This is a genomic window from Paenarthrobacter sp. CCNWLY172 (genome assembly GCF_037402035.1).
Taxonomy (GTDB): domain Bacteria; phylum Actinomycetota; class Actinomycetes; order Actinomycetales; family Micrococcaceae; genus Arthrobacter.
Genome location: NZ_JBBEGB010000004.1, coordinates 57,378 through 170,314, shown reverse-complemented (window position 1 = coordinate 170,314; position 112,937 = coordinate 57,378). Strand labels below are relative to the sequence as shown.

Here is a 112,937-nt window from a genome sequence, read left to right as displayed (position 1 = left end):
GACTTCCGCCTCCGGGGCAAGTTTCATGGCACGGGCCAGCACAAGCCGTGCTGCCCGCTCCCAGACTTCAGGGTCGATCTCGTCGCCCTCGGCCGGGTTGACCCAGAGCGCCAGGCCGTGTGCGGTCATGCCGTTCCGGCGCGCGGCAGTTCCCCGCGACGGCGGCGGCCCGTAGGCATTGACTGCCATGGCGGTAGACCTAAACGTTGCCGCGGCGGAGCAGCTTGCCGCCGGGGTTCTGGCCGTCGATCGGGGTGCCGCGCAGGTAGGTCTTGCGGACGACGCCGGCGAGCGGACGGCCGTCGTACGGCGTGATCGGGTTCTTGTGCTTGAGCTTGGTGACGTCCACAACGAAGGCTTCGTCCGGGGCGAAGATGGAGAAGTCGGCGTCGTAGCCCAGGGCGAGTTGGCCCTTGTTGTGCAGGCGGGCCAGGGCGGCGGGCTTCTCCGCCATCCAGGAGACGACCTGTTCCAGCGGGATGCCGCGGTGGCGGGCTTCGGTCCAGATCAGGGAAAGGCCCAGCTGGAGCGAGGAAACGCCGCCCCATGCCACTGCGAAGTCACCGTTTTCCAGGTCCTTCAGGTCCAGTGTGGACGGGGAGTGGTCCGAGACGATGCAGTCGATGGTGCCGTCCTGCAGGCCCTTCCAGAGGAGCTCGCGGTTGGAGGCCTCGCGGATGGGCGGGCAGCACTTGTAGGCCGTGGCGCCGTCGGGGATTTCTTCGGCCATGAGCGTCAGGTAGTGCGGGCAGGTCTCAACGGTGAGGTTGACGCCGTCGCGCTTTGCCGAAGCGATCATGGGAAGCGCGTCGGAGGAGGAGAGGTGCAGGATGTGGGCGCGGGCGCCGGTCCAGCGGGCACGTTCGATGACCTCGGCGATTGCCTTGTTCTCGGCGCCGCGGGGGCGGGAAGCCAGGAAGGTCTCGTAGTGGTCGCCGCCGGGGTGCGGGGCGCGGTCGATCGCGTGGGAGTCCTCGGCGTGCACGATCATGAGGGAGTCGAAGGACTTGAGCTCCTTCATGTCCTCTTCCATCTCGTCTGCATCGAGGTGCGGGAACTCGTCCACGCCGGAGTGCAGGAGGAAGCACTTGAAGCCGAACACGCCCTCGTCGTGCAGCGGGCGGAGGTCGCTCTTGTTGCCCGGGATGGCACCGCCCCAGAATCCGACGTCCACGAAAGCCTGGTCCTTGGCGACCACGCGCTTCTGCTCCAGGCCGTCCACGGTGGTGGTGGGCGGGATGCTGTTCAGCGGCATGTCGATGATGGTGGTCACACCACCGGCAGCTGCGGCACGGGTGGCGGAGGCGAAGCCTTCCCACTCGGTGCGGCCGGGCTCGTTAACGTGGACGTGGGTGTCCACCAGGCCGGGGATCAGGGTTTCGTCGTCTGCGAGTTCGATGACCTCGTTGCCCGTCAGGCCGTTGCCCAGGGGTTCGATGGCGACGATGACGCCGTCGCGGATGCCAACTTCGCGGGCTGCGAGGCCGGCGGTGGTCAGGATGCGCTGGCCCCGGATAACGAGGTCATAGGCGCCGATTGCTTCAGACATTGAGGTACTCCTTGTTTTCGGTCCGTTCCGCCAGGTACACGCCTATGTGCTTACCTAATTGTTCAAGCAACGGACCTGCTTCAGCGATACATTTTTGGACATCTTTTTCCAGGTCGGTCAGTGCATGGACCGTATGGAAGCCGGCATCCGTGAGTTGTTCCCGGCTCAGGGTACTCCGACCGCAGACTGCGATCACGGGAACCCCGTTCCTTTGTGCCGCCCGCGAGACTCCCATGGGGGTCTTGCCGAGCAGGCTTTGCTCGTCCAGGCTGCCTTCTCCAGTGATCACCAGGTCGGCGCCTTTGAGCCTGCGCTCGAGTTCAGTGAATTCAAGCACGACGTCGATACCCGGTCGCCGCTCAGCCTTCAGTGCCGCGATGGCAATGTAGCCAACGCCGCCTGCTGCTCCAGCGCCTTCTGCCTTGGCTGCGTACTTGGCATGTTGCCCTGTTGTGGCTGCGAGGACGTCGACGAAGTGGCTTGCTGCAGCATCCAGTTCCGTGACGTCGTCCGGCGTCGCGCCCTTTTGCGGACCGAAGATGGCTGGGGCTCCGCTGGCCCCCAAAAGGGGATTGTCGACGTCGGACGCCAACACGAACTCCGTTGCCTCGACGCGGACGTCGAAGTTGGAGAAGTCGATGCTGTCGATGTCCGCGAGTGCGGCACCGCCGCCGGGGAGCTCGTTGCCGTTCTTGTCCAGGTAGACGGCGCCGAGGCCCTGCAGGACTCCTGCGCCGGCATCGGTGTTGGCGCTGCCGCCGACACCCAGGATGATCTTGCGGCAGCCGAGGTCCAGCGCGGCGCGGATGAGTTCGCCCGTTCCGATGCTGGTCGCGATTTTCGCCGTCTGGGACGTGGGGCCGTCCGGCAGGAGGGCGAGACCGGAAGCTGCCGCCATTTCGATGACAGCTTCCTGGTCCCGCACCGCGAAGTCGGCCTTCACTGGCTCGCCGAGCGGGCCGGTGACGGTGGTGGTCCGGCGGGTGAAGCCGGAGCCGATGGCGGCGTCGATGGTTCCTTCGCCGCCGTCAGCCACCGGAATGCGTGTTGCTTCAATGCCTTGGCCGAACCCCGCCTGCAGGCCTGTTGCCAGGTGCTTGGCGACGTCGGGCGCGGACAGCGAGCCCTTGAATTTGTCCGGGGCGATGACAACACGCATTCCGGTGCCTCCTTACTGTTTCTCTTTAGGCCTTGGCCAGGATCGCCGTGGGTGCGTCCGCCGCGGTCTCTGCCAGCTCTTCGAACTCGTTCACGCCGTTGATCTCAACGCCCATGGAGATGTTGGTGATCTTTTCCAGGATCACTTCAACAACCACGGGAACCTTGAACTCGCCCATCAGTGCCTTGGCCTTGTCGAAGGCGGCGGGCAGGTCGTTCGGGTCCTCAACGCGGATGGCCTTGACGCCCAAGCCCTCGGCAACCTTGATGTGGTCAACGCCGTAGCCGTTGGTTTCCGGGCTGTTGATGTTCTCGAAGGCCAGGGAAACGTTCTGCTCCATGTTGAAGCCGCGCTGGCTCTGACGGATCAGGCCCAGGTAGCTGTTGTTCACCACAACGTGGATGTACGGCAGGTTGAACTGTGCGCCCACGGCCAGTTCCTCGATCATGAACTGGAAGTCGTAGTCACCGGACAGGGCCACAACGGTGGCATCCGGGGTTCCACGAACAACGCCCAAGGCGGCGGGAGCGGTCCAGCCCAGCGGGCCGGCCTGGCCTGCGTTGATCCACTTGCGGGCACCGAACACGTGCAGCATCTGTGCGCCGGCGATCTGCGACAGGCCAATGGTGGACACGTAGGTGGTGTCGCGGCCGAAGGCCTTGTTCATCTCCTGGTATACGCGCTGCGGCTTGATGGGCACGTTGTCGAAGTTGGTCTTGCGGTGCAGGGAGCCCTTGCGCTCCTGGCACTCGGCAACCCAACCCGAGTAGTCCGGCAGGGTCTTGGCTGCCTGGCGTTCGCGAGCCAGCTCCAACAGACCGTCCAGCGCCGCACCGGCGTCGGACGCAATGCCCAAGTCCGGCGAGAAAACGCGACCGATCTGCGTCGGCTCGATGTCGATGTGAACGAACTTACGGCCAGCCGTGTAGGTGTCCAAGCCGCCGGTGTGACGGTTGGCCCAACGATTGCCGATACCGATCACGAAGTCGCTCTGCAGGAACGTCTCGTTGCCGTAGCGGTGCGAGGTCTGCAGGCCAACCATGCCGGCCATCAGCTGGTGGTCGTCCGGGATGGCGCCCCAGCCCATCAAGGTGGGGATGACCGGAACGTTCAGGATCTCGGCCAGCTCAACCAGCTGGGCCGAAGCGCCGGCGTTGATGATGCCGCCACCGGCAACGATCAGAGGGTGCTTGGCTGCGGTCAGCAGGTCCAGTGCCTTTTCCAGCTGCTTGCGGGAAGCCTTGGGCTTCTCGATGGGCAGGGGCTCGTAGGCATCGATGTCGAACTCGATCTCGGCCATCTGAACGTCGATGGGCAGATCCAGCAGGACCGGGCCCGGACGACCCGAACGCATCAGCTGGAAGGCCTTCTGGAACGCGCCGGGAACCTGGCCCGGCTCCAGGATGGTCATGGCGAACTTGGTCAACGGCTTGGCGATGGACTCGATGTCCACGGCCTGGAAGTCTTCCTTGTGCAGCTTGGCAACCGGAGCCTGGCCGGTGATGCAGAGCATGGGGATGGAATCAGCCTGGGCCGCGTACAGGCCGGTGATCATGTCCGTGCCAGCGGGGCCCGACGTGCCGATGCAGATGCCGATGTTGCCATCAGCTGCGCGGCTGTAGCCGTCAGCCATGTGGCTGGCGCCTTCAACGTGGCGGGCCAGCGTGTGGCGGATGCCGCCGTGGGCACGCATTGCTGAGTAGAAGGGGTTGATCGCTGCGCCGGGCAGACCGAAAGCTTCGGTTGCGCCTTCCTTTTCCAGGATGGCTACGGCCGCATCAACGGTGCGCATCTTTGCCATGGTGTACTCCTTGTTTTTTGCCCTTTCGGGCGAAGTCTGTGGTGTTTTTGGGTGTGCTGAGGGAGCTGCCGTCGTTTAAGTACGACGGCGGGTTCCCTGCTTGTGTTGCTTTGCCGGCTTTTGCCGGGGTGCTTACTTCCGGCCGCTGAGCTGGAGGACCTGCTTGAAGAGGCCCGAGTGGTCGAGGCCGCCGTCGCCCTGGTTGACGGTTGCGGCGACGAGCTGGGCGACAACTGCGCCGAGCGGGACAGCGACGTTGGCTTCGCGGGCTGCGGAGGTGACGATGCCGAGGTCCTTGTGGTGGAGGGCCAGACGGAAGCCGGGGTCGAAGTTGCGGTCCAGCATCTTCTGACCCTTCTGGTCGAGGACCTTGGAGCCGGCCAAGCCGCCGCCGAGGACCTTCAGTGCTGCGTCGGTGTCTACGCCGTAGGCCTCAAGGAAGGCGATTGCCTCGCCGAGGACCTGGATGTTGACGGCCACGATCAGCTGGTTGGCTGCCTTGACGGTCTGGCCGGAACCGGACGGGCCGACGTGGACGATGGTCTTGCCCACTGCGTTGAGGACATCCTGTGCTGCCTCGGAATCCTCCGCGGAGCCGCCGACCATGATGGACAGAACGGCGTCGATTGCGCCCTGTTCGCCACCGGATACGGGAGCGTCGAGCGGGCGGATGCCTGCTGCGACTGCGTCTTCGGAGAGGCGCTTGGCGACGTCCGGGCGGATACTGGATGCGTCAATCCAGATGGTGCCCTTCTTCGCGTTGGCGAAGACGCCGTCCTTGCCGCTGACAACACCCTCAACATCGGGGGAGTCCGGGACCATGGTGATGACGACGTCGGCGTCCTTGACTGCGTCCGCGATGCTGGTGGCACCCTGGCCGCCTTCGGAGACGAGCTTGTCGATCTTGTCCTGGCTGCGGTTGAAACCGGTGACCGTGTGGCCGGCCTTGACGAGGTTGATGGCCATGGGGAGGCCCATGATTCCGAGTCCGATGACTGCAACGTTGCTCATTGTGGTTCTCTTTCTGGGGAAGTCTGTGTGTTTTTAACCCGGGTGTGCTTACCCAACTAGGTGACAGTAAGTGTCGTATTGAGTGCTCAGTGGAGCGTTTGCTGTTACCTAGTTGGGCGCTCCGTGCTTAGTTGGCGTTGGCGCGCTGGCGGATGGCCCAGCTGAAGGCCGATTCCTGCGGTTCCTTGTACTCGAGGCCGATGTAGCCGTCGTAGCCGAGTTCGCGGCTGCGGGCGATCCATTCGCCGAGGGGGAGCGTGCCGGTTCCGGGAGCGCCGCGGCCGGGGTTGTCGGCAATTTGGATGTGGCCGAAGTCCTTGGCGTGGTTCTCGATGACGGATTCGACGTCGTCGCCGTTGACTGCCAGGTGGTAGAAGTCGGCGAGGAGCTTGATGTTCTGTGCGCCGGATTCTGCCTTGACGCGGGCGATGACCTTGAGTGCGTCTTCGGCGGTGAGGAGCGGGTACTTGGGTGCGCCGCTGACCGGTTCGAGGAGGACGGTGCCGCCGATGCGGGCGACGCCTTCCGCTGCTGCGGCGAGGTTCTTTGCCGCGAGTTCGTCCTGCTCTTCAGGGGTGAACTCGTCCTGACGGTTGCCGTAGAGGGCGTTGAAAGCCTTGCAGCCCAGGCGCTCACCGATGCCGGCTACGACGTCGATGTTGTCCTTGAACTCGGAGCAACGTCCCTTCCAGGAAACCAGTCCGCGGTCGCCGCCGGGCATGTTGCCGGCGTTGAAGTTCAAGCCCGTGAGCTGAACGCCGGCGTCCTTGATGGCGGTTTCAAACTCTGTTGTCTCTTTGTCGGTGGGAACCGAAGTGGCGAAGGGCCACCAGAACTCGACGGCGTCAAAACCGGCTGCCTTCGCGGCGGCGGGGCGCTCGAGCAAGGGCAGCTCCGTCAGGAGGATGGAGCAGTTCACTGTGTACGTCATCGTAGGTCCTTCCGAGGAGGGGCTTTGATCTATCTTCCGGGTTGCTTGGCTGTTGCCGTGATGCTTGGCCTCAGTTTCCGCTTTGTGGAATTTAGATTCTGCTTTATGAAAAGTTTAGGGAAGGTGGGGGTGGGAGTCAAGGGGGTGGGTGAGGAGGTGGGGGTTTGGGATACCAGAAGTGGTGCACTTGAGGTTTGTGCCGCATGGCGTGGCGGGGTCTTCATTTCAGTCGTGCAAAGTACCTTCGCTGGATTTCGAGCTGACGATCAGGAGGGAAGCACTGACTAGCCTTACTTCCTGTGTGCCTGGGGGTGCGTAGGATTGCCATCGTGCCAGATGCATCTGCAGCCCTCCTGCCGCATCGGGTCAGCGTTGGAGACGACGCACCTGACCAAGAAACTCCACCCACAGCCCTGGTTAGAGCTGCGGCCTTTGTTTGTCTGATGAAGTACACCGGGCCCTACACGACATATGCGTTGTTATCGGCGCGACTTAGGTAGAGGGATGTACTAGCTAACGACGCAACTTGCGGCTGTGTCGGCTGGCAGCCCAAGTTTCAGCCGGATTTTTGTGGGCCGTTCCAGGGCCGGCGGCCCTGCTCGAGGTCCAGCTGTTCCACGCCGAAGTGAAGTCCGATTCCGTTGTCTTTTTTGCAACGTTTTTCGGCGCCGCTTAAGTCGTCCTACATGACCTCGGGACTACCCCCTGCCGTTCCTTGATCAGCGAGGAGGAAGGAGACGGCGAAATCCCGAAGGAAGTATGACCCTAACCAAAGAATCAGGTCTTCGACACCCTGCAAAAGATAAATCCTCGTGGCACGAATGAAGGTCACTTTGGAGGAACAGCTGAAGCGACCGACCCCCGTCACGGCGAAGCGATTGGCCGGCATGACTCTGCCACCAGCAGTCCGGGCCAAACCGGTCGATGAAAATCCCTGATCACTCGCTAGGACATACCGCGGCTTCGATGGCCCTTGGAGTCTCAGCCATCGATCAACGAAAGCCAGGCGCGTTGTGCGTGCCGGCAAATTCCTTTCCTGGATTAACCCACACCTCATCGTGTGCGAGCATTTGCGCTCCACGTCATTCTCGATCACCAAGAGTTCGGCCATCTCCACACCGTTTGGGCCGCCGAGCCGGCCTTGCCTTCAGCTGGCAAGTAGCCGCTGATGAGATTTGCAATCCTGTGGTCAACCATTCGTATCTCCCGACTCGAGAGGTGGCCAGCCTCCCGAAGCAAGTGAGTAGTCCTCACCTACCGAGGAGCCTCGTACAAGATCGTTGGTATTGTTAGCCGGTTGTTGTTGACCCTTTAGTCATTCACAGCTGCCCATCTCATCCGTCACTCGCTGTATCCAGGAAAAAAATGAAGATCACGATTGCTACCGCATTTGCAGCAGTCTTGCTGGCAACAATTACGGCATGTGGGTCGAATACCCCGCCCGCGAATTTGTCGCCAAGCAGTACGCCAGCTGTCTCTCAATCGCCAACTACTATTCCGGATGTGCAGGGCAAGAGGGCTGTAGACGCACGGAGCGAGCTTCGCAGCCTCGGCTTCGATGCATCCTTCTTCGACGCTAACGGGAACGAGTGGTTGAAGGATTACCCGGATACAGATGTTTTGGTCGTTGGGACCGAACCAGCCGCACATGAAGCAAAGCCAGACGGTGTGGTCCGCATTATCACAAACGTTAGCGAAGCGGAACAGAAAGCTGCTGCTTCAGCAAAAGCCGAGAAGGCTGCACAAGCGGCTCTTGCCCTCAGGTACACGTACACCTGCGGAGGCGCTGGAACATCGGAACCTCAAAAGATTTTCAAATCCTACAAAGAGGTCTGGGCCAGCCTGTACTACCACCGGCGGAACGGCTGCTCCCTATACCTTGACGGAACCAGCGTCTACGACACTACGAAGCTCTTGCCTCAAGAGCAGAAGATCGTTGACATTGTTGCGATTAACGGCGGCGATGCAAGCATCCCTGGCTTCGCCTACGCGTCCGTTTTCGACTTGTGTGCAATCGACAACCCTGACTATGCCGATGAGTTGCCAGCCAAGCCTCAGTGGAAGAAGGCTAAGGCTTTGGCTGCCCTTGCTATGTGCCCGGATGCCCCTCACGCTGCGGCCTTAGAGGAAGCCGCGCACGCCGTGCAGATCAGCGATGGCAACAAGATTGTCGGAAAAGACATGGAGGCTGGAACCTACCGAACCAAGCCGGGTGTGAAAAATTGCTACTGGTCCAGGAACACCGGTTCAGGGAGCATCATCTCAAACGATTTCGTGGGCTTCGCCCCGGACGGCGCCATAGCGACGGTGTACGCAGGTGAAGGCTTCGAGTCTTCAGGGTGCGGTATTTGGACCAAGATAAGCTAGATGGCCGTTTCCGCCCAAAATTAGGCCTCCTGCCGTCCTCGAAGCCGTGTACGGTGACCGCGTAGGTGCCGTACAGCGAAGCCGCAAATATCGTTTTTCCCGTCAACTGAATTATCTATTGAATGATCAAGCCTGCACAGCTTGGCTACACAAGGAGTCCCAGACAGATGGCCAGCCTTCCGGAAAATATCCACGCCTACTCCTCAGAGCTAACTGTCTCTTCAGCGACCCTCGACCGATATGGTCGCCGAGATGATGAGGGACTCACCTCCGCAATTACTGAATACATGCGCCGCTCTGGTTTTGTCATCAGGGCGACAGAACCTACCGGTCTCGGGGGCGGACCCATCGAGATAAAGGTTTCTGTGGGGATGATCATTAGCGCGCTCAAGGCCGTCGGAGCTGCTGTCCGGTGGGTTGTGGACAAAGTACGGAAGCGCCAACTTGCTCAGCTGAATACCCGCCTACCCATGGTCTGGATCCAGTTTTCTGCGAAGCATGTAGGCGGCTCGCTACCACTCCCAGATGCTGGCTTGCTTGCGGGTATCGCAGCAGTTCTGCCTGGTCTTCTCGAGCACCTCGAAGATAAGTTCCCCAATCGTCAGTATATGATAGGGGCAGTCTCAAATTGGCACGAGAATCCCAATGACTACCGCCATTCCAGACGAATCAGTTTTGAAATGGCAGCCGCGCATGTCACTGTGGGGCGACTTCTGCGGATCACTCAGATACTGGAAGATGACCTTTATTGCTCGCTGATTGCAGTGAGGATTATGAAGACCAGAAGATGGCTTCCTCTGCGGATCAAAGTTGAAAAGGTAAAGTCCCGATAGGAACTATATGTAGTGCGCGGTTTAGAGCACGCGCAAATAGGTAAGTCTCGGATGAGCTACTGGAAGCTATTCATGTTTGAAATTCCAGGCTGCCCATTTTCTTAGGGGTTCGAATACACGGGGGTATCCCACCGTTCGTATGATTCATCATCCGAACCATGAGAATATAAGGAGCTGCGCTTCGGAACTCTCCTTAGGAACCTGCTCCGGATCCCGTGCTCCTTATACACGATGGATATCATTTCAACGCTTGAGGAAGGACTCACCGACACAAGTTCAGTGTCGCCCCTGCAGTAAACCCTCAGCGGGATCCCTGCTGGAGTCATGATTCCAAACTCTAGCCCGGAACATTTCTGCCCATACTCAAACCTGCGAATCTCTGCCGGCTTCCGGTGGACGCGTTCAAGCAGCCAGAGCCCACCACCGACCGCGGTGAATTTCCAGGGCATCGAGAGCGGGGGCCGCGAGATCGTAAACCGCGTCACCGGCAACGACAGCAGCCGGCCAGAAGGCCAAGGCCTGAAAACCGAAACCGCTTCACAGGCCCGCTACGGCGCGGACAAATACCACAAGAAGTTCGCCGAGTCCCTTGCTGATACCGGCACCAACGAAACCCGGATCCGGGGCCGCCTCGCAGCCGCACGCAGCGAAGGAACACACCCCCGGCGCAGCCGTCAAAGTCGGGAAGACAACTAAGGCCGGAAAGAGCCGGGCTGTGGGCACAATGGGTGCCGAGAGTAGCAACGGCAGGCCGAGCGGCTAGAAAAATCCAGTTTCGTGGACTTGCGCTGAGGGCGAACACTATCCCGTCGAACCCCTTTTCTGCTTTTCCCACGCCAACCGAAGATAAGATAAATGACAACGGTGGGATTCCCCTGCGGGGGTACGAAGGGGGCTTTCTTGACGGCAGTCGTCGATGTCACGAGCGGAACCGACGAAACGGGCCCTGGCGCCATCGGCTTCTTATCGGCTGTCCAGCGGGTTCTCCACTCTTCCAGGCCATCGACCGAAGCAGATCTTCTGTGCGCCGCGGCCTGCCAGTTTCTGCGTCGTAACCAGCACGCGTCCTCAGATGTAATTCGTCGGGCGGTGGCAGAGATGTGGCCTGGAAGTCAGCCGACTCTGGAGCAGATCGATTCTGCTCTTGCGTTGGCCAAAGAACTACGTTTGGTTGGCGTTACCGATAGCGGGGAATGGTTCCTGACCGCAGACGGACTTTCCGATGTTCAGCGCCATGGGCAATGGGTCACAGCTCTCAGAGAGCGCGTTATGGCGGATCTTAGAGTCCGAAGCCGTGAAGGTTTGGGGTATGAACCCGACAGTACTGAAGCTGAGCTTTGGCTGAATCAGCTAGTGAGAGCACTAATCGCCGGTATTGAGCAGTCGCAGTCTGCTTACTTGGGGCAAGTTGAGCAATTGATCCAAGGCCAGATTGCACCCCGGGAGGTCAAATCTGCGGACATCCTCAACTACCTTGATGCAGTCAGTGGCAACGTCGAAGTGGTCGAGCTACTTAAGTCACTGGCCCTTGCCGCGCTGGACCCTTTGGATCCATTCGGAAAAGAGCTTGTAAGCCTGATTACAACAGGCTGCATCCTTCATTCATATGTTTCGGGGCGCTCTGGCGCAGACATTACGAGTGAGATCGGTAGCCCTGAAGGTCAGCGAGCGATACTGGACACCCCGGTTCTTTTGTCGCTGGTCGGGCGAAAGGCCGACAGAAGCGATACTGAGCTGACTATTCGCAGTGCTTCTGCGGCTGGCTGGGACGTGGTTGTTTGCCAGCACTCGCTTGATGAGCTTCACCAGCTTCTGCGGAGAGAAATTCCTGAAGTCGAGAAACGTGTCAGGGAAGCGCACAAAAGCAACACTCGTGTTGAGTTTTACGCCACCTTGGTCGAGGACCAAATCCATGGCATCTGTATCGCTGCACTTAGAGACGGCACATACAAGAACCTAAATGAAATGATGACTGCCTGCGAACGTCTAGAAGAAGACTTGGTGTCGTGGGGAGCGACAATTAGAGACCACAACAATGAGCTATCGGGCGACAGGGTTTCCAGGTGTCTGAGCGCTTTGCAGGAGCAGATCGACAAGAGCATGCGATCTTGGCGGTCCGGCCCGGCCCTGGAGAGGGACGCCGACACGATGGCCATGGCCTGGCGGCGGAGGAGTCGTGAGCAGTCAAAGAACTGGCCTGGCGCGTGGGTTATAACTAGCGACCGCCAGATGTCGCCAGCATACGCCGCAATCTCATCAGACCGGGTTTCGCTTACATTGAGCCTTCCGCAGTGGACGACCGTCGTATCGATTAGTGCGCCAGAGGAAAACCTACGGGACCTTGCAACTGCTGCAGCAGGTCAGTTTGCTGAAGAAGCCATGTGGCAGCTTCCGGCTCGTTTCCCCGGAGACTTTGCTATGCGTCTCGCCGCACAGCTATCGCCTAATCAAGGCGGGTCAGATATGGATCTTCGGCACGCTCAAATGATGCTCTCCTTGCCGGAGATGTTGGATGAATTTGAGGCGAAGTCGTCAACTACAGCCATCGCTGCCGCTGTTCTTGCTGCAAGAACCAAGCGCATTGACGCGATGATGCATCAGGAGAAGGAACGCCAGGTCGATGCATTGGCTCGGGTGACCGTTGAGGCTAGTGAAGCGCATGAAGAGGCTCGCGAGGCTAGAATCCGTGAGCTTGAGGTGGGTAAGGAGAACGCCGACCTGGCAAACCAGCTACAGGAAGCTCTGAGCAAGGCTGCTGCCTCGGATAGTGCCCTGGCGGAAAACAGGACCCGCCACCGTAGAATCCTCATCAGCATTGCCTTGTGCCTCATCACCGCAGTATTTCCGTCGGTTGGCGTGACAACGAACAACAGCGTTGGAGCCATAGTCGGCCTAGTGGCTCTCGGCGGGATGATTACCATTGCTACGCGTTGGTGTAAAGACCTTAAGCTCGCGCTTCCCGTCCTTGCCTGGACATTCATTGTTGACGGTGTCGGCTTCGTTTCAGCTTTACTCCCCATGCTCGGGGGTGGGCAGCCTGGGCAGTGACTTCAACCAGCTGTCCCTATACGACGACACGGACGAGGAAGCCAAGTGAGTCAACGAAGCCACAGGCAGAAACGCGCCGCCTTGAGGGACCAGTCGCCGGCCCGTATCAGCCTCACGATCTACCGAGAACTTGTCCGCCTAGTGAGGGACTCCCCTAAACCACCAACGCGGCCGATTGGCGAGTGGAAGCGTGAGGACCAGCGGCATGTCATCGCACCCGCAATAGCGTGGGGATGGCTCATGCGGGTGATGCGTTCCGGCCAGGCGGCCATAGAACTTGAAGGCAGAGGTTTTGGACCAGAAGCCGCACCGCTTGTGCGATCTGCTTTGGAACACGCCATACGTCTCCTCTGGGCAGCCGAGTACGGCGACGAGTTCGTCGAGATAACACTCCTTAGCCAGAAGAAGGGGCTCGCGAACATGGAGGCCGCTCAGACGGATGGTTGGCGGTTTGATCCTGATTTCGCAGAAGCTCTCCAGAAGCGCGCGGCAGAAGCTAGCGACGACTTTACTCCTCTCTCAACACTGACCGCACTCAAGCACATTGTTGACTCCAATCCAGACCGCCTTGGTGGCCTCTACATGGCGTGGCTGTTTGATACACACGAAAGTCATCCGTCCGACTTCACTGCACAGCACTACTACGTCGCCGATGATTCGGGCCATAGATATGAGCTCTTCGAAAAGCCTAGGACGGCGTCCCGAGCGGCGTTTAGGTCCTGCTTCGCGTTACTCGGTGCCATCGACGGCTATGCGAAGATTTCGGGGCTTTCTGCCTACTTTGAGCCAGGACTCAGTAGAAGCGCGCAGATGCTTCTCGTGCTAAGTGAGAGCCCAGCTGCCGATGACTCTTCCCGCTAATGGCCTACCTGAGGGGCCGACTCTCTCCGACCGCCGCTTCTTCTGTGTTGTGCTTGACGAAGTGTTCACCGCTAAGCTCGATCTTGTAATCAGATACTGAGATCCCGATGGGTGCCTTTGTGGCACCAGGCACGGGCTGCGATTGCAGCTCTAGGGGAGGTCACAGGACACACCCCCAAGATCACAGCCCGTATCCGCTAATAGTGTTGCGGGGAAGATGCATCCAATTTTTATTTGAGGCGTCGGCATTCGTGATGGATCGACCGCACGGTGTTGCCTTTTGCGATCGTTGACCAACACCTGGGGCTGTACCTTTTAGGGCGGCGTGAGTCTGCACGCTGCAGATTGCCACCAAAGCGGTTCAGTTGGTGCTGGAAATCGAATCCACGGTCTATCGTGCGGCCGAGGATATGAGTCGCTCAGCTTCATCCACAACGGCCTCAGACTCGGAGGACGGAACAGCATCTACTCCCAGCCGGCGCCACCCTTCAAGGGCGATCAGTAACTGGGCTTCGCCTTGTTCGTTTGTTGGAGGCGTGTAGACCGCATTAATATCCACATCCGCGGGTATCCCCAAGCCGAGACGGCCGCCTTTCGATCTAAGGAAACCCCCGTCTTCACGCAGCAAAGCGACCAAATAGTTCCAAGCTCGAATTTGGGTCTGCAGGTTACGAGTGTCACGGACATCAAACGCCCATACCTGAGACATTTGTCTCACGGCGCGATCTTGGACGGCGAAATCCATCGCAGCTTGCTGAGCCCCTACGGAAGCGATCTGGTGGAGCGCTACGTGCTTAACGAGTTCTGGTCGAAGGTTGAAGGCATCTCGTAGTTTGTGGACCGTACGAGTACGGGACCGATGCTTCACCTCATGGTCGATATCTACGACCATGAGTTCGAACGCCAAGTCGGCTGCTTCCTCCGAAGAAGTTGCCAGTACGGGCCGGGCCTCAGAAATCTGAACGATGTTATTCATTCTGTGCCGAAGATCCTCAAGTCGCCCTTTGCCAAATTTAGCGAGGTTCGCAGAAGGCATCAGCGACTCGACCTCGTTGAGCTGGCGTTGAATTGAGGTCTCAATCCGATTCAGGAATGGATCTGTCACAACCGCCGAACCACCAATTCTTGAGGCTCGTCGCAGATTGCTGACTCGGCGCATGCTCCAATCCGCATCCCGGCCGGCAATGACACCAATATTGACAAACTCTCCTCGGACGGGATCGGGCACGTAGCGCACTACCCAGTAGTCGTATCGCATCAAGTTCCCTCCCTAAGAGTAGTGTGCCGATATTTCGCGCAGCTGCCTAGCGATCAAGTCGCGCCTTTGGTAGACAAATTTGGCCAACGCCCGAAGGTCTGTGTCGGCTATTCCCCACTCAGTTGGTACTTCACCTAAGACTAACGCGAGTGAGTCGCTAGTTAGCGCAGTGAGGGCGTCTGCCGCTTCGTGAAGGGCCGCAGGGTTAAGACCTTGTGGACGTTGCCCCTCAGGCCATGGCCACGCATCATTGGCCCATCGACTGAGGAGCTCAGGAGTCCAGTCTCCTTCATGACTGTCGAACCAAAGCCCATGATCTATTGACCATACCTGATGGTCACTGCTCACGTGGTACAGGAGCTGAAGGTCCGTCCCTAAGCACAGGCTCCATAACGCGAGGAATTTCGGGAACCGTTGCGCGTTCCCATCTCTGCTCACTCGCAAGATTTCGGTAGTCTCCTCGACATCTGTCAAAAGCTCCGACCCAAAGTATGTACCTGCTGGAATGGCATGACCCGAAGCGAAGTACCCTTCGGCTAGGTCTGATGCGACGTGCACGAGGGAGACCGGGCGAACGGGTGCCTCTAAAAGCCCACCAATTCTTGCGACAACGAGCTCATTGACAAGGGACAGGGTGCCGTGGGGATTGCCTGGCCATTTCAACCAATAGCGCCTGCCGTCTTCAGTGACGGCCAGGATCGGTGCGGCACCAGTGGGTGCAGCCCTAATGAGGGCTGAGGCCGACGTCTCCGGTATGCCTCGGCTAACCCTGGAAAAAGCCAGATCAAAGGCCGCATCTGACCAATCGCCAGACATGGTCACCGCCCCCAGTTCCATAGGACGTCAACTTCCGTCCGGCTCGCGAAATTTTATTCAAGGTACAACCAGCATGGGCCATTTTCCAAATAGCCGCGGGATTAATGTCGGTACAGCGACCCGTCGGGGACCGTGCGAAGGTGTCTACTCCGCGGCTTCTGGATTGCGTCGAGCGAGGCATCTGACGACCATCAGCGGCTGCACCACAAGTCTTCATCTCACAGGCGGGCGTTTGGCGTCATACCGACGTAACTTCTGCGGACCTACAGAAGCTGTCCATCCGGGCACGCCGCCTAAACCAATCTCCACCGCCCGGTTCAGGCGAGCTTGATGCTGAGTCAGCACTGGCACAAGTGGAGCAGCTGCTATTAGATGCTCGTGATGGCACGCGGAAGCTATGGCTGAAGGGCGAGTACGGCAAACCCGCTCTGGAGCAATGGAGGGGAGATTGGCTTTTCGGGAGCTCTCGGATGGGCAACGGCAGGGGAGAAGGGCGACCGAGTATCAAGGCCCCCGACCTGGTCATCATTTGCGCGGAGACACGTGATTGCTATGCCGTGGTGGAAGTAACCTCGGATCCAGAAAAGCTACCTGCCGACTACTGTGAGCTCAGAGGTGATGAAGCATTACGTTGGCCTTGAGTGAGCCGCATCAAACCACGCTTCATGCCGGACCGGGTACTGAAACTTAAGGCCCGGAGCTTGTTGCCAGCACGGGAGGTCTGCAAAGCGGTCACATGAAGCTGGAATTCGATGAATTCACAGCAGGTGTAAGGGCCCTTGCGAGGCTATTAATTTAGATGACTGACCTAACCTAAGGCGTTCAGAAAGCCCACCACGGCGCAGGTTAGGTTGTGGTGGGCTTTCGGTGAGCAAGAGCGAGTGCCAGAGAGTCAGTGACGAAATTGGTCGTCTAAGGCGACGTTGCCTTCGCGGCGACCTCGAGCACTAACCGGAGGACGGCACGTACAGTTTCCGGTGCCCTACCTCCGGGCACGCTTCCCGTCGGGGTGAAGCCGACCGGTCAGCGACGATGCTGGATGAAGTTTGACCAGGTTCTTTCGAAGATCCTCGGGCAACTCACCACTATGGCCGTCATAGTACACATCAGCCAAAGCACGAGTGCCCTCGTCGTATATGAATGCGGCGGCACGAGGAAACTTTAGCTGGTACTTTTTCGACCTTAGATAATCTCGCCAGAGCTTTTCATCCGCCACCGGTTCTTGATCAACCGGGCGAGTCCCCCAGACCATCAACCAAGCTTCTGGCAGTACTGTCGTCCCAGCAAACGGGATGGTCATACTTCGGCCGAGACCGTTAGCTGCAGGTGCGTCGAGGAGGTCCTTCGGATTCCGCGCTAATTGATGCTGAGTCTTGGTCGCAGCGCCCAGGAGCGTTGCACCGATGCTCAACCATCCTTCTACTCTCCGCGATTGGAGCTCATCGATAACCTCCCCCAGGGGTGATGTAACCATTTTCGGTCTGGGGGCCGGTGGATTGTCACCTCTGATTTTTGAGTAGTACCACGCATCTAGGGCATCTGTTCTGCTCGTGATGATGCTGGGCGTCTGCTCACGGAACCGTCGGCGATCAATGGTTGTGGGCGCAGGCAGCCAGCTAAAAACTGACCCTACCAATTCAGGGTCCGGTTCGACCCACAAGCCGTCTTCAAAAAAGAACAGGAACAGGTCCAGCTCATCCGATGCTGAGAACATCACTGTTGCATTTGGGTTCAATCTTCTGCGCAAGTACAGTAAAAATTCTGCTGGTCGCTCTATGAGTTCCGAAATAAGCTCAAGGTCATGCAAGGATACAGTCCACGGGATGTTGTCCGGCTCTAGAATTCCTGCACGGACGAGCTCAATTGTCGCGGTAGTGACACTTCCGAGATCATCGAGGCTCACGGCGACAGTGTGTATTTCCCGAACTTGGGAAAGATCTACCCAGCCCTCGGCCTCCACGCGAACACCACCATCGCGTTCTATCAGTTCCCTTAGGCGTCCAGCTTGGGCTGCGGCCTTCGTAATTAGACCGGTCAAGTCAGTACGGATCCGGTTGGTTTTCCCACCTTTGGACAGGGCGCTGAGGGCAACTGCCTTGTCCTCGATTATAACGGCTACGTCATCGAGGATAATTAAGTGGTCACCCTCAACCCTTTTCGTATAAAATTTCGGATCGGCCAAAGCTACTTCGGCTTCACTGGCAGGAACATAGTATTCAAATCCATCACGAAATACTGCACCAGGCATGACTTTTTGCAGAACACCTGATGTGCGCTGCTCAAGAAGCTCACCGCGGTGCTTAACATACTTATCCCAAGCAATGGATGATTTTAGGTGTTCTTCCAAGTTCTCTTTAATAGCATCCATGGTCAACGATCCATGAGGCATCATTAGGCGGCCTTCAGAAGTGACTATCATGGGACGTGTTCGCAGAGGGTTATTTCCTGACATGAATTCTTGTACTACCTCACTTGGGGTCAAGGAGGACAGGTCAACACGGAAGCTTTTGCAGACCGCACGAGTCCGGGCTAGAGGGACTCCCGACTGACGCACAAGGTCATTTACGTCAACTGTCGCCTGACCAACGTCGGGTTCAAACAGTTGTGTAAAAGCCGCTTCGATCGCAGCCTGACCTTCCTCAATAGGCGCATCTTCATCGACTAACCCAGATGTATTAAGTACCTCAGCGAAGTACGCACCGCGACAGTTGAACTGATTCTGCTGAAGGTCGTGGCAACCCTTCAAAACAGCCAGCGCGTCCTTTACGTCAAATCCAAGTTCAGATGTCAGGGTCGCACGTACGTCAGGGTTGCCGTCGAACAGTTGAATCAAGGTCTGTTCAACCATCTCAGCGTAGGAGGTGTGTCGGACCAGCACCTGGGAGCCGCGCAGCAGCTGGTTAATCATTGCCAGACGGTTGGTTGGGTCTTCAGCTGCTAAGGCACGGAGATGGGACATCTCCAACAGATTGTTCAGACGTTCGGTAGCTTCTGAGACGAAGCGGCTCATCTCATTTGGCGCAGGCGTAGGGAAGCCGTTGTCTTGACTACGCTGATTCATTGCCGACAGGGCGATTAGGGCAAGTAGTTCTATGTGCGCGGCCTTGGCCTCGGGATTGGGAGTCATCTGGCCTACCCGCGCCCATGGCAAGTATGCCATCCGAGCGACTTCGAGCAGACGGTGGGGCTCAAATCTTTCTAGTTCGCAGACAAATTCTGCCACCGCCTCGTCGAATGCCTTCTGGATTGATTCCTCCGGCTTATCCATACCAGCGAATTGACGAGCCAACGCTTCAATTGAAACTACGGAGTCCATCAGGTGACGTGCGTGGATATCGAACGACGGAACTGCCCGATGACTCTTTCTTTGGCGCTTCCTGGCATTCCTGCGTTTGGATCTGGCTGTCATGGGTCAATTTGATCACAGGTAACCGACCCTTTGACCGGAGCAACATCCAGGCATGCGATGCATCGAAACCTCCGGGAACAGTATCCGTCCCGCCGGGGGCAAGATGGAATCCGTAGCTGAAGTGACCGGAAGTCCCGGTAACTGGTCAGCGCTTGATTTCGTAACCTCGGTGATCTCCGATCGCAGTGAGACTCGCCATCCTCGCAGCAGTACGAAGGCCTAGTGGTTCAAACTGAGGGCCGGGTAGAGGGCTGATCGAGGCGTCTCGGCCCGGTATGTGCGGACCGTCCGAACGGTGAGATAGGGAGGGGTGCCTAGGACACCGTCCTGACGGCACTTTTGGGGATCGCTTATGCTCGCAGTTTTGCGCAGTGGATCTGATCGTCCATCAACAGGTCTGTTCGGCCGTTGAACTGGGCGGCGTGCTTACTCCCACGTGGTGACGGGACCGGCGTCAAGGAGGCGTTAGACACTTTGTTGGTCTCCCGGGCCTCGTCACTGTCCGATGTCGTTGGTGGAGTAACGCAAGAGGGTGCCGCCTGCGGAGCTCAGAGTCTAGGGAAAGGTCTGCTAATCTGCGGTATGGCCAAGGGAAATTCTGCTCTCGACGTTCGTGAACTTCGTGCCGCTCAAGCAGTGCGCGCCGTGTACGGCGCCGCGCGATGGGAAATCACTCCCAGAGACGTCGACGGTGCACCTTCAGGAACCCATGACTTCGATCTGTCCGATGGAACGACAACAGTTGCAGTCGAGGTTACGACAATTGCTGAGACCGACACGCTCCGAGACAGTGCGCAATTCAATTACCACTTTCCGAATCTGGCCGCCGACTTTGACGGTCTAAAGCAGGGTTGGTTGGTCGCGGTCTCTAGTGGAGGAAACGCGCGAGAAATCCGTCAGCAGCTGGAGACTTGGCTCGCGGAGCTTGAGCGCCTGACGGTGCCTTCGGTCGATTCGGTGAGCTTGCAACAGCATTTATTTAGCTCCGAAGCGGATCGTCCGGTTTGGTACAGCACGCTAGTGGCAATGCGCGCAGCTGGGGTGATTTCTGCAGAGGTGGTGCCAACCCTCCCGGCAGGCCACTGCACTCTGGCTAAGATTGACGACGGGTTCTCGTGGGATCCGACGGATCCCGAGTACGTCTCGACATTCGTGTCAGAACAGTTAGCCGGTAAACACTTGTCGGATGTTCAGAAAATAGGGCGGGCCCTGGCGAATCGCCGTGTGCTATTCCTCTGGTTAGATGTCGAGAGCCACTTCGACATCACACGTAGGTTGGATAATGGGCTCCTTGGCGGAACTGTCCGGAACGTAGGACTTGTCGACGAGGTTTGGATCGGTCGACACTTCATTAGCAATGACGTCACGGTCTACCGGTGGCGCGAAGCTGATGGCTGGGACGTCCGTCATTTGCAAGAAACGGATCTCGTGAACCCCTGATCGAGGTTGCCGGCAGCAACTCCGGACGAGACCGCCAGGATGCCAGAATTCCGCTCAGCGAAGGGGCGATTCCAGATCCCGACAGGATCAGGGAAAGGGCGAATTGATTAATCGGATGAGATACCCACAGTACACCACGACATAACATCCGCTATCGGCGCGCTGAGCTGGTTCTTCAGTATGAGGCGATAGTTGCCGCCGTGCATGTCTCACTGCGGAAGTCATTGCTTGGTACTCGGGCGTCGCGTAAAAGAATCCTTATAATTCGACCCCTCTCGTAAAGGCTTCGGTCAATCCGTAAGGCTCTGTGCCGGGGTCGCGCCGTCCAAGCAGACTGTCTCATTTCGATTTTCTCAATGTTGATGAGTTCGCGCCTTTAGCGAGATTGTGGGAGGTTTGTTCATTCTTTATGTCGCTGTTCTGACGGGGCGCGAGCCCGTCAACGGGTCGGTTCACCTGCGACCGATCGCCCCGATCGCGTCAGCGGTCGAATTGCGACTGATCGTCGGGCATTGCCGGTTTCCATACTCCGGCTAAGCTGAGGAGCGCCGCTGGGCATGCCACGGCAATTGTGCAGAAGCCGCAGAATCGCTCGCGGAAGGGACAATCTAAATGGCTCGGCCGACAGTGCAGGACGTCGCCAGGACTGCTGGTGTGTCCGTGGGGACGGTTTCGCGTGTCTTGAACGGGAGCCCTGCTGTCAGTGAGGCGGCTAAGGAGAAGGTCAACGCCGCCATAAATGAGCTCAGCTATCGGCCGCTTGCATCAGCGCGGGATCTCCGAAGAGACCGGACCATGCGAGTCCTGGCCTTGGCCAAGAACTTGGACTCCCTTGTAATCAGTGAAGTGTTCCGCGGTGTCGGCGACGCCGCCGCGGACTCCGGCTACGTCAGCCTCATCGCAGCCACCGACGGAGACCTCGACCGCGAACAGCAACTAGTCGATATGCTGCGCAACGGCTCCGTAGACGGATTGGTGATCTTTTCGCCGACGATGCCGGACGAGGACGTCAACACCGTCGCCGAACAAATGAGCGTCGTCCAGGTCTGTGAAATTGTCGATGCCGAGGCAGCATTCGGAGTGTCTATCGACGACCGCCAAGCCGCCTACGACATCACCAAGCACCTGATCGACACGGGCGCCAAGAAGCTGGCCATGCTCGCACACAGGGGTGCCCGCTCCGGCCGGCTGCGCGAAGAAGGCTTCCGCCAAGCCCTCAAAGAGTCGGGCTTAGAGCCAGACCAGATGCTGCTCGGCGAAGGCAACTTCGGATTCCACGCTGGCCGTAGTCTCACGAAGAAGCTCCTGAAAGCAAAACACCTTCCGGACGCAGTCTTCTGCGGAACCGACGTGGTGGCCGCCGGCTGCGTCCGGGAACTCACCGACGCCGGGCTGAGAGTTCCCCAAGACATCGCCGTGGCCGGGTTCGACGACTCGGCCCAAGCAGAAATGTGCGTCCCCGAGCTGACCACGGTCCGCCAGCCGGCCTACGAAATGGGTCGGGTCGCCTTCGCTGAACTTCTGGACAGGATGACCGTCGAGGGCTCCCATCGCAAGGGAAGAACCTTTCTCCCGCACGAACTCGTCATACGAGACTCCACGAAATAAAGGGGGTTGACAGCCCTCAGTGGTCCCTGTCACACTATTTTGGAATCGATTCCACGGCCGAAAGGTCGATTCTTTTTAGCGCATTTGGAATCGATTCCACGGATCACAAGCACCACCGGCAAAGAAGCCACCCTCAGCACGCGGGACAGCCCAAACGCGCACTGAACGCCACCCACCCACAGCCACCAAAGGAGCCACTTGTGGACTTGAACCGACATGCTCTCCCGCTCCAGAACAAAGCCAGAAACCGCAAAGCCGTCGCGGCGACCGCAATCGCAGCAGCCCTCCTCCTCAGTGCGTGCGGCGGGGGAGCCGAACCCCAAGGTGCCGAGCAAGCGGCAGCTGCCGATCCGGCGTCGGGCGCTAATGCCAGCGGCGCCGTGAACATCTGCGGCGTCAAGGACGCGAGCGGTATCTACAAGGGCACAGCGGAGGCGTTCACGAAGGCGAACGGTAAGGTCACGGCCAAGTACACCGAGATCGGCGCCACCACGGACGAAGCCCGCACGCAGATCGTGCAGCGGCTCGAGGGCAAGTCCACTGAGTGCGACCTCTTCGTCACAGACGTCATCTGGACCTCCGAGTTCGCGTCCCAGGGCTGGCTGCTGGACCAAACCAAGCTGGTGGAAGCCAACAAGGACCGGCTCATTCCCTCCACAGTGGAAACCACCAAGTACCAGGACAAGTACTGGGGCTCACCGTTCTTCACCAACGCCGGGTTGATCTACTACCAGAAGGACAAGGTGGCCAAGCCCGAGTCCTGGCAGCAGCTCTACGCGGAAGCCGCCAAGGCCCCCGGCAACGGCTACGTCTACCAAGGCAAGCAGTACGAGGGCCTCACGGTGAACTTCCTCGAAATGCTCTACAGCGCAGGCGGCGAAGTCCTCAACGACCAAGGCGACGTCAAAATCGACTCCAAGGAGACCCGCGACGTCCTGAACTTCATGAGCGACGGACTAAAGAACGGCTCAGCCGACCGCGCCGTCCTCACCTACAACGAAGACCCGGCCCGCCTCGCCTACGAGTCCGGCGACTTCGGATACCAGCGCAACTGGCCGCACGTCTACCGCCTGCTCAACGCGACACCTCTGGCGTCCAGCTTTGCGGTGGCGCCGCTGCCGGCATGGGAAGGCGGCAAGGCCTCCGGCGTGCTGGGCGGCTGGAACCTCTCGATCTCGGCCCACTCCACCAACCAGGCCGGAGCTGTCGCGTTCATCGACTTCGCCACCACCCCGGACTGGCAGAAGCACGTAGCCATGGACTACTCCCAGGCCCCGGTCAACGAAGCTGCCTACTCTGACCCGGCGGTTCTCCAGAAGATGCCGTTCGCCGCGGAACTCCTCGCCTCCGTGAAGGGTGCCAAGCCACGCCCGATCTCCCCGGTCTACCCGCAGATCAGCCAGGCGATCTACAAGAACGTCTACGCCGTCCTCTCGGGCACCGCCTCCACCGAGGAAGCCGTGCAGAAGATGGCCGAGGAAATCACCACCGCCAAGGCGAGCTTCTAGCCATGGCCATCAGAACAATCTCACCAAGCCGCGGCCCAGCAAAAACAAGCGGCCGCGACCGCGCCGAACGCAAGCTCGCGTTCCGCATGACCGCCCCATCGCTGGTCATCATGGCGCTGGTTGCGGCGGTCCCCATCGGCTACGCGATCTGGCTCTCGCTGAACCAGTACAGCGTCCGCACCGCCGGCCTGTCCCGCTTTGTCGGTCTGGAAAACTACATCAACGCCCTGGCTAGCCAAGAGTGGTGGGCGGCGTTCGGCCAGACGTTCCTCTTCGCAGGCCTCTCCGTCAGCCTGGAACTCATTCTCGGTACGGCCATGGCGCTCCTGCTCAACCTCGCGTTCAAGGGCCGCGCTGTTCTGCGCACCGTGGTGCTGCTGCCGTACGCGATCATCACCGTGGTCAGCGCCATCACCTGGCAAACGATGTTCCAGCCCAACATGGGACTGGTCACCAACGTCCTCTCCACGCTGGGCCTGCCGGGCGGCGACGTCGTGTGGCTCGGTGAGCACGGCTATGCGATGGCCGTGATCGTCATGGCCGACGTCTGGAAAACGACCCCGTTCGCGGCGCTCATCATCCTGGCTGGCCTGCAGGTCATCTCCGCCGAAACGTACGAGGCTGCGGAACTCGACGGCGCCAGCAAATGGCAGACCTTCGTCAACATCACCCTGCCGCTCCTGCGTCCGGCGATCGTCCTCGCCGCGATCTTCCGCACCATGGATGCCCTCCGCGTCTTCGACCTGCCGTTCGTCCTCACCCGCGGCGCCAACGGCACCGAATCCATGTCCATGCTCGCCTACACCCAACTGCGCGAAAACCGGCTGGTGGGCGAAGGATCGGCGCTGTCCATCCTGACCTTCCTCACCGTCATGGTGGTCTCGGTCATCTACGTCCGCTTCGCCGGCGGCAACATCCGCGACGTCGCGAAGGAGGAACAATGAGCACGCTAACTGCAGAACGCCCGACGGCGGAACTCGCCACGCGCCCCAAGGCGCCGAAGCGTCGGTTGCGTGGGGAATCGAAACTGCATCCCCTGGTCTGGGTGTTCGTGGTGGCCGTCATGGCTTTCTCGCTCATCCCGTTCTACTGGCTGGTCAACACCTCCCTTAAGAAGGGCGCGAGCCTGTCCCAAGGCGAGCTCTTCCCGAGCCAGCCGACCCTCGAGAACTATATGGTGGTCTTCCAGAACCCCGAGTTCCTCCTGGCCTTGCGCAACTCGGTGATCATCGCCGTCGTGACTACAACAGTGGCGCTGGTGTTCGCGTCCTTCGCCGCCTATGCGTTGGCCAGGCTGAAGATGCGCCGCAAGGCGATGATCCTGACGCTCATCCTCTCGGTCACCACGTTTCCGGCTATCGCCATCGCGGCTCCGATGTTCTCCATCTGGCGCGAAATCGGCCTGTACGACACCTTGCTGGGCCTCATCATTCCGAAGCTGACCTTCGCGTTGCCGCTGGCGATTTACACACTGACGTCGTTCTTCAAGGAGATCCCGCGTGAGCTGGAGGAATCCGCGTACATGGACGGCGCCACACCGTTTGTGGCCTTCCGCAAGGTGATCCTGCCGCTGGCCGTCCCCGGTCTGGCGACGACGGCGATCCTGGTGTTCATCTCGGTGTGGAACGAATTCCTCCTGGCCGTCACGCTGACCACCTCACCGGAAGCCCGACCCGTGCCAGTCGCAATTGCATTCTTCAGCGGCACCAGCGAGTTCGACCAACCCCTCGGCACCATCAGCGCCGCGTCGGTGATCATCACCGTCCCGCTCGTGATCCTCGTGCTCGTGTGCCAGAAGCGCATCGTTTCCGGCATGACGGCCGGTGCCGTCAAGGGCTAACGCCCGTCACGAAGTCCCCAAACCCCTCACAGACTCTAAGAAACCCCCCGAAAGAACAGGAACAACGTGAGCATTCAGCAGCAGGCCCCGTCCACAACCCTCAAAGTGGGAGTTGTGGGCATCGGTTGGGCCGGCCAGCAGCACCTCAAGGCGTACAGCAATATCGACGGCGTCGAAATTGTCGCCGTCGCGGGCATGGAAGCTGACCTCCTTGCCCAGCTGAAGGAGGAGTACAGCATTCCCCATGCCTTCGCCCGCTGGGAAGACATGATCGAGCTCGAAGGTCTCGACGCCGTCAGCGTCGCCGTGCCGACGTTCCTGCACGCACCGATCGCCATTGCCTCGCTAGAGCGGGGACTGCATGTGCTGAGCGAAAAGCCCTTGGCGCGCAACGCCGTCGAAGGTCAACAGATGGTGGACGCCGCCCGCAAAGCAGGCCGTGTCCTGGACGTGGCGTTCAACCACCGCCGCCGCGGCGACATCCAGGCGCTCAAGGAAGTGATCGACGCCGGGACGCTGGGTCGCCCGTACTACGCCAAGGCATCCTGGCTCCGCAGGCAGGGCATTCCGATGCTGGGCAGTTGGTTCACCAACCCGGAACTCGCCGGCGGTGGTCCGCTGGCTGACATCGGCGTGCACGTCCTGGACTACTCGCTGCACCTCCTCGGCGAGCCCAAGGTGCTGGCCGTTTCCGCGTCGACCCACTCCGAACTCGGCCCGCGCGGCCTCGGCGGAAACGCCCGCTACACAGCTTCGAACTCGAGTCATAAGTTTGAAGTGGAAGACTTCGCTTCGGCGTTCATCCGGCTGGAAGGCGGCGGTACTTTGATCCTGGAAGCGGGCTGGGCCACCTACCGCGACGAGCGGGACCTGATGGACTTCACCGTTTACGGGACCGACGGCGGAGCGGACTTGCGCTCGGTCGGCGCCTCCGAGAACCCGGTGGCGGACGTTCATGTCTTCACCGAGAAGGACGGCGAAAACGCCGACTTCGAGGTGGTGGCCGAGCCCGGGCGAGCCCACCAGGCCGTCGTCGACGATTTCATTGCCGCCGTCCGCGGTGGCGAGACTGTGTGGGGAAGCCACGACGGTTCGCTTGCCCTCAGCCGGGCCCTGGTGCTTGATGCCTGCTACAAATCCGCCCTCGAACAACGTGAAGTGGTGCTCTGAAATGTCTGATTCAAAACTGAAGATTGTCGTCTGGAACGAAGGCGTGCACGAGGCCCGCAACGAGCCCGCCACGATCGGCGAGATGTACCCCGAAGGGATCCACGGCGCCATCGCCGCCGGGCTGCGCGGTTTCTACCCGGACTCCGAAATCACGACGGCGACACTCGCCGATCCCGAACACGGACTTTCTGAAGAGGTGCTGGAGCAGACCGACGTGCTGCTGTGGTGGGGGCACATTGCGCATGGGGAGGTTGCTGACGAAGTGGTGGAGCGCGTGCAGCGCCACGTCTTGGGTGGCATGGGACTGGTGGTGCTCCATTCCGGGCACTTCGCCAAGATCTTCACTCGATTGTTGGGGACCACGTGCTCGCTGAAGTGGCGCAACGAGGGCGAACGCGAACTCGTGTGGACGGTCAAGCCGTCGCACCCGATCGCGGCCGGGATTGAAAGCCCCATTGTGATTCCGCAGCAGGAAATGTACGGCGAACTGTTCGATATTCCGGAGCCCGATGACCTGATCTTCATCAGCTCGTTTACCGGGGGAGAGGTTTTCCGCTCAGGTGTGACGTTCTCCCGCGGCAAGGGCCGGATCTTCTACTTCAGCCCCGGCGATCAGGAATACCCGGTGTACCACCAGCCGCAGATCCAGAAGGTCATAGCCAACGGTGTCGGGTGGGTTGCCCAGCCTGGTGTCTTCCGCGAGGCGCCCGAGGTATCCAACCCTGCGCGGGGGTGGTTCGAGGGGTCGTAGGCCGCGAGGGCTTCCTTTTATCTCGCTGGCTGCCGTCGAAGAGTCCGCGAGGAACAGGAGCATGGCGACGGCGGTTCCGTCTTTCGATGGATGTGCCCAGCTCCCGGGAGATAGAGCATTGGCATAACTATTCCGCCCCGGGGCTGGACCTTGTTTCTGGTCTTTGCGGGTCTTCCCGCTCCAATGGGAGCCCCGCGGCGCTACGTCGGCGGTCCTCCTTCACCGATGCGTTGAGGAGTTTCAGGCCTCGCACGCCTCGTACTATGACGATGAGTAGTGCGGTAACGAAGAGGAACGCCATGAGTGCCATGGCCCAGTAGGTACTCGGGTCGTAGGCACTGGGTCGGAATATGAGGAGGACAAGGAACGCCAACAGCATAAGAGCATAGGCGACGAATGAGCCGGCAAGTTGGGCGACAGCGATATCCTCCGTGGCTCGGCTGGAACGGCTTTCTTTCATGCGAACACTTTCCCTATCCCTCGACTCCGAGCCAGTTCGGGCGGTATGAAATTCAATAATCCGACATCAATCAATGGACGTACAGGATTTTGCCCTGGGTTCCTAAGATCGAAATCGCTGCCCGCTTCCGTCGAGGAGCGCCCTGCTCCACACTGGTTGTAATCGGCTCCACTGGCAGCCGGAAATGCATGGGGCGGGCCGAAACGAGGAAGGCTATGCGGAAAGCGCGTATGGCGGCCGTGCTGACATGGATCTATGCCGCAGCTTTCGGGATTCCCGCTATTCCAGTCGGCATCTACCTCCTACAGAACGGGTACCTGCCGATGTTCATGGACCTGTTCCCGATGTACGCGGGTCCGTGGGACGGCATGCAAAGCTGGACCTTCGTGGCGCTGCTCATTGCGTTCCTGGGTGTTGTGCTGGTTGCGTCGTGGGCGGCTTGGCTGGCGTGGAGGGGGCGCAAGTCCGGGCTGGTTCTTGGGCTAGTCCTCCTGCCTGTGGAAGCAGTGTTCTGGATAGGCTTCGACCTGCCATTCCCTTGGTTGTTCGGCGTGGCCCGCGGCCTGTTGTACGCGCTCGCATTGATGTCCTGGCGGCAGCATCAGGAGGGGCGGCTGGCGGGCGGCTAGGTGGATACCCACACCTGATCCCAAGGGGCGCTGCCTTGGGACCTTCGCCCTGACGAACCGGTTGGAGAAGGCGGGCAGCCTCAACCCTAAAGATTGGGGTCGGTGGCGCAGCGCTTCGGAAGTACCCGAATAGGGCGCTGATAGACTCCTGCAGTGCAAAAGCCATCACGGTCGACCAGAGAGCTCCGCGGTGCAGCAGGGTTGCTTATCGCACAGGGTGTCCTGATGGAGGGCCTGGTGTTCATCGGACTCTTAGTGCTCCTGGCCCTAGGGGTCACCCAGGATGTCATTACCCGGAACGCACATATATTCGCCCTGCCATACCTGCAGGACAACCTCTATCTCATGATGACGATGAGTGGAGTCTTCGCTGCGCTCCGGGTGACTGGGGGCATTGCCCTCTGGAGAGGCCGCCTTTGGGGCCTGGCACTGTCACTCGTCAACTGCGTAGTCACGCTCGTGCTCATGATTTTCCTCTTGCCCGCCGGAATCGCTGACGGGTTGCTGTCAGGTGCCGCGCTTGTGCTCATACTTCACGGATGGCTAGGAACTCGATCCGTCAGCGGGGCGAACTTGGCATCGGATTTCGAGTCCAGCGTGCGCTGAGGGATCGTCTAACGGACATGTTTTTTGCGCGGCCGGAAATCCATTACGCCGTTCAGGAACCGTGCCATTAGGGGATCCCTTTCTCGTAAGTTCCAGAAGGGGGGCATACCATGTTCACCTACCCGGCACTGGGAGAGATCCGGATGACCTGAAACGACGTGGAGGGAGATAGCCGTGAATGAGAGCGACGATAATTTCCCACGCAGCAAGCGGACAATTGAGGCGTACCTCAATGTCTTCAAGCCCCTGGTCTGGAACGTTCCCCTTGTTATTGCCTTCGTCGTTTTCGCGCTGACAACGCGGCCTTCATTTGGCGACGCGGTTCCCGTGCTCATTTTGGCTGCCCTGTTTGTTGCCATGTGCATCCCGGTGGCTATCGCAGCGTCCCGACTTCCCGCCCTAAAGCGTTCCGAACAACAGGACAAGGAAAACCTCAACCGAGGACTTCGGCCAGATGGCACCCCCCTTGCATAACCCGGGGGTGATTTTGGGAAGTAATCGCCGAGCAGAGGTGCCAGTACTCGTCTGTAGCGGGATGGCTGTTAAGGCCTCTCCCGTGTCCCAAACGCAGCATTATTGGTACGGAATTGTCATGGACGTTCCCCGATGAATGCCTCGACCCGCGTGAACACTTCGGCTTGAACTTTCTGAGAGGTGCGCCAATCTTTGGGGATCTGCAAGGAGTGATCGGCGCCCGGCACCTCAAAGAACATGCCGGCAGTTTCTGACCTACGTCCACCGTCCCACAGCTTGTCCTGGGAACCACCGATAAACAGGTCGTCCTTTGACGATGCACTGATGGTGCTTCTGACCTTCTCATCCGTGAGCAGAGGTGTCAGCCAGATCCCTGGGATGCGGGCTTCCTCGGCCCACGGGATACACAAAGTGCTGAATGACTTGGCGACAATCAATCGTTGATCGGCGTCGGGTGCGACAGCAAAGGCCCGCCTGGCGGCGTTGGCCGCAAATTCGTGTGGGTCAGTACTGGGTGAATCGTCAGAGGTCCACCGGACAGCCTGCACATGCCAGCCCATGGCTCCCAGCATTTCACCGATCCAGAAGAGAACGGGTCCTTCTACTGGATATCCGGAACCGGGCAGCAGGACAGCTACCTTGGTTTGCTCCGGGTGGTCAGTACTGGCTTTTGCCCAGGTGAAGGATTCCATAGGGGGATGCTACTTGGCGGCTGTACCGTCCTCGCGGAGGGCCGGAAAATTGATAGTTACGTGTCATTAACTGTCGGCCTCGCCTTTTACACTGAGGAGAAATGCCCAGAGTAACCATCTGAGGCCCGTGCATTGGGGGGAACAAATGACAGAACCAGTGACGTGGAAAGCCATGTCCCCAGCCGAGGTCTGCGACCTTATGGACTTCTGGGCTGCCGCTGACTGGCCGCTGTCGGAAGACGAAGTGCAGAGCCTCGCCGTCGAGCGTTTCGGCTGGACTATAGAGGTGGAGGACGGCGTTTCCTATCTGATGAATACGGTTTCAGGATTCACCATTCCGGACGTATCGACGATAGGCAGCAAGGGCCCCCTGAGTTACATCAACCTACGGGTTTCAGACGTGATCCGCCGGATCACGCCCGAATCCACCGAATTCCTTGCCGACAATTTTGCGTTCATGGTGCGTGAAGGCCAGCAGCGTTGGGGAAAGCCAACGATGCGGAAGCCCGACGGCGCGGACTCAGCAAGCTGGAATCTCCCCACGGGTGCCCGCATCATCTTGAACTGCAACCCGAAGAGTCTCAGTGCGATGTTCCAGACTCCCCAGGGCGTTGAGATCGACCGGAAGCTGGGGGACTGACGTGGCCAGCGCCAAAAGGCGCCAGTCCCGCTTCCCCAACCGTCCGGCGTCGACGTCTCTGGCCGCGGGGACCTATGCCGTGTACGACGGCGTCGAGGTTCGGCTGTCTAGGAAGGGCCAGGGATGGGAGCTCTGGACGAAAGAGCGAATTGTGGGCTTCGCCAGAGATGAGTATGGCCGGTATCTGCGGCGAATTGCCATAGGTGATCCGTTGGAGTTGGAGTGCTTCAGACTCGAATATCACGCCACCTACCGAGGCATCACCTTTGAGGTCCAATCCCCGGAAGGGCCGGTCATGGCCTGGACGAGCGACTCGAGGTCACTTGCTGAGGGGTTCGGACAGGTGGATCGTGGTGAGTACAGGAAGACCATCCCCTTGGACGACCCTGACCTCCATATCGCCACCACTCGAACTCCCATCGCCGTGCCATGGGCGACGAAGCCGAGCAACGACGGGACGCCCAACTGGAACGACTTCCGGGACCGGCTCGTGGACACGTTCCGCAAGACCTCGGAACGGCTCATCCTTATCATCGCCTCAGACGTGGACCCAAAGAAGTATGTCCAATTCGCGAGGGAGGCCGACCGGCTGGACGCCGAGGCCCCCGCCGCGGATGTCGCCGCCGATGCGAAGGAGTCGGTACTGAGTGACGCCGGATGGAGGAGGCCGGGCATTGCACAGCCGAACTGGGCTTCGTCGCTTGCCCTTCCAGCGCTGACGACAGAATACGGAGCATTCGCGGAGCGCTGTGTGGCCGCCCTGCGTGACGCTTACGGCGTGGCAAGCCCCGATGAGCTTAGCTATAGGGCATGGCGTGAGGCCGAGCGGATGCCCGAAGGGGAAACGTGGTCCGCCGAGAGGGTGGAACGAATGGACAGGGGCGCTCCGGTGGTGGAGTTGCCAGCTCTTGGACTCCGACGGAGCCGACCCAAGTGAAAGGTAAAAATGCCCGCCTGAGCGGGATAATTCTGCATAAATATAAAATCGATGGATGAATTGACTGGTCCGAACCGTGCCAGTCCCGTAGGGTCCTTGGATGGGGAAGAAATTACGCGAAACACTGCTGTCTTGCTTGATCATGGCAGCCATCCTGGGGACCACCAGCTGTGCGATTCCGGCAGGGGTGAGCACGGCGCCGACTGATGCTCCGACACCAAGCACGCCTCCGCAAGTGTGTCGCTCTGTGGAGGGAATCCCGGTGGCTACGGAGGACTGTGTGTTGGTGGATCCTGAAGCGGCCATGGCGGCGAACGAGCTGTACCGCCAGCGAAGAGCCCTGACGCCGGACATGCGGGAACATCTCAATTCCCATCTTGAACCCGCTCGAAAGGCACTTGAATCACTCAGCGAGCCCACCACCGCAACTGCCGTAGTGGAAGCGTTCGGCTCTGTTGGACTTACGGACGCGGTGCAGACGGATGACAACGGAAATGGTGTGCGGTTCGGGGCAGCGTCGCCGCAGGGCGGATGCCTCTTCGGATACGTGGCGCCCGACGGCAAGGTCGACATTTCTACCGGCGGCAGCATTATGGACGGCGGCTGCCTGGAGATGCCCGGGCACTGAGCCCCATCTTTTGGGATGCGACCCCATTTCTCCCAACACCTAGGCCACCCCCAACCACCACCTAGACGCCCCCAAAACACCCCTAATTTCAGCCGATTCACCACCTAGTTTCCGCTTTCCGCCCTGTGGCCCTTCGGCCCGCCCATAGTGTCCTTCTCAGAACGAGCACCCGAAATTTTGTCGGGGCCGCTCCGAAGAAGAGTGCACAACTATTGGGGGTTGGGTCATTGAAGCTGAGTCAGCAACAGAGCATTGCCGCCGCTGTGGATCAGTGGATCACCGGCATTCCCGGGCGTATCCCGGGCCACGTCATTTTTGTCGAGAATCCTGACCATACCGGCTACGCGAAGACGCTGGCCGGCGAGGACTCCACCATTTTGGTCCTCAACGGGAAAAACACGGACCCGAGCATTGTGCCCGTCACGGGATCCTTCGATGTCGCAGGAGAAGAACTCCTGGTGGACGGCACGCTGAGCCTGGAAATCCAGGACTATGTGGCCATCCCGTTCGTGAACCTTGTGGGTGTGACGGTAGTCAGGATCACCACCAAAGAGGACTGGCAGGCCTTCTTCGACGACGCCGAGGAAGCCTGCCGAACAGGCCACTTCGTCCAGCAACTTACCGAGGTCAATGCGGTGCTGGCTGAGCGGGGACTGCTGAGCGGGGCGCCAAAGGACAATCTCCTTCTGGCCAGGCTCCACATCACGTGGGGTGGATCCGTTCTCAGCGGACCCTACGGAACCAAGATCGGCACGGTTGGGGACGCTCTCGCTGACTTGCGGATCAGGTCCATCGCCCTCCGGCCGGAGTCCGCCGTTGCCGCGGCCTACTACCCCTGGGACATCTACGAGTCGCTGGCCGCCAAACCGTGGATTGCCCGCTACCTGGCCGCGTTGGACGCCTGGAAGTTCGTAGCCCGCGAGGACCGTGCCGCCACCAGGCTGGTGGGATTCGGAGCCAGCCTCTACGGCGCAGCGCTGAGGGACGGTCTGCCGTCAGCGCATGCTCCCTTCATCCTGAAGCGGGGGAATGACCATACCCTTCTGGACGCCCAGACCGGGCGTCTCTTCAAGATCGGCCCGGACGCCGCAGCCATTATCGAAGCCGTTTCCAACCTTCGCGACGTCAGGGTGGCTGCCATCGCAGCGGCGCCGGCCATCAAAGTTTCAGCTGCGCTCGCCGAGGAAGCCGCCCATGCTGTCCTGGACCGGTTTGGGCAACTCGGTATCGACATTATTGGTGCACGCTGATGACCGTCGTGCCGATCCTTCCCACCCCCAGGACACAACTCCCGCTGTGGGTACCACTCGTCTCCCAGCACGACTTCGCAGGGGAAAGCCATACAGCGGTCAGTGCCAACGGAGTCCATGTCACCTTCGACGACGGACGGCAACGCCTCTGCGCCAAGAGCGGGCTCTGGAACACCAACCTGGGCTACGGAAACGGGAACATCGCTGGGGCCGTAGCCAAGGAACTCCACAAGGCGTCCTACCTTCCGCTCTTTCGCACGGCTCACCGCGCGGCCATTGAAGCTTCCAAAGCCTTGGTGAACCTGCCGTCCCACAGCTTCCACCGCGTCCTCTTCTCTACCTCCGGAGGCGCTGCCAACGATGCCGTGATGAAGCTGGCACGCCAGTACTTCGTCCTTGACGGGCAGCCTGAACGGAAACTTGTCGTCGGGCTGAAGGGCAGTTATCACGGGCTGACGTATGGAAGCCAGGCCCTGAGCGGCGATGAACTGGGACAAGCCGTGTACGGAGTGGACCGGCGGAGTATCCGGCACATCAGCTTTGACGACGACGGTGTGGAACTGGCGCAGCTCATGCGCAGGGAAGGCTCCAGGATTGCAGCGGTCATCATGGAGCCCGTCCTTGGATCAGGCGCGGAAGCGGTCCCTGACGCTTTCATCGAAGCGGTCATCAAATACCGGGACCAGCACGGCTTTCTCGTGGTGGCCGACGAGGTAGCCACCGGCTTCGGGAGAGTAGATGGCTGGTTCGCCTCCGACGCGTGGCCTCAGCAACCAGACGTCATCGTTACGTCCAAGGGACTGACCAACGGCACCAGCGCCTGCGCCGCCCTCCTGATCGCACAGCGGGTGACAGAAGCTTTCGATAAGAACGAATCCGTCTTCGTTCACGGGGAAACACAGGCAGGCACACCGGCAACGTGCGCGGCGATCATCAGCACCATCGCCGAGATGAAAAGACTGGACCACAACACGCTGACCAAGCAGGTGTCCTCTGGCCTCAGCAACCTCATCGAGGACCTGCAAAACACTAGAGGCATAGGCAATTCCACGGGTCGCGGCTGCATGAGGGCCATCAAAATGCTGTCCCGCAACGGAACACCCCTTTCATCAAACGGCGTCCTTGCCGTAGTACGGCGCATCCACGACGCCGGGGCAATCGTGCAAGCCGGGCCGGGACGAATCCAACTCCTGCCCGCACTCATCTATACGGAGGAGAACTTCGAGGAACTGCGCCAGGCCATCCGCACTGGCCTGGCCGCTGCCGAAAAGGATGGGGTCTTCGCATGATCGCGGACCACATGTGGCGGACCCGCTGTGTCATCCTCGACGACGGCACGGCCTCCAAGTACATCGGCGGCCTGACCCGCGGACGGACGGGATTGGTGGTGGACAGCCACCTGGGAGGACACCGGGACAAGCTGTTGGCCGGCCAACTCAACGGTGCACCGGTCCTGGACCTGCACGCGACGCCAGTGACCGTGGAAACCGTCCGGACGGTGGGTAGCTTCATCCGCGAAAACGGACTTCAGACCGTTGCGGGGCTCGGCGGAGGCTCAGTCCTGGACGCGGTCAAGCTCGCCGCGCTGTTCACAGCGGATCCGAGCCTGGCCATCTTCGCCGAACGCCATGCCAAACGCTCAGGCCTCCTGGTCCTCCCGCCGGTGACCAACCCCAAGGAACGTCCCAAGACCATTCTGATGCCGTCCACCGTGGGGACCGGCGCCGAAGTCAGCGCCGTAGCGTGCCTGGACACCGCCGTCGGACGCCGTTTGATTGTCTCGCGGCACCTGACAGGTGACGCTGCACTGCTCGACGCCGGACACCTCGCCACCCTGCCCAAACGGCTGGTTTACGAGGGGCTGCTTGAAGCGTTCCTGCGCGTGGCCGGGACCATGATTGGCAGCCACCACAGCATCTTCGACGACGACGGCCATGCACTCATCCAACGGATAGTGCAGCTGGGGCAGCAACTGTCCTGCAAGGATGCTCAGGAGCTGAGGCTGGCCGCCGCCCGCCTGAGCATGGAAACGCACACCGGCTGGGCACTGATGGGGCGCAACCCTTACGGCGCCAAGCACTGGTACGTGGCGAACGAGCTCTCCTACGTCACGGGCGCGCGGAAAATGACGGCAACGGCCTCGGTGATTGGCCCTATCTGGAGAGAAATCGGTGAGGGCGCCGCAGGGTGGGGCGATTCCACACGGCTCAAGCACCTCTGGAACATGGTGACGGCAACGGAACCTTCACTGGATCCCGATCCTGGGCGGGGTATTGACGAGTTGATGTGGCAGTGGGGCGTCACGGGGCTCCCATCCATCACCGAGGAAATCCTGGTCCGCACCACAGACGCCTGCATCCGCAACTGGGGCGGCGGGCTTCCGATGCTTCGAGGCATCGACGCCGCACAGATCCAGCACATCCTCAGCGCCGCTGCGGGAGGATCCCACATCTTGCCAGGCCCCACGGGCAATCTACGAGAGGCAGGGGAGAGGGGGTGAACACATGAACAGCACCAACACGCTCGAGAGCCTGGACCTCCACATCCAGGAGCTGGAGCCCATGGACGTTCCGGATGACTGGGACGAACGAATCAAGGGCATTTCAGCGGGACTGGCATTGGTAGGAATTGCCGTCGCCATCACCTGATCTCCCGCCTGTCCGCCACCACAGCAGCAGCGAAGGGAGGTGAACGCGAATGCAAAAACAGCTCAACATCTACATCCAGGAGATCGAGTCGCTGGACACCCCCGACTTCCAGAACTGGTTCATCGGGGTCTCCCAGGGAGTCGCCATCGGCATCATCGCCGTCAGCATCACGTAGTGCCCGTCTGCAGCATTCACAACAACAAGGAAGGAGGAACCAATGATCGCAAACTCGACGCTCCAGCTGTCCATCGAAGAGCTGGAGAACCTCGACACCCCGGACGATACGCCGTGGTACATCCGGGTTGGTGACGTCATCATCATCGCCGGCATCGTCGTCGGAATCGCCGCCACATAGCCGGTGCATGCGGGTGGTGCCACGTTCCGTCCCACCCGCGTGCATCCCCGGACCACTCTCAACCTCCCGGAGAACACGAGCTGATGAACACCGCAAAAGATAAGACCGCCGACGCCGTTCTGCGGATCCTGGGCCATGTGGATCCGCCGGAGGATCTGTACAGCGTTTCAGGTTCCCGCCTCTATGACCTTGTCACCGCCAACGACCTGACGGAACTGCCCGAGATCCTCACCGCGGCGCGCAAAACCGCGGGGCCCATCCTTGAGTTGGCTGCCGGTTCCGGACGGATTACCCGTCCCCTCCTCACTTTGGGACGTCCGCTGACCGCGGTCGACTCTTCCCGGGAAATGCTGGCCTTGCTCAAGACCAAGGTGGAAATGCAGGCCTTCAACCCGCGCAGTGTGGCGGTGGACATGGTGGAGGCTGACATGTCCGGCTTTGAGCTCGGCGACGGATACGGCTGCGTGGTTCTCGGTGCCAGTTCCATCACCCTCCTTGACCCGGTTGGCAGGCGTGCGTTGTTCCGCAGGGTCCGCGGCTGTCTGGCGCCGGAGGGTCGTTTCCTTCTCACGGTCCTGAACGCGGACAGCCACCATGCGTCAGAAGACAACGACGGCGGCACAACAGTTTCGCCGTTGGGCAAGGACTCGTTCCTGATCACCACGGAAAGCCGCGACCCAGCCAACGGTGCCCGCCACGTCACCATGATCCACGTCAGTTTCGGTGAGGGCGGCACGTACCGGTCTTCGGCGTACGCCAGCGACATCGCGTTCGTCAGCAACAGCCTCATCGAAGAGGAAATCACTGCTGAGGGCTTGACCATCCTGGAACGCAGGCCGGTCCGCATCGCCACACGCACCCCTGGCCTGGACGACATTGAGTTGTGGGTGTGCGGCGTATGAGCATCGATCCTGTACGGACCCTCGATCCGTCGCTGGGCCTGGTGTCCGAATCGGGGGTGTACGTGCCCAACGAGGTTGGGCTGTGGCGAACCGCCGGTGTGTTGGCACATGGGCGGGCATCGCAAGCAGGGTTCGCCTCCGCCGTCGGCGCTTTTGATGTGAGGAAACGCGACTCAATCACCCGGGGTGCGGGAGAAGCTGTGGAACGGTTTGCGCTGGCTCCCGCGCCCGCGGATTCCGAGCACCTTCTTGTCCGGACAGGGGGTGCGGACCCGCGGATCGACTTCATCTCGGCGGCGCTTGGGAGACCATCAGCGCTCGCCTACGAATTTCCTTGGTACCGGGCCACCAACCTGCTCACCGGAAAGGCCTCGCATGTTCCGGCGCCGGTAGTGGATTACTGCCCCGGACACATGGAGGCGAATCCGTGGGACCGCTTCTTCGATCCGTCTCCCAATGGTGCAGCATCGGGTCCATCGGAGGTCTTTGCGCAGATTGCGGGCATCGGGGAAGTGCTGGAACGGGATGCGTTCCTGGCCGCATGGCACCAGCGGACACCCTTGTTCAGCTTCGATGTGGCGTCCCTGCCCGACGCTGTGCGGTCCACCCAGGAGGCGCGGAGCTTCCTGTTGCTCCTTGACGCGGCGAGGTCTGCCGGCGTCGAACCGTTGTTGGCTTTCATCCCGCAGCAGGGCAGCCCGCTGGTTACGGCGGTGTGCGTGATTGCCGACGAGGCGCACTTTGGTGCGGTAGGGCTCAAAGCGGCCGCCCATCCTGTGTCCGCGTTGCGTGGAGCACTTCAGGAAGGCCTCCAAATCCGGGAGCTGTTTCAAACCCGTTCCCGTCCGCGGTCTCCCGAGGCGGTGACGGATGACGATTCCCGTGCCGACTTCTGGACGACGCCGGCCCCCATTGACGGGTTGCTTCGGTGGGTCCAGTCCTTCCAGCCGGTGGTTCTCCCCGACATCCAACCCACGCCGGACGTTGAAACCTTGGTGCGATACCTCGCGGGAAGGGACATCCAAACGCACTGGGTGAGCCTCACCCACAGGCTGCCCGAAGCGATCCAGGACATGGGTTGGGTGGCCGGAAAAGCGATCTGCCCCGGCACAGTCCCCCTCACCATGGACGAAACCAAACGACTGTTTCTGCCCGGCCATATCTCAACCCCGCACCCGCTGATATGAGCAGGCTCAAAGTGCGCGCAGACCGGGCGGTCGAGTGGCCCGTGCAGCTTTCCCCGTCGGGGTCCATCGATGCCCCGCTTGCGGCTGCCGGGCCCTGGATCGTGGCCATTAACGGTGTGCCGAAAGCCAGAGTCTCCGCCGACGTCGCGAACGTCCTCAAAGCTGTGGACGGGAAGAAGGACGCGGCCCAAGTGGCGCATCTTCTCGGATCTCCGTGGACAGCCCAGGATGTCGCGGGGATCGTCGGCCAGTTGGCGCACACAGGAATATTCGACGGCGGTGCGGTGCCCGTTGCGCTACGACGGGTCCAGTTCAGGCCGCCACTGACAGTGCAGTTCACCCTGTTCAATCCCGCGCCCTTGCTGCAGTTCTTCCGACCCATGGTGGCGGCCATGGCGCGGCCCGGCATGGCTGGGGTTGCCCTGCTTCTTCTTCTCGGCGGATTGGTGGGCGCTTTCATTGCGGGGCCCAGCATGTGGCGGGTCCTGGCTACACCACTGCCGGTGGAGGCCTACCTGTACGTCGTGGCGGCGATGTTCGTGTCCACGCTTCTGCACGAACTGGGCCACGGCATGGCACTCACGTACTTTGGCGGGACACCGCGTCGCCTTGGGATCATGCTGTTCTATCTTTCGCCTGCGTTCTTCTGCGATGTGACGGATGGGTGGCGGCTGAGCTCCAGAAAGCAACGCGTCCTGGTTGCCTTGGCAGGGCCTCTGGTCCACGTTGCTCTGGGAAGCATGGTTCTGGCCGGCCAAGCGCTGCTTCCCGAGTCATCGGTGAAGGATGCCGCTGTCCTGTATGGCGTCATTTGCTACGCCGTGGCCGTGCTCAACTTGTTCCCCTTCATCAAGCTGGACGGCTATGTGGCACTGATGTCTGCGGTGGACATTCCACACCTCCGGAAAAAGTCCTTGGATGCCTTGGCCGATGTCGTCAGCTTCCGGGTCCTCGGATCCCGACGCGCACTGGGCCCCGGCGGCCTGCTTCCATGGTTTGGGCTCGCCAGTTTTGTTGCCGGAATAGCCTTCATGCTGATCGGTTACCAACGCTTGGTGCCGATTTTCCTTCAGCTGGGCTTTGTGGGCCACTTGGTGGTCCTCGCGGTCCTGTGCCTGCTGCTTGTCTTGGCACTCAGGGGTGTAATCCGGTTCTTCCAGGCTGCGGCCGCCAAGGGGAGTCCGAGTTGGCGTCGGCTCGTGGTGGTGACGCTGGGGCTGGCGACCATCGGCGTGCTCCTGGCGATCATCCCTGTCAGGGCGGTAACCATTGCTGGCTACACCTACCAAGGTGGTCAGCTGAAAATCGTAATGCCGGTCCAAGGCCCGTCCCAGGCACTATCCCCCGGAGACGCAGTCACGCTGCAATCGCAGGGAATGATCCTTCACGAAAACCTGGGGCGGGCAACCATCGATGACCAACCGCCGTCGAACTCCATGGCACCGCTGGACACCTTGGTCCCCGTAGCCCTCGCAGGCGACCCCCTGCCGGTAATTGCCTTCTCCGGCCGCTTGGAATCAGGAACGAACCTTTCGTCCTCCGGGCGGGCCGAAGTAGCCAGCCACCACGAGACCAGCTTGGGGGAATGGCTCTGGGAATCCATCACCAGTTCGCCCCTGTGGCCATGGCAAGCAGGACCAACTGCAGACTCCACGAAAGGGCAGCCATGACAATTCACGCCAGTTTTGAGCAGTTCAGCAAGAAGAGGGGCGGACGTTTCGCCGTCGAGGGGCTGACATTCGATGTCCCCGCGGGGAAGGTGGTGGGACTGATCGGCCCTAACGGAGCAGGGAAAAGTACCGCGCTCGCCGGCCTCACAGGTCTGGTGGAGGCGACGTCCGGCCGCGCAACTGTGTTCGGTGTGGACTACCGATCCCTGCGCAGGCCCGCCGGCAGGGTGGGTGTGAACTTGGACGGGATGGACGTTGAGCCCGGGCTGACGGGGCGTCGGCACCTGCAGATCTGCCAGCTCGCCGCCGGAGCAGACAGCGACAACGTGGAGCGGGCACTGGAGCAGGTGGATCTGGCGGCCGAAGCCAACAAAAAGGTCCGGGACTACTCGTTGGGCATGAAGCAACGCCTGGGGATTGCCTCCGCGTTGGTTGGTAATCCCCAGTTACTTGTCCTCGACGAGCCCGCCAACGGACTGGACCCCGAAGGCATTCAATGGCTGCGACGGTTCTTGCGCGAATTCGCCGCCGCTGGTGGCAGTGCGCTGGTTTCGAGCCACCAACTAATGGAATTGGAACAAGTGGCGGACCAAGTTGTCATCCTTAAACAGAAGGTCCTTTTCAGCGGAACCCTCGGGGAAGCCAAAGCTCTTGGCGGGGGCAGCCTTGAAGCTGCGTACTTCAAAATCCTGGCAGGTGCCTAATGACCGGTGGCGCTGTGGCGGCAGTGACAAGCGGGATCCGATCGGAGCTCCTCAGGTACGTCAGCGGATATTCCAGCCTGGGTATCGTGGCGTTCAGTGCGCTGGTGCCGTGGTTCGTGGCCAACTTCCTTGGATGGCCGGACAGCTCGGGTGGTCTGTCGGTTTCGGACAACATCAGGATCTTCTGGTCAGTGGCCGCAAGTATTGCGCCGGTAGCCACGTTCGCAGGAAGCTATCTGGTCACCCGCGAAGCCTATTACGGGACGCTCCGCCGCTCTGTGGTGGCAGCCGGAATGACGAATGTGCTGGTGAGCAAATACGTTGCCGCGGTGATGGTGGGACTCGGCTCCGTCGTCACAGGCATCGTGGTGTGGGGCGGAACCGTAGTCTTCTCGCTGCCACCGGATGTTGCCTCGCAGCTCGTGGCCCCGGAATCGCTGGGACTGTTGCCGGGGGTGCTGGTGGCCTCGGCTCTCGCTGCTGTCTGGGGATGCTCGCTTGGGTGGATCTTTCAGCACTACTACGCGACGACGATCCTCACGTTGGTGATTCCACTCGCCGTCGAACTGCCGCTGCTCGCGAACGCCCCGGACGTGGCCCGCTGGCTTCCGTCCGGCGCTTTGGCGGGGCTCGCTTCTGTTCCCTTTGAGGGCCTGCTCGAACCCAGTGCGGCGTTTTGCGTATCCCTGGGATGGCTGCTGTTCGCAGGCTTTGGCGCCGTGTGGTCCCTTCGCCGGAAGGAGCTTTGACGTGGTGTCCGCTTTTCTCTCGGACCTGCGCCGTCCCTGGCTGTGGAAGGGCTCGGGTGTTGGCGCCGCGTTGGTGCTGGGCTTCATGGCCTTGATTGCCGCAGCGCTTGGACCCGGTCCGTCCATGGAGGGCTTCGACGAGTCTTTGGTGGATGCAGGCCTGACGCTCACGCTCACTGCGGCCGCGGTGGTGGGCTCCTTCGCTTTCACCGCCGATTACCGCATTGGTTGTTTCAGCCGCCGGGTCCTGCTGTTTCAGCGGATCCCGGCGTTCCTGGGCCGGGCAGCCACTACATCATTGGGCGCGCTGATCAGCGGCGCAGTAGTTGGCCTGACCTTTGTCCTATCCGGGAAACTGGTGGATGAATCGTGGCACGTGAGCTTGACCGTTGTCCCGGCCTTCGCGTGGCTTGCCGCCATGGGATCGGTGTGGGGGTTCGCTGCAGGTTCCCTCATCCGCAACCACCTGGTGAGCCTGTTCGCCGTACCCCTTTCCCTTCTGCTCCCGGAGATGCTGATGGGCCCGGATACCACTTTCTTCCCGGTCCTCGCCGCCGACTGGGCACACCAATCAGCTGTCAACATACCGGCTTGGGGCTCTTTTATGGGAGCAGCGGGCTGGCTTGTAGTTGTCACAGCACTAGCCTTCGGAGTTTTCCTGAAGCGCGACCTCGCCTGACTGTTCAACCCCTTCCCAAGGAGTACAACGATGAATCGCAAACCCTTGTTATGGCTGCTGCTGGCCTTGGTGCTCGCCGCCTATGCTGTCTCGATCTTCGTCTCCAACCCAGGGCAATCGCCGTGGTCCATTATCACCGGAATCATCATGTCGGCCGCATCGGTAGTCATGGTGTGGAGATACAGCTGGGAGATCAGGAACAACCGCCCGTCGTGACCGAGCCGGATGAAGCCCGCCTCGTCGGCGACCCAAGAGGGACGTCTCGGAGGCGGGCTTGCAGGCGACGGTTGGAGGCCTTCCAACTGGCTTCAAACAAAGGAGTTATCTGCCCGGTTTGACCGGTTTTACCACTAGCGCCGAACCACCACCGCGCCTGGTCGGCTCGGCAGCCGCGGTCATCTGTCCGTCCTTGCCAAATTCGATGGCCGTCGCTGCCCCGATCTCCGCCGCCGACGTAAAGGCATCACCCGCCGGAACCAGGTCATGGCCCAACGACTCCAGTGCAGGACCATAGGCGTCAATGAAGGCGGGCTCGGAACTGACAGTCGCTCCATTTCGAGGTGCAGCCCGTGGCGCAGCAAGGGCCTCGGAGACTGTCATCCCCAGGTCGACGCGGTTCAGGATGGTCTGCAGCACCGTGGTGATAATGGTCGATCCACCGGGGGATCCCAGTGCCAGGAACGGCTTCTGGTCCTTCAAAATGATGGTGGGCGACATTGAGGAACGCGGCCTCTTGTTCGGTTCAATCCGATTGGGATCCTTCGGATCGTAGACCGTGCTGAAGTCAGTCAGCTCATTGTTCAGGAGGAAACCCCGGCCAGGAACAACAATTCCCGAACCACCGGTCTGCTCGATCGTCAGCGTGTACTCCACCACGTTGCCCCACTTGTCGGCGACCGTCAGGTTCGTCGTGGAGATGTTCTCCGTATCCGTTTCATTGGCGAGGGGCGCCACGGCAGCCGGGCACGCGCCGTCGTACGTTTCTATATTGCCGGGGGCGACAGGCTTGGGAGCGGCCGCCGTCGGATCGATTTCGCAGGAGCGTTCCTTGGCGAACACATCGTTCAGCAAAGTACCGGTGGGGACATTCACGAAGGCCGGATCACCCACGTAGGCGCCGCGGTCCGCGAAGGCCAGGGAGCTGGCCTCGAAGTAGTGGTGCAGGGCATCGGCCGGTTTCATGCCCTTGAGGTCGTAGTTTTCCAGGATGTTCAGCGCCTCGCCCACGGTGGTACCGCCGCTGCTGGAGGGCGCCATGCCATAGACGTCATAGCCGCGGTACTCCACTTTGGTGGCGTCCTGGTCCAGTGCCTTGTAGTTGGCAAGATCCTGGGTGGTCATGAACCCCACCGGGACGGGAAGCTTGGTTTCCGCGGTCTTCGGCGGCGCCTGCACGGTCTTGGCGATCTCCTCTGCGAGCAGACCTCCGTAGAAGGCGTCGGTGCCCTCCTTGGCGAGCAGCCGGTAGGTCGCGGCGAGGTCGTGGTTCTGGAAGACACTTCCGACGGCGGGAGCGTCACCACCGGGAAGGAACAGGTCCCGGGTTGGCGTGAAGGCGTCAAATCGGACCTTGTTGTCCAGGGTCTGCTGGCGGAATGTCTCATCCACGACAAAACCGCGGTTGGCCACCTTGATGGCGGGCTGCAAGGCTTCGCCCAAGTCCAGGGTTCCCCAGCGTTCCAGCGCGCGCTCCCAGGTGGCAGGAGTGCCGGGGACGCCGACGGAGACGCCGCTGGTGACCAGATCCGGCGTGAACTTGTACGGCTGCTTGGTGGCAGGGTCAATGAAAGCGTCGTTGGGCATGCCGGCCGGAGCGGTTTCACGGCCGTCGATGGTGCCCACTTGTTTGGTCTTCGCATCGTAGAACACGAAGTAGCCGCCGCCGCCAATGCCGGCGCTGTAGGGCTCGGTAACGCCGAGGGTGGCTGCAGCTGCAACCGCGGCATCTGCTGCGTTGCCGCCCCTCTTCAGTACTTCAATGGCGGCCGCGGATGCCTCGGGATCCACGGTGCTCACGGCACCTCCGTAGCCGGTGGCCGTCGCGTTCTTGTCGGTTGAGCGCGGATCGGCGAAGGCGGGACTGGCCATCGCCCCGCTCGTCGCCGTTAGGGCCAAGGCTGCCGTCACAGCAGCCAGTTGACGTCTCACATGTGTCATGGTTCCTCCCAGAGTTGTTCCAGACGGTGATGTGGGTGGACGGTCCGGTCACCCTACCCCGTGGCTCTGCAAGGGGACAACGGTTGTCATTCGGGTGGGTTTGGGGGTAAGGCGAGGCTCGAGGGAACCTATTCGTCGGCTCCCTTTACACTGAGATCACCGATGATGGCTGCGGGGGTTCGGAGAACGGGGCAGGCCCAAACGCCCTGGGCGCCCACCAGTTGAGCGGCCAAGGGGTGATTGTTGGGATGCCAAGGACACTGGGGCCAATTGCTGTTGGTGGGGCCGTTTTCTTCGATAACCCATTCCTGGACCTGGTCCGCTACTGATACCAACTGCTCGGCCCGTGGTAGGTCACGCCTGACCGACACACCTTGTCCCGATGAGTCGCGGACGCTGTAAATCATTGCCGAGAGTGCCTGCGGGTCGTCGTTCCAAGCAAGATCTTCGATGCGTGGTTCCTCAAGCCCGCTGGACCTCACATCCTGCAGAACGTGCCTGATGATCTCTACAATCTTTGCTGTCATAGCAGCCTCTCTGGCTGGAACCACTACGTCGACCTGGAACCACTAAGTCGACGCAACGGTACACCGGATATCAAGACCCAATCTCGCTGGACTTGTAGGCTCGGTATTCAGTCTGGGTTGTAAGTGTCCTGGAAACGTCATGAGGGAAGTAGGTTGATGGCCGCCGCCCTTGAATTCGTCAGGTACCAATCAACGAAAGTGAATACGCGCGGAATCCACGTCGGGATCTTTGGCCTGGCTAACGGACTGGCGAAGGACGGAAAGCTAAGCGAAGAGGACCATCGTTGGTGGCAGACCGCGAATGCTTGGTACGACGCCGCCTACCCTGACCCGAATCTCATGGATTCCACAGTTTATGACCGCACCATCAATCTCCACGCCCAAGCGTGGTTCAAGACGAGTGCCGTGCATTTACTGGACAGGGTCCCCGGCTATCTGGCGTTGTTGGATCGCCACGGGGTGCAATGGGAAGAACTTCATTCATCAACGCCGGGACGTGTCCTCTACGAAGACGACGTTCAGGTGGTGGTGGTACCGAACCGCTGAGTAGGTACCGTAGAGCCATGGCAATCAACTTTGACGTGCGTCGTGCCGAGCCTGCGGATGCGCTCGACATTGCAAAAGTGCATGTGGATACGTGGCGCGAAACCTACCGGGGCTTGATGAGCGACTCGGAACTGGACGATCCCGGTCTCCTGGAGTGGCGGGAGAAATTCTGGACCGCAGCGCTGACTGATCCCCGCTATGAACAGAACAACGTCGCCGTCGCTTTGCATGACAACAGATTGATCGGCATTGCCATGTCAGGCCCCTCATCTGATCTTCCTGAGGAGCCGCAGGAGTTGTACGTCCTTTACGCGTATGCATCGTCCCACGGCTCGGGCGTGGGAGCGGCGCTTCTCGACGCAGTGATCAGCCCTTCCGCACCTGCTGTGCTGTGGGTGGCCGACCCTAATCCGCGAGCCCAAGCCTTCTACCAGAAGAACGGATTCATTGCCGACGGAGCGGTGAAGGTCGAAGACGGCGTAAGGGACATCCGGATGGTCCGCACCTTTCAGACAAACTAGCCCGATGCCAAGGAGTTCCGACGAGCAATAACGAACCGGGCGCCAACACCCGTCAGGCCTATGACCAAGGCCAGCAGAGTCGTGGGCAGCGCGGCTCCGTCGGGACCTAGGCCCCGCCCGAATACATCACGTCCCATCGAGAGCATCGCCGGGATGTCTCCTGCCAGTACACGTGTGCCCAGGACGGATTGGACGGCGGTGAAAAGCGCCGGGAGCAGCCACAGGAAGAGGATGTTGAGCACCCAGGCAACGGCTCGACGGGCGGGCCGGAGGCCGCACCACGCCAGCGCGCAACCCACCAGGACGGCAGGAACCCATCGGGCAACAGTAGGTACGGCGGTGGGAACGCTGAGGAAGCCCAGCGTGCTCACCACCCACACCACGGCCCACGACGTGACCGGGATGGCCATAAGCCCGAACCCGATGGTGGCCCTTACGGTGGAAGACGAAGCGATAAGTAACAACGCGACCAGCGCTGCCAGTACGCAACCGATGACTCCGGCCAAAAGACCTCCGAAGTAGAGCCCGGGCAGGCTTCCGGGCAAGAGCCCTTCCCTGAGTACCACGAATGACTGGATGGTGACGGCGACGTGAACCACGAGGACTCCGGATAGGGCGCACCACGTGACGAGTCGACGGCGGGCGGGTGACCAGATGCGAACTGCCAGCCCGGCAACAGCCCCACCAACCGTGAGGAGGGCCAGGATGGTGGTCGCCTCATATTGACTCAGAGGCAGCAGGGCCATCGGCATCAGATCTGGCATCACCTGCGTAGCCCACAGGTTCTGAAGAGGCAGCGTGGCTCCGGTGATCCACCAAGGGGCCAGGCCAAGAATGCCGCCGAGGAGTCCGATCAACAACCCCCACAGAGCGTCCCGGGCGGCCGTGTTCGATGGCGTCCCGGACGGGACAGAGTGCTGTGCAGTTTGCTCGGGGTGGCTCACGAGGCTCCTCGTTTGAGTCTGACTGGAGTGCCCGAGCCTATAGGCGGAGGGCCAACCGCCAATACTACACCGAGTGGACTAAATCCGAAGGTTCAAACAACCAGCCGCAGCGGCCGCTTCCCCAACTGAACGGTGATCTCCTGCCCCCAAGATGCCGTCAGCCGGTCATCTTCCATGCCGTCGCCGAACACCACCAGCTGATCGGATGCCACGGTAATCCGCAGCACCTCGCCGGCTTCGAGTACGCCTTCGGTCAGTGAGGCGCCCGTGACGGGGGAGGGCCATGCTTCGCGGACGAACCACGCGAGCCGCGGATCGGTGGGTGCCGGCAGTGCGCGTCCGCCGCGTTCCAGGGCGATCGACGCGCACCAGCCGGTGGCGCCGGTGCCCGTGGAAACAATAAGGCCCGACGACGATTGCCGCTCGGTTTGCCCGCCGGGCTGGGTGAAACTGGGCGCCGTCACGGTGTACTTTGCCGACTGGTGTGAGGCGTGCCCGATGAAAACTTCGTTGAGCGCCGAAAGCTGCTGCCCGTCGTCGAGCGTTGCCGTCACTGTGGTGAGGTCCTGGCAGTGCAGCCGCCCAACGTCGCCAGTGGCCAGGAGTGCAGCGGCCGCGGCCGGTGTGTGACGGACCAGGACTCCGGGGTTGGCGCCGGGCTCCGGGTCGATGCCGATGACCGGCTGCCCGTTCAGGTACTTGGCAACATTTGCCACCAGGCCGTCCTGCCCCACCACGGCGATGATGTCTTCCGCCGTGAGCAAGAAGCGGCTGAGGTCTGCGCGTTCCACTTCGGCCTGCCGCCAGTCGGAAGGCACGGCAGAACGGACTGTGGCCAAGGCTGCGGTGAGGTGATCGTGACGCTCCTGCACGTCCTGGATGCTGCGGCCGCGGGTGCTGAGGAAGAACTCGGCCTGGCCGCGGGTGGCGTGTCGGTCCAGGAGTTCCTGGAGTTCGGTCCGCCGGTGGACGATGACGATGCGCGGGGTGGCCATGACGATCCTTACTTGGTGAGCTCAGTTGTGGCTGGTTCCTTGAACAGCCCGGCAAGTGCTCCACTGAGCAGGTCCGGAGTGATGGTCAGGTTCCCGATGTTCGGCAGGCTTCCGGCAGCGTCCTTCAGGGCCAGTGCCAAAAGCGTGGCCTGTTCCATATTGCGGTAAACCTCCATAGTGGCGGCTTCGCGGGCGGCGGCTGCTTCGCCCACCAGGCGGATTTGGTTTGCCTCGGCTGCTGCGCCAATTCCTTGCCGTTCAGCAGAACCCTGCGCCTCAATCAATCCAGCGGCGGCCTTCTCTTCTGCGGCGCGGCGGGCGTTCGTGCCTTCTTGGGCCACCAGGTTCTCGCGGCGTACGGCGAGTTCGATCTGGCTGGCCATCTCGTTCTCGGAGATGGTGCGTTCGCGTTCGACGGCGACTGCCCGCCTCTCGTAAACAGCGCGGTCCGCTTCGGCTTGAAGTTGCTCCCGGACCGGAGTCTGCAGGGCGCGTTCGACGTCGGCTTCGGGCCGGACGGCCAGCACCTGAACGCCGAGGATTTCGATGCCCGTGGATTGCAGTCTGGCATCTGCCCGCAGGGCCTCCGTGAGGACCAGTCGGAGTTGGCTGACGCCGCGTTCGAGCGCCTCGGCGAGGGTGGTGGTGGCGATCTGGTCGATCGCGTGGCTTTGGCACAGCTGGCCGATGATCGTCGAGACCTGCTCACGTCCGGTAGCCGGCGCCTTGCCCGCGGTTTGCAGTCCGAAGTCGAGCCGGGTGGAGACTGCCACGGGGTCGATGAAGCGGTAGGTCACGTTGGCCTGAACACTGACGTCCTGGTGGTCGCGGGTGATGGCGTGGAAAAGGGTGGGCAGTTCCTGGTCGTCCACGGGAACCTCGCTCAACACAGAGTTCGCGGGGCGGAAGAAGAAGGCCTGGCCCACTCCTTGGTGTTTGACGGCGCCCTTTTGCAGGTGGACGACGTAGCCGGTGGGGCTGCCGAGGAAGTGGCTGAGCCAGGGGTAGCGCTTGATGGTGGCCATGAGGTTCTCGCTTTCGCTATTTTCTCGTCAAGTTGACGATAACTACACACTAGGGCGTACTCAGCTTTATTGTCAACATGACGATAACTTCCTATGCTTGATACATGCCCGCATCCCATTTCGCCCCCGAGCGCTTTCCGGTGACGGTGGACGTCGTCGCTCTCACTGTTCGCAACGGTGAGCTGAATGTCCTCCTCATTACCCGGCTCATCGAGCCCTATCAAGGAAAACTAGCGCTCCCGGGCGGCTTCGTGCTTGCGGGTGAGGACCTGCTTGAGGCGGCGGGCCGGGAACTGGCGGAGGAGACCGGCGTCGAACATTTGCCCGGTCACCTTGAGCAGTTGGGAAGTTACGGCCCGAAGGGGCGCGACCCCCGCGGCGACGTCCTGACCGTCGCGCACCTGCTGCTCGCGCCCGACTTTCCTGTGCTGTCAGCGGGCAGCGACGCTGAACAGGCGGCCTGGTATCCGGTGCGGGAGGTCCTTGATGGGAGGCTCGAGCTGGCCTTCGACCATGCGCGCATCCTCGACGACGCTTTGGAGCGGGCCAAGTCGAAGCTGGAATACTCGCCGCTGGGTGCTGCCTTCTGTGGCGACGAGTTCACCATCGCCCAGCTTCGCGCCGTGTACGAGGCCGTGTGGGGGACCCGCTTGGACCCGCGGAACTTCCACCGAAAAGCGACCGGAACACCCGGCTTCCTTGAGGACACCGGGCGAATGACAGCGGGCGACGCCGGTCGGCCGGCTGCGCTGTTTAGGCTCGCCCCCGCTGCGCGTCCGACGGCGGGCCAACCCACCCGCGCGGTGCTGAACCCGCCGCTGATGCGGCCGAGGGAGTAAAGCGGGTGACACTGAACTGGGCAGTCCCGATTCGCCCAGAGTTCAGGACGTTGAAGAGCCAGCGAGAATGAACCTTCACGCACACTTCCACGGACAATCACATCGGCTCTGTGACGGACAGGGGTTTCTTGTGCCGATGAGGGGACGTGAGGTGGCAAGGCGGAGTTAGGGACTGATGGCGTATTCCGTGAAGTGGCCACAGGGTTTAAACCCGAGACGGCGGTACACGGGTTCTCCGTCCTCGGAGGCCTGCAATACTGCGGTTTCGTATCCGGCTTCGCGCGCGGTGTCGAGTGCGGCCACGGTGATTGCGCTGCCGTAACCCCGCCGGCGGTCGGAGGCGAGCGTGGCAATGTTGTAAATCCCGGCGACGCTCGAATGCAAGAACACTTCGGCCGAACAGACGGGGCGACCGTTTATGTATCCGACCAGGTAGCGAGCGGGACAATCGGTGGCGAGGGCAGAGTCTGCGGCCTCGGCAAAGAATTGCTGGACCGTGGCTGCTGGCGGGCTCCAGTTTGCAGCGAGGATCGCGGCGTAATCGGCGAGCTGTTCCTGGGTGGTCACCTGACGGATTGTCAGGTCTTCTACTCGCGTCTCAGGGAGATCGCCGTGCAGGCCCTTCCACATGCCTGTCTCTGTCTCTGACGCCTCGAGGCCGGCGTTCTCAAGGTATTCGGCAAGATTGCCAGGAGTCGAGGCCGGGCCTACCCACCAGGAGAACGGGCGGCCGGTGGATGCCAGGGTTCGGACCGTCTCCGCGGTGCGGGTTTGCGCTGTGTCCTGAGCAAATTGGGCTGCGGCGACGATGTTGAAGGTGTCGTCGGCCAGGCCGCTATCGGCGATCAGGAGATCGGCTGTTTTCGCGACGGAGGCACCGAGGCGGTTACGGTGCAAGTGACTGGCATGCTCAGCTAGATTCTGTTCCATCGCGTGCTGCAGATCGGATTCAGAGCCAAGCGGAAAATTCGCGGCTTCCATGATGATCCATTCAAGCATGCTTCCTCAAGGGTGCCGGGCGTTGACCCCACTCAACGTCTCCGAAGCCTGCTGGCGGGCCGGGCCCAAAGCCAGCGAAGTGTGACACGGTAGTCTGCCGATCAGACCCCCAGACGGCTCGTCGAACGTCCGCAGGCCGATCCCCTACGGGCGCTGCTGTGGCGCGTAGCAACCAAAAACGCCGCTACTAGCATTCGCCAACCACCACCCCCTAGTGAAAGAGAACGTAGAAGACGATTGCCAGCGCCGGGAAGAGCGCCTGGCCGATGGCGCTGACCAGAAGGCGCTTCTCTGTGACCCACAGACAGAAACCAAGGAAGACGTGGCACGAGCAGCAGAAGATAACTATGGCCGACCCGCTGGCGGGATTGCCTGAGAAGTTCACCAGCCACAGGCCCACTGCGATGCCCAAGCCGAAGGTGATGTTGTAGGCGCCAACATTCATCGCCCACATCCGCACGGCGCGCACGTCTTCCGGCCTAATCAGGAAGATCCGGTGGAACCGTTGATCGCCATGGAAGAAGATCTCCAGGATGCCAACGCTTATCAGCGCCAGGCTGGTGGATCCGGCGAGTATCTGGCTCAGCACATTCATGCCGCGCTCCTAGGCCAATCTTGCAATCTCCGCTTCTTGCGTGCAGGTTACGCTTCAGGCGCGAAGACCTTCAAGGGCTGGTTTGCAAACGCAGTCCACTACCCATGCCCGCCCGCCTCCAGCCCGGCCGCAACAGCCCGCCTTGAACGCAACCGTCTCCGCTGACCTACGGCTCCTCAACCACAGCGCCGACGTCCGCCAAGCCAAAGGATCGCTGACCAGCGGCCGCCACACGATCGGCTTACGGGCGCTCAATCGGCAGCCGAGAAATTTTCAATCCAAGAGCTGCGCGACAGGGATATCCAAAGTTGGCTGATGCCCCTCGCTCCGTTGCGCAATATGCAGGACTTGTCTCGATACTAGGCAGGTTCGGGCTGCGGCTCTGGGTAAACTCGCAGTCAACGGAAGGAGCCTCGCATGACAAAGCGGAAAATTCACGGCATCTGGGTGTTGTACCTCATGCCGATCTTCCTGCTCTTCGGCTTGGTCATGTGGCTAATGCAAGATGTCCTGAATTGGTTCTGAGCGTCCGATAGTGGATCGGGACCACAGCGGGTGCTGGCGCGCTGGGAGTCTACGTGCAATGCCCGGTGGAGGATCCCTCACCGGACGCTTTGGTGCCCGTTCGGCCGCCGGCTTCATTCCCCGCAGACAGGTATGGTGCTCGCATGGCACAAATTATCGTTTACGGGCATCGAGGGACACTTGGCCCTCGGCGGGCGACGTTGAAGACTGCTATTCACGGTGCTGTCATGGCCGCTTTGGAGTATCCGGCAGACAAGTGCTTTCAGCGCTTTATCCTGCTGGACGATGAGGACTTCGTTCATCCTGAGGATCGCGGTGCCGACTACACAATTATTGAGATCTCCATGTTTCAGGGGCGCTCTGATGATGCCAAACGTGCGTTGATCGCAGAGCTTTTCCATCGCATCGAGGCGGAAGCCGGGATCGCGCCGCACAGTCTTGAGATCACGATTACCGAGACTCCCAAGGTGAACTGGGGCATCAGAGGATTGAACGCCGCTGACCTCGCTCTTGGCTACAAAGTAGAGGTCTGACCGGCAGCATCGTGAACGATAACGGATGGCTCACCGTGCCCTTTTTTGTTCGGCAAGCGTCCCTCACCGGGCCAAGCTCAAACCGGTTTGGCTGCCTCGCAAGACACATGCCTTATAGAATTCGGCCGTGATTGAAACACTTGCCGCCCAGGTCGCGTCCTATCTTGACGATCCAGACATATTGCTGTTGCCGGATCACCCAGAGAAAGAGTTGAGAGCAAACACTTGGGCGTACTCTGTGGCTCCTTTGCCCCGTTCTTCTGCCGGAGATCTTGCTGCCGCGCTCGATGAAGTCGTCAATGGACTGCGGAACCGATTCAAAGCGGCTCCACATCGTGGAACTTTTTACGCTTGGTATGACGAGCAGGCTGGCCAACTGCGTTGTTCACTCACCTCGCAAAGCCGGTTGCCCTTTGGAGGCAGAATCCGTACGACCAATGATTCAGCCCTAGTCATAGACCGGATACTCTCAGACCAGACTCCTGGATTCATCAGCTCGATAGGCTGCGAGAAGTCCCCTTTTCCGCCCCTTCCAAGGAGGAGACCGAGAATGACGAGCTACTCGTATGGGCTGTCCTTCTATGAATAGCCGGCGGAACGGTGCGCAAGCCGATCCCTAACCGGACTCGGGTCGCTGCCTGGACGATTGGAACCAATTGCACACGAGGAACGTAGGGTAGGACCACCCCAGCGCATGCGTGGAATGATGCCAGAATGACACACGAGGGAACCTTAGTTGGAACGGTCCGATCGTTGTACCGCTATCCCATCAAGTCGACCGCCGGTGAGGCGCTGCGCATAGCCAGAGTGACGGCGGGTGGACTGCAGCACGATCGTAAGTGGGCCGTGTACACCGATGATGGAGGCATCGCCAGCGGAAAACGTACCCGGCGTTTTCGTCCCGTCCTTGGGCTCATGCAATGGTCCTCCCGAATAGAAGACGGTCACGACATCCCAATACTGGTAAGCCCGGAGGGCATTCAATATCACGCCGATGACCCTGCGGCCCCGCAGGCGCTGTCCGAGGTGTTGGGCCAGCAGTTGAGATTGCGCCGAGAAACAACAATCAAGCACCACGACGAGACACCACTGCATCTGGTGACGACGTCATCTCTGGCAGCGATTGCCGTACTATCGGGACAACCGGTGGACGAGCGCCGGTTCCGCGCCAACATCATCATCGACACCGGAACCGAACCTGTCTTCCAAGAAGACAATTGGATTGGTGCTGAATTGGTCATTGGTGACCAGGTACGTGTGCGTCTGGGCCAAGGTATGCCCCGATGCCTAATGATCGACCAGTCGCAACGAGGCGTCGCCGTCGAACAGAAAATCCTCAAACTGCTCGGCACGCACCACAATACGAATCTAGGATTGCAGGCACACACCAGTCGTCCTGGAAAGGTTCGCATTGGTGACAGAGTCATCCTCCGTCGTCCGGAGGTACCGGCAGCCTCAACTTCGCTGGCTCAAGGCACCTACAAAGTGCGAACGAGCTGCTGAGCGCCCGGCAAAGGATCCCTCATCGTGCTGGGGTACCAGTTTGAAGTGTTCTGTGCTGTGCTTAGAGCTGTTCAATAGCTCAACGGGGGCCAGCTATGCACTCAATTCGGAACCTCGCGCCAGCGGTGTTGGCTGTTTTAGTGGGAGCCACTGGTTGCACCCCGACACAATCGGATCCGGTCCCGGATACCGCCAGCCCTCGGCTTCACCTTTCCTCTACGCTGACCTGCGGAGATGCATGGGAAGGTAGTCCTCCACCCGCACCCGAAGCTCCGACGGCCGAAGGCGTTTCCTCGCTTGCCTGGGAGGGCAGTCCTACCAACTATTCCTGGCCCATCCGAGACGAGATGAACGGATATTCCTACACGAGCGGTGGAGGCACGGAATTTGGAGCTTGGAAAACCCCGATAACTGTGGCAGCGGGATCTGGGGAACGGACCATCACCATCGATACCCCAGCAGACGCGTCACTCATTGTTGCTTCCGCAACAGAATGGGAAACCGGCGAAGCGCTCCGACAAGAAGACCTCGACCTACCGAGTTCTTATACGGTCATTGCATGTCAGGACCGGCCTACGCAGTTCCCGGGGATGACCTTGGTCCAAGGGCCAGCCTGTGTGGTTATCAGAGTGACCCAGACTGCAACCGGGAAATTCTCCACAGTTTCTGTGCCCATGTATGGGGGCACCTGCTCCTAGCCACGTTAGGGGCGGCGTCCGGTGAAGGATCCCTCACCGGACATTGCGACTGGTGATGGACACTGCGGGCGACAGAGCTTTCACAGCGTTGCTAGATTGAGTCTGTGAAACATAAGGACTGCCATGACCCCATCTAACGAGCGCTTGCGTCAGCTACAGATGTTGGCCGTCGTCGTCCTGATGAGTGGCGGCTTCCTTGTCGGGGTGCTCTGCGTACTAACGTTGGGGGCTTCGCTAGTGCAGCCGCTCTCAGCCGAATCATATGTCTTCTGGACCGCTCTGCTAGCTGGCTGCTTAGCCGCCATTGCAGTTTCTTTTGTCCTCCGATGGCGGTACAAACAATCTGTCCACGACGAACAATGAACATCTGCGTTGGATGTGCGGCACTTTCACAACGCTAATTGACGCGCCGTGCGTCCCGGAATGGGATCCTTTAACGGACGTAGGTACTCAGTCGAATCTGATCCCTTACCGGGCAGCCTGGACGAGGAATGAGACACGCGACAGCACGGCGTCTTCGGGCATCAATGGGTAGTGAGCTTTGAGTCCGCGTGCGTGCTCAGCGCCGAGATCCTGCAACCTTGTCTGCTCGACAGAGATGATCTCTCCGTCCACATGCGCAAACTCGGAGTGGTCCTCGAAAACAAACGTCGCCGGTCCCGCCGTTACTGGTTCATCCCAGCGAATAGTTGTGGTCTTCTCGCCCGACAGTACGGCGTCGTGATACCGCTTATTAAACCGGAAAATACGGCGCCCCCGGGCGTCCGCGTAGAAGTAAGTGTCGGGCAGAAGCTTCCGAACAGGCCGAACAACGGGCCCCGATTCCGAGGGCACAGCGACGAGGATGTCTGGATGATGATCGAGTAGAACTTGCCGGCATCGACCGCATGGAGGGATCAGGCCACGCCCTCGGTCACCAGCAGCGGCGATGGTCAGAAGCTGCACGGCTCCCGCAGTGGCCGCGACTCCCAGGGCAACGAGTTCGGCGCACGGGCCGCCGTTGAAGTGGTAGACATTCACTGCTTGGTGAATACGTCCATCTACATCCATCACTGCTGCAGCAACGGTGTGATTGTCGTTGTCTCCGAGACTTCGCGCCAAGGCTTCCGCAGCATCAATGACACGGCGCTCAGTTTCAAGTGGTTCCACAACGGACCACGCTAACAGGCGCTGCCCCTTGTCCTATATATGGATCCTCAGCGGACGCTTTTGAAAGCCGATTTCAGAGGCTTTGCCCCACGGCCGGCATAGGCTGGCGTATGACTTCGGCAGAGTTCATGGCAGTAGTAAGGGCAACAAGCGCGGTGCGGATTGAACCCGAGAACGCGATAGTCACCAAGCTTTCAGATCCCGAAGGCGACATCGAAGTGGTGATCTACAGCCAGTACGAGGACACGCCTTCCGTGAAGGGCATCCCAAGCGATCTCATCTTCAGACTCCGAGGGATCAGTAGAGACCTCGATTCAGGGGCTAAGAAGTTGGCAGACAGGGCATCGACGTGCGCGGCGATAGCATCCTTTGCCGCTAACGCGGCCATCGATGAACTCCAGCTCGAGCTCGTCTTCGATTGCTCCCGACAGTCTGACCGGAGACCTTTCATGCAGAACTTGCTCCCTCTGCCGGGGCCTCCACGCTCTTCGAGGGTGTTGGGCACTGAGGCGTTCGTTTCGGTCCTAGGGGCGGTCTCATCGCATCCGGACGCCGAGCGGATGTCGCGGGCGTTGGCGCAGTACGAGATCGCATTGCGTCATGCTGTCCCGGGGCACGAAATCATGGCACTGGCTCATTTGTGGATCGTGGCGGAAACCCTCACCCCGATCTTCCGTGAGCGTGAAATCGTCCGAGCGGGAGGAAGAGACGCGCTCCTTCAGGCCTGGGGCATAGTCATCCAGAAACTGGACTCATCAGTGCGAGAGCGATGTGTGCTTGAAGGAAACCATGACCTATATTCGCAGGCGAGGCAGGCCAGCGATGGTTTCGAACACGGGTACCTCGAGATCTCGAAGATCAGAGCACTCTCATCTTCGCGCCTCGGAGAGCTCTGGGCTTCCATACGCCGAGCGATCCTGAACGCCCTGGAAATCGATGATCCGTTGGGTGACCGAAATGGGTCCTCGCAACCCTCGCCACTGCCATGCATTAGAACCGGAAGACGTGTGCAGGCCGAGCTGGTCGCGAGCGAAGCAGATCTGGCGGCCGGCCCTTTGGAATACCCGATGCTTTCTCTCACGTCGGAAATCCAAGAAGTAAGACACCATCCCGGTGGTCGTTGCGACATCGACTACAAGGATGAATACAGATTTCACGTGGCAGCCGGGGCCAGCTTTGAAAATATTCAGGTGGAGATCGTCGCGCCCGATCCAGGTAACCAATAGCCCGACCAACTCAGTTCAGGCCGGTTACGGACAGTCCGTAAGCCGGTCGATCACCGTGCACTTGAAACCAGGTCGGGGCTGATGACTCTAGGTGACGTGAAATCCGAGTTATCCACCACGAACGTGGCGCGTTCCCATGGCCGTGCCGCGGCGAAGTAGAGGCGCTGTCCTCCTACGTATCGGCGCATCGTTGGGTGCTCGGGGTCCGGGTTGCTGCCGTTCCGAACTGCCATTCGTGCCGCGGTTTCGGTGAAAGGAACGTCCAGGAATACGGAAGCATCCCAATAGGAGGCCAGTTCATCGCGGTGCAGGAACATGCCTTCCACAAAGACGAGTGCATCTGATGGGGCGAGCATGACATCCACTTGCGCGGTTTGGTCAGTCACCGCATTGTAGGAGGCCGGTGAGTACCAGCCGGTCCCTTTTGGGCCGAGCGGTCTGAGTAACTGGTCTTGCAGGGCAGCGTAGTTGTACGTGTCCTTCCAGAACCCTTCCGGTGAGGCACGGCCCTTGGCATGCCGGACGGCCGAGGGGTTTAGAAAGTCGTCGGCGTGAATGACGGTCACAAAGCGATTCCGGATCTCGGATACCAGGTTTGCGGCGAAGGATGTCTTGCCGCTGCCGTCTACACCGTCGATTGCGACGAGCCGGCGCCCTGGCCCGGTGACGTCGAGAATATTGCTTGCCAGCGATCGCATGAACTTCTTCATATCGTCATCTTCACAGAAGTACCCTGCGCAGCGCCCGTATGCCGGTGGCTCTCCGGACGGTTCAAAGCGCCCGGTAAGGGATCCTTCACCGGGCACTCTATGTGAACGTGGGACCCTGGGATTTCTCGCTTTGCCCCAACGCTGTCGGGGCCGTTAGATTGCGTATCGGAAGCAAAGTGTTCCATGCAGACAGCAAGGGTTCAGCGGTGACAGGATGGAAAGAAAACTGATGAGCGAGACACTTCTGACCGCCGAGGAGTTGCCCGTCGGTTTCGAGTATCCATCGGACTTCATCCGGTTTGTGGCCATGGAAATTATTTATCTTGAGCCGTGGTTCGTTCTGACTGGTGAGCGGTTGCGGACGCACTACCAGGGGCTGAAGGGCCGTTATCCAGACCGCAGAGTCGTGCCGCTCGCCCGGCGAGAGGACAACGATGACGTGGCGTGCTGGGATCTCTCAACGGGCAAGATCTCGATCGTGCATGACTTCGCCGACCCAGGATGGGAATCACGCGGGAACCGAGGATTTCCTGATTTCGCAGCATGGCTTCATTCAGCCATCGACGACATGCTTGAATTTCGCTGACCGCCCGCCCAATCGCTTAGGAAGTAACTGCAGAAAGCACGAGGCATATGACCGACTACCCGAAGCTCAGCCGGGCTGTATCGCATGCTTTGCGCCACGAGCCGTGGCTTTACGAACTGGAGCTGGACGAGGAAGGGTGGACGTCTGTGGAGGACCTTCTTCAGGCGCTCAGGCGAGAGTCCCCCGATTGGGTGAACCTTGAATTCACCGATCTCGAGGGTATGCTCCTGTCCTCGCCTAAACGGCGTCATGAACTCCGTGGTGACCGCATTCGAGCTTTCTACGGTCACAGTGTCCCTGCCCGAATAGTGAAGCCACAAGAAAGTCCACCTCAAAAACTGTTTCATGGGACGTCCAGGGAAAGCCTCGGAGCTATTCAGTCAGAGGGCTTGCAACCCATGCGACGCCAGTACGTCCACCTATCCGAGGACGTCGAAATGGCCAAGCAGGTAGGACAACGAAAGGACACTGACCCGGTTCTCCTTCTCATTGACAGCGCGGCCGCACACGGAGAGCACGTCAGCTTTTACCAAGGTGGCGAAAAAGTATGGCTGGCAGACAGCGTTCCCGCCAGGTTTATCTCGGTCCTTCCTGAAGATGAGTGAGTTCATCCGAGGCTTTCGTGATGTCGCAGGCGAAAAAGGAGCCAGAAGAAGCTGGTCACCGGCTGGATACATTGACGCGTGGAATTCTTTCGTGGTGGAGTGCGAAGAAGGCTACCAGTGGAGCATCTACGAGTACGAGAATGCACTCGAAGTCAGGGATGTCATCGGCAGGGTCATCTCTGCTCCGGAACTCGGTTCGTACCCTGAACTGCGGATTTTCGCGGAAGCTGTTGCCGAGATTGACGAACGTTTCGCCTCGCTCCTGCACGCCGGGCCATCCGTCTTACCAGAGCCTGCATTCTGGTGGCACCGCAATTTGCCCGGTCACGCTGGCCCGGATCTGGCCGCAGACGTCCAAACGCATTACGCGGTCCAACTCCGACGGGTAGAGCCCTAGCGGCCTTTACGTGCATAAGGCGCGCTACTCCAACGTCTTGGCTCCGGGCTGTTCCACTGTGAATCGCACGATCCGGTCGCCTTTAGCCTCCAGTGGCGGGCAGCACGCCTGTAAGCCGGTGGCTCTTCGAACATCTCAAGCGTCCGTACTGGCTGCCCCTCCGAGACACTGCCTCCATACGGCAACCTGCGCTGACTCCCTAGCGCACGGAGCCCCCAAAGGCGCGGTGCCCGGTGAGGGATCCCTCACAGGCGAGCCGGCACCGGGTGGCGGCTGGGCAGCGTGGTCAGTTTCCTCCAGCTTTTGAGAGGACATGGCAGCAGGTCAATGACGCACCCCGCGGAGTGGACCCTTACGGCGTCAATGGCCATCACAAAGGCCTGGGACTTGTGGACGAACCGTCCTACAGGGACGATAACGGGCAGTTCGTGGCGGGGCGGGGCCGTCCAAGGAGGTGGCGTGAACCGGGGCATCCGTGGACGAGGAGGCGGTTCCGGAATCGAAAAGTCCTGAAAGAAGGTCACTGTCGTTCCTATAGTTTCGCGGGCTGCGACCGACCAGCCGAACAGCGCTGTGCGCCGTCTTGGATCCCCCAATCCGTCCATACCAGGCCCAGTCTAACCCCGGACTACAGGGCTAAAGATCGCGCTGGCGCGGCTGTCCGAGCTGCCCGTATGCCTATCCTTCACCGGGCAGTCTACAGTCTCTGGCTTCTCCGTTCCTTGGGAGCCGTGACGCTTCGGAAGACTTGGTTCAGTGACCCAAGCGTCGGTTGACCCAGAGGAAGGACATTCGCGAGGCTATGATGTCGGCATACGACAGCCTGAGGGGGCAGCGCCATCAAGACCGGAACTTTCTCATTTCTAGCAATCCTCTTCACTGCCGGAATCCTTCTGACCGGATGTTCCTACGCACCCGGCCTGAAAATCCTAGAGAGTACGGCAGCATCAACCAACGAGCTTCCTCCTGCCGTCACTCTGTCGGATATCGAGTTGGACAAAGTTGTGCTCGCTGCAGAGGCTGGCGGTAAGAAGTATTTTCTGGGGCGAAGCACCGACGGTAAGAACACATGTCTAATTGCCGTTCCTGCAGATCCGACGCTGTGGAATTCCGGTTGCAGCGACGCCACAGAAGGCGAATTGCTTAGGACGTCTGGACCGGATCAAGTAACGGCGATCCTCGTAGCAGATGGGTATAACACTACCGAGCTGGAGTCCTCTGGATGGGCAAAGATCCAAGGCAACATCCTCGTACCCACGAGCAAAACTGAAGCACCATCCTGATGCCCCCGCATGGCTCTGAGGGATCCGGCCGGCGCCGATTAGGGATCCTTCAGCGGACTGTAAGGACTTAACGGGGTTGAGGGACACTTCTACGTTTGTGGGAATCTCCGACGCTGCGCATTGCGACGGATGAGGTAGACAGTGAAGAGCACGACGGACAACACGGCAAGCGCGACTGCGCGCCAGCCGAAATCCTGCGCGTTGGTAACGTCACCTCTGCTCTCAATTTCCTGGAACAGGATTAAGGTCAATCCTGCCGTTAGTAGCGCCAACACTCCGCTGGCGATCGAGCCATAAAACAGCATCTTCAGCCAATTGCGCTGTTGGCTCATACTGCGATGAATCGTATCCATCTCGAATCAACCTCCTCTCGACATCATGCAGATGACCCTACCTCTGCTGCCAGCCAGACGATCCTGCCCGGCAAAGGATCCCGAAACGGGCAGTCGAGCACAAGCATCTGCTACGCAGTTACCCGCGGCCGGACTATGAAACTGGCCGCCCGCACGATTACTTCTAATGTTCGCGAACTAGAACGTGGCGGCGGCGTTTGCTTTCTTGGAAAGCGTCACGCAACTCACGCTCCACTACCTCGTTCAAATTGGCCGACACCTTGCAGCCAGCTCCGTCTCCGGCGCCGTAGCCTTGACCAGCATCTGGGGTGCAACGAAGCTCAGGTGGTACTTGGCGATCAACGCTCACGCAAAGCTCGTGTTGGTGACCTCTCTTGCAGCTGAAGATAACGCGAACTCGTCGATCCGGTGCGCTCATTGTTGCCCCTATAGATTCAACCGGCCCTTTGCACGGTATTAGGAAGGTATCGCCAGGCCCTGACATTTTGGAGGGCTAATGGCGCATAAGTGGTGGAGCAGTAGTGCGCGCGTAAGCCTATCCATTACCGGACGGCTGCCTTCTTAAGCCTGGTCGAGCGTAATGTCCCGTGAGTTGGGTCGTTTGCTTGTGCCAAGCGCCCATTTCCAGCCAGGAAGGAGGACCGCGTTCCTGAAGAAGTCTTCGGGTGAAGTGTCGAAGGACCACAGGCTGCCGCTACCAAGTGCCGTGGTGTCGGGTGTTGGATCCCAGTAAAGGGTGCACGACAGCTGCCATGTCGAACCGTCGTCGCCGGCCTCAATGAACTGACGCGAGAGGTCCACGCTGAATTCCTGTGTGCCACGCGACCCGTTGGTTCCGAATTGGGCCAGAACGCCGTCGCCATCCTCGTCGACGGGAGCGCAGTCGCTGGCTGGGATGGCCGCGAACGACTGGAAGGCCTTCACCACCGCTCCCGGGGTTAAGGTGTCGCTGCGTTCGCCTGTCTCTATTTCCGCGAGCATCTGCTCTAATCGGTCCTTGGCTTCTCGGATAAGCATGCCCTGATTATCCACGAGGAAACCGTCACGGCCAGAGACTGCGCCAAAAGATACCTCAACCGAATAAGGCAACTCATCGCGAGCCATCGTTGAGGCCCAGACGAACCGGTGCCCGTAAACCGGTCCTCTACCGGCCGCTCTTCACTCCTGAGAAGCTCCAAGCCGAATCCCCATAGCTCCCGGGCCACCCGGATTCCCGTAAGACCCGCCCGCAAAATTGCCCGGTGAAGGGGCCCTAAACGCTACACGTCCAGTTTGAAAGTAGAGGTGCTCCTCGAGCTGGCCCTCTACCGTGTATGTTCACCAAACCTGTTGCCACGATGGTGGTAAACCACCTGCCGTCATCTGTCCTTTAGTTTGCTGGCGTGGGCCAGTACAAACGTGGCGGTGGACTCGGGGTCCGGCGTGGAGATCAGCCACGTGCGATGGGGTGTCTCCAGGACGATGGCCGGTCCGCCGACCAGTAGCCCCCACGTTCGCTGGCCCAAGTACCGGACGCCGAAGCCTTCGGTCATGGAACTGGACGGCGCCGGGGAGGCGTCAACGACGTCCTTTAGCGGGATCGTCCTGGAGTAGAACGGCCGGCATCTGACCGTCAGGTTCTGCTCCGTGGCTTCAACGGTCACCCTGATGCGGAGTACCGAAACTGTCAGGAGCGCAATGACCGCCACCAGCCCTGCGCTGATCAGCGGTACACCGCTGGGAATGGAGGTCACAATGATGAATATGCACAGCATGCCCACCACGCTTGCGATGACCTTCTGGGAGCCGCGACTGATCCGGGCCTCTGAAATCAGCGTTGATGTCCCGTTCACAGTTCACGCACCAGTGCCCGCGCGCGGGATAGAAAGTGCTCGCGCACTTCAGGATCCGGGGCAACGGTGTCGAAGACTCCCGCGAGCATCACCGCAGCGTCAAGAGTGTAGATGGGCCAGGACGGCCTTCCGACGTCGATGCTCCCGCCACCTTTGGAGTAGCCGTTCAGGAAGGCCGCATAGTCGATGCCGTTTTCCCTGATGACGGAGTACTCACTGATCCTTGCGATTTCCAGCTCCGGAGGTGCTGCGAGGGTGTTGCTCCAGTCGAAGATCGCAAGCGGCTGACCGTTGCGGACCCTGACGTTTTGGCGTCGAAGGTCCATATGCATGAGGCGGGGCTCGCTGGAGTTGCGTTCGAGCGTTGCCTGCAGTGTTGCTGAGGGAGGCAGGTTGGGGAGCGAATGGCGGACCCGAAGACGCGAGTATCGTTCCTCCAGCCGGTCTACGAGCCGGGCATCCCAAGGCCTTCCTGCTTGGGCAACCAAAGGAATGCCGGGAACTGGCAGACGGTGCATAGAGGCGATAACTGATCCAAGTGCCGAGCGATCCAGATCGGAACCGTCGTCGTCTACGACTTCCAGAATTAGTACGGGGAAGCCGTCTTGCATCACAAGATCAATGGCGGCGGCGCTGGGGATGCCGTTGTCCGAAGCCCAGTGCGCCAACATCATTTCCTGACGTTGTAGGGTCTCGGCTGAGACATCCCTGTTGTTCGCCGTGTTGAATTCACTCGAACGGGGAATCCGGTAGCCCTCACGAACTAAGCCACCGGCGGCTTCATAAAAGAGGAACTCGGTTCCGGCTCCTGCCAGAGTCACTGAACCGGCACCCGGCGGGCGGCGACTGCCAAGGCGATGTCCGCCGTCGTGCGTTCAGCGGACTGACTCAAGGATGCCCTTGACCCGGAGTGGAGGCGTTATCGGGTGATTGAGTCATAGGGGTTCCCCGCCGTATCCGAATCCACCGGTCAACAAAAACGGCGAGGGCGGCCACAACACCACCCAATGCCAAAGATGGGAGCGGACCCAACGTCGATAAAAGAACGGCGTAGGTCCCGAATCCGAACACGAAGATCAGCAGGCTACGTCTGGTGTTGGCACTCATCAATTCCCCCCAAGGAACGCCGTAGTTGGCATGGGGCGAGCCTACCCGTCGTGAGCCGGGGAGCAAGTCAAGCCGTGGCTTGGTGGGGTCGGGGTAGGGCCGCTTTCCGGCCCGCAGCGATCACCCGGTTCAGTTGGGCCAAAACCTGCTCCGGATTCCCGCCGGCGTCCACCACCTCAAAGTCGTCAAACTCGGGCAGCGAACGGTATGCGGCGCGGAAAGCCTCAAGGTCAGCCAGTGTTTCGTTGTCAGTCCCGCGTGCCGTGACCCGTTGGTGGGCGAGGCGGGGGTCGACGTCGAAATGGACTGAGAGGTCCGGCGCTGGGAGCTTTCCCAGCAGCCACGGAAGCAGCCGGCCGCGGCCTAAACCATTGGCCTGACGCAGTGCGAGCTGGCAGTGCAGGTGACGGTCCATCACCACCAGGCCGTCGAACTTGTGGGCGCGCGCATGGTTGAGAAGCACGTTGAACAACCTGACGCCGGTTTCAATGACGTCGGCTAGCCGCGGTGGCAATTTCCAGCCAAACCGCTCGGACACCAGCGACATACGGCGCCGGGCGGCGTGGTTGCTGAGCAGCAGCGCATTCCGCCCCTCGGCGCGGGCAGAATCGACCAAGGCGCGGGCCGCCGTCGTTTTTCCCGAACCGTCAATTCCAGTCAGAACAATGAGCATGAGGCCTCCCCTCGTCTCCCTACCAACGAAGGGAGGTGCCGTCTTGTGCCGTGATGCGGCGTGAGTCAGCCCACAGGCCGCCACGTGAACCGGGGCTGCTCGCGGTCCAGGAACGCTTTGATGCCGATCTCCATGTCCGGGCTGTCCGGCATCGCCGCCCACGCCTCCGCCCACTCCTGGTCAATGACCGCCAGGCCGGAACCGGCGTCAGTCAAGTTCATCAGCCGCTTCATCGAATGCATGGAGAACTGCGAACGGCTCCGGAGCGTATTGATCAGTGCTGCGCACTTCTCCTCAAAGAACTCGGAAGGCACGACGTCGGCCACCAGGCCGAGCGCGCGGGCTTCAGTGGCGCTGAACGTCTGTCCGGTGAGGAGGATGTACTTGGCGTTGGCGTGACCCACCAGGCGGACAAGCCGTTCGATGCCCGGTCGCGGGTAGATGATACCGATCTTGGCCGGCGTCAGTCCGATGACTGCCCGTTCGTTGGCGATGATGAAGTCGCAGGCGGAGGCGATCTGCCAGCCGCCACCCATGCAGGCGCCATCGACCAGCGCCACCGCGGGCTTGGCGAGGGAAGCGATGGCACAGTCTGCGGCGCTGAGGTGATCTACCGTGGAACCGTCCTCTTGCGGATCGATCAGGACGGAAGCGAGTTCGCTGATGGCGGCCCCGGCACAGAAAGTGTTCCCGGCGCCGCGCAGCACCACCACGGCAACGTCAGGATCGGCGTCCAACTGCGGCATCAGTTCCTGGATCTCCAGGCACATGGCCCGGGTCAGGGCATTCCGCTGGGCAAGGTTGCAGATTTCCACGGTTGCCACGCCGTCAGATATCGCGACGACGATGCCGCCGGCACGGGAAACCTCGGGACGGGCAGTGTCTGCCGGGGATACTACGGTCATCGCTGCGCTCCCAAAGTTTCCGGAACCAGGACGGAACCCGGCACGCAGACGAGGCGACCCTCTCGCTCAAGCCGGGTGACGTCGTCGTGCGTCATTCCGCGCTCCATGAGTATTTGGGCGGTGTGCTCGCCGAGCAGCGGCGGGGGAGCCAGGATTTCGCTGGCCTCGCCGTCCAGGCTGAGCGGGCCGCGGAGCAGGGGGAGTTCGGACCCATCACGACGCCTGCTGTGCTGGACGAGTCCCAGGGCGGCGACCTGGTCCGAGGCCAGTGCCTGGGTGTAGTTGTAGATGGGGCCGCACGGGATCCCGGCCGCGCTGATCAGCGGAACCCATTCGGCTGCCGGCTTCGCGGATAGGGCAGCTTCAATGAGCTCCGTCAACTGATCCCTGTTGGCCGAGCGGTCCGCGCCGGTGACGAAACGGGGATCCTCCACGGCGGTGGGCATCCCGAGCAGTCCACAGAACGCGCGCCATTGTTTGTCGCTGCCCACGGCGATGTTGATGGATTCCGTGGCCGTGGCGAACATGCCGTAGGGGGCGATGACTGGGTGGTTGTTGCCCTGCGGTGTGGGTGCTTCACCGAGACTGAGCGCCTTCTGCCCCTGGAATGCGGACAGATTCAGGGCCGTCTCCAGCAGGGAGGTGGACACGCGGCCGGGGCGCTCGCCATTCCGGGACCCCAGGAGCGCTGACACAATTCCGAAGGCGCAGATCATCCCGGAGGTGATGTCCACGATTGGTATGCCGACCCGGTAGGCCTCGCCGGGGCCGGAACCTGGGCCAGGCCCCGTGACGGACATCAGCCCTGACATTCCCTGGATGACCTGGTCCAGTCCGGCGTCGTCCTTGAGGGGGCCTGTGTTGCCGAACCCGGTGACGGATCCCACCACGAGTCCCGGGTTCAGCTCTTCAAGCCGGGCTGCTGTGAATCCCATCTTTTCCAAAGTGCCGGGCTTGAAGTTTTCCACCAGGACATCCGCGTCGGCAATCAAACCGGAGAGAATTTCACGACCTTCCACTGAATAGAAGTCCAAGCACACGGAGGCTTTGTTGCGGTTGACGGAGTCGAAATAGAGGCTGTGACCATCCTGGAACGGCGGCCATTGGCGGGCTGTGTCGCCACCATTGACGCTTTCGACTTTGATGATCCGGGCGCCCATGTCGGCAAGGAGTGCGGTGCAATAGGGGCCGGCGAGGGCCCGGCTGAGGTCGATCACGGTGATTCCGCGGAGTGGTTTGAGCATGATTGCTGTCCTAACTTTGAGACGGTTTTAGAGGCTGGAGGTCAGCACCAGGGCGCCAACCAGCAAGAGCGGCCCGGCCACCACCATGGACAAGCCCCAACGGGTGAGGAACCTGGTGATGCGGGGGCGTTCATCGGCGTCGACGGTGGCCACGAACGTGGCGCCGACGGTAGAGAACGGAGAGACGTCAACAATGGACGAACACACGGCAAGGGTGGCGATAACCGCCCATCCGGCGACGTCCCCGGAGGCCACCAGCGGGAGTGCCAGCGGAACCAGCGCAGCGAGCATCCCGGTGGTGGAGGCGAAGGCGGAAATGAGGGCACCGATAGCGCAGATCACCAGCGCGGCCAGCAAGGGAGTCCCGACGGCGCCGGCTGCTTCGCCGAGCAACGCGACGGCTCCCATGGTCTGAAGCACTCCGACGAACGTGATGATCCCGCCTACCAGCAGGACGGTGGACCAGTCGATTTTGGCTACGGCCGATTTCCCGGACTGTGGGTCGCACAGCGTGAGGACCGAGGCGAACGCGAAGCACAGGACACCGATGTCCGGGCTGGCGCCGAGGACGGACATCAGGATGACGGTGGCAACCAATCCGGCCATGCAGAGCACGGTGATGATCTGGTTGCGGTCCAGCCGCGAAGGCTGCGGCGCGGGGGCCAGTTCGTCGAGGACCTGAACGGCCTGTTCGGCGGCCTTCTTGCCCCGTGCAATGGTGCCTTCGCGTTCAAAAGGGTGCGACGGCGTCGGGCGGCTTGCGCTGAAGCGCGGCAGGTTGGTGCCGAAACCGTCAGCCGTGCGGGTGTTGAGCAGCTTGAAACCGCCGAAGAGCACGTAGGCGGCCCCCAGCAGCAGGATGTTGGTGCCCAGGGCCACGCCAAAAAGGACCAGGGGATCCAGATCGATTCCGGCTGCCCTCGCGGTGCCGTAGGTGACGATGCCGAACAGGCTGGTGGGTGCGAATCCGCCCGCGCTGAGCCCCGATCCGATGGCCAACCCCATGAGCATGCGGTCGATGCCGTACCGCTTGGCCAGGGGCATTCCGATGGGTGCCATGACCAGTCCGGCCAGGGGTGAGCCCATGGCAGAGATGCCGATGGTGAGGGCGAAGAAAGCCAAGGGAAGGAAGAAGGCGCGGTCACCCACTTTGGTGATGGCCATTTCGATGATGCGGTCGATGGTCCCGTTGGCCTGCGCGATCGCAAAGAAATAGGTCACGCCAACCAGCAGGACGAGGATTCCGATGGGAAAGCCCGCCACTACCTTCTCGATGGTCATCCCGGCCATCCACACACCCACGCCGGCGGCCGCTGCGAACATGAGCACTCCAATGTGCACTTTGCGCAGGGTGGCCAGGACGAAGACGCCTACAAAGATGGCGAGGGCCAGTATCTGTAATTCCATAAGCCCGTTCTCCAATCAAACTACGTCGGTTCACTGGATGAACCATCGGTTCATTTTGGGAAGTCGCCTGTAATGTAGGGCACTGGAGTTAGTCGGTCAAGCGGGAGGGTTGCATGAGCACGCAAAGCGTCGTCACGGCCATCAGGGTGCTGGAAGCAGTCTCGGACAACCAGCCCGCAGGCTTGTCCGAGCTCAGCCGCGAGGTGGACGTGCCCAAGGCCACCGTGCTCCGTATGCTCAGGACGTTGGCCGAACTGGGCTGGGTGGCGCAGTCCGAGGTCCAAGCCGGCAAGTGGGTTTTGACCAACCATGCCTTCGCTGTGGCAAGCCGTGGCAGCAGCGGATCAGTGATCCGTGACGCGGCAATGGGCCCCTTGAATGCGCTGCAGCTGGACACGACGGAAACGGTTCACTTGGCGGTGCCGGACCGCGGCTACATGCTCATCATCGAGCGACTCGACACCCCCCACGTGCTGAGGGCTTTCCTGCCGCTGGGTTCGCGCCTGCCGATGCACGCCTCCTCTACAGGAATGGCCTACTTATCGGCTGCTGACGAGGCCTTCGTTGACGATTACCTGGCTGGCCCGCTGGAAGCGCTGACGCCGCAGACCGTGGTGGATCCCACACGGCTTCGCGAGATGATCGCGGACACACGTGCCCGCGGGTACTCCATCAACGAACAAGGCCTCAGTACGGGGATCACTTCCATCGGCGTGCCGCTGCTGGGGCCGGGCGGTGTCGCTGCCGGATCCATCTCCATCTCGGGGCCTTCCAGCAGGATAGTCCCCGCCAAATACCAGGAATACGGTGAGGCGGCCACCGGCACCGCGCGTGAGATCAGCAGGGCTTTGGGGGCGTTCTCCGCCAAGGGCTACTAAGTTTCCTGTCAAAATACTTCGCCGCAACTCAAAGCGCGCCTATCATGATGCTGTGGACGTGCTTCTTTGGAGTATTGGTTTCGTTTGAACCCGATTCCGGAGGGTACTAAAGCGATATGGAGAACTATTTCTTCGATCGGTGCCCGTTGGCATGGGTGGCGCCCCTTATCGGGGTACCAGCGGACGCCTTCCTGAATAGACAAAATTTATTGAAGGGATGCGTAGCTCAATGAACACACTTTTAATAATCGCCGGCGTAATCGCGATCATCCTGCTCCTCGTGGGCGGATTCAACCAAGCCCTCAGCTTCCTGCTGTGGGTTGGAATCATCCTCTTGGTGCTGGCCCTTCTGGGCTGGGTTCTTGGCCGTGGCCGGTCGCGCGTATGACAACTGATCCAAGCGAAGTTGCCGGTTTTGCCCAGGTTCGCGATGGAACCACCACCCCCGGCCATCCCATTCCCAGGGATCCGGGGATGCCTGAATCCAGCGGCCAGGTACCTGTAGGTGACGCCTCGTCGGAAAGTCCGGACGACGCCGTCGATGCTGGCCCCAGCGAGTCAGCCAACCCACCAGGGCCGGCAGAAGAGAAGGACGAAGGAACCACGGACAACCGTGGTCTGACCACCGAAACCAATCCTACGGATTGATCGGAGCAGCGCGGCCGCGGGCGGGGAGGTTTCCTGTCCGCGGCCGCGTTCTTGGTGACCCCTTGCGGGTGTTTGCCACTAATTCCTGAAAAGTCGTCAGTTTAGCGATTGGCGGAAGAAAATGCGCATCGGTTCAATCATCGGGCTGATCGTTGTAGTTTGGCTCGTCATCGGCGCAATTGCGGCCGGCCAGCGGGGTTATTTCAGCGCCCCGCCTGCACAGTGCTCGCAGTTTGCAACCATAGCTCTGAATATCGTCGCCGGCCCCCTGAATTACACGAGCCTGGACCCTCAGGGCGGGTGTGAGGTGCCGCAGCCGTCCTGACATGACGCGGGGCCGCACCATACAACGTTTGTCAACAAATTGCTAAGATTACTGACTATTTTGGTCTCGACATGGACATGGCACTAAGTACCCTTATAGGTTCGAAGTGTTCCATCAACACGTTCCACCGCTCAGGGAAAGGACAGGTCATATGGACAAGCAGAATGCCACACCGGAAGAGGAAGTGGGAGGCTACGGCACTCCTACGGCAGAGCAGGAAGCCGGCGGAGGCCAGGCACAGCCCCGCGTGGAAGAGGACATCGAAGAGGCCGGCCTCGGAGAAGGTACCGGCGCGCCGAACCTCAGCCACCTGGATCCGGAGGATTCAGACAGTGCAGGCGAGCCCGGAGCCGGCCGCTTCGGAGGAACCGAAGAGCAGGCCCACGCCGAGCAGTCCACCGTGCCCGACGGCAACGATGACAGCCTGCCGGATGGCAGTGGCAACGACCTTCCCGAGGAAGAGTCGCCCAACGACGATGACGAAGAAAGTTTCGACGCCGGCTAAGAGCTTTGGCTGGCGCGCTTTAGACAGGCGCGCCACTGGTTAAGCAGCCAGCTGGCTGGCGCGCCACCAGCAGTACAGCACGAGCACCCGAGACGCGATCGAAGGAGCAACCTTATGGCTACGGTCAACAAGTCAATCGATGTAGATGTCCCCGTATCTGTCGCCTACAACCAGTGGACGCAGTTCGAGACCTTCCCGGAGTTCATGAACGGTGTGGAGTCGGTGCAACAGATCGATGACACAGCACTCCATTTCGCGACGAACGTGGGCGGCGTGAAGCGCGAGTACAACGCCCAAATCATTGAGCAGGTCCCGGACGCGCTTGTCAGTTGGGCAAGCGTCGATGGACCCCGCAATGCAGGCACGGTCAGCTTCGAACCGCTCGCAGAGGCCCGCACCCGAGTGACCGTGGCGATCGATTGGGAGCCCGAAAGCCTCGCGGAAAAGGCGGGATCGGCGCTGCACGTCGATGAACTGCGCGTGGGTGCCGACTTGGACAAGTTCAAGAAGTTCATTGAGGCGCAGGGGCATGAAACCGGGGCCTGGCGCGGCACGGTATCCGGCGGCGATGTGGATGATACGGGGCAGACGCCCGGAGTCCGTCCCTAGCGCGAAGCCCGGGACTGGCTCACACTGGATACAGCACCAATAGATAGCTCCAACGAGGGCCGGCCACCGTTACGGGCCGGCCCTCCGGCGTACGCAAGATCAACGGCAGAGGGAGTCCTGACAGCCATGGCAGTGTCCAGCACCGTGGAGTCCGAGCGGAAGTTCGATGCCGACGCATCGACTCCGCTGCCCGAACTGCACACTATCGACGGGGTGGGGGCAGTGGGTAAACCGGCAAGTTACAGCCTGGAGGCCATCTACTTCGATACCCGCCACCTCGCCCTGGCTGCCCGCGGAATAACGTTGCGGCGCCGCACCGGTGGACCCGACGCCGGCTGGCACCTCAAACTGCCCCTTAGTCCCGGGAAGCGGACGGAGATTCACGCACCGCTGGGCACCGCTGACACGGTCCCGGTGGAACTCATGGATCGCGTGCTCGCTTACACGCGGGGCCATGCAGTGGCCGCAGTGGCCACACTCACCACAGAACGCACCAGCTACGCGCTGTACGGACACGGCGGCGAACGTTTGGCCGACTTCGTTGACGACTATGTACGGGCCCAGGTTTCCCTTGGTGAGCCCCGCGGGTCGGAGTGGCGGGAGTGGGAAGTCGAGCTGACCGCGCAGGACGGCGCCGACGATGCGCTCCTGGAAACCCTCGTGGGACAGCTCTCAGACGCAGGAGCGAAGCCCAGCAACCGAACCTCCAAGCTGGCTACTGCCGTGGGTGATTCATGGCCGGATCTCAAAGGAAACGGCCGCAACCAGGCCTATGACAAGGGCTCGGCAATGGCCCCGGTACTCACCTATCTCCAGGACCAAGAGGCCGACCTCCTGCTTCAGGATGCCCACGTGCGGTTGGGACGGGATGACTCAGTCCATCAAATGCGGTCAGTGATCCGCCGTGTCCGATCGGTTTTGCACTCATACCGCCAGCTCTTTGAGCCTGCCCCGGTGAAGGAACTTGAGCGCGAGCTGAAGTCGTTGGCCAAGACTTTGGGCCGGTACCGTGACACGGAGGTCCTGCACGCACGCTTGAGGACGCACCTTGACGAGCTGCCGTCGAACCTCGTACTGGGCCCGCTGCACGACGAACTGGACCAGCGCATGGCTGTCAGGGCGGACACCGCAATGGGAGCTGTCAAGAACCGCCTGAACAGCCCCCGGTATTTTAAGTTGTTGGACGCACTCGAGGCGTTCATCGAAGCCCCACCGGTAACGCCGCAAGGGGAGGCGAAGGCCCGGAAAACCACGGCGAAGCTCGTCAACAAAGCCGCCAAGCACCTCGGCAAACGCCATGACGCCGCGGTGGCTGCCGCCGTCGGGCCCCGGCGTGACACAGCGTTTCACGAAGTCCGGAAGGCCGCCAAGAAGCTGCGGTTTGCCGCCGCGGCCGTTGAAGGTGTCCACGGCAAGCGGGCCGTGAAGCTGGGGGATGCAGCCCACAAAATCCAAACGATCCTCGGTGACCACCAGGACAGCGTGGTGGCCCGCGCGGAGCTGCTGAAGCTGGGTTCTGCGCCCGGCATCAGCAGCGCTGCGTTTACTTATGGCCTCCTGCACGCCATGGAACGCAGTGCCGCCGACGCCACGGAAGAGCAATATCTTCGTCACAGCAAGAAGGCGCTGAAGCTCAGGCTCCAGAAATAGGAACCTACTTCTTGAGGAACGTCAGCAACGCGTCGTTGATTTCGGCGCCGTGCGTCCAGAGCAGGCCGTGCGGTGCCCCCTCAATTTCCAGGTAGTCAGCGCTGGGCAGTGCGTCCTTGAAACGCCGTCCGGTGACGTCGATGGGCAAGATGTTGTCAGCCGTGCCGTGGACGATTAGGGCCGGGACGTCGATCTTGGGGATGTCGGCCCGGAAATCCGTGAGCCATGTGGGCTGCGCGGCCACCGAGGCAAAGGCCCCGGACTTGCTGGCCAGATTCCAGCTGGCGTCCACGGCTTCCTGGCTGAGCCGGTCCGTGCCCAGGAACGTATCGGTGTTGTAAAAGTTCTTGAAGAAGTCGGTGAAGAACGCGTAGCGGTCTGCGGTGACGGCGGCGGCAAGGCCGTCGAACACGTCCTGCGGCACGCCGTCGGGGTTGTCATCGGTCTTCAAGAGGAAGGGTTCCAGCGAACCGAGGAAGACTGCCTTGGCAACACGGGCCGAGCCATACGTGCTGATGTAGCGCGCCACCTCGCCGGTGCCCATGGAGAAGCCCACCAGGACGGCGTCGTTCAGGTCCAAGGTGTCCAGGACGGTCTTGAGGTCTGCGGCAAAGGTGTCGTAGTCATAGCCTTCAGTGGGCTGGCTGGATTTTCCGAAACCCCGGCGATCGTACGTAATGACGCGATAACCGGCCTCGAGCAAGGCAGCGGTCTGCTTCTCCCAGGACGAACCATCCAACGGGTAGCCGTGGATCAAAACCACAGCCTGGCCGGTCCCATGGTCCTCGTAGTAAAGCTCAATCTCAGTGCTGTTTTCGTTTCCGACGGTGATGTAAGCCAAAACTCAAGTCCCTTCGATGCGGTTCAACACGAACGTTTCCAGCCTACTGTTCTGTTGGTGCGCCGGCACGGGCCCTGTCGTGGAGTTGACGCGCCGCCGCCACGGCGTCCATGTTGTCCTCCGCCCACTCCTTCATGTCGAAGATGATCGGGAGGAGCGAACGGCCGCGTGCAGTGAGCTCATAATCCGTTCGGACCGGAACCGACGCGGTGACCTCCCGGTCAATCAGGCCGTCGCGCTCCAGGGAGCGGAGTGTGGAGGTCAGCATTTTCTGGCTCGCCCCCGGGATCAGTCGGCGCAGCTCACTGTGGCGTTGCGGCCCTTCTTCCAAGGCGAGCAGGACAAGTGTCACCCATTTGCTGCTGATCGCCTCCAGCAATTGGCGTGCCGGGCAGAGTTCCAAGGAAGCGTTGTAGTGGTGTTGCGCTTTCCGACGGTTCTGTTCAGCCGTGAGTGTCATGACCTCATCATTGCAGGAACGTGGAGGTGCCCTGGGCACAATAAAGTGCGTTCTTACGCTGCGTGACACCCCCGGGTGAGGATCGATGAGGGGCCAAAGGGTCCCCTGCCTGAAAGGAAAAGCATGCCCTCCATCCTCCACATCAACGCCTCACCCCGTTATGCCGCCAGCGATTCGCTGCGGTTGGCCCGCCATTTCATTGACTCGGTTCAGGCTGCGGCTTCGGAGACGTTCGAGCTGGAAACCCTGAACCTGTTCGACGACGGCGCGTTGCCGGCTTTCGGACGGACAGCTGCGGCTGCCAAGATGGCTGTCTTCACCGGCCAGGACCAGACTCCGGATCAAATTGCGGCGTGGGAGTCCGCCCGCGCCGTATTTGAGCAGTTCGCCTCGGCCGATGCGTACGTTTTCAATATTCCGTTGTGGAACTCCGGTGTGCCCTACGCCCTGAAGCAATGGATCGACATCGTCACCCAACCCGGGTGGAGCTTCGGGTTCGACGCCGAAACGGGCTACACCGGCCTCATGGAGGGCAAGCATGCGCTGGCCATCCACACCAGCGGGGTCTATTCTCCCGGGGTTTCGCCGGCTTTCGGCTCCGATTTCGGCAGCACCTACTTTGCCGATTGGCTGAGCTTTGTGGGCATTGCGGATGCCACGCACGTTCGCTTCGCACCCACCGTCCTCAACGCAGACGTAGAGGGAACCCGCCGTGTTGCCGAGAATGAACTCACCGACGCCGCGCTCCTGTTCGCGGGCAAGCTCGGTGCTGCGGCAAAGCTGCAGCTGGCGAACGACTAGGAAACGACGACGACCCCGTCAGGCAGGTTACTTCCCGGAGTTCGCTGCGGCTGAAGCGGCCGCAGCGGCAGCCGCTTCAGCCGCAGCTGCTGCTTCCGAGGCCGCAGTATTGGCGGAGCCCACGGCACCCTCAGCTGCAGCGATGGCGTCGTTCATGATCTGCTGATCCACTTCAGTCGTATCGACAACCATTTTGATCGTCTTGGCGTCCGTCTCGGAGCCTGCTGAAGGGTCCGTCGATACGGCTGCTACTTGCTGACCCGGCTCGAGCGTGGTCCAAGGAGTTCCATCAGGTCCCACGATCGAGATGGTCAGCCCGGCCGATGCCAAAGCAGCTTTGGCATCGGCGAATGGCTTCCCTGCGATGTCCGGAACGGTGGTGAGGTTCGTTGCAGGGCTGGAGGCCGCGGTTTCAGAGGGTTTGGCCTGCGTGGCTTCCGACGTACCGCCGGAGCATCCTGCCAGCGCTGCGCCGATCACCAATGCCAGCGCCAATGCTGCGGTCTTCTTCATATGTCATACCCCCAAAATAGTCCGCTGGCCGGCTCATGGTTTGCCAACCCCACGTGGTGCAATACCAGCGGTAACTTTAGCGCTATTTCTCTAGTTGCCCGCAGCAACCAGACGTAAACTGGCCTTCGGTTCACATCGCCTGGCTCGGAGATCCCATGCTGTGGAAGGTACTTGTTCGCTTCCTGCGGCCGCATCAGCGGTTGCTGATCGCCGTCGTCGTCTTCCAATTGGCCCAGTCCATCGCATCCCTGTACCTTCCGACGCTGAACGCCGACATCATCGACAACGGGGTCGCCACCGGGGATACCGACTACATCCTGCGCATGGGCGGGCTGATGCTGTTGATCACCCTCCTGCAGATCGCGTGTGCCGTGGTTGCGGTCTACTTCGGCGCGAAGGCTGCCATGGGGATGGGCCGTGACCTCCGCGACGCGGTTTTCAGCAGGGTGGGGGAGTTCTCTGAGCAGGAGGTCACCAGGTTCGGGGCGCCGTCGTTGATCACGCGGTCCACCAACGACGTCCAACAGGTGCAGCAATTGGTCTTGATGTCCTGCACGCTGATGGTCGCGGCGCCCATGCTGAGCATTGGCGGAGTGATCATGGCCGTGCGCCAGGACGCCCAGCTGTCCTGGCTGATCGCAGTGAGCGTGCCGGTGCTGTTGCTGGCTGTTGGGTTGATTGTGACCCGGATGGTGCCGTTGTTCCGCAAGATGCAGGTCCGGATCGACGCCGTGAACCGTGTCCTCCGCGAGCAGCTCACCGGTATCCGTGTGGTGCGGGCGTTCGTCCGCGAAGACTTGGAAACCGCCAGGTTCGGTAAAGCGAACGACGACGTCACTGACGTCGCGCTGCGGGCCGGGCGTTTGATGGCACTCATGTTCCCGGTGGTCATGTTGGTCATGAATGTTTCGTCCGTGGCGGTGATCTGGTTCGGGTCCTTCAGGATCGAGGACGGTTCCATGCAGGTGGGCACGCTGATTGCGTTCCTGAGCTACCTGATGCAGATTCTTATGTCGGTCATGATGGCCACGTTCATGGCTGTGATGATCCCGCGTGCGTCCGTCTCCGCCGACCGGATCGGCGAGGTGCTGGAGACCGACTCAAGTGTCCAGCCGCCGTCGAACCCCGTCATCGGCGGCATCCGCCGCGGCGAGTTGGAAATGCGCGACGTCGGATTCGCCTACCCGGGTGCCGAGCAGCCAGTGCTGGGCGGGGTCACGTTTACAGCCTTGGCCGGGCAGACAACAGCGATCATCGGCAGCACGGGTGCTGGGAAAACCACGCTGGTGAACCTGATGCCACGTCTCTTCGACGCCACCAGCGGGTCCGTTCTGATGGACGGCGTGGACGTCCGTGAACTCCATCCTGACCTGCTGTGGGGCCACATCGGGCTGGTACCGCAGCGGCCTTACCTGTTCTCCGGGACGGTCCGCAGCAACCTCCAGTACGGCAAGCCCGATGCCACCGAGGAGGAGCTGTGGCAGGCGCTCTCCGTTGCCCAGGCCCGGGACTTTGTGGAGGACATGGAAGGTGGCCTGGATGCTGCCATCTCTCAGGGTGGCACCAACGTCTCCGGCGGGCAGCGGCAGAGGCTCGCAATCGCCCGGGCCCTGGTGAAGCGGCCGGAGCTCTACATCTTTGACGATTCCTTCTCCTCCCTGGACACCGCCACCGATGCCCGGCTCCGGCAGGCCCTCAAGCGCCACACCAACGGCGCCACGCTGGTGATCGTCGCCCAGCGGGTCTCCAGCATCGCCGACGCGGACCAGATCCTGGTGCTCGATGACGGCAGGATCGTTGGGCGCGGAACGCACGAAGAATTGTTGGAGACGTCCGAAACGTACAAGGAAATCGTGTCCTCCCAGCTCGCGGCGGAGGAGGCGGCATGAGCGCTGTATCAGCCGGGCCGCGCGGTCCCCAAAGGCCGGCGATGGGTCCTGGTCGAGGTGGGCCGTTCGCGGGGATGAACATCCCTGCTGAGAAGGCGTCCAACTTCTCTGGCTCAGCCCGGCGTTTGCTGGGGACGCTGAGGCCGGAGCGGTTCTGGCTGATCCTGGTGCTGGTGTTCGCCGTGGTCAGTGTTGCGTTGTCTGTGATCGGACCCAGGCTGCTCGGCGAAGGCACCAACCTGATCTTCGCCGGTGTCGTCTCCCAACAGTTGCCCGCAGGTGTCTCCAAAGCCGACGTCATTGCGGGGCTGCGCGCTGCGGGTGATGACAGCAAGACGGACATGCTGGGCGCCATGACCCTCACTCCCGGCGTCGGAATCGACTTTGGCGCGCTGGCCTCGGTGCTGCTGTGGGCGCTGGCACTGTATGTACTGGCCTCAGCGTTCGGGTGGATGCAGGCGTACGTTCTCAACGGCGTCGTGCAGCGGACCGTTTACCGACTCCGCGAGCGGATCGAAGCGAAAATCCACCGGCTGCCCCTGCGCTATTTCGACTCCATCCAACGCGGTGAGCTGCTGAGCAGGGTGACCAACGACGTCGACAATATCTCCCAAAGCCTCCAGCAATCCATCAGCCAGGTGGTGTCCTCCCTCCTGACAGTGCTGGGTGTTTTGGTGATGATGTTCCTGCTCTCGCCGCTGCTTGCTTTGATTGCGCTGGTGACCATCCCGCTGACCCTCGGAACAACGCTCCTGATTGCCAAGCGCTCGCAGAAGCTGTTCGTGGCGCAGTGGAAGAACACCGGCGAACTCAACGGCCAGATCGAGGAAAGCTACACAGGGCATGCACTGGTGAAGGTGTTCGGGCGGCAGAACGAGGTGCAGGAGAAGTTCCGCGCGAAGAACAGCGAGCTGTACCAGGCGAGCTTCGGGGCGCAGTTCGTGAGCGGGCTGATCATGCCGGCCATGACATTCATCGGCAACCTGGTCTACGTGGGGATTGCCGTGGTGGGCGGCCTGCAGGTGTCCTCCGGTTCCATGCAGTTGGGCGATGTGCAGGCTTTTATCCAGTACTCGCGACAGTTCACCATGCCGTTGGCGCAGCTCGGATCCATGGCCAACATGCTGCAATCCGGTGTTGCCTCCGCGGAGCGCGTTTTCGATCTGCTCGATGAGGAGGAAGAGTCAGCCGAACCTGATCCTGTTCCACAGTCCGGTCCGGCGCGCGGACGGCTGGTGTTCGAGAACGTATCCTTCCGCTACTCGCCCGACAAGCCCCTGATCACGGACCTCAGTTTGGTGGCTGAGCCGGGGCAGAGCATCGCGATTGTAGGGCCTACGGGCGCGGGCAAAACCACCTTGGTGAACTTGATGATGCGCTTCTACGAGTTGGACTCAGGACGGATAACGCTCGACGGCGTGGATGTCGCCTCGATCCCGCGGCACGAGTTGCGCTCGCGGATGGGCATGGTCCTCCAGGACACGTGGCTTTTTGGTGGGACCATCCGCGACAACATTGCCTATGGACGGCCTTCTGCTTCCGAGGACGAGATTATTGAAGCCGCGCAGGCAACGTACGTGGACCGGTTCGTGCGGTCCCTGCCCGAAGGCTACGACACCTTGTTGGACGACGAAGGCGGCAACGTTTCGGCTGGTGAGAAGCAACTGCTGACCATCGCCCGGGCGTTCCTGTCCCATCCGTCCGTACTGATTCTGGACGAGGCCACCAGCTCCGTGGATACCCGGACCGAGGTATTGGTGCAGAAAGCCATGAACGCCCTGCGCTCGGACCGGACCAGCTTTGTGATCGCCCATCGGCTCTCCACCATCCGCGACGCCGACCTCATTCTGGTGATGGAAGCCGGGCAGATCGTGGAGCAGGGGACCCACTCGGAGCTGCTGGCTGCGGGTGGGGCTTACTCCCGGCTGTATGAGGCGCAGTTCGCGGCTCCGGTGGCTTTTGAGCCCTAGGTGCGGCGGCTTGGTGTGAGGGCTGAGGTGTGGCGCGCGTGGCCTCCTGACCTTGTTTGCCGGCCAAAACGCTGGTTTCCAACCGGGGAAGGTTGAATATCCGCTCCTGGCGCGGCAAAGAGGGTCAGGAAGCTACGAGCATCACGGCAATCTGGAGGGCCTCAGCACGTTTGCGTCCCCTGCCTTGTTGGGGTCCAAGAGCACCGGACTGACCAAGACAGTCGGCCCTCGATGCAGCAAGCCGCCGGCAATCACCTGGCAGCGGACGCCGCCGCGCCCCCGCATCGCTTTGTGGGCCCCTGGAGCGAGCATTTCGTCCATCCAAGCACACGGGTGGGCTGGGCGGCCGGCCTTCAACCGCACCACATCTCCACCGGACTCAAGGGTGAACTCATGGCCAAGCAGTGGAGCCAGCTCGACTCCCCGCACCATCACGTTCCGTCGGGTCAGCAGGGGATCGAGGGGACCGGCTCCGAGTTCCGCGGCGATCGATTCAAGAGCCTCCACGGCAAAAACCGTCACAGCAGCGTCCATGTGCGCTGCCTTGCCAAAGAACCTGTCGCCAACAATTCCTTTGCCAGTCACCAGTTCCGCTTGGTCGGCGTCAGTGGTGGTGACATCGACGGCGCCCTCCCGGGCACGGCCAAAGTAGGCGTGCGCCGGCGACACTAAAAGGTGAAGCACCTCGACGTCGTACCTGTACTCGGTGGTCATCCCTCAACGCTAATCCCCTGACGGAAGTATTGCCTCTAAAAGTAAAGGGTGCTTTACTTCCCTCATGAGTAAAGCTTCCTTTACATCAAGGCGGACGCCGGTCCATCACTACGTCCTTGCTGTCATCCTCGGCGCCATCCTGACCATCGCGGTCGCACTGTTGGTGGGAGCGTCAAACCCGGGCGACTTTTGGCCTGCAGCAGGGATCGGCGCCCTGTGTGCCGCCTACCCAGCCATGTCTCTCGGAACCAGGGTCTTCGTTTCACGCCACACCGTCACCCGTGATCAGCATGGCGAGCAGAGTGTGGAGCTCCAGTGGATGCGGCAGGCCGGTGCCGGAGCGTTCCTCGACGTGCTGGTTGCCACCATCGTTGCTGCCGTGGTCCTGGCGGTTGGCCGGTTTCAGATCGAAGCACTCCCGGTCCTGCTCGGGCTTGTGGCGCTGAGCGCCTTGGATGCCGGCCTGCGCTACCTTGCCGTTCGGCACCGTGCGCTGAAGTGAAGAACAACATCGCCGAGCGCCGGGCCGGGCGACGATGGACACAAGCTGACCTCGCTGCTGCCCTGGGGGTGTCCAGGCAGACGGTCATTTCCATCGAGCGGGAAAAGTTTGACCCCTCGCTGCCCTTGGCGTTCCTGATTGCCAGGACGTTCGACTGCGCCATCGAGGACATTTTCACTACCGATTAAAGCGCTGTGGCCCACGCCGCAGCGCTTTGGCCGCCTCCCGGATACTGTGGCACGGTGAACTTCGCTGAGGCTGCCGACGGCACCGAACTCGCCTGGGCGTCAAAAGGCGAAGGCGAGCCAATGCTGTTGATCGCCGGACAGGCAACCTCCATGGATGGCTGGGGCCCGACGGCGGAGCTTCTGTCCCGCTTTTACCGTGTCATCAGCTTCGATCACCGCGGGATTGGGCGGAGCGGGAAGGGCGACGCTGAGCGCTACACCACGAGGCTGCTTGCCGAAGATGCTGCTGTGGTCCTCAAAGCCGCCGGCGCGGATTCGGCACATGTGTACGGCCACTCGATGGGCGGGCGTATTGGCCAATGGCTGGCCATTGATCACCCCCAGAAAGTTCGTACGCTGATCCTCGCAGCCACGAGCGGTGGCATTTGGCCGGATGCCGGCGCCCAGCCGAAAAAGGCTGCCCTGGAAGCCTTGGTCAGCGGGGACATGTCCCGATTGGAAGAGCTCTTCTTCGACGCTGAGTGGGTCCGCGCACATCCCGAAGCGACCCACACATTCTTCAATTCCCGCGCATCGGCGTGGGCTAAAGCCCGGCACTTCAGGGCCAGCCGCGAGCATGATGCCTGGAGCAGTCTCAATGCCATCCAAGCCCCCACCCTGATCCTTCACGGCACCAGGGATGCGTTGACCCCCTTGCCCAATGCACTCCTGCTTCGCGAGCACATTCGCGGCTCGGTACTGGTGCGTGTCCCCGGAGCGGGACACGGCCTTCATCTGGATCACCCGGAGACGGTTGACTGGATCCGGCAATTCATCGCCCGAAAGGCCAGCTAACGCGCAGGAACCCTCAACACCTCGAGCGCTGCCACAAGGTACGGGATCGGATCCGGATCTGACCCCGCCGCCCATTGCATCCATGCCTCAAAGGTGGTGGCAAGGTACGCGGCGCTCAAGTAGCGTGCCGCGGAGTCGGAAAGACCGTTCTCCACAAGGAAGGCGAGCGTCCTTTCGCGCTGTGGTGCCAGGGACTCGTAGCTGCGGCTGGTCAGTTCGGCGTGCTCGGCGATCAACCGGAGCCGTCCGCGGGTCACGGCCAGATCGGGAATGACCCCGACCCCGGCGGCCGCCGCCTCACGCAGCCCGGCCAGCACATCGCCGTCGGGCTTTCCGTGCTGGTGGAACGATCCGAAGGCGAGCGTTGACGCTTCGACCACGGGTTCGGTGCCACCCCAGACCAGGTCCGCCTTGCTGGCGAAGTAACGGTAGAGGCTCTTGCGGCCGATACCGGCAGCGCGGGCGATGTCTTCCATGGAGGTGTTCTCATACCCGTGCTCGGCGAACAGGTCCAAGGCGAGTCCGGCCACGGCGTCGGCGTCGATGGTGGCGGGGCGACCGCTGGCGCGTGCCGGTTTGGCATCTTCCGAAATCATCCCTCCAGTATTCACTCTTACATAATGACACAGAGTGTCATAAGCTGGGGTGGACCACTCTGCAACCATCGGAAGGACATCATGGGCAACGACGCTTCATGGCAGGAGGCCATCACCTCTGGCCGTTTCGCCGGTAAGACCATCATTGTCACGGGAGCGGCCTCGGGTATTGGCCAAGCCACCGCTTTGCGCATCGCCAAAGAAGGCGGCAAGGTCATTGCGGCCGACATCAGCAAGGACCGCCTGGAGGCCCTGGCGGAGGAAAACAGCGGTCTGGACCTGGTGCCCGTAGCTGGCGACATCTCCACGGAAGAGACCGTGGCCGCGGTTCTGGCAGCCGCCGGCGGGCGGGTGGATGCTTTGGCCAATGTCGCCGGCATCATGGACAACTTCGCCCCCATCCATGAGGTGGACGATGATCTCTGGGAACGGGTCTTCCGCATCAACGTCACCTCTCTCATGCGCCTGACCCGTGCAGTGGTGCCACTCATGCTGGAGGCTGGAACCGGATCGGTAGTGAATGTGGCGTCCGAGGCAGGACTGCGTGGTTCTGCTGCCGGTGCGGCCTACACGGCATCCAAGCACGCCGTGGTTGGCCTTACCAAGAACTCGGCAGTGATGTACGGACCCAAGGGATTGCGCTTTAACGCCGTGGCTCCTGGCCCCACCATCACGAACATTGTGGCCAACTGGGGATCGCAGCTCGCTGCCGAACGGCTTGGCCCTTTGATGCAGGCAACGATTCCAACCCCCGCCACGGCAGCCCAACTGGCTGCGTCCATCACGTTCCTGCTGAGTGACGACGGCACCAATATCAACGGCGCCATTTTGGCGTCCGACGGCGGGTGGTCGGCTCTATAGGGTTTTAGCGCCAAGGTGCCGGACCAGCGCGTCCACAATAGGCAGTTGCCCTTTGACGAGTTTGGCCCGGGCCTCGGATTCTTCGAACCAGCGGGCGTCGTCGATCTCCGGGAAATCCTTCATGACACCCGACCCCTTGGGCCACTCCATGGGAAAGGTGTTGCTGATGATCTGCTCCGGTTGGAAGTCATTGGCTTCTGCCGTGAAAGCAGTGATGAGCTTTCCTGAGGGCTGCCGGAAAACGCCCAACAGCTCGTAGGCGGCGGCCGGCGGGGGTGAGCCTATTTCCTCTGCGAATTCGCGTTTCGCAGCTGCCAAAGGGTCTTCATCTTCAGGGAATTCGCCTTTGGGAATGGACCAGGCGTGGTGATCCTTTCGCGCCCAAAAAGGACCGCCCATGTGGGCGATCCACAGCTGCAATTCGCCGCTGCTCACGGTTCGGTAGAGAAGAATTCCGGCACTGCGGATAGGCATGTGTCTTCCTGAAGGACGTGCTGCGTAACGGGCTGTCTTATGAGGTACGGATCTGTCCAGAGTACTGCGGGGCTTTACCCCCGTTATCCAATTGATGTTGAAACAGTCATATTCAATGCCTAATTCGCTTCCGGCAGCGTCCCTGCTCATTGATAATCGAGGAGTTGCACGTTCCTCGGGGGTGGAACGTGACTGCGGCTTTCGGCAATTGCCGAAGGCGTTTCTGGGCGCATCAGCAGGAGGACACAGCTATGGCATCGTCAATGAGGCTCCTTCCTACCGGGGGAAGAAAAGTAATGGGTTTGGCCGTCGTCATGGCGGTAGGTTTATCACTGTTCACGGGTATCAGCCCCTCACACGCCGCGGACACCACGCCCATGGCTGAGGACCCTGGACCGGTGGGCAGCTTTGCTTGGAAAGGGTTCAACTGGCAGAAGCGTTTTTGGGGTGGGGCGCCCATGTACAACGCAAGCTGGGATGCCAACAACGTCAGCAATCCTGATGCTGATGGGTACGTGAAACTCTCCATCTCCAACCCCACCGGATCCGCTCCGAAGGGCGCGGAATTCCAGTCCACACGCGAAGGCTTCGGCTACGGCACGTACAGCACCACGGTGGAGAAGGACGTCAGCGCGCTGCAGAAGGAAGTGGTGTGGGGCTGCCTCTTCACCTACGATCCCGCAGCGGAACCGGGATACACGGAGATCGACCTCTGTGAGGCATCGGCCTGGGGTGGCGGGGCTGCCTACGGTGAAGACTGGCCTGTCACCCAAGGTCACGGGTACTGGTTCGATGCAACGAAGCCTCCAGGCCAGGGCAACAACACCGTCACCTTCGACGTCACGAACGCTCCTATCCTCACCCATCGCATGGTCTGGGAACCAGGCAAGCTGACCTTTGAGACCTTCGCTGGGGAAGGCTACAGCGGAACGCTGCTGAAAAAGACCATCCTGCAAGGATCCACGGTTCCGCTTCCGGCCAAAGAACAAATCCATTTCAACCTGTGGGTGACCGGGGGCGGAGGCGGCGATGCTGCCCATGTCGGCCCCGAAACGGTCACTATCCGTGATTTCTCCTTCGTGCCGGGCATTCCGTTGACGGCTCCCACTCCAACGGTGAACGGCACAGCGGCTGTGGGGTCAACGCTGACAGCCAACCCCGGAACCTGGACCACTGGAACTGCCCTGACCTACCAGTGGTACAGGAACGGTGCGGCGATCTCCGGTGCGACGACTGCCACCCGTGTTCTTGCGGCTGCCGACCAAGGTACCAAACTGACAGTGAGGGTCACAGGAACCAAGTCCGGGTACGCAACGACCACCAAGGAATCAGCGCCCACAGCCACAGTGGTTGCGGGGACTCTGGTGGCACCCACACCAACCATCACCGGGACGCTGAGTGTGGGCTCCACACTGACAGCAAACCCAGGTACCTGGACGTCCGGAACCACGCTGACGTACCAGTGGTACCGCTCGGGTATTGCGATCACCGGTGCCACCGCCAAGACCTACACCCTTGTAAGCGCTGACCAGGCGGACACCATGAGGGTCAGGGTCACCGGCACCAAGGCCGGCTACACAACGGTGGCCAAGTTCTCGGCGGTTTCGGCTCCGGTCACCTGATCTCCGGGCTACACAATCAGGGGCGATCTAAATGACAAACCCGCAGTTGTGTCGCGCTGGGGGGTAAGCGACACAACTGCGGGACTGCCAGGCCTGGTTAGTTCTTCTGCGCCTTGACGGGGACGATCCTCTTGACGGCGAGGCCGAGTGCCAGCATGGCGAAAGCAGCCAGTGCGAACCAGAAGAGATCGCCCGCTCCGGTCACTGCAAGTGCTCCTGAGCCCATTCCGGCTGCGGTGGCTCCTGCGAGGGGGGCTGCTGGATTGTTGTACATGAGTCGATTACCAAACTTTCTTTCTGTTGAGTGCTGCATCCAGGTACGCCTTGGCGTGAACGGCCTGGAGGAACATATCTATGACGGTTTCGTACATGGTTGCGGCCAGCAACATGTACCTCCAGCCCCGGAATCGCAGGGTTACGATGCGCTCCAGGACGAAGATTGCGGTAACAGCTATCCAGAAGGGGTGGAGGTTCAGGCCCGCTCCGGTGATGAAGGCGAAGATGATGGAGCTGAAGTAGGCCAGTGTCACCATGACACCGATCATGGACAGGAATTGGCGTCCCCAGTACGGCCTGGTGATTTTGGTCCACCCGTACTGCACACAGTTCTCAACTGCGCCGCGCTTCCAGCGAAGCCGCTGTGCCCAGAGTTCACGCCATGTGGGCATGACCTCGGTGACCAGAGTGCAGTTGGAAGGAGATGCGATGCGGTAGCCGAGGGTCAACAGTGCAAAGGAGAGTTCGTTGTCCTCGGTCAGAACCGAGGTGTCATAGACGCCGCCCTTGCCGTTGCCCGGAGGAAGTGTGCCTTCCAGCCGGGCTGAGACCACGTCGCGCAGCGTCTTGACCCGGAACAGGGCTGCCGTTCCGGTAACCACCAGGCACTTGCCGTGGAGGCGCTTCACGTCGCGGGCATAGCGGGCGTACTCGTTGCGCTGCAGGTGTCCGACGAAACCGCCGCCGGGACCGCCGCTGAACACTCCGCCCACTGCGCCGAGCAGTTCGTCGGCCAACAGGTTCTTGGTGGCGTTTTCAATGAAGTCGAGGGCGAGCTGGGAGTCCGCATCCTGAACCAGGATCAAGTCCTCGGGGTCGGCCTCGGGAAGAAGCTCGCTGAGGGCGAAGTTCAGGGCTCCGGCCTTCTTGTCCTTGTTGCCGACGGTCCGCAGCACCTCGACGCCCTGGGCAAGCGCGAGAGCCTCGGTGTCGTCGGTGCAGTTGTCCGCCACCACAATGATGCGGTCCGGGCGGAGGGACTGGTTGTTCAACGAGGTGAGGGTCTCGGTGATGCCGGCGGATTCGTTGTGCGCCGGCACCAGGACGGTGACCACGCCACCGGCCGCGCGGTGGGACCCGCGGGGTGCGGCGGCCGTTGCCGGTGAGTCTGCGTCGGCCGTGTAGTCCGTGATTTCCGTGAGCATTGTGATCCCTCCGTTCGTGCGTTGAAGCGTTGACTCACTTAGAGTTCCAACGCCAACGCAAGAAATGCGCAGGGAAAGCGTCAAGGAAATATCAAGGTTTGCTCAGGAGTTCAGGAACGCCGTCACGAAGCGGATTCGAGGACCACTTGTACGTTTTTGGATGCTTCCGGAGGGGCCCTTAAACGCAAGAGGACGACGCCGGCAAGTACCGGCGTCGTCCTCCTGCTTTTGCTGTGAGCTGCTTAGCGGCTCAGGCTCACGGTGAAGGTTTTGGGTCCGCTCAGGGTGACTGCGATTCCGCAGTTTTCTGCAGCTGCCCGGTGTGAGAGGGACTGGACAGCGGCATCGATGGTGTGGTCGATGGCCGACTTGTCCCAGATTTTCAGCGTGATGGAGTCAGTATGTGTCGTCATTGTCAGTACTTTCACTCAGGCCGGTATCAGCCCCAAGCCTCTTCGCCCGGGGCCGCATCCTCGTCGGTGAGGATTGCTGATTCAGCTTGTATGGGAACGAATTCCCTCATTCATGGTTCATGTTGCCCACCACGGTTGACAAGCGAATCCGACCAAGTGTGACCGATTACACGTTTTTGATTACCCTGTGTAACCGGCGTTGACAGTGAGCTCCCACCCGCTGGCGCCCCTGGTCAGCCGTTGACGTAGCCCATGTGCTGGGCGTTGTACCGATCACCGTGGACGCCGATGCTCCGGACGATCGCGTCGAGGTCGGCGCGCTCATCGGCGGAAAGCGCGACCTGCGTTGCGGCCACGTTTTCCTGGATGCGCTCGGTGCGGCGGGTGCCCGGGATCGGCACGATCCACGGCTGCTGCATCAGCAGCCAGGCCAGGGCAATCTGCCCGGGCGTCGCCCCCTTCGCCGCTGCGAGCGTCTTCACGTGGTCAACGAGTGCCTGGTTGGCCGCGAGATTCCCTGCCTCGAAACGCGGGACCCGGGAGCGGATGTCCCCCTCGGTGAAGCTGGTGGAGGTGTCCACGGTGCCGGTGAGGAACCCTTTGCCCAGCGGGCTGAACGGTACGAACCCGATGCCGAGCTCGGCAAGGACAGGCAGCACCTCGGCCTCGGGATCGCGCGTCCAGAGCGAATATTCGCTCTGGACAGCAGTGACTGGGTGCACTGCGTGAGCACGACGGATGGTGTCCGCGGAGGCCTCCGAGAGGCCGAAGTGCTTGACCTTGCCCTCGGCGATGAGTTCGCTGATCGTGCCGGCGACGTCCTCGATCGGCACGGCGGGGTCAACCCGGTGCTGGTAGAACAGGTCGATCACGTCGGTACGCAGCCGCTTTAGAGATTCCTCTGCGACGCGGCGAATCTGGTCTGGCCGGCTGTCGAGGCCGACGCTCTTGCCGTCGCGAATGTCCCAACCGAACTTGGTGGCGATGACGACTTGGTCGCGGATCGGCTCCAGAGCCTCACCAACCAGTTCCTCGTTGACGTAGGGCCCGTAGGCCTCTGCGGTGTCGAAGAAGGTGACCCCTTCGTCGACGGCCGAGCGCAGCACGGCGACCATCTCGTCCCTGCTGCCGGGGTTGGGACCATAGCTCTGGGACATGCCCATGGCCCCTAGTCCCAGTGCGGAGACCTTCAGGCCCTGGCCGAGTGTTCTGGTGTGCATGATCAGTCCTTCGTGGTGAACGTGTCCTTGAGTGGCGGAAGCCCGCCAAGCGACGGTGCCCTGGGACCGCCAGTCCGGGCCTGCAGGAACTGGCGTGCAGCGTCCCTGGTCATACGGACAACGCTATTCCGGCCACCGCCGCAGAGGGAGTCCCCACTGGTACCCCCTTCACTGGAGGCTCCACTGATCCCTTAGGCCGACGGCAAATCCAGGGTGTAGACCACCAGCTGCACCTTCGGCGCAGGCCGCTCCTTCTCGCGTTCCGGCCGGCGGACGTAGCCCAGGCGCCGGTAGAGGCGCTGTGACGTCTCATTGTCGACGGCGGTGTCCAGCACCACGCGCCCGGCACCACGGGATGCGGCGATGCGGGCGGATTCGTCGAGGAGTTTTTGGCCAAGACCCGTACGGCGGGCCTCAGGGAGCACAGCCAGCAACCTGAGTTCCACCTCGCCTTCTTCTGCCTGCCGGCTGAGGTATGAGCCAAAGGGCAGGAGGCTGGCAGTACCCACCAGGCGCCCGGTTTCTTGGTCTGCCGCAACCAGCAGCACACCTTCGCGGGCCCTGGCCGCAGCATCCAGCAAAAGGCCGAGGCGCTCTTCGTCGGGCTGATGCGCGCCTGGGAGATGATGACCGAACCCTTCGTACGTCAGCCGCCCCACGGCGTCGTACTCTTCCGGAAGCGCCTCGCGGATCACATAGGTGTCGGCGGCGACGGTCTGCGTGGTGGTCATGATTGTCCTTTCGGCTGTGGATCGAGTCCGAGGTGCGATTTCAGCGTGGCCCCCGTGTATTCAGTGCGGGCCAGTCCGCGCTCCTGCAGCAACGGGATGACGCCGGAGGTGAAGCGCTCCAAGTCCTGGGGGAGGAGGGAGAACATCAGGTTGAACCCGTCGGCGGCGCCTTCGGCGTGCCAGCGCTCCAAGGAATCGGCCACGTGCTGCGGGGTGCCGATGAAGTCGTGGTTTCGTTTGTCGCCGGTGAGTATTGAGTAGAGATCCTTGAGCGTGACCTCGTCCTCACGTCCATGGATCTGTTCCCCGGCGGAGCGGAAATCGGTCCGCGGCCGCGCGATGGTGGGAATGCCGGACTGGGCTACCGTGGCGTCCGCTCCCAGCCCGGTGAAGTCGAGTTGGCCCGCGAAGTATTCCTGCAGGAAGTCCAGGACCTGCTGATCGGTGATGAGGCTGTCCAGCTCGCGGATGCGTTCCAGGGCTTCGTCGGGGGCGTCCGCAACAACGGGCGAGATGGCTTGGTAGACGTAGAGTTCGTCTGGATTCCGTCCGAATGCCTCTGCCTGGGCACGTACCGAGTCCCTGTATTTTCTCGCCTGGGGAATGTCCGCGTGGCTGGCAAACGAGGCGTTGGCGAATCGTGCCCCCAACTGCTGCCCCGGAACCGAGGTGCCCGCCTGCGCCAACAAGGGGGAGTGCTGTGGGGAGGGCCCGATGTTGAGCGGACCGGCAACTGTGAAGAACTCGCCCTTGTAGTCCAGCCGGCTGAGTTTGTGGCGGTCGAAGAACCTGCCGGCCTCCTTGTCGTAAAGGAAAGCGTCCTGGTCCCAGGAATTCCACAGGCCCTGGGTGACCTCGACGAACTCTTCGGCGCGGCGGTACCGCAGGCTGTGGTCGAAGTGCTCATCGGCGCTGAAATTACCTGCCGTGCTGTTGGTCAGGTCCCGGGTGGTGACGATGTTCCAACCGACGCGGCCACCACTGATGTGGTCCGCGGTGAGAGCTGCTCGGGCAAAGTTGTAGGGCTCGTCATAAGAGGTGGAGGACGTGGCGATGAGGCCGATCCTGTTGGTGACCGCGCCAAGGGCCGTGACCAGGCCGATGGGGTCGAACCTGTTGAGGATACCCGGGTTGGACGTCTCGTCGATCGCCAGGGAGTCGCCCAGGAAGATCGCATCGAACTTGGCGTCCTCAGCGACCCTTGCCAGCCGCACCTGGTGTTCAAAGTCAATGCTGGCCTTCGGGAACGCTGTTTCGTGGCGCCATGAAGCCAAGTGGATGCCGGTGCCCACCAGGTAGGCGAAGAAGTGGATCTGCTGGCGTTCACGGGTGAGTATCTGGTTCATGGGCCTGTTCAGTGCTGTTCGGAGTCAGGAAAAGGTTGAGGGACGGCGGCGCTCTGTGGCGCAGGGCCGCCGCCCCTCGCGTGCTACTTGGTCTTCTTGATGGCCTCTTCTTCAGCGGTCAGGACTTCCTGCAGCTTGGCCGCTGTCCAGTCAGCCTTGAACTGAAGGTTGCCGTCGTTGAGCTTGGTCACCGAAGCCTCAACTTCGGGCGTGTGATAGGCGTCCACGATCTTCTTCCACGTGGGATCGTCCTTGCGGTCAGCCTTCACCACGAAGCCGTTGATGTAAGGCGCCAGGGATTCCGAATTCAGGTCTTCCTTGAAGATGATCTTCTCGTCGCCCAGTCCGCCTTTCTGGGCCTGCGTGTTGTTGACGACTGCGGCATCGGTGGTTCCCTTGAGCGCGTTCACCGTCTGGTTGCTGTCCACCGGGACAACCTTGATCTTGCTCGAGGTGATCTCTGCGGGTGTGGACAGCGAGTTGCCGCCATCCTTGAGCTGGAGAAGTCCTGCGGTCTGCAGGTTCAGCAGGGCGCGCGCCTGGTTGGTGGGGTTGTTGGGGATGGCAACCTCGGCATCGGCCGGCAGTTCCTCCACGGATTTGAACTTCTCCGAGTACAACGCCAGCGGGTACACGGCCGTCGCGCCAAGAGGAACCAGGGTGCCGTTGCTGTTGACGTTGAACTGGGACAGGTACTTCAGGTGCTGGAACAGGTTGATGTCCACCTGGCCCTGCTGGGTGGCGGTGTTGATCTGGGCACCATCGGTGAAGTTCTTGACTTCAAGGTCGATGCCCTGATCTTTCAGCTTGTTCTTCAGGAGGGTCCAGTGCTCCTCGGCACCGTCGTCCACACCGATGACCACCTTGGTGTTGGCGCTGGTTGACGAACCACTTGACGCACCCCCGCAAGCCGAGAGCGATAGGGCGGCAACCAGGCCGACGGCGGCAACTAACAAGCGGTTCTTCATGATGCTTCTCCGTACAAAGGGTCTTGATGCGAATGGAAGGTACGGGGTGTTTCCCCTGCCTCACGCTAGGCAGTTGGCCCCGTGGGAATCGAACGCCTTCGCAACACTCCGACGCGCATCGTTAAGGAAAGAAACCGCAGGTCACAGGGGGTCATTGGGTTCGATGCGAGCGCTGTGGCGCTGTTGGAATGGGGACCCAAACAACCCCAAAAGGAGGCTCCGGTGAGCGCGATCGTTTCGCTGCGCGGCGTCAGCAAACTGTTCCCGGTCCAAGGAAGCAACCGCGGCCAGCGCACGGAACCAGTGCGCGCCGTCGACAACGTCAGCCTGGACATCGAAGAAGGAACCGTGGTTGGAATTGTTGGCTACTCCGGTGCCGGAAAATCCACGTTGGTGCGCCTGCTCAACGGCCTGGAGCGACCCACTGAAGGCCAGGTGTTCGTCAAGGGCCAGGACATTTCCTCGCTTCCCGAAGGCCAGCTGCGCAAGGTCCGCGCCGGCATCGGCATGATCTTCCAGCAGTTCAACCTCCTGAAGTCCCGCACTGTCTCCGGAAACGTGGCCTATCCGCTCAAAGTGGCTGGTTGGCCCAAAGAGAAGATCAAGCCGCGCGTGGACGAACTCTTGGAGTTCGTGGGCATCGCAGATAAAGCCGGTTCCTACCCGCGGCGACTCTCCGGCGGGCAGCAGCAGCGCGTGGGCATCGCCCGTGCGCTGGCGAACGCCCCGGACATTTTGCTCGCCGATGAAGCCACCAGCGCACTGGACCCGGAGACCACCCGCGACGTCCTGCGCCTGCTCCGGCGCATCAACAAAGAACTCGGAACCACCGTTGTGGTGATCACTCACGAAATGCACGTCGTGCGCGAAATCTGCGACACCGTGGTGATGATGGAATCTGGCCGCGTGGTGGAAGCCGGGCCGACGTACTCCGTGTTCGCCGATCCCCAGAGCGACTCCACCCAGCGCTTCGTCTCCACGGCTGTGCACGGCACACCGGAACCGGATACGGTCACCCGGCTTGCTGCCGCGCATCCGGGCCGGCTCGTCTCCATCGGCATCTCCGAGGCTGCGCCCACACCTTTGGTGGCGTCCACCTTCGAACGGCACGGTGTCGGCTCCAGCGTCGTCTTCGGCGGAGTCACCGAAATCCAGAACAAGATCCTCGGGACACTGACGTACGAACTCACCGGAAGCGACGCATCGATTGACGCCGCGCTCGCCGACTTAGGCGAGATCACCGCCGTCGAACGCCAAACGGCCGCCGTCGAGCAAAAGACGGCCTCCGCAGACAGTGCCGTACCGAACCTTCCAGCCCCTGTCCCCGTGAACGCCGGAGAATAGCCATGACTGACTGGACAACCCTCCTGCCCGTCCTGGGCGAATCATTCCAACAGACCATCTACATGGTGGTCATCACCGTGCTGCTGAGTGGCGCCGCCGGGCTCGCTCTGGGTGTCACGCTCTACGCCACCAGGCCGGGAAACCTGTTCGCCAACAAGGCGGTGTTCTCGGTCCTGAACTTCCTGGTCAACATCATCCGGCCCATCCCGTTCATCATCTTCATCACGGCCATCGCCCCGCTGACGCTGATCGTCATGGGAACGACCATCGGCACAACGGCGGCAATCCTGCCCATGGCGCTGATGGCCGGTGTGGTGATCGGACGTGTGGTGGAGCAGAACCTGGTGGCCTCCGATCCCGGTGTTGTGGAAGCCGCCCGGGCCATGGGTGACAGCCGCTTGCACATCCTGTGGTCTGTGGTGATTCCCGAGTCGCTGGCGCCGCTGATCCTGGGCTACACGTTCATGATCATCGCCATCGTGGATATGTCCGCCATGGCCGGGTACATCGGCGGCGGTGGCTTGGGCAACTTCGCCATCATGTACGGCTACCAGCAGTTCAACTGGGAGGTCACGCTCGTGACCGTCCTGATCATCATCGTCATGGTCCAGGCCGCGCAGTTACTGGGCAACTTCCTCGCCCAGCGCATCCTCCGCCGCTGACTCTTCCCCCAGGAGAACAACAATGCCTATCGAATTCCTCGGCATGGGTGCCGGCAACGACTCCACGGAGACTTCGCCTGCCACCACGCCGTTCTTCGATCCCCAGTACGCTGCCCGTATCGCGAAGATCCATGAGGACAACAATTGGGACCACGTGCTGTTTGCCTACAACTCCACCACACAGGATCCCTCAGTCCACGCGGCATGGGTTGCAGCAAACACTGAACGGATCCAGTTGAGGTTGGCGCACCGCCCCAACGTTTCCCACCCGACGTTCGCAGCGCGATCCTTCCTGACGTTGGACCACATTGCGCAAGGCCGGTTGACCGTGCACTTCATCACCGGCGGCAGCCAGGCGGATCAGGCCCGCGAAGGCGACTTCCTTGCCAAGGATGCGCGCTATGGCCGAACGCAGGAGTACATCCAGATTGTGCGCCGGGCGTGGTCGGGAGATTCGTTCAGCTGGGACAGCGAGCATTACCGATTTGAAAACTTTGCCTCTGGCTTGGGGCCCTTTGCCGGCAAGCGTCCAGGCATTTCCTTCGGCGGGTCCTCCGAGGCGGCGTGGGAGGTGGGCGCTGCAGAGGCTGACATCTACGCACTGTTCGGCGAACCCCTTGCCGATGCCGCATCGCAACAGGAGCAGATCCTTGCGCGGGCCGCTGCCTTGGGACGGGTTGAACCATTGCGCTGGCAAATTGCCTTCCGACCCATCGTGGCGGCAACGGACGAGTTGGCGTGGGAGAAGGCGCACGCCATCCTGAGTACCTTCGAGGCGCGGCGGTCGGCCGGCGAGGTGATTGATCCTGTCCGGCATTACAACCAGAAGCCCGAGGCCGCCGGCACCCAGCGACTCCTCGCCGCGGCCGAGCGCGGGGACCTCCACGACCGCGCGCTGTGGACGGCCCTCGCCAAAGCGGCAGGTGGCGGGGGAGGAAGCGCGACGGCGTTGGTTGGCTCCTACGACACTGTCACCCAGGCGATCCTGGACTACCACGACCTCGGATTCGAGATCTTTGGTCTCCGTGGCTACGACTTCGTTCCTGATGCCCTTGAGTTCGGGCAGCACGTCATTCCACAGCTGAAGCAGGAAGTGGCGCATCGGGAGCAGGGCCGCACCGCCGAGGAAATCCGGGCAAGCCATGCCGCCGCCCGGGCACGCGTCGTGGGCGTACCTTCCTGACCCACTTTCAGCGCCACAACCAGCAATATCAAACCTTTTTGGTTGTTTCTCAGCATCCAAGGCGGCAAAGCAGGTCAGGAAGGAACGCTATGAGAAGCCACGGAAATCACGCTAAACGTTCCGCCCTGTGGCTTTGCCTGGGCGCAGGGTTCATCACGCTGTTGGACCAGTCAATGTTCGTGCTGGCGGTACCGGCTATGTCTGCGTCCCTCCACGCCGGTTCAGGTTCGGTGCAGTGGATCCTGGCTAGCTACTCCCTGGCGTTCGGCGTCGCGCTGGTTCCCGCGGGCAGACTGGGCGACATCGTGGGACGGCGCACGCTCTTCATTGCGGGTATCGCTGTTTTCGGGGCCTCCAGCCTGGTGGGTGGCCTGGCCACGGACCCATCGCTGGTCATCGTCGCCAGGCTCCTCCAAGGACTCGGCGCCGGCACCCTGAACCCGCAGGTGCTGGGCCTCCTGCAGGACATCTATTCCGGGCATGACCGCGCCAAAGCCCTCGGCGCCTACGCTGCCGCCGGGGGTTCGGCTGCGGTCTGCGGACCGCTGCTCGGCGGAGTGGTTCTTTCCTTGGGCGACCCATCCATCGGCTGGCGGATCCTGTTCCTCGCCAACGTTCCCTTGGTGCTGATCCTGGTTCCGCTTGCCTTCCGGCTCCTCCCGAGGCCTGCCATCAAAAACCCCGACGACGGAACCGCGAACCCCTCCATCGACGTCCTGGGTGCCTTGCTGCTCGGCGGAGTGGTGATCGCCTCGCTCATTCCCACGATCTACGGTGCGGGCATCATTGCAGTGACATCGCTGGCGGTCGGTGCGGGGATGCTTCTGGCCTTCGCTGGCTGGGAGCTCCTTTATCACCGGCGCGGCCGAACCCCGTTGCTCAGTGCCTCCTTGGTGAAATCAAGGGGCTACGCCTTGGGTACGGTGGTGGCGCTCTGCCAGTTCGGCGTCGGTGCCGGAATGGCCGCCGTGACTGCCTTCTACTTCCTCTCCGGGGCGGGGATGGCGCCGTTGGCGGCCGCAGCGATCCTCGCGCCGCAAGCAGCAGGAATGCTGTTGGCGTCCAGCTTCAGTTGGCGCTTCCTTTCCCGATACGGTCGCGCCGGGATCGTCTACGCACTGGTGGGCAGCCTGGCCTGCCTGATTGCCAAGGACCTCTTCGTGCAAGGGCTCGACGGCGGTACGGCGGCTCTGGCGGTGGCCGCCGTCGGACTTATCCAAGGCGTGGCAACAGGCCTTGTGGTGGCGCCAAACCAGACACTCACCCTTGCCCATGCGCCCGCAGGTGCCGCAGGGGTGGCTGCAGGCTTCTACCAACTCAGCCAACGTTTCGCGGCGGCCCTGTGCTCAGCTGCGGCCGCAGGCATGTTCCTTCAGGCGCACGGAGCGGCCACCGGCCAAGCCTCCAAGGACGCCTTCCACCAGGGCATCGTGATGTGCTGCGTTTTGCTGGGGGTCGCACTGCTCGCCGGCGGACTCGACTGGCTTCGCGAGGCAAGCAACCGCCGAAACGTACGTGCCGTCGTCGTGACCTCCGGAAAGGAAGCCGCGACGACGGCGGGAGTGCAACCGCCGGAACGTCCGACGGCGGGAGGTACTCAGCGTTCGGAGGCCACCGAATCGGTGGATGCCTGAGCCGATCCGACGGGCGGCGCCGATTCGACGGGCGGGGCGGTCGGCCCGGTGGTGGGGACGCCGGCGTCGCGCAGGGCCGGGAAGCCGCCGTCCACGTGGACGGCGTTGGCGTAGCCGAGGACCTGGAGCTTCTGCGCGACGGGACGTGAACCGTTGACGGAGCCGCAGAACACCACGATCTTCTGGTCCGTACCGCTGAGCTGGGCCAGGCGGTGGGCGGACTCCGGGCTGAAGTCCTCCTCCACATGCTCGAGGTTGACCACCACGGCACCGGGGACGGCTCCGGTGCTGGCGCGGCCGCCTTCGCTGCGGACATCGATCAGCAGCGCGCCTTCTTCGATGAGTTTGGCCGCTTCCTGGGCGGTGATCAGCTGGGTATCCTGCACGTCGTTTTCCGGTACGGCGGTTTCGATGGACATGGTGCTCCCTTTGTTGGTGGTGGGTGGAAAATCGGAAAGCTAGAGACCCCAGGCCTCGGCGAGCAACTGGTACGAGCTCTGCCGATCGGCGGGGTCATGGGCAATGGTGGTGATGAGCAGTTCCTGGGCGCCTGTGGCTCGCTGCAGCGTGCGCAGCTTGTCCCTGACCTGGTGCGGGTCGCCCACCAGCCGGGTGTCCACACGGTCTTTGACAAGGTCATTGGCGTCAGCATCCAAGGGCAGATCCAAGGCATCCTCCGGGGAGGGGTAGGGGATGGCACCCTGTCCGCTGCGAATACCGTGTACCCACTGGGCATAGCCGCGGGCGAGGCGCTGTGCTTGGTGTTCGTCCGGGGCCACCAGCACGTCCGCCGAGACGATCACCTGTGGTTCCTGCAGGGAAGCAGACGGTTCAAAGTGGGCCCGGTATTCGGCAATGGAGTCCAGGACGCCGGCCGGGGCTACGTGATAATTCGCGCCGAAGGGAAGGCCCAACTTGCCGGCGAGGCGGGCGCTGGGACCCGCTGTTGAACCGTGGATCCAGAACTGTGGCGACTGCCCGAGGGCCGGCGTCGCGGTGACTTCCTCACCATGCCTGGTGCGGTACCCGCCGGTGAAGAACCCGATGATGTCCTGGACGTCGTTCTCGAAGTTGTCGGTATCTCCCGGGAAGCGGCCCAGCAGTTCACCTTGCAAACGGAACTTCCTGGGGAGGACGGCACCGAAGATGGGCCGCGGCGCTGGGATCAGCAGACCGTCAACTACGCGATCGTCTGGTGTGTCAGTTGGGGGCACTACTCCGGGAGCCGGATCGCTGGGCGACTTCGGCGGCCCGGAACGCCCAAAGCCAAGGTCCACACGGTCCGGGAACACCGCAGCAAGAGTGCCGATGCTCTCCGCAATCTGGAGCGGCCTGTAATTTCCCAACAAGGTGGCTGCCGTGCCGACACGGATGGTTTTGGTGGCCGACGCAACCAACCCGGCGAGGATGTGCGGGGCAGAACCAGCAACGCCGGTGTTGAGGTGGTGCTCGGCCAGCCAGTACCGCGAGTACCCTGCAGCCTCAGCGACGCCGGCGAGGGCGAGTGTGCTGCGCAGGGCGTCGCCGGGGGTCTGCCCGGCGGAAACCGGAGTCAGGTCAAGAACGGACAGGGGAGTGACGGAATGCTTCGGCATGGGACGACACTACGGACGCACCCGCACAAGCCAAAGCCCATCAGTCACCCCGCTCAACGGGGCTAAATCCTACGAAATCCTGCGAAACGGACCGTCACAAGCGAGCCGCGAAAGACGTACCAGGAGGGCGCCGCGGACGGGCTAGGGTAGGGACATTTCCGAACAAATAGCACCGAACACTCACAGTCATTTCCTGTCAAACCCTTGACCGAACGGTTGAAGCGCTGGTAAACCTTGTTGGCGGAAAGCGTTTTCTCGCAGACTTCAGCCTCTTGTCCACCAAGCAAGGCGGTGTTGTCTCCGTATGTGAAACGTTCCAATATCGGCTCGCAGACCCCCTGCTGCCCAGCATCAAAGGAGATGTTCTTTGGCCTACCCCTCGAAATGTTCCTACCGCTCCTCCCGTGGCCGTGCGTGGAAAGCAGTCCCGCTCGCGGCCTCCGCTTCACTCGCTGCCGCGGCCATCGCGCTGACTGGAGTCCCGATCGCCCAAGCAGCCCCCACCCAACTCCCGCAGGCAGCGCAAGCCAACCTTCCCGGCGTCGTGCCTGCCGCGAATGACGCAGCATCGCTGAAGCGCCAAGTGGAAAACCTGGACCGTGCGCCGGTGGCCGTCCTGACGGACCAAGGAGTCACACTGAGCTGGCGCATGTTGGGCCTGGACAAGGACAGCATCGGTTTCCAGGTCCTGCGTGACGGCGTCAACATCACCCCGGAGCCCCTCCGCAATGCCACCATGTTCGTGGACGCTGGCGGCACTGCGGAGTCGAGCTATGTCATCAAGACCGTCGGAAACGGACAGGGCCAGGACAAGCTGACCGAGGCCGTGACGCCACTTGCGCAGAACTACTTGGCCATTAAGCTGGACAAACCGGCTGACGGAGTGACCCCGGACGGCAAGGCTTACACGTACTCGGCCAACGACGCCACCGTCGCGGACCTCGACGGCGACGGCAAGTACGAGGTCATCCAGACCTGGTCGCCGTCCAATGCCAAGGACAACTCCCAGTCCGGCTACACGGGCAATGTCTACGTCGACGCCTACAAGCTGGATGGCACCAAGCTGTGGCGCATTGACCTTGGCCGCAACATCAGGGCAGGCGCACACTATACGCAGGTCCTGGCCTACGACTTCGACGGCGACGGCAAGGCTGAGGTTTCCCTCAAGACAGCGGACGGCACCCGCGATGCGGCAGGGACAGTGATCGGGAACGCCGACGCCGATTTCCGCAACGCCGCTGGATATGTCCTGTCCGGTCCGGAATTCCTTACCGTCTTCAAGGGTGAGACCGGCACCATCCTGGACACGGTGACCTACGAGCCCGAGCGCGGTGCTGTGACCGGCTGGGGCGACAACTACGGCAACCGCGTGGATCGTTTCCTGGCAGGCGTGGCCTACCTTGATGGCGAGCACCCCTCCATGATGTTCAGCCGCGGCTACTACACCCGGACGGTCCTGGTCACCTACGACATCGTCGACGGCAAGCTCGTGAAGCGCTGGACCTTTGATTCCAACCTGGCCGGCGATCAGTACAAGGGGCAGGGTAACCACAACCTGTCCGTCGCCGACGTCGATCAGGATGGCAAGGACGAGTTCATCTTCGGTTCCATGACCATTGATGACAACGGCCAGCCGCTCTACAACACCAAGCTCGGCCACGGCGATGCCATTCACACCAGTGACCTCGATCCGTCCAGGCCAGGGCTGGAAACGTTCGCCGTCCACGAAAGCATGAGCCAGAGCGGCAACCGCGGAGCAACCTTCCGTGATGCCGCAACCGGTGAGGTCCTGTGGAGCATCCCGGCCATCAAAGACACCGGACGTGGGGCGGCAGGCGACATCGATCCCCGCTATGCAGGCGCCGAAGGGTGGGCCATCGGCGGTTCTGCTGCCTGGGATTCACCCGTTGGCCAGCTCATGTCCGCCAAGGGTGAGTTGATTGCGGAAAAGATCCCGGCCGCCAACTTCCTGGCTTGGTGGGATGGTGACCTGCTCCGCGAAATCGTGGACCATGACTACGACGCCACAGTGTCCCGCGGCGTTCCCACGATCTCCAAGTGGAACTGGGAAACGGAAACCAGTGACCGGCTCCTGACCGCCGACGGTGCCCGCAGCAACAACACCACCAAGGGCAACCCGTCCATCCAGGCTGACATCCTTGGCGACTGGCGGGAAGAGATCGCGTGGCCGTCCACTGACAGTACCGAGCTGCGGATCTACACCACCACGGCTCCTACCGAGGTGCGGCTGCGGACCCTGATGCACGACACCGTGTATCGGACAGCTGTAGCCCGCGAGAATGTTGCCTATAACCAGCCGCCGCACCCGGGCTTCTTCATTGGCGAGGGCATGCAGGCTCCGGCGATTCCCGCCGTTGTCTACACCGGCACCAAGAACTAGCCGCAGTTGTCAATGAAAAGTGCCGCCTGGGTCGCGTTGACCCGGGCGGCACTGATTCTATTGCTGTGTGGACACTACCGCTGTCCTGGCAGGCCGCCCATCGGCGGAATGAAGCCCGGGCCTTGACCTTCGCCTTCGTTCCGTTCCGCAGCGCTGCGGGTGTCGCTCTCGGCGGTCTCGTCCGAGTCCCCATCAACGTCTGCAAGACCGTTGGTCTGGTCGAACGGGTGGGTGACAGGATCGACGATTGGCGTTGACTCGGCGGTCGCTGTTCCTGACGCGGCCGCTGTTCCTGACGCGGCCGCAGGTGCCGCGGTGGTTCCTGCAGTCGTGCCCGTCTCCGGGGTCTGCTTTTCGATGTACTCCTTGAACTTCTTCAAGTCTGACTCAGCCTGCCTTTCAACGATATGCAGCTTGTCCCCCAGGAACTCCAGAACGCCATGCGGTTCGTACTCCAGTGACAAGTGCAGTGACGTCTGGCTGGGACCAGCTTCCTTGAACTCAACCCAGCCGGCGTTTTTGGCACCCTCCACGGCGGCCCAGGCCACGGCCCGGTTATGGTCCTGTTGAACGATTTTGGCTTCCCAGCGACGATGGACGCCGGCGATTTCGGCCACCCATTCGAGGCGGTCCTCACTGAGCCGCGTCACGCGTTCTACTCCGCCCATGAAATGCGGAAATTCCTCAAACTGCGTCCACTGCCAGTAAGCCGTACTGATCGGAACGTTGACCATGATTGTCTTGTTTACTTTCGTGGTCATGATGTACGTCTCCTCCTCAGGTCGATATTGATCAGCATACTTACAGTATCGGGCCTTTTGAAGCGTTAATACAGAGCTTGAAGGAGGGGAGTCAGTGGATGATCCGGCCATTCTGGACGAGGTAGTCCAGGTGCTCGGAGATGTCGGCCAGCACAACCTGGGCACGCCCATTGTTTCCATCACGGACAGCGCGGGTTCGCCTGTAGCGGTGCATGCCGATCACCGGATTGTGGTGCCCACTGAAGGCGAAGGCTTTTTCCCATCCCTGACAGGTGCCGTGGCTGCGGTCCAGGCGATCGCCGTCGAGCTTGCCTCCCTGGACCGCGAGCGTTCCAACCAGAACATCGCCGCTTCGGAGCGGACCTGGGACCAGATGCGGATCATGCATCCGCGCAGCAGTTCTTGATGGCTGTGGCTTCCTGACCTTCTTTGGGCCGACTCGAGTGCGGAATCAACCCTCTGGGGTTGCTGGCCACCCATATCAGCGGCAAAGAAGGTCAGGAAGCAGCAGGAATTACGACGCCGGGTCCTCCTGAGGTGCATCGGCCGCCGCCGGCAGCTGGTGACCGATCAGGGCCAGGTTCTGGATGACGGCCAAGCCGAACTGGGCGGTGTCGTTGGTGGAGACGGTGGGAGCCTCATCGACCGGCAGAAGCACGAACGGGGGCAGGATCTTCTTCAATGTGAAGGCCTCGGCATGGTTGAGGTTCTCCCCGCCCTCGGCAAAGCTCTCCCACGCCAACTCCGCGAGTTCCGGGGACCCCAGCCGGGCCGCGGCGTAGGCCGTGAGCCGGCTGTGTGCCTGGGTGAGGTAGATGCCCGCCAAGGGTTGCCCTACCTCCGCGACCTGCTCTTCCGGAGTGGCCAGGAACAGTCGGCAATACTGCATCCAGGCTTCCTCGAAGTCCTTGTCCGGAACCAGGCTGATCAGTTCGCTGCAGATTTCCACCAAACCGAACACGGCACTCAGGTGCGAGACGCTGATGACTTCCCGGCCGGCGTCGAACCTCCCGGCATCAAGGTCATACAGCGCTTCGCCTGTGAGGAATCCGTACTTCAGGGCGCCGATGTCTGCCATGGTTCCGAGGAGTCGATCCCGTGAGCGCGGGTTGCCGGTACGCTCCCAATCGGTCAGCCAGGTGGCCGCGAGGGAGCCCCAGTCCGTACCCAGCCCCACGCCCAGGGCGCCGCGGTCCGGGCGGTACGTATCGGCGTCGGGCCTGACTTTGCGGACGGGGTCCAAGCCGAGGAAGTTCTGGTCGCTGTCCACCAGTTCGGTGAGGAGATCGCCGGTTCGTTCATCGGCGGTCAGGTAGTAGTAGAAGCGCCGGTAGGCCGGAGTACTGATGCGCAGCTGCTTGGCGCTGCAGCCCCAGTGCTGGACGTTGTGCCGCGAACCCAATCCGCGCCACGGACCGAGGTGGTAGACATCCACCTCACCGGTGTGGCGGGTCATGGCCTCGGCGTAGCGGAAGACGTCCGCGCGGCCCGTCCGGAGGTACATGTACCAAAGCCAAAGGTCGGGCGACAGCTCGGAGTTGTCCCACGCGTAGCCGCCCACGTCGTAGCGCCACACGTGCCGATCGGTGTCGTAGGTGTGCATGACGTCGCCGTAGTTCCAGAATCCGTACCAGCGGCGCTGTTCGGTCTGGCCTTGATAGAAGTCGAACAGGAAGTCCAGCTTGTCTTCCAGTTCCGCCCGGGCCGGGGTGCTGCGATCCACCGGTGACCAATCCCCGAAGACCCCTGCCGCGTGCAGGTACTCAGGTGAGGGCTGCAACAGCGGGGGAGTGGACGCTGCCTTGGCATCGGCAGCGAGGCTTTCCGTGCTGGGGGTCGAGTCGTAGGCGAACAGCGTCAGCTCGTGGGTGCGTGCAATTCCTGTGGGGTTTCCGAAGCCGGGTTCGTAGTCCTCATACGTGATTTCGAGCCCCTCAAGCTGGTCCTCGAATGTGTCTTGGCCCAGGCCGTCGTGATAGAAACGGAGGTCCATCGGCTGGGCTTCGGGGGAGTAAAGCCAGGCGGTGACTTTCGCTTCCGCGGTGGCTGCCCCCCGGATGTCCAGCTGCCCCGGGTGCGACTGCCAGAAGTCCCGGATGCCAACACCGAAGCCACCATGGACATCGCTCAGCGAGCAGAACCCGGCCGCCCTGGTGCCGCCCGAGATACCCACCCAGCCGTGGCCGGGAGCAGTCCTTTTGCGAAGGTCAAAGCCGTCGGCTGTCAGTTGCGTCAGGGTGTAGTCGTTCCAGCCCGGGATGAGGTGGAGTCGTTCGGAAACCAGTGGGCTCCACTCGCTCAGGGGCGGGGTGGGCCGGCCGGCGATCTGCGCGGCGCGTACTTCGTCGCCCGGATCCCGTCGCAGTCCAGTCAGCCCGCGCACGGCCTCCACCAGGAATCCCCCGTCGGCGCCGGCGATCCTGACGTGCCTGTCATGCAGTTCGCTGTCCAGCGGCACGGTGAACACGACGCCCAAGCCGGCGAGGAAATCCTGCTCAGCGTCGCCGTCCCAGACGAACGAGTGAATCATTCTGACGCTGCGGGCGCCCGCGTAGAAGTAGAAGCGGACGGTGAACGGGAGCCATTCTTTGGCGCCGTCTTCTTCGCGGTGCAGGCCTTCCACCTTGACCACCGCGCGGACAGGACCAGCCTGCTCCACGGTGACACTGGTGGTGTGGCCGGTGAAACCAGTCCGGGTGGTGGTGCCCATTCCCTCTGCCGGTCCTGACTGCAGCAAGCTCACGAGGCGACCGTCTTTGGCCACCACCGCATCGTTGCGGCGAAGCTCGCTGAACAGGGTGCTGCCGCTCCGGTGCAGGACCATGTCCAGTGTGCCTGTGGATACGGTGATGGTGTTGTCGTCTTCGGCGACCGTCACTCCGGGTGAGCGTTCGACGACGGCTGCCGCGCCGCCGTCGTGCGTTTCGGTTGAGTGGGTGACCCGGTAAGCGGCCGCTGGCTGATCCGTGGCGCCGAGGGCGATGCCGGCCCACTTCAGGGAGCCATCGGGCCAGGTGGCCAGGGGCCAGGTTTGGGCGTTGACGGTGCTGCCGCTGGAGTCGAGGACCCCCAGGACGGCTGCGTCCTGCACGGTGCCGCGTTGGAACGGCATTCCCCACGTCGTGCCGCCGCTGAGTCCGGCGGGCGGTTCGCCATCGATCCACGTGATCGGGGCGTGCTGAGTCATGGTCAATTCCACCTAAGTGTTCGGGAAAACGCTTTCTTTGAGACGTTTCAACAACTTACCTGGGCGATGCGTAGGGCCGCAAGGGGTGGCCGTGTTTTGGCCATCACATCCGTTGACATCGGGCCCTTCCGGGCGTATCGTACAACCAAATGGTTGTAGATCAGCTCAGCAAAAAACCCTCCGGCGACGAACTCGACCGCCTGTTCCAGGCCCTCGCCGACGCAACCCGCCGGGACATCGTGGCCCGGGTGACGGCGGGGGAGTACTCGGTTTCCGGATTGGCTGCGCTGTACACCATGAGTTTCGCGGCCGTGCAAAAGCATGTTGCGGTCTTGGAACGGGCCTCCCTGGTGACCAAGGAGAAGCGTGGGAGGGAGCAAATTGTGCGGGGAAACCATGAGGGACTGCAGAAAGCCCGGCACCTGTTGGACCACTTCGAAATGATCTGGCGGCAACGTGCCAGCCGGATTGCGGACATACTCGCTGAAGATGACGAAAGGGAACTGCCATGACTGTTGTCAGCGTAAACAAGGATGTTGAGGCCCTGAGCTTCACCATCGTGGCCGAGTTCGATGCCGACGTGAAGCGCGTGTGGAGGATCTGGGAAGACCCCCGGCAGCTCGAACGCTGGTGGGGTCCGCCCACGTGGCCGGCCACTTTTGAGACCCACGAGTTCACCGCCGGGGGCAAGGCTGCTTATTACATGACCGGCCCGGATGGCACCAAAGCCCGCGGTTGGTGGAAGTTTACCGCCATTAACGCCCCGGATCATCTGGAATTTGACGACGGTTTCGCCGACGAGCACGGTGAGCCCGTAGACGACCTGGGCATCACCCACGCCACAGTGAAGCTTGAACCCGTGGACAACCGCACCCGAATGACCATCACCTCCAGCTTCGAATCCGAAGAGCAGATGCAGAAGATGGCCGAGATGGGCATGGAAGAAGGAATGCGGGAGGCGATCGAACAGATCGATGGCGTGCTTGCCGACGCCTGAGAACTGAACCGCATCCTAAAAGAAGCCGACGACGACGGGTGCCTCCCGCCGTCGTCGGCGTATTGTTTAAGTCCCGGCCGCCTTTCGAACGGACCAGTTACATGGCGCGATTGATCATCATGGGCCCTCCCGGTTCCGGCAAAGGCACGCAGGCGGAGCACCTTGCGCGGCATTTCGGGATACCCGCCATTTCCACGGGTGATCTTTTCCGCGCCCATGTCCGGGACAAGACGGATCTCGGCCTTGAAGCCGGTGAGTTCATGGACCGGGGTGAGTTTGTGCCGGACCACGTCACCACGGACATGCTCAAGCAGCGGATGGAAGAAGCCGATGCTGCCGATGGGTTTCTGTTGGACGGCTACCCGCGGACGGTGATCCAGATCGGAGCTTTGGACGAGATGCTCGCGGGCCGGGGACAGCCCTTGCAAGTTGTTCTGGCGCTCACGGCCTCGGACAGCGAGTTGCTGGCCCGGATGCTCCGCCGTGCTCAAGAGCAAGGTCGCAGCGATGACACCGAAGCCGTGATCCAGCGTCGGCTGGAGCTGTACCGGGACGAGACCCAGCCGGTTCTGGCGGCTTACTCGAAGCGCGGGATCTTGGTGACCGTTGATGGATCCGGCGATCGGGAAGCGATCACGGCATCTGCCATAGCGGCGGTGGAGGGCGCTCTGGCAGGTTAGCCGCTGGCGGGGGCCGGAAGCTCAGCGCCGAGAGCCCGGAGGTAGGAACCGAATCCTTCGGGGGCGCGGGCGTGTGTCCTGCCTGAGGTGACCACACGGATGGTGTCCGTAGATGTCACCGTGAAACCTTGCCGACGAAGACGCTCCACTAAACCCCGGTCTTCGTGGGAACGCAGCAAGGGAAAGCCGCCCGCCGCGAGGTAGGCCGAGGCCCTGATGCCTAAATTGGCTCCGTAGATATGCGGGTGGTCCTCGCGGAAGGGGTGCAACTCCAGCCAGCGCCCCAGAACTACAGGGTCCACATCGGTGGGGTCCGGCTCCACCGAGCCGAGGACGGCATCGGCCCCGGCGTTTGCCAGATCGACCTGCCGCACCAGCCAGTGCCCGGGGACGGTGGAATCGGCGTCGGTGTTGGCGAGCCATACGGTTGCATCCGCGTGTTCATCCTGCTGGAGTTGCAAGCGGTTCAGGGCTTCCCTGGCACCATGATCGCGGCTGGCACCTGTGCTGTGGAGCTTCACGGTGAGATTGTGAAAGCGGGCATCTTTGGCTCCAAACGCAGCGGAAATCGCCTCCGAACCGTCCGTGCAGTTATCCAGGACCACGGTGACTGAGGCGCCCACTCCGGGGCGTTCGCGTCCAAGGGTATCCAGTGCGGCGCGCAGTCCGGTCAGCGCCCGGCCAAGGCGCTGTTCCTCGTTGTGGGCAGGTATTACTACCGCCACGTTTCTGATTCCTGGCTGCTGTGAATGGGTCATGGTGAGCTATCCGGTGCCACCAGGACTTCCAGCATGAAGTCCTTCTCCTGGTAGAGCCCGTACGTGGGCCAGCCGAGGTGGGTGCGTGTCATGGTGTGCACAGACTCCGCGTCCAATTCCCAGCCCGAAATCGGATGCCGCCAATGGCACAGAAGCAGTGTTCCGCCAGGCGTAGTTGAGGCCTGGATTCTTGTTAGCAGTTCGGTGAGTTCTTCCCGTGAAAGGTAATAGCCCGTTTCGGACAGCACCACCAGGTCGAACATGCCTTCAGGCCACTCATGCGGCATGGTGAGGTGCCTGACCTCCGCTGATGGGTAGCTCGCGAGACGCTCCGCTGCCTGGGCCAAGGCTGCGCTGCTGGCGTCCACTCCCAGGAATGTCCGGCAACGCCGGGCCAGCTCCTCGCTGAGTGTGCCGATGGAACAGCCCAGTTCCAACCCGGACTCATAGCTTTCCTCGGGCAGGGCCGCGAGGGTCAGCGCCCTCTTGCGGCGTTCATACCAGCTGGTGGTGTAGCTCCACGGATCCTCTTCCCTTGAATGGACTTCGTCGAAGATGCGTTCCGCATCTGCTGCGCTGTTGCTCCCAGCTGTGGAGGGATGCCAGGCGAACGTCTCCCAAGGCCGCTCGAAGTGCTCCAGAAATGTCCCGGAAAGCAAAGTCTCGTCGCCCGGTTGTCCGGACAGCGGCTCTGTTTGCGAGGCGTGGGCGTGCATTGCTTTGGCCTTGGCCTGTTGTTCTTCCTGGCTCAGGGGCACGCGGACCCAACCATTCCAGGTGGTGTCCTCAGTTCCTGCCCACAACCAGTACCAAATGGGGTATTCCAGGAGCCCGTAGCCGTTTTGTGTGGCGAGGTCCGCGGCGACCGTGCCAAGGGTGTCGTGGTCCGTATGGCCGTCGGCACGGTAGGGAGCCACGATCACTACTTCCTCCGCCGCTCGCCCCGCGATGCTCTCGCTGATTGCCGCAGCAATACGGTCAGCGTTGGCAGCCAACTGTCCGTCGGGGAGTTCCAGGAACCGCCACGTCGCGCTGGGCGCCAGCCCTGACAAAGCAGTGTCGAACTCCGTGAGCCTGACAGCGGCAAGCTGTTCCGGCGTCGTGGTTGGCGAGTCTGGATGCGATGCCTCGCCCGCGGTGCACAGGATCATGTCGACTGCCGCGCCGGCTGCGTGCAGTCTGGCCAGGAAGCCGCCGGCGCCGAGTGATTCGTCGTCCGGGTGCGCGGCCAGGACAACGAACTTCCTGGCCGCAAGTTCTGCTGTATCCAGCGGCAGTTCGGGGAGGGCGGCCACTCCCGACGCTGCCCATTCCTGCTCCGACGTTCCGGTGTCAGTGTGGGAAAAGGTCACCACTGGCATTCTCCCTTCAGGGTCAGCGCGCCCAGCTGGGCGTCGTCCCGCATGGCGTGGTGCTGCCGGATGTACAGCGAGAGATCGGCCATGCGCTTTCCATACGCTTCATTGAACGCCAGCGGCGCGGGACCGAGGTTCTGCGTCACCACTGTTTGGACGCGCTCGACGGCGGCGGCAACAGTTCCGCGGATACGCAGGGCTTCGCTCCAGGCGCTGGGGCCGTTTGTGTCTGTGGGGTCTTCGCCGCGCTCGTCCAGTTCGCCGGCGTCGATTTGCTCTGCGGCTTGGGCCAGGTACCCGGTGACGGACGTGATGATCCTGTCCACCTCACCCAAGGAGGCGAGGGCGATCTGGTCCGGCTCCCTGCCATTTTCCGCGCCCTTGGCCAGTGCGCTCCTGAAATCCCTGGCCACGGCAACTGCTCCGCCGAGCCAGCACGCGGCAACGCCCATGCCGCCCCAGGCGAAACCGGGTCGGGTGAAGTACCACCTTTCGCCTCCGACCGGGGTTGCGGGGACTTGGTCGAAGTGGACGGTGCCGCTGGGAATTTCCTGGAGACCCCGGCTGGTCCACTGGGGTGTTTCGCAGGACACTCCGGGGTGCTTCAGGTTCACAGCGAATGCGGCCCGGCTGTTGTCTTCGGTGTGGGCCGTGATCACTGCACCATTCAGTTGGGCCGCGAGCGAGCACCAGGGTTTGGACCCGTTGAGGACGTAGTTCCCGGCGTTGTCCCGCTTGGCCTCGAGCTTCAAGCCGGGGCCCTCCGCAGCGAAGACTCCCCAGGCGCCATCCGGTGTAGCGGGTACGTCTGCTTGGGCAAGGATGGCCACGGCATCCAGATGTGGTTCCAGCACCCTCCCGGCCGCCACATCCACGGCTGTGACCGATGCCAGCAGTTCCCAGAGCTTGGCGGTATTTCCTTCGCCGGGCTGGGGGGCCGTCATCCCGATCTCCGTAGCGATGGCAAGCAGAGCAGGGACATCGCCCACGGATTCCCGCACCTTTTCCAGCATCGGCTCGAGGGCTTGGAGCTGGACGAGCTCGGAACTGATGCGTACAGGCTGGGCTTCGGAGTCGCTCATGATCCCAAGCCTATTCTAAGGAGCCTTAGGTTATGCGTGTGGAGGGCAAGAGAACGACGGCGGGTGGTTGCCGCCGTCGTTCTTGGTGATTTGCGTGTTGTGGTTCTGGACTCTAGATGATGGTGTTCATGACGTTCCAACCGGAGCCGACCTGGACCCGGGGGAGCCAGCCCTGCTTGCCGTTACCGGGGTAGAGCCAGAGTGTCCCGGCTGAGTCGCGGGCCAGGAGATCCACATTGCCGTCGCCGTTGAAGTCGCCTGGAGTGGCTATGGCAGTCATGGCATTCCAGCCCCAACCGATTTGATCGCCCCAGCCAAAGGAAGTTCGCGGATAGCCTCTGAAACTCCATAGCGCCCCGTTGGCATCCCGGGTCACCAAATCCTCGGTCCCGTCCTTCGCGATATCTCCTATGCCGGAGATGAAGTTCATGCCATTCAGGTCTCTGCCAACCAACTCCTGGGTTAGCCAGCCGCCCCGGCCGTTGCCGCGATACTGCCACAGCTGTCCGGAGCTGTCGCGGGCAGCAACGTCGGCATTTCCATCCAGGTCAAGATCACCAATTCCCGTGATGGCGGTCATGGCGTTCCAGCCTTGGCCTACTTGCAGCCTGGCTTGCCAGCCACCCTTGCCGTTACCTGGATATAGCCATAAGACTCCGCTGGTGTCACGGGCCAGTACATCGGCTTTGCCGTCACCCGTGAAATCCCCGGGAGAGACGAGAGCTGTCATGACGTTCCAACCTTGGCCGACCTTGGATGGCGACTGCCAGCCGCCGCTGCCGTTGCCAGGATAAAGCCACAAGTCTCCACTGTTGGTACGAGCCAGGACGTCCGGTCTTTTGTCGCCGGTAAAGTCGTGCCTGATATCAGCCGGCTTGATGGTGATCGTGATGGTTGGGGTCAGTGCATCCGGGCCGTAACCGTTGCTGGCAGATATGCGGAAGCTGAAGGTTCCAGGGATGCTGGGCACGCCGGATAGGAGTCCATTTGGATTCTGTGACACCAGAGTCAGGCCTGGGGGCAGTGCACCGCTGGCAACTTTGAACTGCGGTGTCAGGGAGCCGCTCGCCGTCATCTCATGGTGGTATCGAGCCCCCACAGAACCGCTGCTGGGAGGGAGGGCCGATGTGAATGAGGGGGCGACGTTTCTTCCATCGATGGTCCGGACCCGACTTCCACCGCGATCGGCTACGTAGATCTTGTTGGTCTTTTGGTTAATTGCCAGAGTCTCGGGATTATCGAAACCCTGTACGTGCCCGAGGACGTTTGCCTTGGTGTCGAAGACGGTTACCCGGTGCCGGTAATAGTCTGAGGCGTAGACCTTATTGGTGACCTCGTTGACGGCAATGCTGAGGTAATGGGTGCGCTCAGTCGGCGTATTGACCAGAGTCCTTGCTGTCGCGTCGAGGGCTGTCAGATATTGGTTGCCTTCGTCGGCTGCATAAACCGTGTTGGTTTGGCGGTTGATTGCCATCACTCCAGGGCGGGCGTTCGACCCGGTGGGAATCATGGATATTTGGTTGGTTTGTCCGCTGAGTACGGCAAATCCCTTGGCGTCCGGGCAGCTGAAGTAGACCATATTCGTAATGGGGTTCAGGACCACGGACTGTGCCGGGGTGCCGAGGTCAAGCTGGGTGACTTTTTTACTGACCCCATCCAGGATGGCCACTTTGCTGCTCTCCCACGCGGTGGCATAGAGCTTGTTGCTTATCTCATTGATGGCGAGACTTCTGATGTCCCCATAAATTGGAATTTGGGTGACGGCCAAGCTGGCTCCGTTGATGACATAGATGCCGCCTGTTGATTCCCCGTTGGCGACGTAGAGCTCATTGGTGGTCTGATTCACCACCATTTTTTCCGGTTGGCCAACTGTTGAAATTCTTTTCGTTGCTTCCGATGCCCCGTCAATGACGGTAATGGTATAGCTGGCTGAATGAGAGACGTATATCTTGTTGGTCTTCTCATTGATGGCTACGCTCTCGGGGTAGTCTGCCACGGCGATCGACCTTGACGCCGAAGTGGCACCGTCGATGACTGTCACGGATTTCCCATACTGGTTGGCGACGTACGTCCTGTTGGTCGTGACGTTGACGGCTACGTCGTTGGGGTTGCTGCTGTTAACGATGTGGTCCATGAGGGTATCGGCTTTAGCCTGTTGGCCCCCCGGTACCATCAGGAACGTCAGCGCAGTGATCACTGCCAGAAGTGCAGCGGCAACAACCCGGCCGACGCCCCTGCTGAAAGACAAAGATCTACCCAGAGCAGCCAACGGCCCAACCCCCAAAAAATCCAATGCGCGACTATCGCGTCAACCAGCGAATCCTACAGCCCGCAGAGGCCGAATTGTGATCCGCGCCGCATTGTTGCGTGCCGAGGTCTCTTACCCGCGAACGCCCCAACGATCCCCACCCCCGCGAAAGTTCCCATGGGTCCCAACATGAAGCGCATCTTCACAGCTTTTGTCACGCTTGTCACATCTTGTTGTCATTAACGGTGACAGGTTCCGTAGCTTGGAAGGGTCAGCATTCCCAAGCTCAAGGAACCCCATGCCGCAGCCCAACGATTCCGCTACCGTCCCTACTGACTCGCACAGCCCGCCGGGAAAGAACCGGGGCAAAGGTACAGCCAAGCCAAGCTTCCTCAGCAATCTCGGCGCCGACCTTCCCGCGTCCCTCGTAGTCTTCCTCGTCGCACTCCCACTGTCGCTGGGTATCGCCGCCGCCTCCGGAGCTCCTGTCATGGCCGGCCTCATCGCCGCAGCCGTGGGCGGCATCATCGCAGGCAGCCTGGGTGGCTCCCCACTGCAGGTGAGCGGCCCCGCTGCCGGTCTGACCGTCGTCGTCGCCGGTCTTGTGGACGAATTCGGCTGGGCGGTGACGTGTGCCATTACAGTCGGTGCCGGCGTCGTGCAGTTACTCATGGGTGTCAGCCGCATTGGCCGGGCCGCGCTGGCAGTGTCGCCCGTGGTGGTCAAGGCGATGCTCGCGGGCATTGGCATCACCATCATCCTGCAGCAACTCCACGTGCTGCTCGGCGGCCAAGCTGCCGGGTCCGCCGTCGAAAACCTCACGGCATTGCCGGCGGCCATCACCAACGTGGAGCTGCACTCGGCGTTGCTGGGTCTTGCTGTTGTCGCGATCCTGATGGCCTGGAAGTTCCTCCCGGCGTCGGTGCGAAAGATCCCCGGACCGCTCGCCGCCGTCGTCGCAGTCACGGCCCTGTCCGTCGCGGTGGCGCCAGGCGTTGAGCGCATCAGCTTCAGCGGCTCCGTCTTCGACGCCGTCGCGTTGCCAAGCCTGCCCGACGGCACCTGGCGGGCAGCGGCCATGGCCGTCATCACGGTGGCCCTGATCGCGAGCATCGAGTCGCTCCTGTCCGCCGTCGCCGTCGACAAAATGCACGGCGGTTCGCGCACCAACCTCAACCGCGAACTGGTGGGCCAAGGCTCCGCGAACGTTGTCTCCGGCATGCTCGGCGGACTTCCTGTGACCGGCGTGATTGTCCGCAGCGCCACCAATGTTGAAGCCGGCGCGAAAAGCCGCACCTCCGCCATCCTGCACGGCGTCTGGGTCCTCGTCTTCTCCGCACTGTTCGCCGGGCTGATCCAATTGATTCCGCTGTCCGTGCTGGCTGGCCTGCTGCTGGTCATCGGCGCGAAGCTCATCAAGGTTGCCGACATCCGCACCAGCCTCCGTACCGGCGAGCTCCTGGTCTACAGCGTCACGCTGGTGTGCGTCGTGGTGCTCAACCTCCTCGAAGGCGTAATCATCGGCCTGGCCCTCGCCGCCCTCTGCGTGCTGTGGAGGGTTCTCCGGGCGCAGATCAATGCCCATGCGCCCGCCGGTGCTGCCCTTCCGTGGCGCGT

General features: G+C 61.4%; 110 protein-coding genes and 1 pseudogene (2 of these 111 cut by a window edge). 64 read left to right on the top strand and 47 right to left on the bottom strand.

From position 1 onward, the window contains the following. The 6 genes and pseudogenes from WBN73_RS07505 to WBN73_RS07480 all read right to left on the bottom strand — a co-directional run. Positions 1–189: the 5' portion of a winged helix-turn-helix domain-containing protein gene (locus WBN73_RS07505; RefSeq protein WP_337339934.1), read on the bottom strand. 549 nt of this gene lie to the left of the window's left edge; the window shows 189 of its 738 coding nt (coding positions 1–189); it begins with the start codon at positions 187–189; its stop codon lies off the left edge, out of view. 10 nt (positions 190–199) lie between these two features. Continuing rightward, complete coding sequence (allB, locus tag WBN73_RS07500) at positions 200–1,549, bottom strand: allantoinase AllB (protein WP_091324862.1); 1,350 nt, start codon at positions 1,547–1,549, stop codon at positions 200–202. Further along, the gene (locus WBN73_RS07495; RefSeq protein WP_337339935.1) at positions 1,542–2,708 is read right to left on the bottom strand and encodes a glycerate kinase; all 1,167 of its coding nucleotides are present in this window, start codon (positions 2,706–2,708) and stop codon (positions 1,542–1,544) included. Before WBN73_RS07495 ends, allB begins: the two co-directional genes overlap by 8 nt. Positions 2,709–2,733: 25 nt before the next feature. Then, positions 2,734–4,509 (bottom strand): glyoxylate carboligase, encoded by a 1,776-nt coding sequence (gene gcl / locus WBN73_RS07490; protein ID WP_337339936.1) that lies wholly within the window; start codon positions 4,507–4,509, stop codon positions 2,734–2,736. Positions 4,510–4,641: 132 nt separating this feature from the next. Further along, positions 4,642–5,532: pseudogene (locus WBN73_RS07485) on the bottom strand (2-hydroxy-3-oxopropionate reductase); the annotation flags it as partial. Positions 5,533–5,647: 115 nt separating this feature from the next. After that, positions 5,648–6,451 (bottom strand): hydroxypyruvate isomerase family protein, encoded by an 804-nt coding sequence (locus WBN73_RS07480; RefSeq protein WP_105692055.1) that lies wholly within the window; start codon positions 6,449–6,451, stop codon positions 5,648–5,650. A 1,365-nt stretch (positions 6,452–7,816) separates the two neighbouring features. On the opposite strand from WBN73_RS07480, the gene WBN73_RS07475 reads away from it, so the two are divergent. The 5 genes from WBN73_RS07475 to WBN73_RS07455 all read left to right on the top strand — a co-directional run bounded on the left by WBN73_RS07475 (position 7,817) and on the right by WBN73_RS07455 (position 13,560). Continuing rightward, the gene (locus WBN73_RS07475; RefSeq protein ID WP_337339937.1) at positions 7,817–8,818 is read left to right on the top strand and encodes a PASTA domain-containing protein; all 1,002 of its coding nucleotides are present in this window, start codon (positions 7,817–7,819) and stop codon (positions 8,816–8,818) included. A gap of 122 nt (positions 8,819–8,940) precedes the next feature. Further along, positions 8,941–9,651 (top strand): hypothetical protein, encoded by a 711-nt coding sequence (locus WBN73_RS07470; RefSeq protein ID WP_337339938.1) that lies wholly within the window; start codon positions 8,941–8,943, stop codon positions 9,649–9,651. Positions 9,652–10,083: 432 nt separating this feature from the next. Further along, entirely contained in the window at positions 10,084–10,347 is a 264-nt protein-coding gene (locus WBN73_RS07465; protein WP_337339939.1) for a hypothetical protein, read from the top strand. A 204-nt stretch (positions 10,348–10,551) separates the two neighbouring features. Beyond that, positions 10,552–12,699 (top strand): hypothetical protein, encoded by a 2,148-nt coding sequence (locus tag WBN73_RS07460; RefSeq protein ID WP_337339940.1) that lies wholly within the window; start codon positions 10,552–10,554, stop codon positions 12,697–12,699. A 45-nt stretch (positions 12,700–12,744) separates the two neighbouring features. Further along, positions 12,745–13,560, top strand: a complete 816-nt coding sequence (locus WBN73_RS07455; RefSeq protein WP_337339941.1) for a DUF5677 domain-containing protein — start codon at positions 12,745–12,747, stop codon at positions 13,558–13,560. Between the two features lie 391 nt (positions 13,561–13,951). On the opposite strand, the gene WBN73_RS07450 is transcribed toward WBN73_RS07455, so the two are convergent. Next, on the bottom strand, positions 13,952–14,818 hold the full coding sequence (locus WBN73_RS07450; RefSeq protein WP_337340036.1) for a DUF3037 domain-containing protein: 867 nt from the start codon (positions 14,816–14,818) through the stop codon (positions 13,952–13,954). 1,798 nt (positions 14,819–16,616) lie between these two features. Beyond that, the gene (locus WBN73_RS07445) at positions 16,617–19,043 is read right to left on the bottom strand and encodes a hypothetical protein (protein ID WP_337339942.1); all 2,427 of its coding nucleotides are present in this window, start codon (positions 19,041–19,043) and stop codon (positions 16,617–16,619) included. Positions 19,044–19,625: 582 nt separating this feature from the next. On the opposite strand from WBN73_RS07445, the gene WBN73_RS07440 reads away from it, so the two are divergent. From WBN73_RS07440 to WBN73_RS07395, 10 genes are all read left to right on the top strand, one after another. Beyond that, a complete protein-coding gene (locus tag WBN73_RS07440; protein ID WP_337339943.1) occupies positions 19,626–20,483 on the top strand; it encodes a hypothetical protein in 858 nt (285 codons plus the stop codon). A 612-nt stretch (positions 20,484–21,095) separates the two neighbouring features. Next, on the top strand, positions 21,096–22,091 hold the full coding sequence (locus WBN73_RS07435; protein WP_337339944.1) for a LacI family DNA-binding transcriptional regulator: 996 nt from the start codon (positions 21,096–21,098) through the stop codon (positions 22,089–22,091). 200 nt (positions 22,092–22,291) lie between these two features. Then, the gene (locus WBN73_RS07430; protein ID WP_337339945.1) at positions 22,292–23,599 is read left to right on the top strand and encodes an ABC transporter substrate-binding protein; all 1,308 of its coding nucleotides are present in this window, start codon (positions 22,292–22,294) and stop codon (positions 23,597–23,599) included. A 2-nt stretch (positions 23,600–23,601) separates the two neighbouring features. Beyond that, a complete protein-coding gene (locus WBN73_RS07425; RefSeq protein WP_337339946.1) occupies positions 23,602–24,543 on the top strand; it encodes a carbohydrate ABC transporter permease in 942 nt (313 codons plus the stop codon). Further along, positions 24,540–25,439, top strand: coding sequence for a carbohydrate ABC transporter permease (locus WBN73_RS07420; RefSeq protein ID WP_337339947.1), 900 nt, complete (start codon positions 24,540–24,542; stop codon positions 25,437–25,439). The genes WBN73_RS07425 and WBN73_RS07420 overlap by 4 nt, the downstream gene beginning before the upstream one ends. 66 nt (positions 25,440–25,505) lie before the next feature. Then, on the top strand, positions 25,506–26,609 hold the full coding sequence (locus tag WBN73_RS07415) for a Gfo/Idh/MocA family protein (RefSeq protein ID WP_018778751.1): 1,104 nt from the start codon (positions 25,506–25,508) through the stop codon (positions 26,607–26,609). A gap of 1 nt (position 26,610) precedes the next feature. Then, positions 26,611–27,360 carry a ThuA domain-containing protein gene (locus WBN73_RS07410; RefSeq protein WP_337339948.1) on the top strand — a complete coding sequence of 250 codons (750 nt, stop codon included), beginning with the start codon at positions 26,611–26,613 and terminating at the stop codon, positions 27,358–27,360. Positions 27,361–28,035: 675 nt separating this feature from the next. Next, positions 28,036–28,449 (top strand): hypothetical protein, encoded by a 414-nt coding sequence (locus WBN73_RS07405; protein WP_337339949.1) that lies wholly within the window; start codon positions 28,036–28,038, stop codon positions 28,447–28,449. A gap of 153 nt (positions 28,450–28,602) precedes the next feature. Beyond that, entirely contained in the window at positions 28,603–29,055 is a 453-nt protein-coding gene (locus tag WBN73_RS07400; protein ID WP_337339950.1) for a hypothetical protein, read from the top strand. A 174-nt stretch (positions 29,056–29,229) separates the two neighbouring features. After that, positions 29,230–29,529 carry a hypothetical protein gene (locus WBN73_RS07395; RefSeq protein WP_337339951.1) on the top strand — a complete coding sequence of 100 codons (300 nt, stop codon included), beginning with the start codon at positions 29,230–29,232 and terminating at the stop codon, positions 29,527–29,529. A 116-nt stretch (positions 29,530–29,645) separates the two neighbouring features. Here the strand turns inward: WBN73_RS07395 and WBN73_RS07390 are convergent, their stop codons facing one another. Continuing rightward, complete coding sequence (locus WBN73_RS07390) at positions 29,646–30,221, bottom strand: hypothetical protein (protein WP_337339952.1); 576 nt, start codon at positions 30,219–30,221, stop codon at positions 29,646–29,648. A gap of 145 nt (positions 30,222–30,366) precedes the next feature. Here WBN73_RS07390 and WBN73_RS07385 point away from each other — a divergent pair, with 145 nt between their 5' ends. The 16 genes from WBN73_RS07385 to WBN73_RS07310 all read left to right on the top strand — a co-directional run bounded on the left by WBN73_RS07385 (position 30,367) and on the right by WBN73_RS07310 (position 42,786). Further along, the gene (locus WBN73_RS07385; protein WP_337339953.1) at positions 30,367–30,861 is read left to right on the top strand and encodes a DUF6301 family protein; all 495 of its coding nucleotides are present in this window, start codon (positions 30,367–30,369) and stop codon (positions 30,859–30,861) included. Positions 30,862–30,940: 79 nt separating this feature from the next. Further along, on the top strand, positions 30,941–31,798 hold the full coding sequence (locus WBN73_RS07380) for a TY-Chap domain-containing protein (RefSeq protein ID WP_337339954.1): 858 nt from the start codon (positions 30,941–30,943) through the stop codon (positions 31,796–31,798). A gap of 100 nt (positions 31,799–31,898) precedes the next feature. Continuing rightward, positions 31,899–32,426 carry a hypothetical protein gene (locus WBN73_RS07375; RefSeq protein WP_337339955.1) on the top strand — a complete coding sequence of 176 codons (528 nt, stop codon included), beginning with the start codon at positions 31,899–31,901 and terminating at the stop codon, positions 32,424–32,426. Between the two features lie 227 nt (positions 32,427–32,653). Beyond that, the gene (gene mpaB / locus WBN73_RS07370; RefSeq protein WP_337339956.1) at positions 32,654–33,676 is read left to right on the top strand and encodes a daptide biosynthesis RiPP recognition protein; all 1,023 of its coding nucleotides are present in this window, start codon (positions 32,654–32,656) and stop codon (positions 33,674–33,676) included. Continuing rightward, positions 33,676–34,965 (top strand): daptide-type RiPP biosynthesis aminotransferase, encoded by a 1,290-nt coding sequence (gene mpaD / locus WBN73_RS07365; protein WP_337339957.1) that lies wholly within the window; start codon positions 33,676–33,678, stop codon positions 34,963–34,965. Before mpaB ends, mpaD begins: the two co-directional genes overlap by 1 nt. Continuing rightward, positions 34,962–36,176 carry a daptide-type RiPP biosynthesis dehydogenase gene (gene mpaC, locus WBN73_RS07360; RefSeq protein WP_337339958.1) on the top strand — a complete coding sequence of 405 codons (1,215 nt, stop codon included), beginning with the start codon at positions 34,962–34,964 and terminating at the stop codon, positions 36,174–36,176. The genes mpaD and mpaC overlap by 4 nt, the downstream gene beginning before the upstream one ends. A gap of 4 nt (positions 36,177–36,180) precedes the next feature. Continuing rightward, entirely contained in the window at positions 36,181–36,324 is a 144-nt protein-coding gene (locus tag WBN73_RS07355; protein WP_207594909.1) for a daptide-type RiPP, read from the top strand. Between the two features lie 49 nt (positions 36,325–36,373). Continuing rightward, positions 36,374–36,499 carry a daptide-type RiPP gene (locus WBN73_RS07350; RefSeq protein WP_278251939.1) on the top strand — a complete coding sequence of 42 codons (126 nt, stop codon included), beginning with the start codon at positions 36,374–36,376 and terminating at the stop codon, positions 36,497–36,499. 42 nt (positions 36,500–36,541) lie between these two features. Next, positions 36,542–36,679, top strand: a complete 138-nt coding sequence (locus tag WBN73_RS07345) for a daptide-type RiPP (protein ID WP_157731903.1) — start codon at positions 36,542–36,544, stop codon at positions 36,677–36,679. An 83-nt stretch (positions 36,680–36,762) separates the two neighbouring features. Beyond that, positions 36,763–37,581 carry a daptide-type RiPP biosynthesis methyltransferase gene (gene mpaM / locus WBN73_RS07340; RefSeq protein WP_207594907.1) on the top strand — a complete coding sequence of 273 codons (819 nt, stop codon included), beginning with the start codon at positions 36,763–36,765 and terminating at the stop codon, positions 37,579–37,581. Next, complete coding sequence (locus WBN73_RS07335; RefSeq protein ID WP_337339959.1) at positions 37,578–38,768, top strand: YcaO-like family protein; 1,191 nt, start codon at positions 37,578–37,580, stop codon at positions 38,766–38,768. The genes mpaM and WBN73_RS07335 overlap by 4 nt, the downstream gene beginning before the upstream one ends. Positions 38,769–38,779: 11 nt before the next feature. After that, positions 38,780–40,438, top strand: coding sequence for a daptide biosynthesis intramembrane metalloprotease (mpaP, locus tag WBN73_RS07330; protein ID WP_337455527.1), 1,659 nt, complete (start codon positions 38,780–38,782; stop codon positions 40,436–40,438). Further along, positions 40,435–41,142 carry an ABC transporter ATP-binding protein gene (locus WBN73_RS07325; RefSeq protein WP_337339961.1) on the top strand — a complete coding sequence of 236 codons (708 nt, stop codon included), beginning with the start codon at positions 40,435–40,437 and terminating at the stop codon, positions 41,140–41,142. Before mpaP ends, WBN73_RS07325 begins: the two co-directional genes overlap by 4 nt. Continuing rightward, positions 41,142–41,891 (top strand): hypothetical protein, encoded by a 750-nt coding sequence (locus tag WBN73_RS07320; protein ID WP_337339962.1) that lies wholly within the window; start codon positions 41,142–41,144, stop codon positions 41,889–41,891. Before WBN73_RS07325 ends, WBN73_RS07320 begins: the two co-directional genes overlap by 1 nt. A gap of 1 nt (position 41,892) precedes the next feature. Continuing rightward, positions 41,893–42,570, top strand: coding sequence for a hypothetical protein (locus WBN73_RS07315; RefSeq protein WP_337339963.1), 678 nt, complete (start codon positions 41,893–41,895; stop codon positions 42,568–42,570). 30 nt (positions 42,571–42,600) lie between these two features. Continuing rightward, positions 42,601–42,786: a hypothetical protein gene (locus tag WBN73_RS07310; RefSeq protein ID WP_337339964.1), complete on the top strand. Its 186-nt coding sequence runs from the start codon at positions 42,601–42,603 to the stop codon at positions 42,784–42,786. 105 nt (positions 42,787–42,891) lie between these two features. On the opposite strand, the gene ggt is transcribed toward WBN73_RS07310, so the two are convergent. Beyond that, positions 42,892–44,727 (bottom strand): gamma-glutamyltransferase, encoded by a 1,836-nt coding sequence (gene ggt, locus WBN73_RS07305; RefSeq protein WP_337339965.1) that lies wholly within the window; start codon positions 44,725–44,727, stop codon positions 42,892–42,894. 128 nt (positions 44,728–44,855) lie between these two features. Then, entirely contained in the window at positions 44,856–45,254 is a 399-nt protein-coding gene (locus WBN73_RS07300; RefSeq protein ID WP_337339966.1) for a hypothetical protein, read from the bottom strand. A 156-nt stretch (positions 45,255–45,410) separates the two neighbouring features. Between WBN73_RS07300 and WBN73_RS07295 the strand changes: the two genes are divergently transcribed. Both WBN73_RS07295 and WBN73_RS07290 read left to right on the top strand, forming a co-directional pair. Beyond that, positions 45,411–45,800: a hypothetical protein gene (locus WBN73_RS07295; protein ID WP_337339967.1), complete on the top strand. Its 390-nt coding sequence runs from the start codon at positions 45,411–45,413 to the stop codon at positions 45,798–45,800. Positions 45,801–45,817: 17 nt separating this feature from the next. After that, entirely contained in the window at positions 45,818–46,321 is a 504-nt protein-coding gene (locus tag WBN73_RS07290) for a GNAT family N-acetyltransferase (protein ID WP_337339968.1), read from the top strand. On the opposite strand, the gene WBN73_RS07285 is transcribed toward WBN73_RS07290, so the two are convergent. The 3 genes from WBN73_RS07285 to WBN73_RS07275 all read right to left on the bottom strand — a co-directional run bounded on the left by WBN73_RS07285 (position 46,318) and on the right by WBN73_RS07275 (position 49,285). Then, positions 46,318–47,265 carry a hypothetical protein gene (locus tag WBN73_RS07285; protein WP_337339969.1) on the bottom strand — a complete coding sequence of 316 codons (948 nt, stop codon included), beginning with the start codon at positions 47,263–47,265 and terminating at the stop codon, positions 46,318–46,320. The genes WBN73_RS07290 and WBN73_RS07285 overlap by 4 nt on opposite strands. A gap of 92 nt (positions 47,266–47,357) precedes the next feature. Beyond that, complete coding sequence (locus WBN73_RS07280; RefSeq protein ID WP_337339970.1) at positions 47,358–48,260, bottom strand: hypothetical protein; 903 nt, start codon at positions 48,258–48,260, stop codon at positions 47,358–47,360. Positions 48,261–48,268: 8 nt separating this feature from the next. Then, entirely contained in the window at positions 48,269–49,285 is a 1,017-nt protein-coding gene (locus tag WBN73_RS07275; RefSeq protein WP_337339971.1) for an SPFH domain-containing protein, read from the bottom strand. A 104-nt stretch (positions 49,286–49,389) separates the two neighbouring features. Here WBN73_RS07275 and WBN73_RS07270 point away from each other — a divergent pair, with 104 nt between their 5' ends. Then, positions 49,390–50,124 carry an NUDIX hydrolase gene (locus tag WBN73_RS07270; protein ID WP_337339972.1) on the top strand — a complete coding sequence of 245 codons (735 nt, stop codon included), beginning with the start codon at positions 49,390–49,392 and terminating at the stop codon, positions 50,122–50,124. Positions 50,125–50,289: 165 nt separating this feature from the next. Here the strand turns inward: WBN73_RS07270 and WBN73_RS07265 are convergent, their stop codons facing one another. Both WBN73_RS07265 and WBN73_RS07260 read right to left on the bottom strand, forming a co-directional pair. Next, a complete protein-coding gene (locus WBN73_RS07265) occupies positions 50,290–51,123 on the bottom strand; it encodes a GNAT family N-acetyltransferase (RefSeq protein WP_337339973.1) in 834 nt (277 codons plus the stop codon). Positions 51,124–51,334: 211 nt separating this feature from the next. Continuing rightward, a complete protein-coding gene (locus tag WBN73_RS07260) occupies positions 51,335–51,718 on the bottom strand; it encodes a DUF1304 family protein (RefSeq protein WP_337339974.1) in 384 nt (127 codons plus the stop codon). A gap of 668 nt (positions 51,719–52,386) precedes the next feature. Between WBN73_RS07260 and WBN73_RS07255 the strand changes: the two genes are divergently transcribed. After that, positions 52,387–52,776, top strand: coding sequence for a tautomerase family protein (locus tag WBN73_RS07255; RefSeq protein ID WP_207594878.1), 390 nt, complete (start codon positions 52,387–52,389; stop codon positions 52,774–52,776). Between the two features lie 714 nt (positions 52,777–53,490). Next, positions 53,491–54,279 carry an MOSC domain-containing protein gene (locus WBN73_RS07250; RefSeq protein WP_207594876.1) on the top strand — a complete coding sequence of 263 codons (789 nt, stop codon included), beginning with the start codon at positions 53,491–53,493 and terminating at the stop codon, positions 54,277–54,279. A 1,166-nt stretch (positions 54,280–55,445) separates the two neighbouring features. Here the strand turns inward: WBN73_RS07250 and WBN73_RS07245 are convergent. After that, positions 55,446–56,126 (bottom strand): ASCH domain-containing protein, encoded by a 681-nt coding sequence (locus WBN73_RS07245; RefSeq protein ID WP_207594874.1) that lies wholly within the window; start codon positions 56,124–56,126, stop codon positions 55,446–55,448. Between the two features lie 110 nt (positions 56,127–56,236). Between WBN73_RS07245 and WBN73_RS07240 the strand changes: the two genes are divergently transcribed. Continuing rightward, a complete protein-coding gene (locus tag WBN73_RS07240; RefSeq protein WP_337339975.1) occupies positions 56,237–57,352 on the top strand; it encodes a hypothetical protein in 1,116 nt (371 codons plus the stop codon). Between the two features lie 50 nt (positions 57,353–57,402). Here WBN73_RS07240 and WBN73_RS07235 read toward each other — a convergent pair whose 3' ends face one another. Further along, positions 57,403–58,062, bottom strand: coding sequence for a uridine kinase (locus WBN73_RS07235; RefSeq protein WP_207594868.1), 660 nt, complete (start codon positions 58,060–58,062; stop codon positions 57,403–57,405). A 229-nt stretch (positions 58,063–58,291) separates the two neighbouring features. Here WBN73_RS07235 and WBN73_RS07230 point away from each other — a divergent pair, with 229 nt between their 5' ends. The 3 genes from WBN73_RS07230 (at position 58,292) to WBN73_RS07220 (ending at position 59,650) form a co-directional block, all read left to right on the top strand. Then, on the top strand, positions 58,292–58,648 hold the full coding sequence (locus tag WBN73_RS07230; RefSeq protein WP_207594866.1) for a hypothetical protein: 357 nt from the start codon (positions 58,292–58,294) through the stop codon (positions 58,646–58,648). A gap of 47 nt (positions 58,649–58,695) precedes the next feature. Beyond that, a complete protein-coding gene (locus tag WBN73_RS07225) occupies positions 58,696–59,253 on the top strand; it encodes an RNA 2'-phosphotransferase (RefSeq protein ID WP_207594864.1) in 558 nt (185 codons plus the stop codon). Positions 59,254–59,344: 91 nt separating this feature from the next. After that, a complete protein-coding gene (locus WBN73_RS07220) occupies positions 59,345–59,650 on the top strand; it encodes a hypothetical protein (RefSeq protein ID WP_207594862.1) in 306 nt (101 codons plus the stop codon). 1,372 nt (positions 59,651–61,022) lie between these two features. Here the strand turns inward: WBN73_RS07220 and WBN73_RS07215 are convergent. The 8 genes from WBN73_RS07215 to WBN73_RS07180 form a co-directional block, all read right to left on the bottom strand. Further along, complete coding sequence (locus WBN73_RS07215) at positions 61,023–61,286, bottom strand: hypothetical protein (protein WP_207594860.1); 264 nt, start codon at positions 61,284–61,286, stop codon at positions 61,023–61,025. A 561-nt stretch (positions 61,287–61,847) separates the two neighbouring features. Beyond that, a complete protein-coding gene (locus WBN73_RS07210) occupies positions 61,848–62,303 on the bottom strand; it encodes a hypothetical protein (RefSeq protein WP_207594858.1) in 456 nt (151 codons plus the stop codon). A 341-nt stretch (positions 62,304–62,644) separates the two neighbouring features. Further along, positions 62,645–63,118 carry a hypothetical protein gene (locus WBN73_RS07205; protein ID WP_337339976.1) on the bottom strand — a complete coding sequence of 158 codons (474 nt, stop codon included), beginning with the start codon at positions 63,116–63,118 and terminating at the stop codon, positions 62,645–62,647. Then, positions 63,115–63,939 (bottom strand): phosphotransferase family protein, encoded by an 825-nt coding sequence (locus tag WBN73_RS07200; RefSeq protein WP_337339977.1) that lies wholly within the window; start codon positions 63,937–63,939, stop codon positions 63,115–63,117. Before WBN73_RS07200 ends, WBN73_RS07205 begins: the two co-directional genes overlap by 4 nt. A 353-nt stretch (positions 63,940–64,292) precedes the next feature. Next, entirely contained in the window at positions 64,293–64,898 is a 606-nt protein-coding gene (locus WBN73_RS07195; RefSeq protein ID WP_280623648.1) for an AAA family ATPase, read from the bottom strand. A 65-nt stretch (positions 64,899–64,963) separates the two neighbouring features. Next, positions 64,964–65,803 carry an enoyl-CoA hydratase/isomerase family protein gene (locus WBN73_RS07190; protein WP_337339978.1) on the bottom strand — a complete coding sequence of 280 codons (840 nt, stop codon included), beginning with the start codon at positions 65,801–65,803 and terminating at the stop codon, positions 64,964–64,966. After that, complete coding sequence (locus WBN73_RS07185; protein WP_337339979.1) at positions 65,800–67,047, bottom strand: CaiB/BaiF CoA transferase family protein; 1,248 nt, start codon at positions 67,045–67,047, stop codon at positions 65,800–65,802. The genes WBN73_RS07190 and WBN73_RS07185 overlap by 4 nt, the downstream gene beginning before the upstream one ends. Positions 67,048–67,074: 27 nt before the next feature. Then, positions 67,075–68,454 carry an SLC13 family permease gene (locus WBN73_RS07180; RefSeq protein ID WP_337339980.1) on the bottom strand — a complete coding sequence of 460 codons (1,380 nt, stop codon included), beginning with the start codon at positions 68,452–68,454 and terminating at the stop codon, positions 67,075–67,077. A gap of 113 nt (positions 68,455–68,567) precedes the next feature. Here WBN73_RS07180 and WBN73_RS07175 point away from each other — a divergent pair, with 113 nt between their 5' ends. The 6 genes from WBN73_RS07175 to WBN73_RS07150 all read left to right on the top strand — a co-directional run bounded on the left by WBN73_RS07175 (position 68,568) and on the right by WBN73_RS07150 (position 73,069). Further along, positions 68,568–69,332: an IclR family transcriptional regulator gene (locus WBN73_RS07175; RefSeq protein ID WP_207594846.1), complete on the top strand. Its 765-nt coding sequence runs from the start codon at positions 68,568–68,570 to the stop codon at positions 69,330–69,332. A gap of 229 nt (positions 69,333–69,561) precedes the next feature. Beyond that, the gene (locus WBN73_RS07170; protein WP_198318272.1) at positions 69,562–69,720 is read left to right on the top strand and encodes a hypothetical protein; all 159 of its coding nucleotides are present in this window, start codon (positions 69,562–69,564) and stop codon (positions 69,718–69,720) included. Continuing rightward, positions 69,717–69,980, top strand: coding sequence for a hypothetical protein (locus WBN73_RS07165; RefSeq protein WP_207594844.1), 264 nt, complete (start codon positions 69,717–69,719; stop codon positions 69,978–69,980). Before WBN73_RS07170 ends, WBN73_RS07165 begins: the two co-directional genes overlap by 4 nt. 476 nt (positions 69,981–70,456) lie before the next feature. Further along, the gene (locus tag WBN73_RS07160; protein WP_198318271.1) at positions 70,457–70,810 is read left to right on the top strand and encodes a hypothetical protein; all 354 of its coding nucleotides are present in this window, start codon (positions 70,457–70,459) and stop codon (positions 70,808–70,810) included. A gap of 114 nt (positions 70,811–70,924) precedes the next feature. Next, positions 70,925–71,419, top strand: coding sequence for an SRPBCC family protein (locus WBN73_RS07155; RefSeq protein ID WP_207594842.1), 495 nt, complete (start codon positions 70,925–70,927; stop codon positions 71,417–71,419). A 126-nt stretch (positions 71,420–71,545) separates the two neighbouring features. Continuing rightward, on the top strand, positions 71,546–73,069 hold the full coding sequence (locus tag WBN73_RS07150) for a CYTH and CHAD domain-containing protein (RefSeq protein ID WP_337339983.1): 1,524 nt from the start codon (positions 71,546–71,548) through the stop codon (positions 73,067–73,069). Positions 73,070–73,073: 4 nt separating this feature from the next. On the opposite strand, the gene WBN73_RS07145 is transcribed toward WBN73_RS07150, so the two are convergent. Both WBN73_RS07145 and WBN73_RS07140 read right to left on the bottom strand, forming a co-directional pair. After that, entirely contained in the window at positions 73,074–73,910 is an 837-nt protein-coding gene (locus WBN73_RS07145) for an alpha/beta fold hydrolase (protein WP_337339984.1), read from the bottom strand. A gap of 43 nt (positions 73,911–73,953) precedes the next feature. Continuing rightward, complete coding sequence (locus WBN73_RS07140) at positions 73,954–74,370, bottom strand: winged helix-turn-helix transcriptional regulator (protein ID WP_207594835.1); 417 nt, start codon at positions 74,368–74,370, stop codon at positions 73,954–73,956. A gap of 123 nt (positions 74,371–74,493) precedes the next feature. Here WBN73_RS07140 and WBN73_RS07135 point away from each other — a divergent pair, with 123 nt between their 5' ends. Continuing rightward, on the top strand, positions 74,494–75,171 hold the full coding sequence (locus tag WBN73_RS07135; RefSeq protein WP_207594834.1) for an FMN-dependent NADH-azoreductase: 678 nt from the start codon (positions 74,494–74,496) through the stop codon (positions 75,169–75,171). A gap of 27 nt (positions 75,172–75,198) precedes the next feature. On the opposite strand, the gene WBN73_RS07130 is transcribed toward WBN73_RS07135, so the two are convergent. After that, positions 75,199–75,684, bottom strand: coding sequence for a PASTA domain-containing protein (locus tag WBN73_RS07130; protein ID WP_280623630.1), 486 nt, complete (start codon positions 75,682–75,684; stop codon positions 75,199–75,201). A gap of 155 nt (positions 75,685–75,839) precedes the next feature. On the opposite strand from WBN73_RS07130, the gene WBN73_RS07125 reads away from it, so the two are divergent. Both WBN73_RS07125 and WBN73_RS07120 read left to right on the top strand, forming a co-directional pair. After that, on the top strand, positions 75,840–77,573 hold the full coding sequence (locus WBN73_RS07125) for an ABC transporter ATP-binding protein (protein ID WP_337339985.1): 1,734 nt from the start codon (positions 75,840–75,842) through the stop codon (positions 77,571–77,573). Beyond that, positions 77,570–79,543: an ABC transporter ATP-binding protein gene (locus WBN73_RS07120; RefSeq protein ID WP_337339986.1), complete on the top strand. Its 1,974-nt coding sequence runs from the start codon at positions 77,570–77,572 to the stop codon at positions 79,541–79,543. The genes WBN73_RS07125 and WBN73_RS07120 overlap by 4 nt, the downstream gene beginning before the upstream one ends. A gap of 141 nt (positions 79,544–79,684) precedes the next feature. Here WBN73_RS07120 and WBN73_RS07115 read toward each other — a convergent pair whose 3' ends face one another. Continuing rightward, the gene (locus WBN73_RS07115) at positions 79,685–80,257 is read right to left on the bottom strand and encodes an MOSC domain-containing protein (RefSeq protein ID WP_337339987.1); all 573 of its coding nucleotides are present in this window, start codon (positions 80,255–80,257) and stop codon (positions 79,685–79,687) included. Between the two features lie 64 nt (positions 80,258–80,321). On the opposite strand from WBN73_RS07115, the gene WBN73_RS07110 reads away from it, so the two are divergent. From WBN73_RS07110 to WBN73_RS07100, 3 genes are read left to right on the top strand one after another with little or no spacing between them, the layout of a single operon-like run. Beyond that, positions 80,322–80,759, top strand: a complete 438-nt coding sequence (locus WBN73_RS07110) for a hypothetical protein (protein ID WP_207594824.1) — start codon at positions 80,322–80,324, stop codon at positions 80,757–80,759. Then, entirely contained in the window at positions 80,756–80,947 is a 192-nt protein-coding gene (locus WBN73_RS07105; protein ID WP_207594822.1) for a helix-turn-helix transcriptional regulator, read from the top strand. The genes WBN73_RS07110 and WBN73_RS07105 overlap by 4 nt, the downstream gene beginning before the upstream one ends. Positions 80,948–81,001: 54 nt before the next feature. Further along, a complete protein-coding gene (locus WBN73_RS07100) occupies positions 81,002–81,781 on the top strand; it encodes an alpha/beta fold hydrolase (RefSeq protein ID WP_337339988.1) in 780 nt (259 codons plus the stop codon). On the opposite strand, the gene WBN73_RS07095 is transcribed toward WBN73_RS07100, so the two are convergent. Continuing rightward, entirely contained in the window at positions 81,778–82,377 is a 600-nt protein-coding gene (locus tag WBN73_RS07095; RefSeq protein ID WP_207594818.1) for a TetR family transcriptional regulator, read from the bottom strand. The genes WBN73_RS07100 and WBN73_RS07095 overlap by 4 nt on opposite strands. 81 nt (positions 82,378–82,458) lie before the next feature. Here WBN73_RS07095 and WBN73_RS07090 point away from each other — a divergent pair, with 81 nt between their 5' ends. Further along, a complete protein-coding gene (locus WBN73_RS07090) occupies positions 82,459–83,238 on the top strand; it encodes an SDR family NAD(P)-dependent oxidoreductase (protein WP_280628038.1) in 780 nt (259 codons plus the stop codon). Here WBN73_RS07090 and WBN73_RS07085 read toward each other — a convergent pair. Next, a complete protein-coding gene (locus WBN73_RS07085) occupies positions 83,233–83,712 on the bottom strand; it encodes an NUDIX domain-containing protein (protein ID WP_337339989.1) in 480 nt (159 codons plus the stop codon). The genes WBN73_RS07090 and WBN73_RS07085 overlap by 6 nt on opposite strands. 251 nt (positions 83,713–83,963) lie before the next feature. Between WBN73_RS07085 and WBN73_RS07080 the strand changes: the two genes are divergently transcribed. After that, positions 83,964–85,334 (top strand): hypothetical protein, encoded by a 1,371-nt coding sequence (locus tag WBN73_RS07080; protein WP_337339990.1) that lies wholly within the window; start codon positions 83,964–83,966, stop codon positions 85,332–85,334. A 97-nt stretch (positions 85,335–85,431) separates the two neighbouring features. Here the strand turns inward: WBN73_RS07080 and WBN73_RS07075 are convergent, their stop codons facing one another. From WBN73_RS07075 to WBN73_RS07045, 7 genes are all read right to left on the bottom strand, one after another. Beyond that, positions 85,432–85,608, bottom strand: coding sequence for a hypothetical protein (locus WBN73_RS07075; protein WP_207594812.1), 177 nt, complete (start codon positions 85,606–85,608; stop codon positions 85,432–85,434). Between the two features lie 7 nt (positions 85,609–85,615). Next, on the bottom strand, positions 85,616–86,755 hold the full coding sequence (locus tag WBN73_RS07070) for a glycosyltransferase (protein WP_207594810.1): 1,140 nt from the start codon (positions 86,753–86,755) through the stop codon (positions 85,616–85,618). 242 nt (positions 86,756–86,997) lie between these two features. Then, on the bottom strand, positions 86,998–87,168 hold the full coding sequence (locus tag WBN73_RS07065) for a hypothetical protein (RefSeq protein WP_198318270.1): 171 nt from the start codon (positions 87,166–87,168) through the stop codon (positions 86,998–87,000). Positions 87,169–87,401: 233 nt separating this feature from the next. Next, positions 87,402–88,388, bottom strand: a complete 987-nt coding sequence (locus WBN73_RS07060) for an aldo/keto reductase (protein WP_207594808.1) — start codon at positions 88,386–88,388, stop codon at positions 87,402–87,404. A gap of 191 nt (positions 88,389–88,579) precedes the next feature. After that, entirely contained in the window at positions 88,580–89,119 is a 540-nt protein-coding gene (locus tag WBN73_RS07055) for a GNAT family N-acetyltransferase (RefSeq protein WP_337339991.1), read from the bottom strand. Further along, the gene (locus WBN73_RS07050; RefSeq protein WP_337339992.1) at positions 89,116–90,465 is read right to left on the bottom strand and encodes an LLM class flavin-dependent oxidoreductase; all 1,350 of its coding nucleotides are present in this window, start codon (positions 90,463–90,465) and stop codon (positions 89,116–89,118) included. Before WBN73_RS07050 ends, WBN73_RS07055 begins: the two co-directional genes overlap by 4 nt. A gap of 83 nt (positions 90,466–90,548) precedes the next feature. Continuing rightward, positions 90,549–91,433, bottom strand: a complete 885-nt coding sequence (locus WBN73_RS07045) for a MetQ/NlpA family ABC transporter substrate-binding protein (RefSeq protein ID WP_337339993.1) — start codon at positions 91,431–91,433, stop codon at positions 90,549–90,551. A 222-nt stretch (positions 91,434–91,655) separates the two neighbouring features. Here WBN73_RS07045 and WBN73_RS07040 point away from each other — a divergent pair, with 222 nt between their 5' ends. From WBN73_RS07040 to WBN73_RS07025, 4 genes are all read left to right on the top strand, one after another. After that, the gene (locus tag WBN73_RS07040; protein WP_280623598.1) at positions 91,656–92,777 is read left to right on the top strand and encodes a methionine ABC transporter ATP-binding protein; all 1,122 of its coding nucleotides are present in this window, start codon (positions 91,656–91,658) and stop codon (positions 92,775–92,777) included. Positions 92,778–92,779: 2 nt separating this feature from the next. Beyond that, positions 92,780–93,439: a methionine ABC transporter permease gene (locus WBN73_RS07035; protein ID WP_311213624.1), complete on the top strand. Its 660-nt coding sequence runs from the start codon at positions 92,780–92,782 to the stop codon at positions 93,437–93,439. A 22-nt stretch (positions 93,440–93,461) separates the two neighbouring features. Further along, the gene (locus tag WBN73_RS07030) at positions 93,462–94,622 is read left to right on the top strand and encodes an LLM class flavin-dependent oxidoreductase (protein ID WP_337339994.1); all 1,161 of its coding nucleotides are present in this window, start codon (positions 93,462–93,464) and stop codon (positions 94,620–94,622) included. An 89-nt stretch (positions 94,623–94,711) separates the two neighbouring features. Beyond that, positions 94,712–96,256, top strand: a complete 1,545-nt coding sequence (locus tag WBN73_RS07025; RefSeq protein ID WP_337339995.1) for an MFS transporter — start codon at positions 94,712–94,714, stop codon at positions 96,254–96,256. Here the strand turns inward: WBN73_RS07025 and WBN73_RS07020 are convergent. Continuing rightward, complete coding sequence (locus WBN73_RS07020; RefSeq protein WP_337339996.1) at positions 96,220–96,675, bottom strand: rhodanese-like domain-containing protein; 456 nt, start codon at positions 96,673–96,675, stop codon at positions 96,220–96,222. The two genes, WBN73_RS07025 and WBN73_RS07020, sit on opposite strands and share 37 nt — an antisense overlap. A gap of 39 nt (positions 96,676–96,714) precedes the next feature. Continuing rightward, entirely contained in the window at positions 96,715–97,851 is a 1,137-nt protein-coding gene (locus tag WBN73_RS07015; RefSeq protein WP_337339997.1) for an LLM class flavin-dependent oxidoreductase, read from the bottom strand. 367 nt (positions 97,852–98,218) lie between these two features. Here WBN73_RS07015 and WBN73_RS07010 point away from each other — a divergent pair, with 367 nt between their 5' ends. Continuing rightward, complete coding sequence (locus WBN73_RS07010; RefSeq protein WP_337339998.1) at positions 98,219–100,252, top strand: rhamnogalacturonan lyase; 2,034 nt, start codon at positions 98,219–98,221, stop codon at positions 100,250–100,252. 74 nt (positions 100,253–100,326) lie between these two features. Here WBN73_RS07010 and WBN73_RS07005 read toward each other — a convergent pair whose 3' ends face one another. After that, on the bottom strand, positions 100,327–101,013 hold the full coding sequence (locus tag WBN73_RS07005) for an SRPBCC family protein (RefSeq protein ID WP_337339999.1): 687 nt from the start codon (positions 101,011–101,013) through the stop codon (positions 100,327–100,329). A gap of 94 nt (positions 101,014–101,107) precedes the next feature. Between WBN73_RS07005 and WBN73_RS07000 the strand changes: the two genes are divergently transcribed. After that, positions 101,108–101,419 (top strand): hypothetical protein, encoded by a 312-nt coding sequence (locus WBN73_RS07000; RefSeq protein ID WP_337340000.1) that lies wholly within the window; start codon positions 101,108–101,110, stop codon positions 101,417–101,419. A gap of 108 nt (positions 101,420–101,527) precedes the next feature. Here the strand turns inward: WBN73_RS07000 and WBN73_RS06995 are convergent, their stop codons facing one another. Further along, a complete protein-coding gene (locus tag WBN73_RS06995; protein WP_337340001.1) occupies positions 101,528–104,200 on the bottom strand; it encodes an exo-rhamnogalacturonan lyase family protein in 2,673 nt (890 codons plus the stop codon). A 149-nt stretch (positions 104,201–104,349) separates the two neighbouring features. On the opposite strand from WBN73_RS06995, the gene WBN73_RS06990 reads away from it, so the two are divergent. The 3 genes from WBN73_RS06990 to WBN73_RS06980 all read left to right on the top strand — a co-directional run bounded on the left by WBN73_RS06990 (position 104,350) and on the right by WBN73_RS06980 (position 105,877). After that, the gene (locus tag WBN73_RS06990; RefSeq protein WP_207594778.1) at positions 104,350–104,712 is read left to right on the top strand and encodes an ArsR/SmtB family transcription factor; all 363 of its coding nucleotides are present in this window, start codon (positions 104,350–104,352) and stop codon (positions 104,710–104,712) included. After that, the gene (locus WBN73_RS06985; RefSeq protein ID WP_337340002.1) at positions 104,709–105,197 is read left to right on the top strand and encodes an SRPBCC family protein; all 489 of its coding nucleotides are present in this window, start codon (positions 104,709–104,711) and stop codon (positions 105,195–105,197) included. Before WBN73_RS06990 ends, WBN73_RS06985 begins: the two co-directional genes overlap by 4 nt. A 101-nt stretch (positions 105,198–105,298) precedes the next feature. Beyond that, the gene (locus WBN73_RS06980) at positions 105,299–105,877 is read left to right on the top strand and encodes an adenylate kinase (protein WP_337340003.1); all 579 of its coding nucleotides are present in this window, start codon (positions 105,299–105,301) and stop codon (positions 105,875–105,877) included. Here the strand turns inward: WBN73_RS06980 and WBN73_RS06975 are convergent. From WBN73_RS06975 to WBN73_RS06960, 4 genes are all read right to left on the bottom strand, one after another. Beyond that, complete coding sequence (locus WBN73_RS06975) at positions 105,874–106,602, bottom strand: glycosyltransferase (protein ID WP_337340004.1); 729 nt, start codon at positions 106,600–106,602, stop codon at positions 105,874–105,876. The genes WBN73_RS06980 and WBN73_RS06975 overlap by 4 nt on opposite strands. 29 nt (positions 106,603–106,631) lie before the next feature. Next, entirely contained in the window at positions 106,632–107,990 is a 1,359-nt protein-coding gene (locus WBN73_RS06970; protein ID WP_337340005.1) for a bifunctional PIG-L family deacetylase/class I SAM-dependent methyltransferase, read from the bottom strand. Continuing rightward, entirely contained in the window at positions 107,984–109,072 is a 1,089-nt protein-coding gene (locus tag WBN73_RS06965; RefSeq protein ID WP_337340006.1) for an acyl-CoA dehydrogenase family protein, read from the bottom strand. Before WBN73_RS06965 ends, WBN73_RS06970 begins: the two co-directional genes overlap by 7 nt. Before the next feature lie 112 nt (positions 109,073–109,184). Next, positions 109,185–111,320 carry an FG-GAP-like repeat-containing protein gene (locus WBN73_RS06960; RefSeq protein ID WP_337340007.1) on the bottom strand — a complete coding sequence of 712 codons (2,136 nt, stop codon included), beginning with the start codon at positions 111,318–111,320 and terminating at the stop codon, positions 109,185–109,187. Positions 111,321–111,618: 298 nt separating this feature from the next. Between WBN73_RS06960 and WBN73_RS06955 the strand changes: the two genes are divergently transcribed. Beyond that, positions 111,619–112,937 carry the 5' portion of a bifunctional SulP family inorganic anion transporter/carbonic anhydrase gene (locus WBN73_RS06955; protein WP_337340008.1) on the top strand. It continues 979 nt past the right edge of the window, so 1,319 of the gene's 2,298 nt are visible here — the first part of the coding sequence; its start codon is at positions 111,619–111,621; its stop codon lies beyond the right edge, outside the window.

Excerpts from the sequence above, each read along its gene's own strand:
- allB (WP_091324862.1), bottom strand. The coding sequence starts at position 1,549 with ATGTCTGAAGCAATCGGCGCCTATGACCTCGTTATCCGGGGCCAGCGC.
- WBN73_RS07495 (WP_337339935.1), bottom strand. The coding sequence starts at position 2,708 with ATGCGTGTTGTCATCGCCCCGGACAAATTCAAGGGCTCGCTGTCCGCG.
- gcl (WP_337339936.1), bottom strand. The coding sequence starts at position 4,509 with ATGGCAAAGATGCGCACCGTTGATGCGGCCGTAGCCATCCTGGAAAAG.
- WBN73_RS07480 (WP_105692055.1), bottom strand. The coding sequence starts at position 6,451 with ATGACGTACACAGTGAACTGCTCCATCCTCCTGACGGAGCTGCCCTTG.
- WBN73_RS07475 (WP_337339937.1), top strand. The coding sequence starts at position 7,817 with ATGAAGATCACGATTGCTACCGCATTTGCAGCAGTCTTGCTGGCAACA.
- WBN73_RS07470 (WP_337339938.1), top strand. The coding sequence starts at position 8,941 with ATGATCAAGCCTGCACAGCTTGGCTACACAAGGAGTCCCAGACAGATG.
- WBN73_RS07450 (WP_337340036.1), bottom strand. The coding sequence starts at position 14,818 with ATGCGATACGACTACTGGGTAGTGCGCTACGTGCCCGATCCCGTCCGA.
- WBN73_RS07445 (WP_337339942.1), bottom strand. The coding sequence starts at position 19,043 with ATGACAGCCAGATCCAAACGCAGGAATGCCAGGAAGCGCCAAAGAAAG.
- WBN73_RS07440 (WP_337339943.1), top strand. The coding sequence starts at position 19,626 with ATGGCCAAGGGAAATTCTGCTCTCGACGTTCGTGAACTTCGTGCCGCT.
- WBN73_RS07435 (WP_337339944.1), top strand. The coding sequence starts at position 21,096 with ATGGCTCGGCCGACAGTGCAGGACGTCGCCAGGACTGCTGGTGTGTCC.
- WBN73_RS07425 (WP_337339946.1), top strand. The coding sequence starts at position 23,602 with ATGGCCATCAGAACAATCTCACCAAGCCGCGGCCCAGCAAAAACAAGC.
- WBN73_RS07420 (WP_337339947.1), top strand. The coding sequence starts at position 24,540 with ATGAGCACGCTAACTGCAGAACGCCCGACGGCGGAACTCGCCACGCGC.
- WBN73_RS07410 (WP_337339948.1), top strand. The coding sequence starts at position 26,611 with ATGTCTGATTCAAAACTGAAGATTGTCGTCTGGAACGAAGGCGTGCAC.
- WBN73_RS07405 (WP_337339949.1), top strand. The coding sequence starts at position 28,036 with ATGCGGAAAGCGCGTATGGCGGCCGTGCTGACATGGATCTATGCCGCA.
- WBN73_RS07390 (WP_337339952.1), bottom strand. The coding sequence starts at position 30,221 with ATGGAATCCTTCACCTGGGCAAAAGCCAGTACTGACCACCCGGAGCAA.
- WBN73_RS07385 (WP_337339953.1), top strand. The coding sequence starts at position 30,367 with ATGACAGAACCAGTGACGTGGAAAGCCATGTCCCCAGCCGAGGTCTGC.
- WBN73_RS07375 (WP_337339955.1), top strand. The coding sequence starts at position 31,899 with ATGGGGAAGAAATTACGCGAAACACTGCTGTCTTGCTTGATCATGGCA.
- mpaD (WP_337339957.1), top strand. The coding sequence starts at position 33,676 with ATGACCGTCGTGCCGATCCTTCCCACCCCCAGGACACAACTCCCGCTG.
- mpaC (WP_337339958.1), top strand. The coding sequence starts at position 34,962 with ATGATCGCGGACCACATGTGGCGGACCCGCTGTGTCATCCTCGACGAC.
- WBN73_RS07355 (WP_207594909.1), top strand. The coding sequence starts at position 36,181 with ATGAACAGCACCAACACGCTCGAGAGCCTGGACCTCCACATCCAGGAG.
- WBN73_RS07350 (WP_278251939.1), top strand. The coding sequence starts at position 36,374 with ATGCAAAAACAGCTCAACATCTACATCCAGGAGATCGAGTCGCTGGAC.
- WBN73_RS07345 (WP_157731903.1), top strand. The coding sequence starts at position 36,542 with ATGATCGCAAACTCGACGCTCCAGCTGTCCATCGAAGAGCTGGAGAAC.
- mpaM (WP_207594907.1), top strand. The coding sequence starts at position 36,763 with ATGAACACCGCAAAAGATAAGACCGCCGACGCCGTTCTGCGGATCCTG.
- WBN73_RS07335 (WP_337339959.1), top strand. The coding sequence starts at position 37,578 with ATGAGCATCGATCCTGTACGGACCCTCGATCCGTCGCTGGGCCTGGTG.
- WBN73_RS07325 (WP_337339961.1), top strand. The coding sequence starts at position 40,435 with ATGACAATTCACGCCAGTTTTGAGCAGTTCAGCAAGAAGAGGGGCGGA.
- WBN73_RS07320 (WP_337339962.1), top strand. The coding sequence starts at position 41,142 with ATGACCGGTGGCGCTGTGGCGGCAGTGACAAGCGGGATCCGATCGGAG.
- WBN73_RS07310 (WP_337339964.1), top strand. The coding sequence starts at position 42,601 with ATGAATCGCAAACCCTTGTTATGGCTGCTGCTGGCCTTGGTGCTCGCC.
- ggt (WP_337339965.1), bottom strand. The coding sequence starts at position 44,727 with ATGACACATGTGAGACGTCAACTGGCTGCTGTGACGGCAGCCTTGGCC.
- WBN73_RS07300 (WP_337339966.1), bottom strand. The coding sequence starts at position 45,254 with ATGACAGCAAAGATTGTAGAGATCATCAGGCACGTTCTGCAGGATGTG.
- WBN73_RS07295 (WP_337339967.1), top strand. The coding sequence starts at position 45,411 with ATGGCCGCCGCCCTTGAATTCGTCAGGTACCAATCAACGAAAGTGAAT.
- WBN73_RS07290 (WP_337339968.1), top strand. The coding sequence starts at position 45,818 with ATGGCAATCAACTTTGACGTGCGTCGTGCCGAGCCTGCGGATGCGCTC.
- WBN73_RS07280 (WP_337339970.1), bottom strand. The coding sequence starts at position 48,260 with ATGGCCACCCCGCGCATCGTCATCGTCCACCGGCGGACCGAACTCCAG.
- WBN73_RS07275 (WP_337339971.1), bottom strand. The coding sequence starts at position 49,285 with ATGGCCACCATCAAGCGCTACCCCTGGCTCAGCCACTTCCTCGGCAGC.
- WBN73_RS07270 (WP_337339972.1), top strand. The coding sequence starts at position 49,390 with ATGCCCGCATCCCATTTCGCCCCCGAGCGCTTTCCGGTGACGGTGGAC.
- WBN73_RS07265 (WP_337339973.1), bottom strand. The coding sequence starts at position 51,123 with ATGCTTGAATGGATCATCATGGAAGCCGCGAATTTTCCGCTTGGCTCT.
- WBN73_RS07260 (WP_337339974.1), bottom strand. The coding sequence starts at position 51,718 with ATGAATGTGCTGAGCCAGATACTCGCCGGATCCACCAGCCTGGCGCTG.
- WBN73_RS07255 (WP_207594878.1), top strand. The coding sequence starts at position 52,387 with ATGGCACAAATTATCGTTTACGGGCATCGAGGGACACTTGGCCCTCGG.
- WBN73_RS07250 (WP_207594876.1), top strand. The coding sequence starts at position 53,491 with ATGACACACGAGGGAACCTTAGTTGGAACGGTCCGATCGTTGTACCGC.
- WBN73_RS07240 (WP_337339975.1), top strand. The coding sequence starts at position 56,237 with ATGACTTCGGCAGAGTTCATGGCAGTAGTAAGGGCAACAAGCGCGGTG.
- WBN73_RS07235 (WP_207594868.1), bottom strand. The coding sequence starts at position 58,062 with ATGAAGAAGTTCATGCGATCGCTGGCAAGCAATATTCTCGACGTCACC.
- WBN73_RS07230 (WP_207594866.1), top strand. The coding sequence starts at position 58,292 with ATGAGCGAGACACTTCTGACCGCCGAGGAGTTGCCCGTCGGTTTCGAG.
- WBN73_RS07225 (WP_207594864.1), top strand. The coding sequence starts at position 58,696 with ATGACCGACTACCCGAAGCTCAGCCGGGCTGTATCGCATGCTTTGCGC.
- WBN73_RS07215 (WP_207594860.1), bottom strand. The coding sequence starts at position 61,286 with ATGGATACGATTCATCGCAGTATGAGCCAACAGCGCAATTGGCTGAAG.
- WBN73_RS07210 (WP_207594858.1), bottom strand. The coding sequence starts at position 62,303 with ATGCTTATCCGAGAAGCCAAGGACCGATTAGAGCAGATGCTCGCGGAA.
- WBN73_RS07195 (WP_280623648.1), bottom strand. The coding sequence starts at position 64,898 with ATGCTCATTGTTCTGACTGGAATTGACGGTTCGGGAAAAACGACGGCG.
- WBN73_RS07190 (WP_337339978.1), bottom strand. The coding sequence starts at position 65,803 with ATGACCGTAGTATCCCCGGCAGACACTGCCCGTCCCGAGGTTTCCCGT.
- WBN73_RS07185 (WP_337339979.1), bottom strand. The coding sequence starts at position 67,047 with ATGCTCAAACCACTCCGCGGAATCACCGTGATCGACCTCAGCCGGGCC.
- WBN73_RS07180 (WP_337339980.1), bottom strand. The coding sequence starts at position 68,454 with ATGGAATTACAGATACTGGCCCTCGCCATCTTTGTAGGCGTCTTCGTC.
- WBN73_RS07175 (WP_207594846.1), top strand. The coding sequence starts at position 68,568 with ATGAGCACGCAAAGCGTCGTCACGGCCATCAGGGTGCTGGAAGCAGTC.
- WBN73_RS07170 (WP_198318272.1), top strand. The coding sequence starts at position 69,562 with ATGAACACACTTTTAATAATCGCCGGCGTAATCGCGATCATCCTGCTC.
- WBN73_RS07165 (WP_207594844.1), top strand. The coding sequence starts at position 69,717 with ATGACAACTGATCCAAGCGAAGTTGCCGGTTTTGCCCAGGTTCGCGAT.
- WBN73_RS07160 (WP_198318271.1), top strand. The coding sequence starts at position 70,457 with ATGGACAAGCAGAATGCCACACCGGAAGAGGAAGTGGGAGGCTACGGC.
- WBN73_RS07155 (WP_207594842.1), top strand. The coding sequence starts at position 70,925 with ATGGCTACGGTCAACAAGTCAATCGATGTAGATGTCCCCGTATCTGTC.
- WBN73_RS07150 (WP_337339983.1), top strand. The coding sequence starts at position 71,546 with ATGGCAGTGTCCAGCACCGTGGAGTCCGAGCGGAAGTTCGATGCCGAC.
- WBN73_RS07140 (WP_207594835.1), bottom strand. The coding sequence starts at position 74,370 with ATGACACTCACGGCTGAACAGAACCGTCGGAAAGCGCAACACCACTAC.
- WBN73_RS07135 (WP_207594834.1), top strand. The coding sequence starts at position 74,494 with ATGCCCTCCATCCTCCACATCAACGCCTCACCCCGTTATGCCGCCAGC.
- WBN73_RS07130 (WP_280623630.1), bottom strand. The coding sequence starts at position 75,684 with ATGAAGAAGACCGCAGCATTGGCGCTGGCATTGGTGATCGGCGCAGCG.
- WBN73_RS07125 (WP_337339985.1), top strand. The coding sequence starts at position 75,840 with ATGCTGTGGAAGGTACTTGTTCGCTTCCTGCGGCCGCATCAGCGGTTG.
- WBN73_RS07120 (WP_337339986.1), top strand. The coding sequence starts at position 77,570 with ATGAGCGCTGTATCAGCCGGGCCGCGCGGTCCCCAAAGGCCGGCGATG.
- WBN73_RS07115 (WP_337339987.1), bottom strand. The coding sequence starts at position 80,257 with ATGACCACCGAGTACAGGTACGACGTCGAGGTGCTTCACCTTTTAGTG.
- WBN73_RS07110 (WP_207594824.1), top strand. The coding sequence starts at position 80,322 with ATGAGTAAAGCTTCCTTTACATCAAGGCGGACGCCGGTCCATCACTAC.
- WBN73_RS07095 (WP_207594818.1), bottom strand. The coding sequence starts at position 82,377 with ATGATTTCGGAAGATGCCAAACCGGCACGCGCCAGCGGTCGCCCCGCC.
- WBN73_RS07090 (WP_280628038.1), top strand. The coding sequence starts at position 82,459 with ATGGGCAACGACGCTTCATGGCAGGAGGCCATCACCTCTGGCCGTTTC.
- WBN73_RS07085 (WP_337339989.1), bottom strand. The coding sequence starts at position 83,712 with ATGCCTATCCGCAGTGCCGGAATTCTTCTCTACCGAACCGTGAGCAGC.
- WBN73_RS07080 (WP_337339990.1), top strand. The coding sequence starts at position 83,964 with ATGGCATCGTCAATGAGGCTCCTTCCTACCGGGGGAAGAAAAGTAATG.
- WBN73_RS07075 (WP_207594812.1), bottom strand. The coding sequence starts at position 85,608 with ATGTACAACAATCCAGCAGCCCCCCTCGCAGGAGCCACCGCAGCCGGA.
- WBN73_RS07070 (WP_207594810.1), bottom strand. The coding sequence starts at position 86,755 with ATGCTCACGGAAATCACGGACTACACGGCCGACGCAGACTCACCGGCA.
- WBN73_RS07065 (WP_198318270.1), bottom strand. The coding sequence starts at position 87,168 with ATGACGACACATACTGACTCCATCACGCTGAAAATCTGGGACAAGTCG.
- WBN73_RS07060 (WP_207594808.1), bottom strand. The coding sequence starts at position 88,388 with ATGCACACCAGAACACTCGGCCAGGGCCTGAAGGTCTCCGCACTGGGA.
- WBN73_RS07055 (WP_337339991.1), bottom strand. The coding sequence starts at position 89,119 with ATGACCACCACGCAGACCGTCGCCGCCGACACCTATGTGATCCGCGAG.
- WBN73_RS07050 (WP_337339992.1), bottom strand. The coding sequence starts at position 90,465 with ATGAACCAGATACTCACCCGTGAACGCCAGCAGATCCACTTCTTCGCC.
- WBN73_RS07045 (WP_337339993.1), bottom strand. The coding sequence starts at position 91,433 with ATGAAGAACCGCTTGTTAGTTGCCGCCGTCGGCCTGGTTGCCGCCCTA.
- WBN73_RS07035 (WP_311213624.1), top strand. The coding sequence starts at position 92,780 with ATGACTGACTGGACAACCCTCCTGCCCGTCCTGGGCGAATCATTCCAA.
- WBN73_RS07030 (WP_337339994.1), top strand. The coding sequence starts at position 93,462 with ATGCCTATCGAATTCCTCGGCATGGGTGCCGGCAACGACTCCACGGAG.
- WBN73_RS07025 (WP_337339995.1), top strand. The coding sequence starts at position 94,712 with ATGAGAAGCCACGGAAATCACGCTAAACGTTCCGCCCTGTGGCTTTGC.
- WBN73_RS07020 (WP_337339996.1), bottom strand. The coding sequence starts at position 96,675 with ATGTCCATCGAAACCGCCGTACCGGAAAACGACGTGCAGGATACCCAG.
- WBN73_RS07015 (WP_337339997.1), bottom strand. The coding sequence starts at position 97,851 with ATGCCGAAGCATTCCGTCACTCCCCTGTCCGTTCTTGACCTGACTCCG.
- WBN73_RS07005 (WP_337339999.1), bottom strand. The coding sequence starts at position 101,013 with ATGACCACGAAAGTAAACAAGACAATCATGGTCAACGTTCCGATCAGT.
- WBN73_RS06995 (WP_337340001.1), bottom strand. The coding sequence starts at position 104,200 with ATGACTCAGCACGCCCCGATCACGTGGATCGATGGCGAACCGCCCGCC.
- WBN73_RS06990 (WP_207594778.1), top strand. The coding sequence starts at position 104,350 with ATGGTTGTAGATCAGCTCAGCAAAAAACCCTCCGGCGACGAACTCGAC.
- WBN73_RS06985 (WP_337340002.1), top strand. The coding sequence starts at position 104,709 with ATGACTGTTGTCAGCGTAAACAAGGATGTTGAGGCCCTGAGCTTCACC.
- WBN73_RS06980 (WP_337340003.1), top strand. The coding sequence starts at position 105,299 with ATGGCGCGATTGATCATCATGGGCCCTCCCGGTTCCGGCAAAGGCACG.
- WBN73_RS06965 (WP_337340006.1), bottom strand. The coding sequence starts at position 109,072 with ATGAGCGACTCCGAAGCCCAGCCTGTACGCATCAGTTCCGAGCTCGTC.